Annotated in this window: 92 protein-coding genes and 3 tRNA genes (1 of these 95 only partly in view); 41 read left to right on the top strand and 54 right to left on the bottom strand. The window is 55.5% G+C overall.

The window, feature by feature from the left end; all coding sequences use genetic code 11:
• Positions 1-58 precede the first annotated feature (58 nt).
• From HMPREF2854_RS03520 to HMPREF2854_RS08630, 8 genes are all read right to left on the bottom strand, one after another.
• Complete coding sequence (locus tag HMPREF2854_RS03520) at positions 59-1,441, bottom strand: extracellular solute-binding protein (protein WP_070619014.1); 1,383 nt, start codon at positions 1,439-1,441, stop codon at positions 59-61.
• Between the two features lie 27 nt (positions 1,442-1,468).
• Positions 1,469-2,350 carry a carbohydrate ABC transporter permease gene (locus HMPREF2854_RS03515; RefSeq protein WP_083309358.1) on the bottom strand — a complete coding sequence of 294 codons (882 nt, stop codon included), beginning with the start codon at positions 2,348-2,350 and terminating at the stop codon, positions 1,469-1,471.
• A 1-nt stretch (position 2,351) separates the two neighbouring features.
• Positions 2,352-3,431 (bottom strand): carbohydrate ABC transporter permease, encoded by a 1,080-nt coding sequence (locus HMPREF2854_RS03510; RefSeq protein WP_070619011.1) that lies wholly within the window; start codon positions 3,429-3,431, stop codon positions 2,352-2,354.
• A complete protein-coding gene (locus HMPREF2854_RS03505) occupies positions 3,428-5,293 on the bottom strand; it encodes a glycoside hydrolase family 2 protein (RefSeq protein WP_070619009.1) in 1,866 nt (621 codons plus the stop codon). Before HMPREF2854_RS03505 ends, HMPREF2854_RS03510 begins: the two co-directional genes overlap by 4 nt.
• Positions 5,294-5,479: 186 nt before the next feature.
• The gene (nrdF, locus tag HMPREF2854_RS03500; RefSeq protein ID WP_034508967.1) at positions 5,480-6,442 is read right to left on the bottom strand and encodes a class 1b ribonucleoside-diphosphate reductase subunit beta; all 963 of its coding nucleotides are present in this window, start codon (positions 6,440-6,442) and stop codon (positions 5,480-5,482) included.
• Between the two features lie 61 nt (positions 6,443-6,503).
• Positions 6,504-7,004 (bottom strand): hypothetical protein, encoded by a 501-nt coding sequence (locus tag HMPREF2854_RS03495; protein WP_070619006.1) that lies wholly within the window; start codon positions 7,002-7,004, stop codon positions 6,504-6,506.
• Between the two features lie 78 nt (positions 7,005-7,082).
• Positions 7,083-8,153 carry a hypothetical protein gene (locus HMPREF2854_RS03490; protein ID WP_148130884.1) on the bottom strand — a complete coding sequence of 357 codons (1,071 nt, stop codon included), beginning with the start codon at positions 8,151-8,153 and terminating at the stop codon, positions 7,083-7,085.
• Positions 8,154-8,315: 162 nt separating this feature from the next.
• Positions 8,316-10,415 carry an alpha/beta fold hydrolase gene (locus HMPREF2854_RS08630; RefSeq protein ID WP_083309357.1) on the bottom strand — a complete coding sequence of 700 codons (2,100 nt, stop codon included), beginning with the start codon at positions 10,413-10,415 and terminating at the stop codon, positions 8,316-8,318.
• A gap of 98 nt (positions 10,416-10,513) precedes the next feature.
• Here HMPREF2854_RS08630 and HMPREF2854_RS03480 point away from each other — a divergent pair, with 98 nt between their 5' ends.
• The 4 genes from HMPREF2854_RS03480 to HMPREF2854_RS03465 all read left to right on the top strand — a co-directional run bounded on the left by HMPREF2854_RS03480 (position 10,514) and on the right by HMPREF2854_RS03465 (position 14,002).
• The gene (locus HMPREF2854_RS03480) at positions 10,514-10,756 is read left to right on the top strand and encodes a ribbon-helix-helix domain-containing protein (RefSeq protein ID WP_186822478.1); all 243 of its coding nucleotides are present in this window, start codon (positions 10,514-10,516) and stop codon (positions 10,754-10,756) included.
• Entirely contained in the window at positions 10,753-11,010 is a 258-nt protein-coding gene (locus HMPREF2854_RS03475; protein ID WP_148130883.1) for a toxin, read from the top strand. Before HMPREF2854_RS03480 ends, HMPREF2854_RS03475 begins: the two co-directional genes overlap by 4 nt.
• A gap of 28 nt (positions 11,011-11,038) precedes the next feature.
• A complete protein-coding gene (locus HMPREF2854_RS03470) occupies positions 11,039-12,850 on the top strand; it encodes an ABC-ATPase domain-containing protein (RefSeq protein ID WP_083309356.1) in 1,812 nt (603 codons plus the stop codon).
• Between the two features lie 216 nt (positions 12,851-13,066).
• Positions 13,067-14,002: an acetamidase/formamidase family protein gene (locus HMPREF2854_RS03465; protein ID WP_222563160.1), complete on the top strand. Its 936-nt coding sequence runs from the start codon at positions 13,067-13,069 to the stop codon at positions 14,000-14,002.
• 150 nt (positions 14,003-14,152) lie between these two features.
• Here HMPREF2854_RS03465 and nrdE read toward each other — a convergent pair whose 3' ends face one another.
• The 4 genes from nrdE to HMPREF2854_RS03445 all read right to left on the bottom strand — a co-directional run bounded on the left by nrdE (position 14,153) and on the right by HMPREF2854_RS03445 (position 19,041).
• Positions 14,153-16,309, bottom strand: coding sequence for a class 1b ribonucleoside-diphosphate reductase subunit alpha (gene nrdE, locus HMPREF2854_RS03460; RefSeq protein ID WP_070618996.1), 2,157 nt, complete (start codon positions 16,307-16,309; stop codon positions 14,153-14,155).
• Complete coding sequence (gene nrdI / locus HMPREF2854_RS03455; RefSeq protein WP_070618993.1) at positions 16,294-16,722, bottom strand: class Ib ribonucleoside-diphosphate reductase assembly flavoprotein NrdI; 429 nt, start codon at positions 16,720-16,722, stop codon at positions 16,294-16,296. The genes nrdE and nrdI overlap by 16 nt, the downstream gene beginning before the upstream one ends.
• Before the next feature lie 100 nt (positions 16,723-16,822).
• Positions 16,823-17,071 (bottom strand): glutaredoxin-like protein NrdH, encoded by a 249-nt coding sequence (nrdH, locus tag HMPREF2854_RS03450; RefSeq protein WP_034508458.1) that lies wholly within the window; start codon positions 17,069-17,071, stop codon positions 16,823-16,825.
• A 446-nt stretch (positions 17,072-17,517) separates the two neighbouring features.
• A complete protein-coding gene (locus HMPREF2854_RS03445) occupies positions 17,518-19,041 on the bottom strand; it encodes an L-serine ammonia-lyase (RefSeq protein ID WP_070618990.1) in 1,524 nt (507 codons plus the stop codon).
• A 52-nt stretch (positions 19,042-19,093) separates the two neighbouring features.
• On the opposite strand from HMPREF2854_RS03445, the gene HMPREF2854_RS03440 reads away from it, so the two are divergent.
• Positions 19,094-19,915, top strand: a complete 822-nt coding sequence (locus HMPREF2854_RS03440; protein ID WP_070618987.1) for a 5'-methylthioadenosine/S-adenosylhomocysteine nucleosidase — start codon at positions 19,094-19,096, stop codon at positions 19,913-19,915.
• Here HMPREF2854_RS03440 and HMPREF2854_RS03435 read toward each other — a convergent pair.
• The 6 genes from HMPREF2854_RS03435 to HMPREF2854_RS03410 all read right to left on the bottom strand — a co-directional run bounded on the left by HMPREF2854_RS03435 (position 19,912) and on the right by HMPREF2854_RS03410 (position 26,397).
• Positions 19,912-21,078, bottom strand: coding sequence for an ADP-ribosylglycohydrolase family protein (locus tag HMPREF2854_RS03435; RefSeq protein ID WP_070618984.1), 1,167 nt, complete (start codon positions 21,076-21,078; stop codon positions 19,912-19,914). The genes HMPREF2854_RS03440 and HMPREF2854_RS03435 overlap by 4 nt on opposite strands.
• Entirely contained in the window at positions 21,071-22,120 is a 1,050-nt protein-coding gene (locus HMPREF2854_RS03430; protein ID WP_070618982.1) for an LLM class flavin-dependent oxidoreductase, read from the bottom strand. Before HMPREF2854_RS03430 ends, HMPREF2854_RS03435 begins: the two co-directional genes overlap by 8 nt.
• 94 nt (positions 22,121-22,214) lie before the next feature.
• Positions 22,215-23,024, bottom strand: a complete 810-nt coding sequence (locus HMPREF2854_RS03425; protein ID WP_070618979.1) for a carbohydrate ABC transporter permease — start codon at positions 23,022-23,024, stop codon at positions 22,215-22,217.
• On the bottom strand, positions 23,024-23,968 hold the full coding sequence (locus HMPREF2854_RS03420; RefSeq protein ID WP_261666644.1) for a carbohydrate ABC transporter permease: 945 nt from the start codon (positions 23,966-23,968) through the stop codon (positions 23,024-23,026). Before HMPREF2854_RS03420 ends, HMPREF2854_RS03425 begins: the two co-directional genes overlap by 1 nt.
• 4 nt (positions 23,969-23,972) lie before the next feature.
• Positions 23,973-25,325 carry an extracellular solute-binding protein gene (locus HMPREF2854_RS03415; RefSeq protein ID WP_070618974.1) on the bottom strand — a complete coding sequence of 451 codons (1,353 nt, stop codon included), beginning with the start codon at positions 25,323-25,325 and terminating at the stop codon, positions 23,973-23,975.
• Between the two features lie 46 nt (positions 25,326-25,371).
• Positions 25,372-26,397 carry a carbohydrate kinase family protein gene (locus tag HMPREF2854_RS03410; RefSeq protein WP_186822477.1) on the bottom strand — a complete coding sequence of 342 codons (1,026 nt, stop codon included), beginning with the start codon at positions 26,395-26,397 and terminating at the stop codon, positions 25,372-25,374.
• Positions 26,398-26,513: 116 nt separating this feature from the next.
• On the opposite strand from HMPREF2854_RS03410, the gene HMPREF2854_RS03405 reads away from it, so the two are divergent.
• Positions 26,514-27,875, top strand: a complete 1,362-nt coding sequence (locus HMPREF2854_RS03405; protein ID WP_070618970.1) for a family 4 glycosyl hydrolase — start codon at positions 26,514-26,516, stop codon at positions 27,873-27,875.
• A 24-nt stretch (positions 27,876-27,899) separates the two neighbouring features.
• Here HMPREF2854_RS03405 and HMPREF2854_RS03400 read toward each other — a convergent pair whose 3' ends face one another.
• From HMPREF2854_RS03400 to HMPREF2854_RS03390, 3 genes are all read right to left on the bottom strand, one after another.
• The gene (locus HMPREF2854_RS03400) at positions 27,900-29,327 is read right to left on the bottom strand and encodes an MBL fold metallo-hydrolase RNA specificity domain-containing protein (protein ID WP_070618969.1); all 1,428 of its coding nucleotides are present in this window, start codon (positions 29,325-29,327) and stop codon (positions 27,900-27,902) included.
• 128 nt (positions 29,328-29,455) lie between these two features.
• Positions 29,456-29,989 carry a hypothetical protein gene (locus HMPREF2854_RS03395; RefSeq protein ID WP_070618968.1) on the bottom strand — a complete coding sequence of 178 codons (534 nt, stop codon included), beginning with the start codon at positions 29,987-29,989 and terminating at the stop codon, positions 29,456-29,458.
• A 199-nt stretch (positions 29,990-30,188) separates the two neighbouring features.
• Positions 30,189-30,272: transfer RNA gene (locus HMPREF2854_RS03390), tRNA-Leu, on the bottom strand.
• Positions 30,273-30,412: 140 nt separating this feature from the next.
• Here HMPREF2854_RS03390 and HMPREF2854_RS03385 point away from each other — a divergent pair.
• Genes HMPREF2854_RS03385 through pknB form a run of 7 tightly spaced genes read left to right on the top strand, consistent with a single transcriptional unit; the run spans position 30,413 to position 38,842 of the window.
• Positions 30,413-31,120, top strand: coding sequence for an FhaA domain-containing protein (locus HMPREF2854_RS03385; RefSeq protein ID WP_070618966.1), 708 nt, complete (start codon positions 30,413-30,415; stop codon positions 31,118-31,120).
• A complete protein-coding gene (locus tag HMPREF2854_RS03380) occupies positions 31,121-31,609 on the top strand; it encodes an FHA domain-containing protein FhaB/FipA (RefSeq protein ID WP_070618962.1) in 489 nt (162 codons plus the stop codon).
• The gene (locus HMPREF2854_RS03375) at positions 31,609-32,901 is read left to right on the top strand and encodes a PP2C family protein-serine/threonine phosphatase (RefSeq protein ID WP_070618957.1); all 1,293 of its coding nucleotides are present in this window, start codon (positions 31,609-31,611) and stop codon (positions 32,899-32,901) included. Before HMPREF2854_RS03380 ends, HMPREF2854_RS03375 begins: the two co-directional genes overlap by 1 nt.
• The gene (locus HMPREF2854_RS03370; protein WP_070618954.1) at positions 32,901-34,298 is read left to right on the top strand and encodes an FtsW/RodA/SpoVE family cell cycle protein; all 1,398 of its coding nucleotides are present in this window, start codon (positions 32,901-32,903) and stop codon (positions 34,296-34,298) included. Before HMPREF2854_RS03375 ends, HMPREF2854_RS03370 begins: the two co-directional genes overlap by 1 nt.
• Positions 34,295-35,743 carry a peptidoglycan D,D-transpeptidase FtsI family protein gene (locus HMPREF2854_RS03365; protein WP_070618951.1) on the top strand — a complete coding sequence of 483 codons (1,449 nt, stop codon included), beginning with the start codon at positions 34,295-34,297 and terminating at the stop codon, positions 35,741-35,743. Before HMPREF2854_RS03370 ends, HMPREF2854_RS03365 begins: the two co-directional genes overlap by 4 nt.
• On the top strand, positions 35,736-37,079 hold the full coding sequence (locus HMPREF2854_RS03360) for a serine/threonine-protein kinase (protein ID WP_070618947.1): 1,344 nt from the start codon (positions 35,736-35,738) through the stop codon (positions 37,077-37,079). Before HMPREF2854_RS03365 ends, HMPREF2854_RS03360 begins: the two co-directional genes overlap by 8 nt.
• Positions 37,052-38,842: a Stk1 family PASTA domain-containing Ser/Thr kinase gene (pknB, locus tag HMPREF2854_RS03355; RefSeq protein ID WP_070618944.1), complete on the top strand. Its 1,791-nt coding sequence runs from the start codon at positions 37,052-37,054 to the stop codon at positions 38,840-38,842. The genes HMPREF2854_RS03360 and pknB overlap by 28 nt, the downstream gene beginning before the upstream one ends.
• Before the next feature lie 71 nt (positions 38,843-38,913).
• Here pknB and HMPREF2854_RS03350 read toward each other — a convergent pair whose 3' ends face one another.
• The 3 genes from HMPREF2854_RS03350 to HMPREF2854_RS03340 are packed head-to-tail and all read right to left on the bottom strand — an operon-like array spanning position 38,914 to position 40,629.
• The gene (locus tag HMPREF2854_RS03350; protein ID WP_070618942.1) at positions 38,914-39,096 is read right to left on the bottom strand and encodes a hypothetical protein; all 183 of its coding nucleotides are present in this window, start codon (positions 39,094-39,096) and stop codon (positions 38,914-38,916) included.
• Positions 39,096-39,863 carry a class E sortase gene (locus HMPREF2854_RS03345; RefSeq protein WP_070618939.1) on the bottom strand — a complete coding sequence of 256 codons (768 nt, stop codon included), beginning with the start codon at positions 39,861-39,863 and terminating at the stop codon, positions 39,096-39,098. The genes HMPREF2854_RS03350 and HMPREF2854_RS03345 overlap by 1 nt, the downstream gene beginning before the upstream one ends.
• The gene (locus tag HMPREF2854_RS03340) at positions 39,853-40,629 is read right to left on the bottom strand and encodes a DUF881 domain-containing protein (RefSeq protein WP_070618935.1); all 777 of its coding nucleotides are present in this window, start codon (positions 40,627-40,629) and stop codon (positions 39,853-39,855) included. Before HMPREF2854_RS03340 ends, HMPREF2854_RS03345 begins: the two co-directional genes overlap by 11 nt.
• Positions 40,630-40,744: 115 nt before the next feature.
• Between HMPREF2854_RS03340 and HMPREF2854_RS03335 the strand changes: the two genes are divergently transcribed.
• A complete protein-coding gene (locus HMPREF2854_RS03335; RefSeq protein WP_070618932.1) occupies positions 40,745-41,011 on the top strand; it encodes a cell division protein CrgA in 267 nt (88 codons plus the stop codon).
• 167 nt (positions 41,012-41,178) lie between these two features.
• Here HMPREF2854_RS03335 and HMPREF2854_RS03330 read toward each other — a convergent pair whose 3' ends face one another.
• Positions 41,179-41,742 (bottom strand): hypothetical protein, encoded by a 564-nt coding sequence (locus HMPREF2854_RS03330; protein ID WP_083309353.1) that lies wholly within the window; start codon positions 41,740-41,742, stop codon positions 41,179-41,181.
• A 153-nt stretch (positions 41,743-41,895) separates the two neighbouring features.
• On the opposite strand from HMPREF2854_RS03330, the gene HMPREF2854_RS03325 reads away from it, so the two are divergent.
• From HMPREF2854_RS03325 to HMPREF2854_RS03315, 3 genes are all read left to right on the top strand, one after another.
• Entirely contained in the window at positions 41,896-42,417 is a 522-nt protein-coding gene (locus HMPREF2854_RS03325; RefSeq protein ID WP_070618925.1) for a peptidylprolyl isomerase, read from the top strand.
• A gap of 182 nt (positions 42,418-42,599) precedes the next feature.
• Entirely contained in the window at positions 42,600-43,286 is a 687-nt protein-coding gene (locus HMPREF2854_RS03320) for a rhomboid family intramembrane serine protease (protein WP_261666643.1), read from the top strand.
• A 422-nt stretch (positions 43,287-43,708) separates the two neighbouring features.
• Complete coding sequence (locus HMPREF2854_RS03315; protein ID WP_315940687.1) at positions 43,709-44,881, top strand: glycoside hydrolase family 97 C-terminal domain-containing protein; 1,173 nt, start codon at positions 43,709-43,711, stop codon at positions 44,879-44,881.
• 71 nt (positions 44,882-44,952) lie between these two features.
• On the opposite strand, the gene HMPREF2854_RS03310 is transcribed toward HMPREF2854_RS03315, so the two are convergent.
• From HMPREF2854_RS03310 to dnaA, 15 genes are all read right to left on the bottom strand, one after another.
• On the bottom strand, positions 44,953-45,963 hold the full coding sequence (locus HMPREF2854_RS03310) for a LacI family DNA-binding transcriptional regulator (RefSeq protein ID WP_070618917.1): 1,011 nt from the start codon (positions 45,961-45,963) through the stop codon (positions 44,953-44,955).
• A gap of 45 nt (positions 45,964-46,008) precedes the next feature.
• Positions 46,009-46,635, bottom strand: coding sequence for a 2'-5' RNA ligase family protein (locus HMPREF2854_RS03305; RefSeq protein WP_070618914.1), 627 nt, complete (start codon positions 46,633-46,635; stop codon positions 46,009-46,011).
• 12 nt (positions 46,636-46,647) lie between these two features.
• On the bottom strand, positions 46,648-47,781 hold the full coding sequence (locus HMPREF2854_RS03300; RefSeq protein ID WP_070618911.1) for an ABC transporter ATP-binding protein: 1,134 nt from the start codon (positions 47,779-47,781) through the stop codon (positions 46,648-46,650).
• Positions 47,778-49,466 (bottom strand): ABC transporter permease, encoded by a 1,689-nt coding sequence (locus HMPREF2854_RS03295; protein ID WP_070618908.1) that lies wholly within the window; start codon positions 49,464-49,466, stop codon positions 47,778-47,780. Before HMPREF2854_RS03295 ends, HMPREF2854_RS03300 begins: the two co-directional genes overlap by 4 nt.
• A gap of 82 nt (positions 49,467-49,548) precedes the next feature.
• The gene (locus HMPREF2854_RS03290) at positions 49,549-50,601 is read right to left on the bottom strand and encodes an ABC transporter substrate-binding protein (protein ID WP_148130882.1); all 1,053 of its coding nucleotides are present in this window, start codon (positions 50,599-50,601) and stop codon (positions 49,549-49,551) included.
• Between the two features lie 292 nt (positions 50,602-50,893).
• Positions 50,894-50,966, bottom strand: a tRNA-Ala gene (locus tag HMPREF2854_RS03285).
• 13 nt (positions 50,967-50,979) lie between these two features.
• On the bottom strand, positions 50,980-51,126 hold the full coding sequence (locus HMPREF2854_RS08720) for a hypothetical protein (RefSeq protein WP_158237813.1): 147 nt from the start codon (positions 51,124-51,126) through the stop codon (positions 50,980-50,982).
• Between the two features lie 32 nt (positions 51,127-51,158).
• Positions 51,159-51,232, bottom strand: a tRNA-Ile gene (locus tag HMPREF2854_RS03280).
• Positions 51,233-51,351: 119 nt separating this feature from the next.
• Positions 51,352-51,759: a DUF3566 domain-containing protein gene (locus HMPREF2854_RS03275; RefSeq protein WP_070618905.1), complete on the bottom strand. Its 408-nt coding sequence runs from the start codon at positions 51,757-51,759 to the stop codon at positions 51,352-51,354.
• A complete protein-coding gene (gene gyrA / locus HMPREF2854_RS03270) occupies positions 51,756-54,392 on the bottom strand; it encodes a DNA gyrase subunit A (protein ID WP_374048010.1) in 2,637 nt (878 codons plus the stop codon). Before gyrA ends, HMPREF2854_RS03275 begins: the two co-directional genes overlap by 4 nt.
• Before the next feature lie 48 nt (positions 54,393-54,440).
• A complete protein-coding gene (gene gyrB, locus HMPREF2854_RS03265) occupies positions 54,441-56,471 on the bottom strand; it encodes a DNA topoisomerase (ATP-hydrolyzing) subunit B (protein ID WP_070618902.1) in 2,031 nt (676 codons plus the stop codon).
• A gap of 306 nt (positions 56,472-56,777) precedes the next feature.
• Complete coding sequence (locus HMPREF2854_RS08885; RefSeq protein ID WP_070618899.1) at positions 56,778-57,395, bottom strand: DciA family protein; 618 nt, start codon at positions 57,393-57,395, stop codon at positions 56,778-56,780.
• Positions 57,392-58,675: a DNA replication/repair protein RecF gene (recF, locus tag HMPREF2854_RS03255; protein WP_070618896.1), complete on the bottom strand. Its 1,284-nt coding sequence runs from the start codon at positions 58,673-58,675 to the stop codon at positions 57,392-57,394. Before recF ends, HMPREF2854_RS08885 begins: the two co-directional genes overlap by 4 nt.
• 90 nt (positions 58,676-58,765) lie before the next feature.
• The gene (gene dnaN / locus HMPREF2854_RS03250; RefSeq protein WP_070618893.1) at positions 58,766-59,902 is read right to left on the bottom strand and encodes a DNA polymerase III subunit beta; all 1,137 of its coding nucleotides are present in this window, start codon (positions 59,900-59,902) and stop codon (positions 58,766-58,768) included.
• Between the two features lie 389 nt (positions 59,903-60,291).
• A complete protein-coding gene (dnaA, locus tag HMPREF2854_RS03245) occupies positions 60,292-61,767 on the bottom strand; it encodes a chromosomal replication initiator protein DnaA (protein WP_070618890.1) in 1,476 nt (491 codons plus the stop codon).
• A 423-nt stretch (positions 61,768-62,190) separates the two neighbouring features.
• Here dnaA and rpmH point away from each other — a divergent pair, with 423 nt between their 5' ends.
• The 8 genes from rpmH to HMPREF2854_RS03210 all read left to right on the top strand — a co-directional run bounded on the left by rpmH (position 62,191) and on the right by HMPREF2854_RS03210 (position 68,037).
• On the top strand, positions 62,191-62,328 hold the full coding sequence (gene rpmH / locus HMPREF2854_RS03240) for a 50S ribosomal protein L34 (protein WP_034509921.1): 138 nt from the start codon (positions 62,191-62,193) through the stop codon (positions 62,326-62,328).
• Positions 62,329-62,682 (top strand): ribonuclease P protein component, encoded by a 354-nt coding sequence (gene rnpA / locus HMPREF2854_RS08535; RefSeq protein ID WP_083309352.1) that lies wholly within the window; start codon positions 62,329-62,331, stop codon positions 62,680-62,682. It abuts the gene before it with no gap.
• Entirely contained in the window at positions 62,679-62,960 is a 282-nt protein-coding gene (gene yidD / locus HMPREF2854_RS08530; protein WP_083309351.1) for a membrane protein insertion efficiency factor YidD, read from the top strand. Before rnpA ends, yidD begins: the two co-directional genes overlap by 4 nt.
• A 20-nt stretch (positions 62,961-62,980) precedes the next feature.
• Entirely contained in the window at positions 62,981-64,324 is a 1,344-nt protein-coding gene (gene yidC, locus HMPREF2854_RS03230; RefSeq protein WP_083309350.1) for a membrane protein insertase YidC, read from the top strand.
• 41 nt (positions 64,325-64,365) lie between these two features.
• A complete protein-coding gene (locus tag HMPREF2854_RS03225) occupies positions 64,366-64,920 on the top strand; it encodes a Jag family protein (protein ID WP_070618884.1) in 555 nt (184 codons plus the stop codon).
• Between the two features lie 30 nt (positions 64,921-64,950).
• The gene (gene rsmG, locus HMPREF2854_RS03220; protein WP_070618881.1) at positions 64,951-65,601 is read left to right on the top strand and encodes a 16S rRNA (guanine(527)-N(7))-methyltransferase RsmG; all 651 of its coding nucleotides are present in this window, start codon (positions 64,951-64,953) and stop codon (positions 65,599-65,601) included.
• A gap of 107 nt (positions 65,602-65,708) precedes the next feature.
• Positions 65,709-66,605, top strand: coding sequence for a ParA family protein (locus tag HMPREF2854_RS03215; protein ID WP_070618878.1), 897 nt, complete (start codon positions 65,709-65,711; stop codon positions 66,603-66,605).
• On the top strand, positions 66,592-68,037 hold the full coding sequence (locus HMPREF2854_RS03210) for a ParB/RepB/Spo0J family partition protein (protein ID WP_070618874.1): 1,446 nt from the start codon (positions 66,592-66,594) through the stop codon (positions 68,035-68,037). Before HMPREF2854_RS03215 ends, HMPREF2854_RS03210 begins: the two co-directional genes overlap by 14 nt.
• A 1,472-nt stretch (positions 68,038-69,509) precedes the next feature.
• Here the strand turns inward: HMPREF2854_RS03210 and HMPREF2854_RS03205 are convergent.
• The 8 genes from HMPREF2854_RS03205 to HMPREF2854_RS03170 all read right to left on the bottom strand — a co-directional run bounded on the left by HMPREF2854_RS03205 (position 69,510) and on the right by HMPREF2854_RS03170 (position 79,389).
• Entirely contained in the window at positions 69,510-70,466 is a 957-nt protein-coding gene (locus tag HMPREF2854_RS03205) for a D-alanine--D-alanine ligase family protein (RefSeq protein ID WP_070618871.1), read from the bottom strand.
• A gap of 14 nt (positions 70,467-70,480) precedes the next feature.
• Positions 70,481-71,800, bottom strand: a complete 1,320-nt coding sequence (locus HMPREF2854_RS03200) for an aminotransferase-like domain-containing protein (RefSeq protein ID WP_070618867.1) — start codon at positions 71,798-71,800, stop codon at positions 70,481-70,483.
• A gap of 112 nt (positions 71,801-71,912) precedes the next feature.
• Positions 71,913-72,236 carry a thioredoxin gene (gene trxA / locus HMPREF2854_RS03195; protein WP_070618864.1) on the bottom strand — a complete coding sequence of 108 codons (324 nt, stop codon included), beginning with the start codon at positions 72,234-72,236 and terminating at the stop codon, positions 71,913-71,915.
• 30 nt (positions 72,237-72,266) lie between these two features.
• Positions 72,267-73,181, bottom strand: coding sequence for a thioredoxin-disulfide reductase (trxB, locus tag HMPREF2854_RS03190; protein WP_070618861.1), 915 nt, complete (start codon positions 73,179-73,181; stop codon positions 72,267-72,269).
• Positions 73,182-73,314: 133 nt separating this feature from the next.
• Positions 73,315-74,931: a hypothetical protein gene (locus HMPREF2854_RS03185; RefSeq protein WP_070618858.1), complete on the bottom strand. Its 1,617-nt coding sequence runs from the start codon at positions 74,929-74,931 to the stop codon at positions 73,315-73,317.
• A gap of 138 nt (positions 74,932-75,069) precedes the next feature.
• The gene (gene murJ, locus HMPREF2854_RS03180; RefSeq protein WP_070618855.1) at positions 75,070-76,815 is read right to left on the bottom strand and encodes a murein biosynthesis integral membrane protein MurJ; all 1,746 of its coding nucleotides are present in this window, start codon (positions 76,813-76,815) and stop codon (positions 75,070-75,072) included.
• Positions 76,808-78,850 carry a DUF6049 family protein gene (locus HMPREF2854_RS03175; RefSeq protein WP_070618852.1) on the bottom strand — a complete coding sequence of 681 codons (2,043 nt, stop codon included), beginning with the start codon at positions 78,848-78,850 and terminating at the stop codon, positions 76,808-76,810. The genes murJ and HMPREF2854_RS03175 overlap by 8 nt, the downstream gene beginning before the upstream one ends.
• Positions 78,847-79,389 carry an NUDIX hydrolase gene (locus HMPREF2854_RS03170; protein WP_070618849.1) on the bottom strand — a complete coding sequence of 181 codons (543 nt, stop codon included), beginning with the start codon at positions 79,387-79,389 and terminating at the stop codon, positions 78,847-78,849. Before HMPREF2854_RS03170 ends, HMPREF2854_RS03175 begins: the two co-directional genes overlap by 4 nt.
• Positions 79,390-79,456: 67 nt before the next feature.
• Here HMPREF2854_RS03170 and HMPREF2854_RS03165 point away from each other — a divergent pair, with 67 nt between their 5' ends.
• Positions 79,457-80,965: a CCA tRNA nucleotidyltransferase gene (locus tag HMPREF2854_RS03165; protein WP_261666642.1), complete on the top strand. Its 1,509-nt coding sequence runs from the start codon at positions 79,457-79,459 to the stop codon at positions 80,963-80,965.
• Positions 80,966-81,044: 79 nt separating this feature from the next.
• Here the strand turns inward: HMPREF2854_RS03165 and HMPREF2854_RS08805 are convergent, their stop codons facing one another.
• Positions 81,045-81,386: a hypothetical protein gene (locus HMPREF2854_RS08805; protein WP_261666641.1), complete on the bottom strand. Its 342-nt coding sequence runs from the start codon at positions 81,384-81,386 to the stop codon at positions 81,045-81,047.
• Positions 81,387-81,453: 67 nt separating this feature from the next.
• Between HMPREF2854_RS08805 and HMPREF2854_RS03160 the strand changes: the two genes are divergently transcribed.
• Positions 81,454-83,358: a transglycosylase domain-containing protein gene (locus HMPREF2854_RS03160; protein ID WP_233187639.1), complete on the top strand. Its 1,905-nt coding sequence runs from the start codon at positions 81,454-81,456 to the stop codon at positions 83,356-83,358.
• Positions 83,359-83,460: 102 nt separating this feature from the next.
• Here HMPREF2854_RS03160 and rplI read toward each other — a convergent pair whose 3' ends face one another.
• From rplI to HMPREF2854_RS03135, 5 genes are all read right to left on the bottom strand, one after another.
• Positions 83,461-83,913, bottom strand: a complete 453-nt coding sequence (rplI, locus tag HMPREF2854_RS03155; protein WP_070618843.1) for a 50S ribosomal protein L9 — start codon at positions 83,911-83,913, stop codon at positions 83,461-83,463.
• Between the two features lie 19 nt (positions 83,914-83,932).
• The gene (gene rpsR / locus HMPREF2854_RS03150) at positions 83,933-84,175 is read right to left on the bottom strand and encodes a 30S ribosomal protein S18 (RefSeq protein WP_016444433.1); all 243 of its coding nucleotides are present in this window, start codon (positions 84,173-84,175) and stop codon (positions 83,933-83,935) included.
• A gap of 67 nt (positions 84,176-84,242) precedes the next feature.
• Positions 84,243-84,779, bottom strand: a complete 537-nt coding sequence (locus HMPREF2854_RS03145) for a single-stranded DNA-binding protein (protein WP_070618840.1) — start codon at positions 84,777-84,779, stop codon at positions 84,243-84,245.
• Between the two features lie 28 nt (positions 84,780-84,807).
• Complete coding sequence (gene rpsF / locus HMPREF2854_RS03140; protein WP_016444431.1) at positions 84,808-85,095, bottom strand: 30S ribosomal protein S6; 288 nt, start codon at positions 85,093-85,095, stop codon at positions 84,808-84,810.
• A gap of 161 nt (positions 85,096-85,256) precedes the next feature.
• On the bottom strand, positions 85,257-86,642 hold the full coding sequence (locus HMPREF2854_RS03135; protein WP_083309380.1) for an MATE family efflux transporter: 1,386 nt from the start codon (positions 86,640-86,642) through the stop codon (positions 85,257-85,259).
• A 351-nt stretch (positions 86,643-86,993) separates the two neighbouring features.
• On the opposite strand from HMPREF2854_RS03135, the gene dnaB reads away from it, so the two are divergent.
• The 14 genes from dnaB to HMPREF2854_RS03065 all read left to right on the top strand — a co-directional run.
• A complete protein-coding gene (gene dnaB, locus HMPREF2854_RS03130) occupies positions 86,994-88,328 on the top strand; it encodes a replicative DNA helicase (protein WP_070618837.1) in 1,335 nt (444 codons plus the stop codon).
• 80 nt (positions 88,329-88,408) lie between these two features.
• Positions 88,409-89,209 carry a bifunctional hydroxymethylpyrimidine kinase/phosphomethylpyrimidine kinase gene (gene thiD / locus HMPREF2854_RS03125; protein WP_070618834.1) on the top strand — a complete coding sequence of 267 codons (801 nt, stop codon included), beginning with the start codon at positions 88,409-88,411 and terminating at the stop codon, positions 89,207-89,209.
• Between the two features lie 221 nt (positions 89,210-89,430).
• Positions 89,431-90,588 carry an LLM class flavin-dependent oxidoreductase gene (locus tag HMPREF2854_RS03120; protein ID WP_070618830.1) on the top strand — a complete coding sequence of 386 codons (1,158 nt, stop codon included), beginning with the start codon at positions 89,431-89,433 and terminating at the stop codon, positions 90,586-90,588.
• Positions 90,589-90,604: 16 nt separating this feature from the next.
• Positions 90,605-91,300, top strand: a complete 696-nt coding sequence (locus HMPREF2854_RS03115) for a CE1759 family FMN reductase (RefSeq protein ID WP_070618827.1) — start codon at positions 90,605-90,607, stop codon at positions 91,298-91,300.
• Entirely contained in the window at positions 91,293-91,814 is a 522-nt protein-coding gene (locus tag HMPREF2854_RS03110) for a MarR family winged helix-turn-helix transcriptional regulator (RefSeq protein ID WP_222563159.1), read from the top strand. The genes HMPREF2854_RS03115 and HMPREF2854_RS03110 overlap by 8 nt, the downstream gene beginning before the upstream one ends.
• 138 nt (positions 91,815-91,952) lie before the next feature.
• Positions 91,953-92,528 (top strand): 2-oxoacid:acceptor oxidoreductase family protein, encoded by a 576-nt coding sequence (locus HMPREF2854_RS03105; RefSeq protein WP_070618824.1) that lies wholly within the window; start codon positions 91,953-91,955, stop codon positions 92,526-92,528.
• Entirely contained in the window at positions 92,521-93,804 is a 1,284-nt protein-coding gene (locus HMPREF2854_RS03100) for a transketolase C-terminal domain-containing protein (RefSeq protein ID WP_070618820.1), read from the top strand. The genes HMPREF2854_RS03105 and HMPREF2854_RS03100 overlap by 8 nt, the downstream gene beginning before the upstream one ends.
• On the top strand, positions 93,804-95,069 hold the full coding sequence (locus HMPREF2854_RS03095; RefSeq protein WP_070618817.1) for a thiamine pyrophosphate-dependent enzyme: 1,266 nt from the start codon (positions 93,804-93,806) through the stop codon (positions 95,067-95,069). The genes HMPREF2854_RS03100 and HMPREF2854_RS03095 overlap by 1 nt, the downstream gene beginning before the upstream one ends.
• Before the next feature lie 2 nt (positions 95,070-95,071).
• Positions 95,072-96,769, top strand: a complete 1,698-nt coding sequence (locus HMPREF2854_RS03090; RefSeq protein WP_233187641.1) for an NAD(P)-binding protein — start codon at positions 95,072-95,074, stop codon at positions 96,767-96,769.
• 126 nt (positions 96,770-96,895) lie between these two features.
• The gene (locus HMPREF2854_RS03085; protein ID WP_070619557.1) at positions 96,896-97,825 is read left to right on the top strand and encodes a glycosyltransferase family 2 protein; all 930 of its coding nucleotides are present in this window, start codon (positions 96,896-96,898) and stop codon (positions 97,823-97,825) included.
• A 30-nt stretch (positions 97,826-97,855) separates the two neighbouring features.
• Positions 97,856-98,611: an alpha/beta hydrolase family protein gene (locus HMPREF2854_RS03080; RefSeq protein WP_070618810.1), complete on the top strand. Its 756-nt coding sequence runs from the start codon at positions 97,856-97,858 to the stop codon at positions 98,609-98,611.
• Positions 98,612-98,729: 118 nt separating this feature from the next.
• Entirely contained in the window at positions 98,730-100,415 is a 1,686-nt protein-coding gene (locus tag HMPREF2854_RS03075) for a hypothetical protein (RefSeq protein WP_070618807.1), read from the top strand.
• Positions 100,416-100,543: 128 nt separating this feature from the next.
• The gene (locus tag HMPREF2854_RS03070; protein WP_070618804.1) at positions 100,544-102,166 is read left to right on the top strand and encodes a hypothetical protein; all 1,623 of its coding nucleotides are present in this window, start codon (positions 100,544-100,546) and stop codon (positions 102,164-102,166) included.
• A 317-nt stretch (positions 102,167-102,483) separates the two neighbouring features.
• On the top strand, positions 102,484-103,683 hold the 5' portion of the coding sequence (locus tag HMPREF2854_RS03065) for an SLC13 family permease (protein WP_070618801.1). Its footprint extends 183 nt past the window's final position; only the first 1,200 of its 1,383 coding nucleotides appear in the window; its start codon is at positions 102,484-102,486; its stop codon lies beyond the right edge, outside the window.

Genomic DNA, 103,683 nt, shown 5'->3' with positions numbered 1-103,683 from the left:
GGTGCCCACCGGTTTAAACCGGTGGGCACCCTACGTTGGTGGACAGATAGCTTTCGATCTACTTGAGGATTCCCTCAATAGTTGTCTGAAGCTTATCTAGCGTCGTTTTAATGTCAGCGTCGTTCAACCAGGTAGCTTCGATGGTCTCTTGGCTAGATGAATCGATAGCAGACCACTCAACAACACGTGGAGGCAACGTACCGTATGCCTTTGCAGTTTCTAGATACTGTTCGCGATGCGGAGCTGCGAGGTAATCTTCGGAGTTCAAAGCCGTATTACTTGCCGGCATGTGTCCCGTCTTAACGCCCCAGACTCCAGTGTTTTCGTAGTAGAACTTAGCAAGCTCAAATGCGGCCCGGTACTGTACAGGATCACCTTGTTCCTGAACGGGAACGGTCCAGACGTGCGAGTTCGCCCAAGTTGCAGGCTTGTCAAATAGCATCGGTGCGTCAGCGACCTCGTAATCAAAAGGCGTCTCAGCTTCAAACTGATTGACTGCCCATGAGCCGTTGTACATGATGGCCGACTCCCCGCGCAGGAAGGCCTGCATGGAAGCATCATAGTCGTGAGTCTTCGCGGTAAATCCTCCTTCAACTAGCTTGTTGACGAGCTCGAGAGAGGTTACAGCTTCCTCACTGTTCATGTTTACTGCACCGCTCTGCGGATCCAAAAGCGTTCCACCCTGCTGATAGATGAAAGTCTCCCACAGGCGCGAAGCCATCGGGTCAGCAGTCATCGCGACATCCAGGAAGTTCTTCCCGGTCTTGTCTTTCACAATCTGAGCATGCTCGAGGAATACCTTCGGGTCTGTTGGAACTTTGTAAACTTCGCCCTCTGCGGCCAAGCCTGCCTCGCGAAGAATATCCATGTTCAGGTGGGAAACCGTTGCGTGCGAATCGAAGGGAAGCGCGTATTGCTTACCGTCATACTCAACCGCTGCAGATGCCGGGTCAGTGTAATCAGAAGTGTCAACACCAATAGATTCAGGAACCTCCATGAGTAGGCCCCTATCCGCGTATTCCGGCAGGTTCGATCCGTGCATTACGGCGATATCAGGCTTTTCCGAACTAGCCAGAGCTGTATTCAACCCGTCGTAGTACGAGTGCCAGGCGGATCCACCCAGCCGCTCAACCTTGATCCCCCAAGGATTTTCAGCTTCGAACTTGTTTGTCAGGATCTGGATAGCTTCACATTCTGTGGTCGCCTTATCCATGTCGGTAACGCCATTGGTGGTTTCGTTACAATCGCCAAAAAACCGTGCCAAGGTTATCGTGGCGCCCTGAAGGTCATCATCTGAAACCTCTGCGATTTTCTGGAGCATGTCCTCGCTAGATCCAGATTCGCCTCCGGATCCTCCCGAACCACTCACACCGCAACCCGTAAGAGCTAGTGAAACAGCGCCCAGCACCATTGCTGGAACACCTAATTTCCTTAACCTCATTTTCCTCTCCAATCTTTCTTGGGTTTGTTACTTTTCTCCAGAAGACATGGACACTCCTCGAATGAGGTACTTCTGGAAGAAAACGAATACAAGTAGCAAAGGCAACGTGCCCACGATTCCTCGAGCCATCAATGAACCTAGTTCCGTTGATTGTGAGAAGGTCCCCTGCAACGATGCAAGACCTGTCGTGATCGTAAACATCGCTGGTTTCGTGGCAGATACGAGTGGCCACAGATAGTCATTCCACGTCTGCACAAATGTGAATGTTGCTAGAGCGATCAGTGATGGGCGGGCAAGGGGCAGCATTACCGAGTAGAAAATTCTCCAGGAAGAAGCCCCGTCAATGCTGGCTGCCTCTTGAATCTCATCCGGAACTTGCGCGAAGAATTGCGTCATTATGAAAACACCTAAAGGAAAGGCAATTCGTGGCAGAATCAGCGCCAAGTAGGTGTTATGCAGGTTAATGTCGCTAAACATCATGAACAGAGGAATGAACATTGCCTCTTTAGGAACCATCATTCCGGCCAGAGTGAGCGAGTAAACCGCTAATCTGCCCGCAAACGGCAACTTCGCAAAGGCGTACCCGGCCATCGCGCATACAACTACCGTGACGATAGTGGTTATGACCGTGACAATCGTGGAGTTTAGGAACCACCGCAGAGTTGCCCCTGTAAGGAACGCATCAGCAAAGTTTGAGAGCGTGAATCCCTGCGGAAGCAAGCTTTGCGAATTGGTTTTTAGAACGTCATTTGGCGTCAGCGCCAAAGACAACATCCAGATTAGAGGGATGAGCCAAATCAGAACGATTAGGATCATCAAAGCGTGGTACAGCACATTAGCTGTGTTTCGCTTAGGGTTTGGCTTCGGCTCGGTTACCTCCGGAGCGAGAGAGAGTGTCTGAGCAGTCATTTCAGTTGCTCCTTTCGCGCGACATGAGGAACTGGATAAGTGAAACAAAGACCATGACTACGAATAGGAAAAGTGACATCGCGGAGGCATACCCCAGGTTCGAATCCCTGAAACCGGTTTGGTAGATGTATCGAACCAAAACATCTGTGACGCCTCCAGGCCCACCATTTGTCATGATGTTCACCTGACCAAAAATCTGGAATGAGGCGATCACCTGGGTAACTACAACCAGTAGCGTCGCGTGCTTCAGTCCAGGCAAGGTGATCGATACAAACTTTCGCCATGGCCCCGCACCATCAATTGCTGCAGCTTCATACAGAGTGGGATCAATATCTTGCAGGCCGGCTCCGAACAGGATCATGTTGAAGCCCACCGTCCACCACACGGTAGTCACAACGATTGCGGCCATTGCAGTGCGTGGATCCGACAGCCAAGCCACTACGCCAACACCTAATGTGTCGGTCAGTTTGGCAACTATTCCTCGCGAGGGGTTGAGCATGTATCCCCAAATAAGGGTGGCTACCGATACTGGAAGGATGTACGGGACAAAAAGGGCTGCTCGGTAAAATCCATTTCCTTTTTTGCCCAGATCAAGCAATAGTGCAAAAGCTAGGCCCAACCCAGCAATGATGGGTGTTGACACGATTGTGAAAACCACCGTGTTCTTGAAGGCGTTCCAAAAGCGCGGGTCGTTCCAAGCCCCGGTGTCTCCCGCGTTAAAGCCGAGCAGAAAGGCAGCTACTATCAGGGAAGCAACTAGCAAGATTTCACCTGAACGAAGGCGATTATTGCGTACTGCCCAAACTGCAGCTACTGCGGCAAGAACTAGAAGTGTTAGTTGCACCCACCAAGAAGATCCAATGCTCCACTCAATTCCGGCGCCGCCAAGCATCTGCTTGTAGTTATCGAATCCCACCCACTGCGGTGTTCTACCAAGTAGATCCCAGTCGAAGAAGCTCATCAGTACCGCCTGGATAACGGGGTAAAGGATGAACGCTATGTAGAAGAGCAGAAATGGAACTGTGAAACCAAAGTTGGTGAACCATCGTCTAATGTCGCGAGCACTACGTGTTGAGGTCATTTTTCAGCTACCCCCACTGCGTGTTCGGTTACCACTCGGGGACGCACTTGAGAATCGTGCGGCTTTGAGCCGGTAATAATCTCTCGAACGGTTTCCTTAGGCAGTTTCGGTTTCCTATCAGGAGTGCAAATCCCGTTTACCTCCTGCGCGGTATCCGTTAGCTGCGTGTAGCAGAAACCGGCCAAGAAAGGTGATTCAAGTAGAGCAAAGACAAGTCCTCTAAAGACCTTCTCGTACTCTTCCTTAGAACCAACCGTCCTGTAACCCCAGTGCTTCGAATTCCCCTCAGCCAAGGCGATTCCTCCGAATTCGGAGACAATGACGGGTTTATCGAAATCCCAATCCGAATCGAGGAGGGTCCGACGCCCTTGGGGACCGATGCCGTTTACGGATTGCCTCATGGCGCTTTCACTCGCGTACGCGCACTGGAGCTGCTCCGGCTTATCCGCGTAATCGTGGGTGGTAACTATGTCCGTAGCGGGCTGTTCCCAACCGTCGTTTGAACTTATTGGGCGCGTGTCATCTACCGCGCGGGTTAGATTCGCCAGCCCCTCCACAAAGGCTCGCTGCCTTACATCGGCGGCTATCTGCGGAACCCCCCAGGATTCGTTTATTGGAACCCAGGTGATGATTGACGGAGACGACCTGTCTCTACGAACTGCACTGAGCCATTCTGTAGAAAGATCAGTCAAAGCACTGTCGTCAAAAACATACGAGGAGGGGAACTCTGCCCAAAGCAAGAGCCCAAGCGAATCGGCCCACGCCAGGTAGCGGCGATCCGGGGTTCTCTCATGAATTCTTGAAAGGTTGAACCCAAGGTCCAAGATAAGTCGAATCTCATCTCGAATGGCTTCAGGGGAGGGGGCTGTAAAGTAACTTTCTGGCCAGTATCCCTGGTCCAGAATTCCCCTGATGTATACAGGCTGGCCATTGATGTGCAGGTAGTCCTCTGACACACTAACGCTTCGGATACCCGCATAAGACACTACGCGATCCACACCGCGGCCAGATTCCAAGGTTAGGAAGAGGTCAATCAAGTTCGGATGCGCTGGCGCCCACAACCATTCTTGTGAATCCATGTTGTTCTTGATTTGCGGAAGAGGAATCACCACATCAAAAACTCGCGTGTTAGGGCAAACCAAAATGTCGGCAATATCGTTGTTCTTGCTCCTGGCCCGAACCGTGAACTTGGTGTTCGCTTCAGGCTCCTTCGACAAAGTGATCTGGCCGATCAGCTGCGCACCTTCAACATCAGAGCGCCAATACAGATCTTCGATAGCCAGCCCCGGGCGAGCTTCTAGCCAAACATCGCGCCAAATTCCTGTACTGCGTTCGTACCAAATTCCATTAATTTCTTTACGCCAAGACTGCTTACCCCTCGGTTGGCTAGCAATAGGGCAATCCTTCGCCCGAACCACCACTTCGAAAGGAGCATCGCCCTCAAGTTGCACCGAGAACGGCGTATAACCTCCGCGATGACGAGCGGCATGTTGACCATTAACCCAAACATCGCACTCATAATCCACCGCTTCGAAGTTTATGAACCACTCCGGACGTTTCAATGAGCTTGTCAGATTCTCAGCTGTAATCGTTCGTTTGTACCAAACAACTTCCGAGTCATTTTGAGCGTCTTGCCACGTATAGCCAGACTTCTTTGACCCCGGTGGGAACGGCACGATAATGGCATGACCAAAGGCATCCGACCTATCGGTTTTATACCACTTCTGATCTAGCCCAACATCATCGGGATCTTCTTGAAATCCCCATTCGCCATTAAGACTGTGCCATTCTTCTCTGCACAGCTGCGGCCGTGGATAGCCGGCTTCTAACCATTTGAAGAAATTGTCATCGTTGACTCTCATATACCGACTATATGCTACGTAGCAAAGACATTTGCCACGTAGCAAACAAATTTTGTAACAATCTGATTACTTTTGTGACGCGCGCCATGTTTATGAAAGAGCCCGGACTCGTATGTGCAAGTCCAGGCTCTTCTGCTTTACCTTGGCAAACCACCTCAAAATCGGTGGTAAACCTCAGTTTTCAAACTAGAAATCCCAGTCGTCGTCCTCAGTGTCTTCGATGTCGCCGATAACGTAAGAGGAACCTGAACCGGAGAAGAAGTCATGGTTCTCGTCCGCGTTTGGCGAAAGCGCAGCGAGGATTGCGGGGTTGACGTCCGTGCTCTCCGGCGGGAATAGCGACTCGTATCCCAGGTTCATGAGGGCCTTGTTCGCGTTGTAGCGCAGGAACTTCTTCACGTCTTCCGTTAGACCTAGCGGATCGTACAGGTCTTCCGTGAACTTTTCTTCGTTCTCGTACAGTTCGTCCAAAAGCTCGAACGTGTAATCCTTCAGCTCGGCCTGGCGCTGCGGCGACGCCTCTGCAACCGCCAGCTGGTACTTGTAACCAATGTAGTAACCGTGCACGGCCTCGTCACGAATGATCAGACGGATCAGATCCGCCGTGTTCGTAAGCTTGGCGTGCGCAGACCAGTACATGGGCGCGTAGAAGCCAGAGTAGAAGAGGAACGACTCAAGCATCGTTGAGGCAACCTTCTTCTTCTCTGGGTCATCACCCACGTAGAAGCTGTTAATGATCCGCGCCTTGTTCTGCAGCTCCGCGTTCTCTTCAGACCAGCGAAACACCTCGTTAATCTCGCTGGTGGAAAGCAGCGTGGAGAAGATCGAGGAATAAGACCTGGCGTGCACGGACTCCATGAACGCAATGTTCGTGAGCACGGCCTCTTCGTGCTGCGTGCGCGCGTCGGGAATCAGCGAAATCGCGCCGACCGTTCCCTGCAGGGTGTCAAGAAGCGTGAGGTTTGTGAAAACCTTATTGGTCATATCCTTCTCAGCGTCGTTTAGCGTACGCCAAGACGGGATGTCATTCGACAACGGAATCTTTTCTGGCAACCAGAAGTTACCCGTAAGCCTGTCCCAAACCTCCAGGTCTTTTTCGTCCTCAAGCTTGTTCCAGTTAATCGCTTCGAAAACGTTTCCTTCAGCCAACTTCAACTGCTCCTTTCACTTGCAACCGATCATGCACGCGTGCCGCGTGACTTCCTTACTATTACTGATTTTTGAGGGCGAAGTAGGTTACCCCGCCGGCCACTGCGCCAAGAGCTAGCCCCTGACGGATGTGTGGCATCTTCTTGCCCGCACGCTTGCGACGCTCGCCGCGATGGAGGATGTAGCGTTCCACAAGCGAGTTCACTTTAAGTGCGGCCGCTACCGCCCCAACGCCAATACCCACCTGCGCAGCCACGGGCAGATCACCGAAGTTCTTCTTCCAGGAGTACTGCAGTTGCGCTCCCGCCTCTTTCACGTCCTCAGCGGTATAACCCACGTGCTTGTAGTAGGCGCCAATCCCACCAAGCAGAGCGCTCTTTGCCACAAAGCGAGTGCCGGATCCGCGCAGAATGTCAGGCATTGCATACCATGCGAATATGGTTAGCCCAAGCACGATAGATTCGGTCTCAACGGGGTTGTCAACGCTCCAGTCGTGCAGCTCGGTCAAAGTCTTCACAACCTCGCTTTTAAAGTCTTGTTCGAGTGCGGCTTGCGTGCTCATGGCTGCTCCTAGCATTCTTAACAACGGTTACGCTCTAGTGTAGTTCGGCTGGCAGACTAGGGCGAGACAAGCAACAGGCTACTTCTGCGCCGCTTTGAAAAGCTTGCCGTCAGGATCCTTTGCGCCAAAGACTACAAATCGTTTTGACGAGGCCTCAGTCAGCTTATTTGTCAGCAGCACAGTAGCTACCGCTTCGGTTTCGCTTGTATCGGCAGGTAGTGGAATAAGGGGACCGCTTGCGGACTCAGCCGCCAAAATGAGGCTGGCTGGGTCGTCTTGCGCGGCAACCGCTGTCACGGAGTTCTTTTCAACTTTCCGCGCGGTTGCAGCGTTTAGGGCAACTGACTTAACGGACCCGCTGATGGAGCTCTTGCGGAACGATCCTGCTACTTCGTCCACCAGCTTCGGGTCTAGCGCACCGATTCCTACAACATAATCCGGTTCTAGGCTTGCAGCGATTTGCTTGGCCTGCTGTACGTGCTCTTTGCTGACCAGGAGCACGGGGCCATCACCCATGGTGCCAGCAATCGCCGCGAGCGCATCCTTGTTCTCGTCGTCAGCCCCCACCAGGTAAACGCGTTTGGCGCCCTTTGAGTAAATGGCCTCCGCAATCAGGTTTGAAGTAGCCTCGGCGGATTCACCCTGCCAGGTCAATAGTTCAACCTGTCCGGTAAGGGCACCGTTGTTGTCACGAGCGGTTTGCGCGAATTCGCGTGCGGACGCGCCGGCTTGTTCAGCCACTCCCTCACCAACAACAACTACGGTTTCGGGGCAAAGTCGCGCGATTTCAAGTAGTGTGCGCTCGCTAAGTTCCCCATTCTTTTCAGTGAAGAGGACGGGGCCGGGACGCTGCGATTTGGGAGCTCCCGCGATGGTTGCGGTGCCGCCATCAACAAACGGGTTGATAAGGTAAACGGTTTTTGCGGACTGATTGAATTGGCGAATAGAAGTTGCAATAGCGGCTTCGCTAGGGGCTTCTTCGTAACGCACCATCTGAATGTCGCCGGCAAAAGTGGTGGAGATGAGGGTTGTGCGCGCGTCCACCGAGAGATCAGGCGCGGCAAGGGCTGGTGTAGCAAGGGAGAGTGGCAGAACAATTGCCGCCCCCATCGCTAGGAGGCGGCTGTTAAAAAGCCTCTTTTGCCTCATAAAACCCCACATTCGCACTCGAACGTTCCAATTGTAGCGGTTTCAACTGGACACGCCAATAGGTGATCAAATCGTAACTATTCATTTTCCTACGAAATGATGCGGCTTACGCGGCTGGAACCATCACAGTTTGCGACAGACTTCGGCGAGACGTCTAGGCAGTTAATCTTCAAGCAGGTTTTGCAGGTGTTGGAACACCGCAGCTCCGTTAGCTCGGAGTCCGTCGTGCTGGTATTCGTTGGTCACCCAGGTGCGAATGCCGGCGAGCTCCGCGGTTTGAAGAGACAGGTCGGTGGGCACAAACATGTCTTCGAAGTAGACGGCTGCGGCTCCGGGTACCTCGTTGTTTGCCAGCTGCTCGGGGTTGTAAACCGGCTCCCAGTCCGTGAAAGCCGCGAGTTCGTGCGCCAATTCGCGCATGGGAGCAAGCGCTGGATCCTCATCATAGATGAGGGGGTACATGTGCTCACCGGTCAGATAAACCGGACTTTCAGCCCGGTAGTCCGGCGCGGGCGCGAACCCTTCAGGGATCCCTGATCCCACCTCGGCTAGCAAGCGCTCAGCCGCCCAATTTGTGGCCTCACCGCGAAGGTCTGGCGTAGCGCCGGCGTAAATCGTCTCGTGCAATACCCCGTACATTGGCGAATCGCCCTGCGAGAGCTGGCGCCCCACCATGTCGAGGAACTGCGTGTTCAGACGCTTCTGCCCGCGCACGCTCACAAACGGACCCTCAAAGAAGTAGTGCAACTGGTCGAATCCGGTGGTGGTTCCGAGCATGAGGCCAAGCATGCGCAGACGGCGGGAAGTCAGGCGCTCCCCCGTTGGCAAAATCTCTTCATGTGTGTCGAGGTGGGTGAGCACGTCTTTCAGCGTTTGCTGGTCCGCCTCGTATCGCTTGAAGTAAACCTCGTTGCGAGCCGCTGTTGCGCGGTAGGTGCGACGGTATATTTCGTCAATGCTTACCAGGCCAGGCAGGCCGCCCGTGTAGTAGACCGCCGAGAGGCCCTCGGGGGCATGGGAAAGGTACGACGTGTTGATGAAGCCACCGTAGGATTGGCCCAGGCTGGCCCACTTCTTGCCGGCGTTGATTTCACCGCGCAGCAGCTCCGCGTCGCGCACCATGTTGTCTGCGCGGAAGTGCTTAACGTAGTTGACCTGGTCTTTAACCGTAGCGAACTCGGAAAGCGTCAGGGCGTCCAGGCGGGTTGAAAGGCCGGTGCCACGCTCGTCCATTAGGATCACCCGGTGGGTTTTCAGCGCCTCACCGATCCAGCCACTGTTGAAGTCGCCGGGGCGCGGCGCACGTCCGCCCGGGCCTCCCTGCATGAAAATGATTGCGGGCTGGTCAGTGTTTGGACCGTTCTTATCCAGCGTCACTTCGCGGGCAAACAGTTCGATCTGACGTCCATTCAGGTCGGAGTAATCCAGTGGCACCTGCAGGCGGTGTTCAGTTACGTGTGCACCGTGCTGAATGTAAGTGTGGCGGCTCGCGCCCTCGCTAGCCGACTTTGAAACCGCACTGTTCACCGAAGCTACCTTCTTTTCTTTCTGCTGCCTGCTTTCTACATGCTTATCGTCTGAGTTACTGGTTTCTTTCACCGTGGTTCCTTTAACGGGCTCATCGAATGAGAACAGCATGTTCATCTCGTTCACAGGCTCTTCTAGTTTTCTTTCCTGGCCGCCGGTTGCGTGCGCTACGTTGCCACTTTTCGAGGACGAGTCGGATTCTTCACCGGACGGACCCACCTCTTCGGACGGACCCGCGTCAACTTCACCCTGGCCGATGCGAGAAAACCCCGGCCCCTCTTTAACCGTTTTCCCGCTTTGGATTGCGGTTGCAGCGCCGCGGGCAAGGTCATCGGCGCGCTCGTTCATGTTGTGATCGTTGTGTCCGCGCACCCACTCGAACTCGACTTTGCGGCCCTTCTTGCGAGCGTATTCAAGTTCTTCGTCCAAAGCTTCCATGATTTCCCGATTAGCTACCGGTTTGCCATCGCCCTTCTTCCAACCCTTACGTTTCCAAGCGAAACGCCATTTAGTGAGGGCGTTAATGACGTACTGCGAATCGGCAAAAATATGCAGGTCTTCTGACGCGCCCCTGGTTTGGCGCAGGAGGTCAAGTACGGCAAGTAGCTCGCCCACATTATTCGTGCTCTCTTCTAGCGCTCCGGCACTCCAGTTTCGCTCGTCCATGTACCAGGCCCAGCCGGCGGGGCCAGGATTTCCCAAGGAGGATCCGTCGGTGGCAGCAATCAAAGTCATACGCTCATTCTAACGATGAAGCCAGACATCCTCGTCAAGCGATGATTACCAGGCAATCGCTCTTTCCTTCCTTACCTATTTCGTATTACGATATTCATATGCGTGAAACTATTGCAGGGAAAGAAGTCACCGAAGAACAGATTGAGAAGTGGGTTCAAGAAGCTGAAGCGGGATACAACGCTACACAGCTGAAGAAACGCGGTCGGCCAGGCCGCGGAGCCGAACCAAGTCAGGTTGTTGCCATCCGTTTCACTGCCGACGAATTGAAACGCATCGACCAACGCGCGGCCCAAGAAAACATCACCCGATCCGCACTGATCCGCGAAGCAGTTCTGGCGTGAAGATTTCACTGCACAACTCGGCACGAAAACACCAAGAACGCGACCATATTAACGATGACGACATTCTCAAGGCAGCAACATTCCCTCTGTGGGTCGCTGCTTTAGATGATGAAAATCCCCAACGAGAACTCAGGCTCGGTTTCGACAACGCAGGAAGACTATTAGAGCTCGTCGTGCTGATCTTTGACAGCGGAAATGAACTCGTTATTCATGCAATGAAGGCTCGGACACAATATCTTGATTTGTTAAATTAGAGCGGGTTTACAGGTTTTAGGAAGTAACATGGCAGACTTTTATGATCGCGGCAATCAGTATCGGGGCGGGCGTGACGGCGGTTTTCGTGACAATCGAGGCCGCGGCGGGTTCCGCGGCGACAGGGGCGGATACCGCGGTAAGCGCGAGTTTGAACGCAAGTCGGGTTCGGATCAGGATCTGATTGATCGGTTCCACGAAATTGATGGCCGCAACTATGGGCAGTACAAGTCCGTGGTTGGCGATTACGATTATGGCGATTTCACTTTGCATATCGACCGCGTGCAGTCCGATCCGTACGCGCCACCATCGCAGTTGCGTGCTACCGCATCGCCGGTGAAGATGGGCATCCCTGAAGATCTGCTTGATACTCGTGAAAAGCGCGTGGCTGTGGCTGATTTCTTGGCGCGCGAGTTTGCGAAGAACAGTGCAAAGACCCCAGAGATCCGCATTGCGCGTTGCGGCCAAGAGATTTTGGAGCGCTCTTACGCATCCGTTGACAAAACCGCGGTTGAGGTGCGATTCCAGTGCCAGTTCCCCGCTCGCGGACGCACAATCATGGGGCGTTCCATGGCGCGTCTTGCAGACGTTGATATTCCGTACACGGTGATGGACACGTTTGATTTTGTTTCCGAGGACGCCGCGCAACACCTAGCTAACCTGCGTCGCCACGTGGAGACGTACGTGGATTACCAGGCGTTGCAGGCCGCACTGGCTGATAATGGTTGGATTGGTTTTGTGGCGAATGAGTCGGTGCTGGCTCGCCGCTCCGGCATTTCGGATTATCCAATGGATGAGGCCGTGCGTTTCACTTCGCCACATTCACTGGAGCAAACCGTGACCTTGCCCCACGCGGGAGAGGTTAAGGGCATGGCTTTGAAGCCGGGAATCACGGTGATTGTGGGCGGTGGTTATCACGGTAAGTCCACGTTGCTGAATGCTTTGCAGCGCGGCGTTTACGCTCACGTGCCGGGCGATGGCCGCGAACTTGTTGCGGTTGTGCCCAGTGCTGTGAAAGTGCGCGCTGAGGACGGCCGGGCGGTCACTTCGGTTGACGTGTCCGCGTTTATTAATGACCTGCCAGGCGGGGCGTATACCGCGGCTTTTTCTACGGAGAACGCGTCGGGTTCAACTTCGCAGGCGGCCTCGATTGTGGAGGCCGTGGAGGTGGGCTGCCCCGTGCTGTTAGTGGATGAGGACACCTCGGCTACTAACCTCATGATTCGTGATGAGCGTATGCGCGCTTTGGTGGCGGATGAGAAGGAGCCGATCACCCCGTTTGTGGATCGCATTGGGGGCCTGGCGAGGGCTGGCGTTTCAACCATTCTGGTTATGGGCGGCTCTGGAGACTATCTGGATGTGGTGGACTTGGTGCTCATGATGGATAGTTATGTGGCGCATGATGTGACGCAGAAGGCGCGCGAGATTGTGGCTGCTCAGCCGCGTGAGCGTATGGACGTGGAGGATTTCCCGGCTGTGAAGCAACGCGTGATGCTCCCGCTTAAGGCGCATGGCGGTAAGGCGAAAACGAAGGCTAAGGGGCTGGACAGCATTTCGCTGGATCGTCAAGATATTGACGTGTCTAACGTGGAGCAGATTGTGGACGGAGGCCAAACGGAGGCAATCGCGTGGGCGATTCGGGCGCTTACCGATGGGGAGCGTGCAACCGCGTTTGACGGCGAAACCACTTTGGCCGATGCTTTGAGGGCGTTGGATGAGATTATCGAGCAGCACGGCCTGGATGGTCTTGGCGGTCCAGAGAAGTCGGCGTTCATGGTGCGGCCCCGCATGGTTGATTTAGCAGCGGCGCTTAACCGTTACCGTTCAATCCGAATCGCTTGATACGTCTTTGTTCGATTTCAGAGGAGCCGCGTTGCGCTGAGTAGTTTAGCGATAGAGGGCTCGGCGGCGCGTAAGTGAGCAAGGCTTTTGATGAGCACGCTGTCCACCTTGTGGATCGTTTAGAGCTGGCTTCGCCCCCCTCGCATGGCATTTGGATAGCATGGCCAAAACCCGTGGCGGGAAACCGTGAACGCCACCTGAATGGTAGGAGTCCAAGTGACGCATATTGATCATTTTCTTGGCAAAGAGTATGGCCGCACTAGTTTTGATGCCAGTATTGCTCCGGCTCTGCGCATCCAGCCGGGAACGGGCCAGACGATTGGTTTTGAAACTGATGACGCTCTTTACGCGGAGCTGCACGACAAGAAGGATTTAAGCCAGTGTGAATCCACGATTAACCCGGTTACGGGCCCGGTGTATGTTGAGGGTGCGCAGCCTGGTGACACGTTGAAGGTGACGATTCGTGACATTCAGTTGAAGGAGTACGGCTGGTCCGTGTCGCTTCCCGGCTCAGGCGCTCTTGCGAGCCGTATGGGTGAGGATGTGTTTTCGCGTCAGATTCCAATCGAGGATGGCGTGGTTAAGCTGACGGAAAACCTTTCAGCTGGGGTTCGCCCGATGATTGGTTGTATTGGTACGGCTCCTGCGGGGCAGCCGGGTTCGACGATCATGCCGAGCTTCCCTTCCGGCGGCAACATGGATCTGACCGACGCGAAGCCGGGCTCTATCGTGTATCTGCCTGTTGAGGTGGAGGGCGCTTATCTTTCCATCGGTGATATTCACGCGATTATGGCGCGCGGCGAATCCTCGTTTGTCGCTATTGAGGCAGAGGGTGTAGCTGTGGTTGAGGTTGACTTGGTTAAGGGGAAGAAGATTCGCGCACCCCGCATTGAGACAGCTGATGAGTGGTGCTTCATCGGTATTGGCCACCCAGTGCAACAGTCGATCACTAATGGTTATGAGGATATGTTCGACTTCCTCACCGTCAATAACGGTTGGGATGAGGGGGATGCTTACGTGGTGATGAGCGCCCTAGCACACTCGGAGCTAGGTGGGCCCACCGGCTCTGAAAACCCTGACCCGCTACACCCCTTCAACGCAGTTGGTGCGGTGACGGTGCATCGCCTACCAAAATCAGTATTAGAGGCGTAAACCTAGTTGCTGTCATGGGGCCTCGACCAACAGGTTGGGGCTCTCTGGCAGATCGGTCTGAGGACCGGATCTTCTTCCGCACCCCTTCGCAAGCAAAAGGCGCGGAGCTTCTGGAATCATCCAGACGCTCCGCGCCTTTGAAGTCAGCCTTTACAGCATGCAGGAAACACAGCCTTCAACTTCTGTTCCCTGAAGCGCCATCTGGCGAATACGCATGTAGTACATCGTCTTGATGCCCTTACGCCACGCGTAAATGTAAGACTTGTTCAAGTCGCGCGTTGAAACCGTGTCCGGGTAGAACAGCGTGAGCGACAATCCCTGATCCACGTGCTGAGTTGCCGCAGCATACGTGTCGATAATCTTCTCCGGACCAATCTCGTAAGCGTCCTGGTAGTACTCCAAGTTCTCGTTCGTCATGTACGGAGCCGGGTAGTACACGCGCCCAATCTTGCCTTCCTTACGAATCTCAATCTTCGAGGCAATCGGGTGGATCGACGACGTCGAGTTATTGATATAGCTGATCGAACCCGTAGGCGGAACCGCCTGCAAGTTCTGATGGAACATGCCGTACTCGCGCACATTCGCTGCCAGCTCACGCCAATCATCAGGAGTTGGCAAGTACACGTTGGACTTCTCAAACAGGCCCTTCACCTTATCGGTCTTCGGCACCCACTCGCCCTCAATGTACTTCTTGAAGTACTCACCCGAGTAGTACTTCGAATCCTCAAACCCAACAAACGTTTCCCCGCGCTCACGCGCAATCTTGTTGGACGCCTTAATCGCCTGGTAAACCACGGCGTAGAAATACATGTTCGTGAAGTCCAACGCCTCTTCAGAACCGTAGAAGATTTCTTCACGAGCCAGGTATCCATGCAGGTTCATTTGACCAAGGCCAATGGCGTGCGACATCTGGTTGCCGCGCTCAATAGACGGGGCAGACGCAATATTTGCAAGACCTGAAACTGCGGTGAGGCCGCGGATAGCCGTCTCAACCGTAAGCCCAAAGTCGGGTGAATCCATCGACTTCGCAATGTTCATCGAACCGAGGTTGCAAGCAATATCCTTACCAACCTTGGCGAACGTCAGATCCTCGTTGTACTCCGAAGGCTCCGACACCTGGAGGATCTCCGAACACAGGTTGGACATAGAGATACGGCCCTTAATCGGGTTTGCACGGTTCACCGTGTCTTCAAACACGATGTAGGGGTATCCCGACTCAAACTGGATCTCTGCGATCGTTTGGAAGAAACGACGAGCGTTGATCTTCTTCTTGTGGATCTTCGGGTTCTCCACCATCTCGTGGTACTTCTCAGTAACCGAAATCTCCGTGAATGGAACGCCGTACACGCGCTCCACGTCGTACGGGCTGAACAGGTACATGTCCTGATTGCGCTTAGCCAGCTCGAACGTGATGTCTGGGATCACCACACCCAAGGAGAGCGACTTAATGCGGATTTTCTCATCCGCGTTCTCCCGCTTCGTGTCCAAGAACGACATGATGTCGGGGTGGTGCGCATGCAGGTACACGGCACCAGCGCCCTGGCGGGCGCCAAGCTGGTTCGCGTACGAGAAGGAATCCTCAAGCAACTTCATTACTGGAACTACGCCGGAAGACTGGTTCTCGATCTTCTTGATCGGCGCACCCGCCTCGCGCAAGTTCGTCAGCGACAGTGCCACGCCACCACCACGCTTCGAAAGCTGCAACGCCGAGTTAATGCCGCGCGCAATCGACTCCATGTTGTCTTCCACGCGAAGCAAGAAACACGAAACGAGCTCGCCGCGCGCCTGCTTACCCGCGTTCAAGAACGTGGGGGTTGCCGGCTGGAAACGACCCGAAAGGATCTCATCCACCATCTTGACTGCAAGTTCCTCATCGCCCTGCGCCAAGTACATGGCAACCATGACAACACGGTCCTCAAAACGCTCCAAGTAACGCTTACCATCAAACGTCTTCAGCGTGTAAGACGTGTAGTACTTGTACGCACCAAGGAACGTTTCGAAACGGAACTTCTTTTCATACGCGTGGTCATACAGCGACTTAATGAACTCAAAGCTGTACTGATCCAGAACGTCCTTCTCGTAGTAGCCCTCTTCCACCAGGTAGTCGAGCTTTTCCTTCAGCGTGTGGAAGAACACCGTGTTCTGGTTGACGTGCTGCAAGAAGTACTGCCTTGCGGCCTTCTTATCCGCATCAAACTGAATCTTGCCATCACGGTCATACAGATTCAGCTGAGCATTCAGCGCATGGTAATCCAGCTCGGGCGGAAGCGCGCTTTCCAACCCCGTGTCAGTCAGATTTTCTGCCAAAATTCTCTCAATCCTTCTTGCACTTTAGAAACATCCTGGCTGGTGCCAAGAAGTTCGAACCGATACATGTGTGGCACACCCAGCTTGCGAGCAATCACATCGCCCGCAAGGCCGTAAGCCTGACCGAAATTCGTGTTGCCCCCCGAAATAACTCCGCGGCACAAATCTCGATTCTCTTTCACGTTCAAAAACTTGATCACCTGTTTTGGAACCGCGCCCTTCAAGTTTCCACCCCCATAGGTGGGAACAATCAGCACGTACGGTTCATGCACATACAAGAACTCATCGCGCGGCAACAGGTGAATGCGCGAGTTCCTAAACCCCAACTTTTCCACAAACCGCTTAGTGTTGTCCGTCGCTGACGAAAAGTACACAAGAAATATGTCCTTGTCCACACTCTTCTTTTCCGACATGGCTTACCTTCTGCTCAACTGCTGTTTTTGGATACTTCTGATTCGAAAGGGTTTCACGCATAGTTAACCCAGCCACCAAATGTGACGGCCGGGTTTGGCTTTAGCCGTTGACTACGAGGGCGGCTTCCTTAGCGATCTTCTTAATCAGATCGGGACGGTAGCCCGCCCAGTGCTGGTCGCCAGCCATAACTACAGGAGCCTGCACGTAGCCGAGCGACTTCACGAACTCAAGCGCATTTGGATCCTCAGTCAGATCGACCTCTTCGTACACCAAATCCTGCTTGTTCAGCGCGCGCTTAGTAGCGTCACACTGGACGCACATCGGCTTGCTGTAAACGGTGATGCTCATGGCATTCTCCTTAACGATTCTTATCTAAGACCCAGACGAATCCGCGCCTTGTAACTACACTCATGTGATTGTACTAGATGTTTAGCCCGTATGTAACTTCTAGACACTATACCTAGTGGTTGAGTTACATCACGACCACAATATGGAGCATTTTTGTTCACCCGAGAAAGAGAGGCTGTGGATGGCCTGACGGCAGTCTGTGGACGTGAAACGGCCCTGTATACGCGGCCTCACCCCCTCTTCATCACTGTCTGGAACCGGCCATAAACAATGGTCTAACAGGGGTAGGACAAACATTTTGAAAGCCTCAAACCAGACGCTGCTGCGCCCGGTCCAGGGCTTGTTGAAACTGTGGACAACAGATATTCACATGCTGTGGAAACTGTGGAGTGGACGGATGTTAAATGCCCTCGAGAATTAGTGCGCTCGGGCGTGTCGCACACTCGTTAACACTCAACGACGTTTACGGCCAGGCCGCCAGCCGAAGTTTCCTTATACTTCGACATCATGTCTAGGCCCGTCTGCCTCATCGTCTCAATCGCCGCATCCAACGGAACCGTGTGACGCCCATCTCCCCACATGGCCATACGCGCCGCATTAATCGCCTTCACAGCCGCAATCGCATTGCGCTCAATACAGGGGATTTGCACCAAACCCGCAACCGGATCGCAAGTGAGGCCAAGCGAATGCTCCATCGCGATCTCCGCCGCATTCTCCACCTGGGGAGCGCTGCCCCCAAACGCCTCAGCCAAACCAGCAGCCGCCATTGCCGAGGCCGAACCTACCTCACCCTGGCAACCCACCTCGGCGCCCGCAATCGAAGCGTTCGTCTTAATCAGCGACCCAATCGCCGTGGCCGCCAGCAAGAACTTGCGGGTGGCCTCCAAGCGGTTCACCTCGCCCTCCGGCGTGAAATGCCACAGGTACCCAAGCACCGCAGGGATCACGCCAGCCGCCCCATTCGTTGGGGCCGTCACCACGCGGTGACCCGCCGCATTTTCCTCATTTACCGCGAGCGCATACAGGTTCACCCAATCCATCGCCCGCAGCGGGTCGTCCTCACTACACGCCCACTTATCACCCTGCGCGGGGCCGGAACTGCGCCCGCCCAGGCTCTTAAACAGGTTCGACGCGCGCCGCTTCACCCGCAGGCTACCGGGCAGAACGCCATCGGTATTACACCCTGCCTCGACGCATTCCTCCATGGTTTTTGCAATCAAATCGAGGTAGGCGTCCACGTCTTCGCGCGAGCGCGCGGCCTCCTCGTTAGCGCGAACCACATCCGAGATTGACAAGCCCTCGCGCGCGCAGGTCTGCAACAGAGCCGAGGCCGTGGTGAACGGGAAAGGTGCGGCAGTGGCGTGCAGCTGCGCCGCTTGCGGCGTGGCGAGAGCCCGCACGTCTGGCCGCTGCGGATCATCGGACAGGTCTTCCATCACAAAACCGCCACCAACCGAATAGTAGGTGCGCGAGAACTCCTTGCCATCACGCTTCGCGGTAAGCGTCAGAGCGTTCACGTGATAGGGCAAAACAGTGAACGGTGTCATCACGATCGGCTCCATGCGGGCCTCGCACCAACCGCCCAAAAGACTGACCACACCCGTGCCTTCCACACGTTGCGAGATTGACGTGACCACCTCGCCCGGAACGGTATCCGGCATGTAGCCCTCCAAGCCCAGCAACACTGCGCGGTCGGTGGAGTGGCCGCGGCCCGTGGCACCCAGCGAACCGAAAAGCTCCGCGTGCACCACCTGCGGCCTGAAATCCAGCTCGTAAAGCTCCTGCGCGAACGCTTGTGCTGCCCTCATCGGCCCAACCGTGTGCGAAGACGAGGGACCCACGCCAATGCGGAACATGTCGAACACGGATAGGGGGCGCACCGAATCCTCAACATCAATCAAACCGGAAATCATGCCAGCAGGGCTTGGCCCATCCACGTGGGCCGGAGCGGCAGAAGGTTCAAAAACCATCGGGTTCCTTGAGCTAAATTAGGTTTTACGAAATACCAGCGAAAGCGGGCACATGCACATCCTACGAGATTTACACGCAAGCACTGATCTTAAAACGGTCGCTATCGCGGCTGCCATGGATATGGAGACCGAACCGCTCCTTGACCTCACCAGCTTTGGGCCAAGCGTTGACATTGCGGGCCAAAACTGGCGTGTAGGCGTTTTTGAGGGGGAGGCGGGGCCACTCCAACTTTGTGTTATCACCACGGGCATTGGCCTGGCTAACGCCGCGAGCGCGGCCGCCCGAGCGCACCTGGTTTTTGGAGAAAACTTGTGCGCATACATGTGCGGCGGCACCACGGGTGGCCTGGGCGCGCAAACAAGTGTGCGAGATGTTGTTGTGGGTACTGCCTTCACCTACTCGCGGGCCGATGCCACCGCCTTTGGCTACGCGCCCGGGCAGGTTCCCGGCATGCCCGAGCAGTACTTCGCGGATCCGGCACTGGTAGAGAAAGCTCGAACCGCCCTCGCGAATGAAAACTCGCCCGGCGATCTTTCTGCGGCTGACCGTCCTGAAGACTGCGATCAATCTGAGGATTCTAACTACCTCCAGGGCACGGGCAAGGTTTGGTTTGGCCAAGTGACCTCCTCAGACGCTTTCATCACCGCGGCAAACGTGGAGCAAATGCGCGAAACCTTCCCCGCCGCCCTCGGCGCCGACATGGAAACCACGGCGGCCGCCCAGATTTGTGCCCGCGCCGGCGTGCCGTTCATTTCTGTGCGGGCAGTCTCGGACCTTTGCGGACCCGCCGCCAACCAAGACTTCCACATCGACGGCGAAGTAGCGGCCGCAATCAGCGCCCAGGCCGTGCGCGCACTGGTGGCGAGGCTTTAGCTCGCAAGACCTGCGTATACCGCCGCCGTTGCTAAATCGCGTAAACCATCCTGGCGCAAGCCCGGCCAACCCCACACCTGGCCGGTCAGATCCGCAGGCACCGCACCAACCCCTGCCGCCGCGCCCAGCAACGCGCCCGCCAGGCAAGCCACCGTGTCCGTGTCCCCGCCCGCACGCACCGCGGAACTGACCCCCACCCAAACCGGGTTCAACTGCGCGTTGCCGCGCTGCTCCCACTCGGCCACCCGGACAGCCGCCAACACGCGATCCATCACCGACACCGCATCCAAACCAGCGCCCAACCCAGACGCTACGCCCGCATCATCGCCTCGCACCATCGACAGCAAGAACGCTTCGTCCTCGCCCGCCACGCCTGCAACGCCAAAAATGGGACATTCTGATCCCAGACTGCCGATTCCATCCAAAACATTTGCAACTGCCGCATACCAGTCCAGGCATTCTTGCCATGGCTTTCCTGGCGCAAAACCCGCGAGCGCCCCGCGTAGCGACTGCGCGTACGAGGCTGCCAGCAAAGCGGTACGCGGATCCGGCGTCACCATGCGCACAACCTCTAAACTCACCCGGGTGCACTCGCGAGAATCCAACGCCGCAGACAGTGCCACCGGCACCATGAGTGCAAACACCTCATTGCCAGCCACGCGTGCACGCGGACGCAAACTCTCCCAACGAGCACTCGCCGCAGCCACCAACCGGGCAGCGCCGGGCGGCTCGCCCTGCTCCTGCTCAATCCGCCCCCGCAAATGCGCTGGAGCAAGCGAAGGCTGATCCGCCCACTGCAAAACCGCCTGCAAACCCGGAGCCACCTGCACCGGATGCGAGCGATACCAAGCCATCAATCGCACAGCCAACTGATCTAGCGCCACCTGCGAACCAAGCGGGCTCTGAGCAGCTACCTCCAGCCCCAAAACAGCCAGCTGCACGTCCGCGCCCCACTCGCCCTCATCAAACTGACCGCTACGTCCTCGCAAATCTAACCGCTGCGCGTCCGTAGGTGGAGTGGCAAGCTCCCACGGCACGCCGAGGGCAGACCCAACGGCCATCGCTGAAACCGCCCCCACCGCCGATAGCGCTACATCCGAATGTTCACGTCGCACGCGCACTAGCCTGCCGCGATGTGGGGTGGGCGCGTCTAACTCACTCACGCTCCAGCCACGCGTCAGCAAGAAGCTGGAAAGACCGACGGCGAAGCTCAGGATCCCACGCGTAAGAGACAACAATCAACTCGTCCACACGGAACTGCTCCACAAAACCATCCAGGTACTCCACCACATCGTCAGGCGAGCCCACCACGGCCGTCGTGTTCAAACCTTGCGCTGCAACGTCATACTGCAAGGCCGCATTAGGCTTCGACAGCGGCTCATTCTTGCCCTTGCTGAGCCCATCCTTCCAATCCGTGTAAGAGGTGAACAGGTAGTTTGCCTCCTCCCGAGTTGGTGCCACCAGCACATTCACGCCCGCCATGAAGACCGGGCGATCCACCTGGACCGTAGGAGCCTCCGCGTTAAAGTTCGCGCGGTACGTCGCTACCGCGTTACGCAAGTATTGAGGTGCAAAATGCGACGCAAAACTGTAGGGCAAGCCCAGCGCGGCCGCCACCTGGGCGCCACCGAGCGAAGATCCGAGCATCCACAGCGGAACCTCGGTTCCCTCACCTGGGATCGCCAAAATCCTATTGCGGATCGAGGCGGGATTTGGAGACAGCCCGAACGCCGCGGCCTCCGCTCCAGCAAGACCAAAATCGTCAACCGGGCTCGGCTGGAAATACTGCACCAGCTGGGCCACATCGACACTGAAATCATCCAACTGGCCGCTTCCGCGCCGCAGAGCCGAGGCCGTCACCGGATCGGTGCCCGGCGCGCGGCCAAGCCCCAAATCAAACCGGTCACCATAAATCGTTGCGAGCGTACCGTAATACTCCGCGACCATTAGCGGCGAATGGTTTGGCAACATCACGCCGCCCGCACCCAAACGAATCGTGGAAGTGTGCTCCGCTGCGCGCGCCAACAACAACGAGGTTGCCGACGACATAAACAAACGAGAACCGTGGTGCTCCGCCATCCAATACCGGTTGTACCCCGCACTCTCCGCAAGGCGCGCCAACTCAAGCGAATCATCCAGCGCCCGGCGTCTACCCAAACCAGCAGAAACCGGCGACAAATCCAAAATAGAAAGTGGAACACGCATAACTAATCCTCCAATACCTGAAAGCTTACCCATGCCCAGCAAAAGCCACCCGGCAAACGCAAATTATGCCTGCGATTCACAAAAAGCTATGAATCTAGCCCTTCACTGCCCCATCTGTCATACCAGCCATGAAATGGCGTTGGAGGGCAAAGTACAAAATCACCATCGGCAAAGCTACCAGCACAGCACCCGCAGCCAGCGGGCTCGAACCCTGCGTGTACTGGCCCTGGAAGAACGCCAACCCCAACGGTGCGGTGCGCATCTTGCCCGATGGCGACATGACCAACGGGATCAGGAAGTCATTCCACGTCCACATAAACGTCAGCACCACCTGCGTAACTACCGTTGGCACGGCTATCGGCACCAAAACCGACCTCAAAATCCGCAAATTTCCGGCCCCATCTATCTGCGCGGCTTCAATCAAAGACCTATCCACGCTCCTAAAGAACGCGCGCATCCAAAACGTTCCGAAAGCCAGTGACTGCGCTATCTGGGGAAATGCAATAGCCCAAATCGTGTCCGTAAGCCCCAGGGACCTCAAATCAAAAAACAAGGGCAACACAATTGCTTCAGACGGCACCATGATCCCAAGCAAGAAAGTGAAGAATAAGATCTTCTCCCCACGCGGGCGCAACACGCCCAAAACATAGCCGGAAGCTATCGACAACACCAGCGCCACCGTCACCACCAGCAACGCCACCATTATCGAGTTGCGCATGTAAACCGAAAAGCGCCCCTGCTCCCACGCCGCCGCGTAGTTCTCAAAATGGAATGAACCCTCCCCGCCAAAAGACTCCGGCTGCAATGACAGCACCAGAATCCGCAAAATGGGCACCAACGCTCCCGCTGCAAACAGCGTGAGCACCACGTAATTAATCAGTTGTTCCGTACGCGAGGGTCTCATTATTCACGCTCCCCCACCAGGTTGAGGGCCAAGTTAATCAAGAAGATCACCAGCGTCAGCACCACTGCGAGCGACGAGGCTGTTCCCACCTCGCCAATTCGAAATGCCTGATAGTAAACCTCGTAAGACGGCACGGTTGTAGCACTTCCCGGCCCTCCCGATGTGGTCACATACACGAGGTCAAACGTCTTCAAAGCCGCCACAATCGTCAGAGTCAAAGACACTATGATCTCCGCGCGAACAGAGGGCACCGTTATTGCAAAGAACTGACGCACCCTGCCCGCACCGTCAAGCATCGCAGCCTCATACAAATCACGCGGAATCGCAGCCATACCCGACATCAAAAGCACCGTCACCAGGCCCAGGCTCACCCACGAACCAATCAAGCCCACCGCAGGCAGAGCAAACGTGAAATCACCCAGCCACGCCCTCGTCAACGATCCCAAACCAATCGCACGCAAAAACCCGTTAATTGGCCCGTCCGGGGCGTAAATTCCCCGCCACGCAATCGCTAACACCACCATTGCGATCACCTGCGGCAAAAACACCACCGTGCGGAAAAATCCCAGGCCGCGAATCTTCGACCTTGTCAATAGCGACGCCAAAACCAGACCCACGCACAGGGGAATAACCGCGTAAAAAATGATCAAAATCAGCGCGTGCGAAAACGCTGCCAACAACCGCGGATTCGAAAACGTCTCAATGTAGTTAGAAAAGCCTACAAACGTTGAATAACCCAGCCCATCCCACTTATACAAAGACAACTGGAATACGCGGATCAACGGGTAGAGCATGAACGCCGCATACACGGCGAAAGGCACGGCCATCAAAGCCAGCGCGGCCAGCGTATTGCTGCCCCGCTTAGTCTGGCTAAATTTCACGGCCGATCCGCGCGCAGCGCCACTCTTTGAGTCTGCGCGCGGACCGTTAGAAACCGTTGACATGTGCCTACTTCGCAAAACCGGAGTAGTCCGCCTCCAGGGCATCCAAGAATGCCTCCGGAGTCATCGATCCCGCCATCAACTGCTGCAACGCATCACCAAGCGTCTGGTCAAACGTCGGAGTTGCGTAGTCCAAGTACGGCAGAATCTCGCCATCCTTGGAAACGGTTGTGAACACGTTCAAAACGTCTGCCACAACACCCTTAGTTCCACCCGCATACTTCGCAGCGTCATTAACCGGCACATTTCCCGTGTCAGCAAGCACCTGCATGGCCTCATCAGACGTGATGAAGTCAATGTATGCCGCGGCTACGTTCGGATCCTTTGCCGAGGACGTGATCGCAAATGGCAAGCCTGTGCCACCGGTTGTTGCCGACTTATCGCCCACCATTGGTGGAGCCATGAATGCAACGTCGTCACCCATCGCCTCCATCAGATCCGGAGCGAGCCAAGAACCGGCAATCAAGTAAATGCCGTCACCCTTGGCAAAGCTCTGCCAGACCGAGTCATAATCAACGCCGTTGAAGCCCTCGTTGAAGTAGCCGGACGTCGCCCAGTCCTGCAACTGCTTCGCTGCCGCAACGTTCTCATCCGACTTCCACGTAGCACCCGCATTACCGAAACCAAGTGGGCGCACCTGGTCCGCCGGAACGTGAGCGGCCTGAACCGCGCCAAACAGGTGGAACGCCGGCCACTTATCCACATTGCCGAGCATAAGCGGCGTCTTTCCCGCATCCTTAATAGTCTTCAACTGGTCGCTGAACTCATCCCACGTCTTCGGTACTTGCAGGCCCACCTCTTCGAGCCGTGAAGGCGCGTAGAAAACACCCACAACCTCGCCTACCTGCGGCAAGCCGTAAAGCGATCCTTCGCCAAACTTCGTGGCGTCAGCCGAATAGGAAGAGTAAGAAAGAATGCTGTCAGAGTAGCGATCCCGCCACTTGTAAGCATCCGCCCATGGATCCAGCGGAATGATCTGTCCGGCCGAAACGAACTGCCCCATCATGGAGCGCGCATTATTTGCCTCCACAACATCGGGCGCGTCATCTCCCGAAAGTGCGAGGCGAAGTGTGGTTTGCAGGTCATCAAACGACTGCGAAACCCGATCAATGGTGATGTTTGGATACTTCTTCATAAACGCCTCATTCAAGCGCTTCATCTGCTCATCCTGGCCTCCGCGAACCTCCTGGTCCCAAACTGTCAGAGTCTGCTCAGGCAAGCTCGAAATATCCGTAATGACCTCACTTGACGCACCGCCCTCACCGGGGCTCGATTCGTTAGAAGGTCCGGGAGCACATGCTCCAAGCATTAGCGCCACAGCCGCAACTGCAGCAGATGCAATAAACTTTGCAGGCCTCATCGCCCTCCCCTTTCGAAAATTGCTCCGTCTGCTCTAGAGTTTCATCTCACGAAACGCTTTGGTTATTAAACCCGAATGTTCTTACAAAACGATGAACGAATTCTAAATCGTAAGATCCAGGAATATCGAGCTCTTCGATCCTTTTTGCAAGCTCTGAAGCGGTAGGAGTAGAACCAGCTCCTCCCGCCTTAGCAACCGATAGTGCGCCTAGAAGGAGGGCGAAAGACACGGCCTCACGCTCCGTTGCCTCATTAGCAACGGCTACGGCGAGCCCGGCGCTGAACGCATCCCCCGCCCCCGTTGTATCGACCACATCAACCGAAATACCGGGCAAAGTCTGGTAGTTATCCGGCCCCAGGATCACGCCACGACCGCCTCTTGTCACAACTATCCGCGCATCAGTTTCCACCAGCTGACCGATCATCGAAACGGCCTCACGAACATCAAAACAGCGCGCATAGTGCAGGATTTCGGTCTCGTTGGGAACAAAATAATCACAGTGCGCAAGAGGGAGCAGATCGCTGGTACGCCACGCGCCCGTAGAATCCCAACCGACGTCACCAATCACCTTCGTGCCGCGAGCGCGCCACTTCTTCACAACCTCGACATTATTATCGATCGCACGCAGGTCTGCGATTAGCACGGAAGGCGCGAAGTCTTCCGGTAATGCGCCACCTTCATCCGACCCGTGGGTGACCATTGCCCGGTCTGCGTCCCACGCCAGCGCAACAGTTACGGACTGGCACTCAACGGGCGTGGCATAGGCGGTGCCAACCTTGTTTTCTTCAAGCACTGATCGCACAATCTGACCCGCACGATCATTTCCGAGGCGAGTTATCAGCTCTACCGGGTACCCCAGCCGTGCCACGGCAACCGCCTGATTGGCAGCCCCTCCTGCTGTAAGCGCCGAAGATTCAACCCACATCTCCTCACCCAGCACTGGAGCATGTGGCATCCCAGCCATCACCACGTCCAAAAACGTTGGGCCACAAACCGCTATTGCACCGGTAGACATACAGCCTGCTTCCTTCTGCGTACCGTTTCGATCAGTATCGCCCCACGTCTCGTTCATGACAAACAATCTGCGCATCCCAAACTGGATAGGTAACGTGTGCGTGCAGACTTTATAAAATAAGAAGGTATGCGCAAGCGACTTTGCTTTTCCTTCGATTTGAAAGGTGTTCGCCCGTGAAACTAACGATCGCTGGAGGCGGCGGATTTCGCGTCCCTCAAGTTCTGGACGTTCTCTCAAAGCACGATTCTGTATTCCAGATCACTGACGTAGCATTGTATGACGTTTCCACTATGCGAATGGGCGTCATCGAAAACGTGATTCGTGGATTGTATTCTGACCGGCCTAACCTGCCTCGAATCACTGCGGCCACAGATCTTCATGAGGCCCTTGCTGGCGCGGACTTCGTATTTTCAGCAATCCGAGTGGGCGGCACCGATGGTCGCGTTCGCGACGAGCGAGTGGCTCTTTCTAATCACGTTATTGGACAAGAAACGGTGGGCCCGGGCGGCAATGCGTACGCGTTGCGTACACTGCCCGAAGCCATGCGTTTAGCGAAGGCTGCGCGCGAAGTGGCGCCAAACGCGTGGGTCATCAACTTCACCAACCCGGCCGGCATCATCACGCAAGCAATGCGCACGGTGCTCGGCAATCGCGTTGTTGGCATCTGTGACACCCCGATCGGCCTTATGCGCAAAGCGTGCGCGGCGATAGGCGTTTCGCCAAGCGAGGTCGAGTTTGACTATGTTGGCCTGAACCACCTCGGATGGTTGCGCGAACTGCGCGTTGATGGAGTTGACCGTCTGCCGGAGCTTCTCGCATCCGACGAGATGCTCGATCATATTGAAGAGGCCCGCATTCTCGGCTTCGACTGGGTGCGAACCCTTGGCGCCCTGCCTAACGAATACCTGTTCTACTACTACTACGCGCGCGAATCGTTGCAACGCATTCTGGACGAACATGAGACACGCGGGGAGTTCTTGCGCGCTCAGCAAGAAAAGTTTTACGAGGCCGCAGCAGCCGACCCGCAGCGGGCAGCCGAGCTGTGGCAGGCTACGCACAACGAGCGCGAAGCCACGTACATGGCCGAATCGCGCCCTGAGGAAGAGCGGGCCGGGCGCCGCAATGAGGACATGGGCGGCGGTTATCAAGAGGTTGCTTTCAACATCATGAAAGCCATCACCAAGGGCGAGCCCGCAACAATGATTCTGGGCGTGGCAAACGGCGATGGGCCAAGCGGCCTGCTGGTGCCGGGCCTATCCGAATCCGCAGTCGTGGAAGTGCCCTGCACGGTTGACGCTGGCGGCATCCACCCGCATCAGGTTGCGCCGTTGACCGGTCCCGAATTTGGCCTTGTCTCAACGGTCAAGGCTGTGGAAGAAGAACTACTGCGCGCGTTCTTTGAGTCCAACGAGGGAGCCGCTTGGCACGCTATTGCAAGCCATCCGCTAGTTGACTCGGTTGCCGTAGCGCGCAACGTGCTGGATGGTTACTTGGAAGACCCGAGACTGCAAGCCGTGCTACGCGGACACGATTAACCACAGACGCAAAGGCGGCTTGCGTTAGTTCCTGACCCAGTCCGGGTTTGGCGCAAGCCTCACAACCTCGCCAAACTGTGGGATAACCACATTCCAACCGAGCTCCTGCTTGATTCGCTCGCCCAGCGCCTGGGCTGCCCGCGGTTCACCGTGCGTCAAGAACACCGCGTGCGGGGCCTTCCCCGCCTTGCCGTCATCACCCTGGCCAGCTTGCGCAACCCAACGCAGAAGTTCGTCGCGATCGGCGTGCGCAGAGAACTCGCGGTCCTGCGTAACTTCAGCGCGAACCGGCACGTACCAGCCATGCATTTTGATCGATTCCGCACCCTCAAGCAGTTTTCGACCGCGCGTGCCCACAGCCTGGTATCCGGTGATAATAAGGCAGTTCTTCGGGTCCGGTAGCAACCTTTGCAGGTGGTGCAAAACGCGGCCACCCTCCAACATTCCTGAGGATGTCACTATGATGCACGAGCCTTTGAACTCATTGATCTTCTTCGAATCCTCCACGCTCAGCATCTGTTGTAGTTGCGGAATGCCCAGGAAGTCTTCCTTATCAATCCCGCTACGCATCTCTTCATCCGCAAACTCCTCGTACACGCTGAGGGCGCGCAGGCCCATCGGCGAGTCCACAAACACCGGCAGATCCGGGATTCTCCCCTCGCGCATCATCGACACCAGCTGGGCGAGCACCGACTCCGTACGGTGAATCGCAAACGCGGGAATCACAATCTTCCCACCCCGCGCCGCGGTGTCACGGATCGCGCGCGCCATCTCTTCGTGCGGCACCTCGGCAACCTCATGCAACCGGTCACCGTACGTGGATTCCATAATCACCCAATCCGCTGCCGGGGTTTTCCCGCGCGGCTTCAGCAGGTACGGGTTCTCCCTGCCCAGATCGCCAGAAAAGAGGATCCGCGTGCCCCCTGTCTTTATCAGAATCGAAGCCGACCCGAGGATGTGGCTGGCCGGCACCCAGCGGGCGGAGAACTCTCCAAAATCAACTTCCACATCAAACTCAACGGGGCGGAAATACTGCAGCGTCTTCTCCACGTCCTCTGGAGTGAACAGGGCCAACGGGTTCTCGTGCTTAGAGTAGCCACCCTTTTTCGCTGACTTCGCATCATTCACCTGCAGGTTGCCGGCATCGCGCAGGACTATCTCAGCGAGTTTGATAGTTGCCCTCGTAGCCCATATCGAACCTCTAAAACCCTGCTTCACAAGCACCGGCAGGTAAGCCACGTGATCAGCGTGAGCGTGTGTAATCAAGATGTCGGTGATAGTTTGCGGGCTTGGAGAGAACGGCTCCCAGTTCTTGACACGCCATTTCTTCTCACCCTGATACATGCCCGCGTCAACCAGTACTTTACGGCCATCGATTTCAAGCAAATACTTCGATCCGGTCACGGTTCCAGCCGCACCTAGAAACCTGCAACTAACAAGCGAATCGCTCATGCCCCTCACCCATCCGTTTGCAATCGAGACACTTCCAGTATGACGCAGCACACACTCGTTCGCAGGGGGAGACTTCGGCGAATCGTCGGCAAGGTGGCGCACCGGGGTAGCAAAAGGGCGCCCGGGAGTTAGTTGTAGTACTTATTCGCCTCTTCGTGCACCATCGCGTTTACCGCGAGCGCGTAGCGTTCTACTAGGTCGCTAAAGTATGGTTCGGCGCGTTTGATCCAGTCCTCTAACTTGTATGGGTCCTCGTAGCCTTGCGGCTCGTCTGGCTCACGGTCACGCCCGGCACACATGTCGAAGAATCCCATCGTGAACGGCATGACGCCCACGCTCCCCGCCCGTTCTTCCATTTCCAGCCAGTGCAACACCGCATCCCTACACGGTCTTGCCTGTATGAAGTACCCGTAGCGCTTGTACTGATCGATCATCACGTCCAGCACGGGCACCTCAAGCTCTGCCTTACCACTAGACAAGCTCCCCGCTGAGTATGCGCGTAGCGCCGATAGCGTGTCGATGATGTAACCGGTTCGGTCAAACCCTGCCACTACCGGGTTAGAACCGTCTGATACGCGCTCCAGGTCCTCCCGCACAGTTTTACGAAATAAAACCGCTGAACTATACGCGAGTGGCTTGTCTACCCCGTCGTCTTCAAACATCGTCTGCTCTTTCCGCCCGTTTCATAACGTCACTTAACGTTCTTATGTCTTAGGTACAAGCTAGCCGACCAAGGTTGAGCGCGTCGCAATAACCGGAAACTACCAACCCAAAAACGGAACGATGACGGGGCACATCAAAGCCCCAAAGCATAAAAATCTCGGGACACCGTATGAACGATGTCCCGAAACATAACAATCGTGCCCGAGGGGGGAGTCGAACCCCCATGCCCGTAAGGGCACACGGACCTGAACCGTGCGCGTCTACCAATTCCGCCACCCGGGCTAAAGCTAGATCAGCATATAAAATCAAAACCTGCGAGGCAAATTCAGCCAACCTCGCGCAATCGCTATAATATGGCCAAAGTAGTAGCGTAGATTCCGAGCTTGTAGCAAAACCATGGAGCTACCTATTGGGGGTGGACAATGCGGTTTCTTGACCGATTCGAATCAGCAATCGAAAAAGGCGTGCAAGGTACCTTCTCCCGGATCTTCCGCTCTGAACTAAAGCCTGTAGACGTCAGCTCGGCGGTGCGTAGCGCCATGGACAACCACGTCCAGGAATATTCCCGGGATCGCGCTATCGCCCCGAACCAGTACACCGTCCGCGTCGCACCCTCCGACATGAAGCGACTCGAAGAGCTTGGCATTGACGTCCTCGCCACCGAAGTAGAAAACACTGCGCGCGAACACGCCGAAGAAAACAACTTCGCTCTCGTCGGCCCCATCGACGTGAATATTGAGGAAGGTCCTGAAGAGCTCACGGGTGAACTCGAAATCGAAGTTGGCACCAAACGCGGGGCGGTAGCCCCAGCCACCAGCCAAGTTGCCACCGAGTCCAACCCGATCATCGACGTAGAGGGTGAACGCTGGATCCTCACCGAGCCCGTCACCATCCTCGGCCGCGGAGCCGAAGCCGACATCACCATCTCAGACTCCGGAGTTTCTCGCCGCCACCTCGAACTACGAAAAACCCCGGACGGCGTGATCGCTTCCGACCTCGGCTCCACAAACGGCCTCTACGTCGAAGGACACAAGGTAGACGCCGCCACATTGGTGGACGGAAATCAGCTGGTGATTGGACGCACGCGCATCCTGTTTTGGACATCTGCCGCAAAGGAGCAATATACGTAGATGGCTTCTGACCTAGCATTCACGCTGCTCCGGCTCCTCTATCTCCTCCTACTTTGGGCGGTGGCGCTCGGAGCTGTCTCACTGCTACGCCAAGACATCTTCGGAACCGTGGTCACGCCGCGCGGCGCAGGCCGCAAAGAGGCTGACAAGCACCTCGCTGAATCCAAACGACGCCGCAAACGCGGTGCAGCCCCAACGATGCCAACCAAACTCCTCATCACCGGAGGGCCCCTGGTTGGCACCACCATGAAGCTAGGTAATGCGGACATCACCATCGGCCGCTCGCCTGCCTCAACGCTTGTAATCGACGACGAATACGCGTCTTCGCGCCACGCCCGCCTGCACCTGGACGATGAAGGCTGGTGGGTTGAAGACCTCGGCTCCACAAACGGCACTTTCGTTGATGACGAACGCATCGACCGGCCCCACCGGCTCACGTTTGGCGCTAACGTGCGCATTGGTAGAACCACATTCGAGCTGGTGAGCTAATGGCAGTTGACTTCCGCTTCGCCGCCAGGTCCGACGTGGGCCTTGTGCGCAAAAACAATCAGGATTCCGGTTATGCCGGGCCGCACCTGCTCCTGCTAGCCGACGGCATGGGCGGGCCCGCGGGCGGAGACATAGCATCATCCGTGGCCGTCGCCCACTTCGCCCCCCTTGACGCTGACGACCATCCGGCCGAACAAATGCTTCCCCTCCTCCGCGACGCCCTGAATGCCGCGCATGAGGAACTGGTTGAACGCTCCAAGAACGACCCAAAACTGCAAGGCCTTGGCACCACGTGCATTGCCCTCATGCGATCAGGGTCAAAACTTGCGATGGTACACATCGGTGATTCGCGCGCATACGTGCTTCGCGGCGACAACCTCACGCAGGTCACCACCGACCACTCGTTCGTGCAATACCTCATCCAAACCGGGCAAATCACGCCAGAAGAGGCTGAAAACCACCCGCAACGTTCGATCGTGCTACGCATTCTTGGAGACTCTGACTCTGACGTTGTGCCCGACGAATCCGTACGCGAAGCCGTGGTGGGTGACCGGTGGTTGCTGTGCTCCGACGGGCTGTCCGGCGTAGTTTCCGCCGACACAATCATCGAAACGCTATCCACCATCGACGATCCTGGCGAATGTGCCGAGGAGCTAATCAACCTTGCCCTACGAGGGGGCGGGCCCGACAACATCACGTGCGTGATCGCAGACGTCGTTCCTGCCGGTTCCATCGACGCGCAAACCCCCCAGGTAGTGGGCGCCGCAGCGGTTGATCGCAACCTTCCTAGCCGTGGAGGCGGGGGCGCTGCCGCACGCGCCGCCAACCTCGCGCCGCGCGAAACCATCGTTGATGAGGAAGAACCTGAAGATCTGAAACCCCGATCTTGGGTTAAGCCCTTCTTCGCCCTCATCGCTACAACGCTGGTGATTCTAGGCGCTTGGGGCGGATACGTTTGGTCGCAAACCCAGTATTACGTGCAATTGGTGGAAGACCGGGTTGTCATATTCCAAGGCATTCCGCAGGCGGTGGGCCCGTTCGAGTTATCTCACCCAGTTGAACTAACCGAGATTAAGGCCGCAGACCTCCTCCCCGTTGAGCGAACACGCCTAAAAGAACCTGTACGCAGATCCTCAATGGAGGAAATCAACCAGTATGTTGAGTCCTTGAAGCGCACAGCTGAGAGTAATAAGACAACTTCGACAACTGAGCCGAATGATAAAACAGGCGAAAGCACGCCGGCTGAATCCGGAACCAGCTCGTCGACAACGGTTGCCACTAAGGAGAGCTAATGGCAACCGTAACGATCTCCCCTCCAAGATCGCGGCCCATCCTAGAGCTGCTCTTGCTTGTCCTGTCCACGGCCGCGGGCCTGGGAGGCTACGCCCTCACTTCCCTCAATCGAACCGATGAGTTGCCTGCCAACATCCTTTGGCACGTGGTAATCCTCGTCGTATTCTCAACCGTTGCGTACCTTGGGGTGCGCAAACTCGCTCCACACGCCGACCCAGTGATCCTGCCCGTGGCTGTCGGACTGACCGGCATTGGCCTCGCCATGATTTACCGGCTCGACATGTCTTACAAGGCGCTAAACGAAAACCTCCCACCAGAATCGCAATACCCGATTGTCGGTATCAAACAGCTGATTTTCGTAGCCGTGGGGCTATTGGCCGGTGCAGCTGTACTCATCCTCGTACGCAACCATCGAAACCTGCGCCGCTACACCTACATCGCCATGTTCGTGTCCATCGTGCTACTCATCCTGCCCCTAATTCCCGGGCTAGGACAGGAACATTTCGGTGCGCGCATCTGGATTTACCTCGGACCGTTCTCCGTCCAACCAGCCGAGTTCGTAAAAATCACCCTCGCCATCTTCTTCGCTGGATACCTCGTCACCAACCGCGACATGCTCACCGTTGGGGGTAAAAAGTTCCTCGGTATCCGCCTGCCCCGCGCACGCGATCTCGGCCCCATCCTGCTCACATGGCTAGTAGCGATCCTCGTGCTCGTCTTACAGCGCGACCTTGGGACATCGCTACTATTCTTCGGCCTGTTCATCGCCATGATCTACGTGGCCACCGCTCGCGTTTCCTGGCTAATCATCGGCGCGGCACTATTTGCACCAGCCGCCTACTTTGCAGTCCAAGCCTTCCCCCACGTTGGACGGCGCATCACTATCTGGCTACACGCGTACGACAACGATATTTACAACGCCATCGGCGGTTCACACCAGGTAGTGCAAGGCCAGTTTGGCATGGCTTCAGGCGGATTGTTCGGTACCGGCTGGGGGCGCGGATACCCGCAACTAGTGCCCTTTGCACAGTCTGACTTCATCCTTTCTTCCCTCGCAGAAGAACTTGGCCTCACCGGCCTGATGGCCATTTTGCTCTTGTACCTAATCCTGATCGAGCGCGGACTGCGCGCTGCAATCGGTGTGCGCGACGGATTTGGCAAACTACTTGCCACCGGCATCAGCTTCTCGCTCGGACTCCAACTATTCGTAGTACTCGGCGGCATCACCCGCCTGATTCCACTCACGGGCCTCACCGCGCCCTTCCTCGCGCAAGGTGGCTCGTCCATGGTTGCCTCGTGGATCTCCGTGGCCCTACTGCTACGCATATCCGACGCGTCGCGCCGCCCCCCAACCCCGGTTGCTATCCCCAATGATGTTGCGGAAGGCGCCAGATGAACGATCAAATCCGTAAGCTTTACATCATCCTGTTCGCCATGGTGTGTTCGCTGGCGCTAGCAGCCACCTACATCCAGTTCTACAAGGCGCCCGAACTTAACGCGGACGCGCGCAACTCGCGCACCATTTTGCACGCCGCGGAACGCGACCGAGGCCCCATCATCGTGAACGGCACTGCAATCGCCGAGTCAGTGAAAATCCCGGACTCCCGCAGATACAACCGCAGCTACCCGGCTGGCGACCTCTACGGGCACCTCACCGGCTGGTTCTCTACAAACCTCGGGTCATCCAGCGGTCTTGAATCCGCCGCCGACGACATTCTTGAAGGCGACGCACCCTCCCTCTTCACCCAGCGACTCCAAAACCTGCTCACCGGCCAGGAACGGCGAGGCGGCGGCGTCAACCTAACTATCGACGCCGCTCTCCAAGAAGCTGCTAAATCTGCCCTTGGAGGACGCGAAGGAGCCGTTGTTGCCATCGAGGCAAAGACCGGAGCAATCCGCGCCCTCTACTCCTCCCCGTCCTACGATCCGAACAAACTAGCCGACCCAGACGGGGCGGCCGCATTGGACTACTACAAGCAGCTCGACGCAGACAGTGGAAAACCGCTCAAGAACCGCGCCATTGCAGGCGATCGCTACGCACCCGGTTCGGTGTTCAAGCTTGTAACTGCTGCAGCAATGCTTGAATCCGGCCTGACTCCAGATTCGAAGGTGAGCGGCCCAGCCTCATACCGCCTACCAGGCACTGAAACCGACCTGCCTAACATTAGCGGCCTCGCGTGCGGTGACGGCAACCCCACCTTGACCGAGGCATTTGCGCGCTCGTGCAACACTACTTTTGCAGAGGGCGGGGTAACAGTTGGCGCAGAAAAACTCCACCAGAAGGCCCTAGACTTCGGCTTCGAGCAGGATCTTTCCATCCCGCTACCAGTTACTCCCTCCGCATATCCCGAGGACTTAGACCAAGCCCAAACAGCCCTCGCCGCGATTGGGCAAAGCGACGTGCAAGTCACGCCTCTACAAATGGCTATGATCGCTGCGGCGGTGGCAAACAATGGCCAACTGATGAAGCCGTACCTTATCGATTCGGTAGTAAACGCCGATCTTGAGGTTCAAACCAACACTAAGCCAGAGCTCCTCGCCACCCCAATCACACCCGAAGTTGCCTCTCAGTTGCGCACAATGATGGTTGCGGTAGTTGACACCCGGTACGGCACGGGCGGAACCATGTACCTGCCGGGGCGCACCGTTGCTGCAAAAACCGGTACGGCCGAGGTGGCAGATCACAACATCGCCTGGTCCGTAGCCTTTATAGCCAATGACAACCCCGTAGTTGTTGCCGTAGCCATCCAGGGTGATGACATCAACCCGTACGTGGGTGGCGGAACTGACGCCGGCCCAGTGGTCCGCCAACTCTTGGAAGTTGAGTCTGCCAATGAGTAACTACAGCGGGAAAGTACTGGGCGGGCGCTACAAACTTGTCCGCCAGGTTGCTACGGGAGGCATGGGCGAAGTTTGGACCGCGCGCGATGGCGTGACGGGCCGACACATTGCGGTGAAGATCCTCAAACCAGAGCTCACCGGTCAGGCCACCTTCCTCCAGCGCCTACGCATGGAAGCAACCAACGCCATGCGCATCCAACACCCCAACATCGCTGCGGTCCTCGACCACGGTGAGGAGGATGGCACCGGCTGGATTGTCATGGAGTACGTTGAGGGCCGTCCCTTCAACGAGTATCTGCGTGGCGGTAACCGCATCGCGCCAGACCAGCTACTGCCCATACTCATTCAAACTGCCTACGTTCTTCAGTCGGCCAAGGACCGGGAAATCGTCCACCGTGACATTAAGCCTTCCAACATCCTCATCACGCCCGAGGGTTTGGTTAAGCTCACCGACTTTGGCATTTCCACAACACCTGGCCAAGCCACCATGACTGAGGCTGGCATGGTTATGGGAACCGCTCAGTACCTACCACCCGAACAGGCGATGGGAGATCCCGCAACCCACAGTGGCGACCTGTATGCGCTAGGCGTTATCGCCTACGAGGCACTTGCTGGAAAGCGTCCGTTTACCGGCAAAACTCAGGTGGACGTCGCGTTTGCCCACGTCAACGATGAAGTCCCGCCGCTACCCGACGATGTTCCCAAAGAACTGGCGCGAATCGTCATGAAGCTACTGGAAAAGAAACCATCAGATCGGCCAAAAGATGGTGCTACCCTCGCGAAGCAGCTATCTAGCGTCGCTCTCTCCCTTGGGCTCCCCACCAATCCTCAACCGGTCTCGCTACCAGACGCGCCACCAGTTGCCCTCGAACGCAATCGCGCGGGCTTCACCACCTCGATCCCGAAGAAACAATCCACTAACGAGGCCGCAACCAAAAGACGCACTGACGTGGCCACTTCACGCAAAACCACTGCCACAAAGTTGCGATCTGACGCGCCCCCCGCATTCAAATCTGACCAACACAACCGAACCACAAAACCTGCAACTAAAAGCAACTTACCCACTCGGGCACAATACGCCCCTAAATCACGGCGACAACCGGCTAATAACAAGGCCTTTAGACACGCAGCGTCAAACGCTTACGCGGTGAAACTACAAGAGTTATTAGTTGTCGCCATTGTCATTTTTATTGTCACACTGCTAGTCATGCTTGCTTTCAAAAGCAACCCGAGCTCCACAAACTCCACAGCGAGCCACGAGCGATTTACGAGTATTCTGGCAGATAACACATCAACGGAGGTTCAAGTATGGCTGACAACCACACCCACCGCCTAGCCGGACGCTACGAAGTACGGTCGATGATCGGCCGTGGAGGCATGGCGCAGGTACATCTTGGCTTCGATACGCGCCTTTCTCGGGTGGTCGCAATCAAGATGCTCCGCACTGACCTTGCGCGAGACTCTATTTTCCAAACCCGTTTCCGCCGCGAAGCGCAGGCTGCCGCGTCTTTGAACCATCCGAACATAGTTGCGGTTTACGACACTGGCGAAGAGGACGTGACAACACCCGACGGCTCAACCGTCTCCGTGCCCTACATCGTTATGGAATACGTAGAAGGGCACACGGTGCGCGACCTCCTGGCAGGAGGAGCTCCTGTTCCTATCGATGAGGCCGTAGAGATCATCTCTGGCGTGCTCTCCGCCCTCGAATATTCACATGTGCACGGTCTGGTTCACCGAGACATTAAACCGGGCAACATCATGCTGACGAACACCGGCAAGATCAAAGTCATGGACTTCGGTATCGCGCGTGCCCTCACGGACTCTCAAGCCACTATGACGCAGACGAATGCCGTGGTTGGAACTGCTCAGTACCTATCCCCGGAACAGGCGCACGGCGATCCGGTTGACGCCCGCTCTGACATTTACTCCACGGGTTGTGTCCTGTTCGAACTTCTCACGGGACAACCTCCGTTCAAGGGAGATTCTGCTGTCGCCGTGGCCTACCAGCACGTGTCAGAGATTCCGCCCAAACCTTCGTCCATCACCAGTGACGTGCCGGACTCAATTGACCGAGTTGTCCTCAAGGCTTTAGCGAAGAACCGTGACGACAGATACAGCTCTGCCGAAGAGATGCGTGCCGACCTCAATCGAGCTGCGCGCGGCGCTCTCGTAATGGCCCCCGAAACGGACTCATGGCAGGCGCCAGCAACGCAGGTTATGTCCCCAGCCACTATGACGATGCCTGCAGCAACCATGCCACCTCCTGCCCCCGCCTACGATACGCAAACCATGGCGCGCATTGACACCTTGGAGGAGGAACCCAAGAAGAAGCGCTGGCCAATCGCTTTACTTATCGTTGTTGCCCTTGCCATGATTGGCGGCTTGGTGTGGTGGTTTGCCACTAACTCCGCGGAGCCGGAAGTAGAACAAGTTCCGGTTCCAACCGTTGTTGGACAGACTCAAGAACAAGCAATCGCGACGCTAAAGGAAGCCGGATTAGAGTTTGCCATTGCAAGCACCGAAGCAAGTTCAGAAATTCCTGCAAACTCGGTCATTTCATCTGACCCGGAAGCAGGCACGATCGTAGATAAGGGCACAACCGTCAAGGTGGTCCTCTCTTCAGGTCCTGCAGACACAACGGTTCCTGACGTTAGCGGCCTAACCCAGCAACAAGCTCGAGATCAACTCAAGCAAAACGGATTACAGGTTTCTGACGTTGTCACCGTTGACGACCCATCGCAGGAGAAGGGACGGGTTATCAAGACCGATCCAGAGGCTGGAGCTAAAATCAGCGAAGGCGAGTCGGTGAAGCTATTCATCGCGTCTGGCAACGTTTCTGTACCAGCCGACCTGGTTGGGCGCCCCCGCGACGAGGTGCTCCAAGCACTGCAGGAGCTGGGCCTCAACACCAACGTGGAGACCGAGGAGAGCGCAGACCACGCGGAGGGCACCGTAATGAGCCTTTCCGCAACTGGAACGGTATCCAAGGACACGACGATTACCGTCACGGTTGCCAAGGCCCCCGCTCCCACACAGCCTCCCGCTCAGGAGCAGCCACAACCACCTGCGGAACAGCCCTCTGAAAATGGGGAATAAACCTTACGGATAGATTGGCGGCCCGTGAACTCATGTCACGGGCCGCCAATCTATTTGCTTATGTGAAACGATTACGTACTTGTTGTTGTCACATCCGGCACATCCACCGTATTGTCAACCACGTTAAACGTGTCTTGGACCCAGGGGAAGGCAAACTCAAGAAGTAGCCAGGCCACTAGAACAATCAGCAGGATCGACCAGACAACCTTTAACCACTTCGGGCCCGGCAGCAGGCGGAAGATAGCGGCATACATTATGCGCCCTCCTTCTCAGACTTTAGTTCGGGTGGCATGCCCTCATCGCGCTCATACCAGTGTTGGAACTCCAGGTGAACGATGTAGCGGTGACTGTTACCAAACTGGCCTCCAGTCTCAGTACTACACGTGGTCATCGTTAGCATTCGCTTGGTGGGAGTGGTGCCAATCGGCTGATCAGGAACCGGGTTAATAACCTCTGTCTGCTCGGGAAGCACGATCTCTTTTTGCACCACCTTGTAAACTAAGAATGCGTTCGAGGTCTCCATAACTACCGGTGTGCCCTCTTCGAGCGTATCTACGTAACGGAAGTTGTTACCGTACGATCGTCTGTGAGCAGCGACCGCGAAGTTGCCAACCTCGCCCGGCCATTGCGTGAACTCATAGTGTCCGCCCAGCGCCTGATCCAGCAGGTACTGTGCCGTTCCGTGCACCACCGGAACTTTCATGTTGTCCCAAACGGGTATGTGCAAAATGCCCATGGTTTCGCCATAACCCACCGGGGTGAACTCAGGTGGAGCCTCCGTGTGAGCCGGAGGAACCTTATCGACAGAAACTCTTGGAAGTTTCGCTTCGAAGTCACTGATCGCCTGCTCCCGGTCTGCCTCGACCTCCCAGGAAGTCCAGTACAGCTGCCAGAAGATAAATAACCCAATCACAAGCGAAGCCGTGATCATGAGCTCGCCAAGAACACCAATGAACCTAATAAACAGGCTTGGTTTCTTGCGCGCCACTGCACGCCTGCTGGGGTAAGAGCTAGTTGTCATTGCTAGCCGTCACTTTCGCAAAGTTGAATACCGGCTGTTGATTTACGGCACTAATTTTGAGGTTTGATTCATCTCGAACACTGTAACCCAAGTTGAACCGAGCTACGTACTCACCCAGGATGGCGATCTGTGGATCCTGCGAGAGCGCGCGGCGCATTTTGGCGGAATCGCCAATCGCCCCAATCTCGTAGGGGGGCGAGTAGAGCTTACCGTCGATGTTGATTACATTGCCCACGCATGAAACTTTCGAATCGGCGCGCACAAACCGGCCCTGCACGCTGAGCGCCTCTGCACCGCCACTTAGCAGAGCATTAAAAACGGCCTCTATGTCCTGCTGGTGAATTACGAGGTCGTCCGCCACAACGCCCTCCGGTAATGGTTCCGGTATCGGAGCGTCATTTAACGTTACCGTGACGCCTGGCCCGGCTAACTCCACACGCGTACGTTCTGAAACGGGCAGTTGCGGCTGATCTGGAACAGCCGCGATCATCTGGTCAATCTGCTTATACATGTCCTCGTTGGCCGCCGATAGCTCTTTCACGGTAACTTCTTTGCGGGCCACCAGAGACAACAGATCTGAGTCGTACCTCGAGCCAGCGGAAGGACGCAACGTCATTGCACCAGCAAACAGCAAACCAGCTAAGAACAGCACGAATCCACGGCCAAAAAAGTGTTTCAGGCGCTCTGAAAAAGGAGTTTTGCGGCTATGGTTAGCTCCGCGACTGTGCGCGCCACGGTGAGCGCCGTGCATATCCGCGTTTTCCACTAGCCCTCCTCTTCGCGATGTCTGCTACTTTTGGTACGCTATTACAGGATTTTAATCATTTGCCCAATCCAATGTAACCAGTGTACGGGTAGGGCTCTGTCGGAAGGTATTAGGCGTGCCTGAATCAAGAAAACGCAAGAAGACGTCCAACTCGTCTCATACGGATGATTTGGAAATCAAGTCGTGGACTGACGGCATCCCACTCTCCCCGTCTTGGTGGGCTCCCACGTTCGTAACTTTGCTAATCATTGGCCTACTCTGGCTGGTCGTCATGTACATGACGGGGGCTCGCTTCCCAATTCCTGGCATTGGCAACTGGAATCTCGCAATCGGCCTTGGTTTCATGATGACCGGATTCCTCATGACACTGCGCTGGCGTTAAAGTTTCACGCAAAATGGTGGGCGTAATGCCCACCATTTTTGTGTTTCTAGGCCGCTTCTAGCATGCCTGTCACCGATGTAAAGCTGTAGCTACCAAGGGGTTTGAAATTTGAAGGGAGGCCGAGGCTCGCGGCCTCAACCTCCCTTAGAGAAGAAGCTAAGTTTGGCTTACTCTTCGGTTTCCTCGGCAGATTCTGCCGGGGTTTCCACGATGTCAACATCGGTGTCGAGGTCCGCCCAGTACTCTTCTGCCCAAGGATCCTCAATCGGCTGGGAACGACGCCAAAGTAGGTAGCCAACGCCCGCTGCCGCGGTGCCGAGCAGTACCCACCCGAACGTCTTAGCTACCGTACCGGCAACAGACTTCTTCGGCTTTGTGAGCTCCTTGCGGCTGGCCTCACCCGCGCGCTGTACGCGCTCGGCAATAGTACCGTCCTTCTTTGCTGCCGCGGACGCTGCACGAGCAGCCTTCTCGCCGCGCTTGGCGTAATCACTGGCTACAGCCTGAGCATCATCCAAGTAGGGACGGACGCGATCCGCGGCTTCCTCTAGCACCGGGGCGGTTGCCTTAACCGTCTCATCCCACAGGTACTGAGCGCGAGGAGCAACCCATTCTGCGCCCTCTTGCGCCAGGTTCTGCGCCTTCGTTACAAACTCTTCGCCATGACGCATCGCGGCCTCAGCTGCGGCATCGGCCTCACGATGGAGCTTATTAGTATCTAGCTTGCCCATCATTTCCTCCGTTACGTTGAGAATCAGCTTCGCGTTAGCGAAACACTATCCCTTCCATTTTGCACTGAAACCGCGCGCATTGCAGGATGAACCGGCCGCTAATCTTGGGCGATCAATAAAGACATATCCAAACAAATCTGCGACAATTGCAGTATGAAAGCAACAATTCACACAAATATGGGCGATATCGCCATCGAACTTTTCCCCAACCACGCACCGATTACGGTGAAGAACTTTGCCGAACTTGCGCAAGGTAAGCGGGAGTGGACGCACCCGGCAACGAGTGAAAAGACCAACGCACCGCTTTACGACGGCGTTGTTTTCCACCGCGTTATTCCCGGATTCATGATCCAGGGCGGCGACCCTCTTGGCATTGGCGTTGGTGGCCCCGGTTACAACTTTGACGACGAAATCCATCCGGAGCTGAACTTTAACGAACCGTACGTACTCGCAATGGCTAATGCAGGCAAGCGTATGGGTCGCGGCACCAACGGCTCGCAGTTCTTCATCACCGTTGCTCCAACCACCTGGCTGCAGGGTAACCACACAATCTTCGGCAAGGTTATTGACGACGAGTCTAAGGCGGTTGTAGACGCGATTGCCGCAGTCCCAACGGGTATGAATGACAGGCCGGTTGAGGACGTTGTAATCGAAACGATTGACATCGAAGAGTGAGCGACCAGCCACGCTACGGCGAACGCAGGTCACAGCCCGCTGTGGCCTGCCCTCGTCACCCTAACCTCCCCGCCATTTCCACATGTAAACGGTGCGGAAGAGGTACCTGCTCGGACTGCACTATCCACACTGAGGTAGGTTCAATCTGCCCCGAGTGTGCGAACAGCACTACTCGTGCCCGCATGCGCCGGCCGGCATATCGCTTGCAGGGTAAGAGCATCACCACTTGGATTCTTGGCATAACCATCGCGGTTTCGCTTCTTGCTACGGTTTACAAGCCGCTCCAGGTTTGGTTAATGTATGTGCCCGCCTGGTCAATGCACGAACCGTGGCGCCTACTCACGGTTGCCCTCGTGCACGGCGGACTGTTGCACTTAGGGCTGAACATGCTGACGCTCTACATCGTTGGTAACCCCGTGGAACAGGTCCTTGGGGCCGGGCGCTACCTGGTTCTGTACGCGGCTTCTGCAATGGGCGGATCACTGTTCGTGCTGGCGTGGGGGTTTGTTGATCCCACTTCTCTAATGGGAGCGACAGTGGGCGCATCGGGCGCATTGTTTGGTTTGTTTGCAGCTATTTTCGTGCTCCAAAAGGCCTCTGGCTCAGACACAACGTCGATTGTGGTTTTGCTAGCCGTGAACCTTGTTTACGGCTTCGTTGTGTCTGGAGTTTCGTGGCAAGGACATCTAGGTGGTTTGATCACGGGCGCGCTTGTTGCATGGATTTTGGTGCGCCTGGCAAGACCGAGGCCTGGAAAGACTGAAAAGAGCCAAACCACCGCCACGGTGTTGGCATCTGTTGGGATTTTTGTAGCGCTGTTAGCCCTGAACTACGGGATCTACTGGGGGCTTGCTCAGTTCTACAGCTGAGTTATACACAGATTTCCACAACTGTTTCGAACCCGACCTGCTGGTTTTCCACAGGTCGGGTTCTATTACTGTTTGAGTACTTTAAACTACCTGAGATTCCAAGGAACAACATTGTAGAAACTACATATGTGTAAGTTTCCCCAGGTGTGGATATACCTGTGCATAAGTGGTGTTTGTTAGAGAATCTAAACGAATATGCTGCATAGCGCCGCAATGTTTCCCAAATCGCGCCCCACAATCGGCTCCGGTTATGGACAACCGTGCGGACAACCTCGGGCATTAAAAAACCCGGCCTATTCGGCCGGGTGGTTGTGGAGTTCACGGGGCACGTGTCGAACTCGTGCCGGCTCGCGATCACCTTTTGTTGGTGGCCATGGCAGCGTGAGGCGCGCTCAACCTCCTCGTCGGGGTAGAGGGCAAGCATCCCAGAGATTTCCTCAACCACCTCGTCCTCGCTGGCTTCAGGCGGAATAGCGGGACTCAAGATTGATTTTATGCAATCTGATCGCCTCGAGACTCTTACGCTATACGGCTGGATTGCTCAAAGCGCTCTCAAGCATCGGCTCGTGGTGAATTTCCACGGGAGCACCAAACCTGGGGGAGAAAACCGAACATATCCGAACATCGTGACCAGCGAAGCGGTGCTTGGAAGCGAACAATACAAGTACGGTCGCCCACCCACAGCCACTCATGATGCAACCTTTCCATTCACTCGCAACATTGTCGGCAAAATGGATGCAACACCTGTTATTTTCTCGAATTCCACACTCAAAACAACGGTTGCACACCAGCTCGCCTTGAGCATTCTCTATTCCTCTGCCATGCTCCATTTAGCGGATTCAGCCGCAGCCTATGAAACATGGCCTGGGCGTCACCTTCTACGAGCACTTCGAACGGTGTGGGATGAAAGCCGTCTTCTTGCTGGCTTCCCAGATGATTACGCAGTTTTCGCTCGAAGAAATGCTGACGAGTGGTTCATCGGAGGAATCTCAGACGAGGCTCGCTCCCTCTCGATTCCCCTCTCATTCCTAAATCAGAACACCACATACACAGCAATGATCTTCAGCGATATAAACGATGGTCGAGCTCTCACTATCAGCACCCAGCGAGTAACCTCACGGGACTCACTTGATCTGCGCATGCTTCGTCATGGCGGTATCAGCATTCATATTTCTCGCACTCCTCTCCCCTGCGAAGATCACACGGGAACGTTATTTGAAGCCGAGTTGTCTCATAGGTCCGGGCAGGCATCGATCTCCCCGTGCCCCGGCTGTTCAGGCGGTCGTAAAGTAGGAAATCTGGGAAGTAACGGCGCAATCACTTTTCCGAATATCTCGGTAGACCGGGCAGGAATTTACACACTGTCAGTCGGATACCTCTCTGAAGATCCTTGCTCTTTCCTGCTACGCGTCAACGACCGCAATATTGTGGTGGCACCTCCACGTTCCGGGAAAGGAAATGACGGGCAGCCCAGCGGATGGGAAATCGTCCGAACCGTTGATATTCCAGTCGAACTCCACTCCGGTACAAATACTGTGACCATCTCAGGGAACACCCCATGGGCTCCTGATATTGATCGAGTGATTGTTCGCTAGCGACGTCTGTGGGTGGAGGAGAAAGCTATAGATCCCCTCCACCCACAGTCCGTTTTCACGAGAAAAGATTCCTATTTGACCTCAGGAAGGCGCCCCAGAGTTCCTCCTTCGATGAAGTCTCCGGGCACCAGGATCGAGGCGTTGCGCGCCTCGGAACCGGCTAGGCGTTCCTGCGCGAGCAGCACGGTCCGCCTCGCCAATTCACGCACCGGTTGCGCAACCGTCGTCAGGTTCAAAAGCGGTGAAGAATACGGACCGGTCGCGTCAAAGCCCGTCACCGACACCTGCTCCGGGCAGGCAATCCCTCGCGACGCCAAGTGTTCCAAAATTTTCACCGCAATCAGATCACTTCCCGCAATGACCGCAGTACACCCGGCATCAATCGCCCGGTCAATGCCGTCGAAAAGATCCTCACCGTAGTCGCTGTGAGACGTCACGATATGTGGCTGGACGCCGTCGACAACCAGCTGGGTAATGAAGGTTGCGGTACGGGCATGCAGGGTGGCCGCGAGGGGGTGGCTGGTGGCGGTGACAGCAACTTTCCGGTGTCCATAGGCCACAACTTTTTGCGCCAGCATCGCTTCATACGCGGGATCGATACGTACGGAATCAAATTCAGGGCGGGTTTCCCCACAGCCGATAGTAATGAGCGGGACGAAGGAAGCCGCATACTGCATGGCCTCATTAGATACTCGACCAGAAGCAACGATAACCACGCCCACCCCGTGTCCCACGAGGTTGTTAATGGCCTGCATCTGGCCTTCTTTGCTGTCACCTCCAGCGGTAATCAGCAGTTCTAACCCGAGTTCGTCGGTGTGCGCTTGGAGTTCCTCTGCAACTTTCCCATAGAAGCTGTGTCCAACGTTGCGCACCAAAAGGCCGACAGTGGTGGTGCTGGAACTGGCGATCCCAGCAGCACCGAGGTTTCGCACATATCCGAGGCGGGCGGCAGCTTGGCGCACAGCGACGCGCGCTTGGGAACTGACGGCGGGATGCCCAGAAAGTGCGCGGCTGGCAGTCGCCTGCGACACTCCCGCTTCTTGAGCCACATCAATGATGCTGGCTCGTTTCTTTCTGGGCATCCTCGAACATCCGCCTTTCAGTGAGTGGTGGGGTATTCCCCGACGTCAGCGCGGGGTTCCGACCGTCCAAGTATATAGAGGACGGAAGGAAAAAATACCGGCCTCTTGGTCTTGATCGACTTCGACAAGAGCGATCTGTGAGCACTCCATCGAATTGTCGGTTTTCAGAGCGTGAAGAGCATCAGCAAGCGCCCGATCCTCTTCGCTACTCGTCCCCGCAACCGCATAGGCCAGGCTGAAATGGGGGCCAAACGGTGGATCCGTGAGCGCCTGCCCCAGCCCCGCGTCAACGATGCTGTCACGCACAGCGTCGATCAGCCTCGTAAATGAGGGGTTCTCTGGGGAAATCACTTCCACTGCCCGTTCCTGGACGGCCGGCGGAGCGAAGGTCAACGTGAAGGGGTCGATCTGCGCCATGCGACGATCCATCTGCGAGCGCAGTTTCTCCCATTGGGCGTCACTGATCTCGTCTCGATACAGATCGAGGCGTTGCACCGTCACGTGGATGCACTCCGGCGGTTGGATACCGATCTGCGGGAGCGCTGACAGGGGTTTTTCCGCCTCGCGCACCAAGTCCCACAGGGGGGAATCCTCGGGGGGCGCGAGGTAGAAGTGGAGCGCACCATTTCCTCGGCGCCACCGCGTATCCTCACGATCAAAAAAGCGTCGCATGGTTCCGACCTTTTATTTCTCCGAGGAATCCGCGGGAATCACCCACAGGGACTCGCGCGAGATCACACAGGTGACCTTCTCTCCGGCAGCATGAAGTTCATTCATGCCGTGAGAATGGCCTTCGAGGGTGCCCGCCGCGGTGTCCAGGACGTAGGTGTTGACCGAGCCGTCGAAGGCTGCGGAGCGCACTGTGGCTTCCAGAACCACGTCTCTGCCCTCCCCTGCCTGCTCGTTCCCGGATGCATCCAAGCCGACCGCGGTGTTTTCTGCTCGGACGACCAACTCCACGTGATCGCCAACACCAAGTCCGGGGACTCCCGCGGTGTCCAGATCACCCAGCGGGGTGGCCACCAGGTAGCGGTCGCCTCGTACCTCACTGACCGTGCCGGCCACGAAGGATGCAGTTCCCATGAAGGAGGCCACGAAGCGGTTCACCGGGCGATGGTAGACTTCACGCGGCTCCCCGACCTGCTCGATGGTGCCCGCGCTCATCACCACGATCATGTCGGACATGGTGAGAGCCTCGGACTGGTCGTGGGTCACGAAGATCGCGGTAAGTCCCAGACGCTGTTGGAGTGCACGGATTTCGCTACGCATGCGCAGACGCAGGCGCGCATCCAGGTTCGAGAGGGGTTCGTCGAAGAGGATGATCTTCGGTTCCATGACGAGTGCTCGCGCCAGGGCAACGCGCTGCTGCTGGCCTCCGGACAGCTGATGCGGGTAGCGGTGAGCGTACTGTTCGATCCCCATGAGCGCCAGACCGTCAGCGATCCGCTGCTCACGTTCTGCGGCGGGGAGCTTCTGGTAGTTCAGACCGAATCCCACGTTGTCTTTCACCGTCAGGTGTGGGAAGAGCGCGTAGGACTGGAACACCATCGACATGGGGCGCTTTTCGGGCGGGACAGACACCAGGGACTGGCCGTCCAGGGTGATTTCGCCTTCCGTAACGTCCTCAAATCCGGCGATCATACGCAGGGTCGTGGTCTTCCCACAGCCGGACGGTCCCAGGAAGGTCACGAATTTTCCGGCCTCAATGTCGAGGTTGATGCTGTCAACAGCTCGGTGCTGCCCCTGCTTGGCATCGTAGATTTTGGTGACAGAGCGCAGCTGGAGTGCGCCTGCCTGCGTGTGGTGTTCAGTCGTCATTTCACTACCGTCCTGGTGGAGCGATTCAGTCGGTTAACAAGAAGGTTGGCGATCATCAAGATGATGAGCACGAGGCCGATGAGGAGGGTGCAGTAGGCGAAGGCGTGGCCGAAACGCCCGGCATCAACCTCGTCCAAGATCTGGGAGGTCATCACCTTGGTTTGAGGCGTCGTAATGAAGATGATCGCGGTGATCATGGTCATGGACTTCGTGATGCCGTAGGTGACGGCGGTGACGATGCCGGAACGCACCAGCGGAAGTGTCACTTTCACCAGGGTGGACACCTGGCTGGCTCCCAGGGATCGCGCGGCTTCTTCCACCTGCGGGTTGATCTGTTTGAGCGCGGAAATACAGGCCTGCTGGCCGGTGGGGATGGCGCGCGCAATGTAGACCAGGATGATGGCGATGGCGCCGCTTCCGACGGCCAAGCCACCTGCCAGAGTGGGCAGAATCTGTTTGCCGAACAGCCACGTGGGGTTGGAGTAGGCCAGGGCGAATCCCAGACCGAGGACGGTGCCGGGGATTGCTATACCGAGCATGCCCCAGAAATCCAAGATTTTACCGATCTTCGGGAACTTGCGGACGACCAACCACGCAATAATCAGCGCCATGACGGCTGCGATCGGAGCGGCGACCAGGGTCATCGACAGCGTTGTGACAATTGCGGAGGATCCCAGGCGCTGGACGTACCAGAAGTGTTCCATCGTGAAGGTGTTGTCAACGCCGAGGATCTTGACGAAGCTTCCCACGAAGAGCGTCATGTAGACGACGATGACGAAGACGATCCACCCGTAGACGGGGACGAGCATGGGGATCTTGACGCTGGACGCAGTGACCTCTTTGAGGGAGCCCACGGGCTTACCGGTCACGGTGATCACAGACTTACGGTTCGACCAGTATTTCTGAACGGCGAACACCGTGAGTGCGGGCAGGAGCAGCACCAGGGCAATTCCTGCGGCACTTGCGATGTCACCGCTTCCTGCGACGGCAAAGTAAATCTGACTGGCCAGGACTCGGAAGTCACCGCCCAGTACCAGGGGGTTTGCCAGGTCAGCGATGCCTTCAACGAAAAGCACAAGGAAGGAGGCCAGCATTGCGGGAACCACCATGGGGATGGTGACTTTCACCAGGGTACTCAGCGGCTGCGCTCCGAGGGTGGCGGATGCTTCGAACAGGGAGTTGTCGAAGTTTTCCATCATGCCGCGGATATTAAGGTAGGCCACGGGCGCGAAGGTCAGGGAGAGCACCATGACCAGACCCACCAGGCCGTAGATGTTGTTCTCGATGCCAAAGATTCCGTAGGTGATGATGCCGCGCTTACCGAACAGGGTGATGATGGCGGTGGCCGTCGCAAAGGGCGGGGAAATCGTGGGCAGGAGGGTCACCCAGTGCAGGAGCTTCTTCCCGGGGAAGGTGAGGAACACTTGGGCGAATGCGGTGACGAATCCGATGAAGGTTCCGACAATTCCGACGCACAGTCCCAGCACCAGGGTGTTCACCAGGGTGTCGACGTTGGCGCCGAAGGATTGGGTGATAGCTGCCAGCCCGCGTTCGGACACGCCGATACCGATGAGTTTGGCAACGGGGATTCCCAGGAGGAGAATCAGCCCGATAACGGTCACCGTGGTGATGAGGGCGACGGGGATGTCGAGCTGCCGACCTTTACGCAGCTGTGGAATGCTCATAGCTTGTCTCCAATGAAAACGGCAGGAGAGACGCACACGGGGTGCGCGGGTTCCTCAGTGGGTTCTCGCGCACCCCGTGATCTCACTTGGCGGAGCTTGCTCCGGCGATCTGGCTTTCGAAGATGCCGATGTAGTTGGCGCGAGAGTCAGCTGCCTTGCGTACATCCCAGTCCACGTGCTTCACGACGTCCTGCTTGGGGACGTTCGGACCGACCTTGGCGTCAGGCAGGGTGGGTGCTGCGAAGGAGGGGACGTCCGCGTAGAGATCCTGAGCCTTGGTGGTCAGCAACCAGTCCATGTAGGCCTTGGCGCCTTCGGGGTTGCGTGCACCCGCGAGGACGGAGACTGCGCCCACTTCGTAGCCGGTGCCTTCCGAGGGGTAGGTGGTGACCAGGTCGGAATATCCGGCCTTGTTGGCCTTTTCGCAGTCGGAGTCGAGGGCGATGGCAACGGCCACCTCACCGCGTCCGGCCTGTTCGGTACCGGTTGCTGCGGACTTGGAGAACTGCATGATGCTGGGAACCAGTTCCTTGAAGTAGGAAATGGTCTTCTCCTGGTCGCCGTTGTTCAGGGTGGCGACGGTGTACATGGCCATGTAGCCAACGCCTGCGGTGGCAGGGTGCGGCATGGCAATGCGCCCCTTGAATTCGGGCTTGAGCAGGTCCTGCCAGGAAGTGGGAGCCTGTGCGCCGATGCGTTCGAGTTCCTTCTTGTTGGAGCAGAACGCAATGGAGTCGGTGTAGAAGCCGGACCAGATGCCTTCGGCGTTGTTGTACTGCGAGGGCAGTGCGGAGGCGTTCTTCGAGACGTACTTTTCGATCTTGCCCTTGTCGTTGGCGACGAGGTGGTTTTCGGCCTGGCCGCCGGACCAGACGTCGAATTCACCGGGGTTGGTTTCGAGGCGGGCGAGGACTTCGCCGGCACCCAGGCGAACGTAGGTGGCCTTCTGACCGGTTTCCCTGGTGTAGGCGGCGACGATCGCCTGGCAGAAATCTTCCTGCTGGGAGCAGGCAATGTTCAGGGTATCTGCCGAGGCGGAGCCTCCCTGGGTGCTCTGGCCTTCGGGGGCAGAGCAGGCGGCGAGAGAGAGTGCCAGGAGTGCGGCGGGGAGAGCAGTGTAGCGTGCGCGCATCATTGAGCCTTCCGTTGCAATATATGTTGTCTATGCACAGTTCGGAGTTGTGGATACGTTTCCACACCGGAGATAGTAGAGCATTTGCGGCAATCTCGTCAAGAAATAGGGACTTGTCCCCCAAAGCTTTACCAAATCGTAATCTGCATACGTTTTCATACGGGAAGCAGATTTTCTGATGCCCTTTTCCGAAGAACTCTGGATTCATTCAGGACACGTATATTCACGCGCGTATTCACACGCACATTGCGACAATAAAAGAAAAGCGCCACAATCACTGAGATCCTCAGGATAGTGGAGCTAAGGGGACTCGAACCCCTAACCCCCTGCTTGCAAAGCAGGTGCGCTACCAATTGCGCCATAGCCCCTATTGGGAATCTGTTAGTCCATCGCGTTAGATGGCTCAGCCTGGATGGGCTGCCACAGATTCTTATCGTCTGAAAGATCGCGGGTGATCTGGTAAGTCACAAGACCTACTGTACCAACGATCCCACCAATAACTAGATTTCGTAGTCCTTCGCGAATCATACGAGCCTCCGTTACTGTGCTTCAAACGCCTGTGGGCCTAGCTGGACTCGAACCAGCGACCTCTTCCTTATCAGGGAAGCGCTCTAACCGACTGAGCTATAGGCCCTTGCGCTCTCGCACCAAATAAGATTACCCAACGCAGTTGGACAATTCCAAACTGCCATCAGTGACAATCCTTACATTAGAAGGATTTAGAATGACCAGCACTTTCGTTTCGCAGGTTGGTTATTCGTCCATGAGGGTGACTCGCACGCCGCCCACAAGTGCAGCGACGAGATTATAAATGAGCGCACCCAGCGTGGATAGCGCCGTGAGAATCACGATGTTTACCACACCCACAAGAGTTGCCATGGACATCACCTGCGGCAGGCGAGCGTAGTCAAGCAGCTTGACGAACGATTCGGCACCAATACTGACCAGGAAATGTTCGATGTCGGCAAATACGTGCATGCCGTCGAGCATCAGCCAGATCACGAAAGACGCAATAACCGTTGCGATTGCAAATGCCACAGAAAGCATGAAGCTGACCTTCATGACGGTCCATGGATCAACTCGGGCAACTGCCAGCATTACCTGATGCGGGGTGTCCTGCTCCCAACCTTGCTGAACGTCAGATCGCGAGGTGTCGCTCATTCGTCACCTTCCTCATTTCGCGCCGCGGAATCGGGTTCGACTCCTTCGGCAACCTCAGTTGCATTTTGCGCTTCCGTGGTTGCTGTGGCCTCATCACCTGAGTCTACTGCCTCGGAATCGTCATCCAACTGTGATTCCAAGTTTTTAGTGATTGCGATAATACGGTCATCCTTCGAGGGGCGCGCGAAGGTCACGCCCTGTGTGTTACGACCGGTGCGCGGAACTTCGCTTACCGCGCTCCGCACGATGTTGCCGCTCTCCATGATGACAAGCACTTCATCCTCTTCGGTGACTTCAAGGCCAGCTACGAGGTCGCCGCGCTCATCCACGAGGTTCGCTACCTTGACGCCAAGGCCGCCGCGGCCGCGCGTTGGGTAAGTGTCGATAGCGGAACGCTTGGCGAATCCGCCCTCTGTGATGACAAGGAGGTCACGCCCCTCATGTACAACGTCGAGGGATAGCAAGTAGTCCCCGTCGCGGAACTTCATGCCGCGCACACCTGACGTTGCGCGGCCCATCGGACGCACAGATTCGTCACTAGCTTCGAAGCGCAAAGCCTGCCCCATCTTAGAAATGAGAATGAGGTGCTGGTCAGCATTCACAAGCTTTGCCGATACCACCGCGTCTGGCTCGCCATTAACGTCCCGAAGGTTGATTGCAATCAGGCCACCACTTCGCGGCGAGTTGTAATCCTGAAGGGCGGTCTTCTTGACCAGGCCCGACTTGGTTGCAAGAACCAGGTAATCGGCCTGATCGTAGTCCTTGATAGCGAGGACGTCGCTGATCTCCTCATCCGGTTGGAATGCCAGGAGGTTCGCAACGTGCTGTCCGCGCGAATCGCGGCCACCCTCAGGGATCTCGTACGCCTTGACGCGGTAAACGCGGCCAAGATTTGTGAAGAACAGCAGCCAGTGGTGGGTCGTAGTGACGAAGAAGTGCTGCACAACGTCATCTTGACGTAGCTTCGCGCCCCGGATTCCCTTACCGCCACGGTGTTGACTCTTGTAGGAATCCACGCGAGTGCGCTTTGTGAAACCGTCACGGGTAATTGTGACAACCACATCTTCCTCGGGGATGAGGTCTTCCGTGGACATTTCGCCCGAGAACGGAACGATACGCGTGCGCCTATCATCACCGTACTTCTCGACGATTTCCGCAAGCTCCTCTGAAACGATCTGCCGCTGACGCTCCGGCTTTACAAGAACGTCTTCAAGATCCGCTACGCGAGCAGAAAGCTCTGCGTGCTCATCCATAATCTTCTGGCGCTCGAGTGCGGCTAGGCGCCGAAGCTGCATAGCGAGAATTGCGTCTGCTTGGATCTCGTCGATCTCGAGGAATTCCATAAGGCCTGTACGCGCATCGTTCACGGTTGGTGAGCGCCGGATCAATGCGATCACTTCGTCAAGTGCGTCAAGTGCCTTAAGGTAGCCGTTCAATATATGTAGGCGTTCGCGTGCTTTCTCTAGGCGGAACTTGGTGCGCCGCACAATAACGTCAATCTGGTGCTTGGTCCAGTAGTAGATGAAGCCGTCAATGGAAAGCGTACGGGGAACACCGTCGACGAGGGCAAGCATGTTCGCAGGGAACGAATCTTGCAACTGCGTACGCTTGTAAAGGTTGTTCAACACAACCTTGGCAACCGCGTCACGCTTCAGAACAAGCACAAGACGCATACCGGATCGACCCGAAGTCTCATCGCGGATATCCGCAATGCCCTGAATTACTCCATCCTTTGCGAGCTGCGCAATCTTGGATGCGAGGTTGTCTGGGTTGACCTGATATGGCAATGAGGTGACCACCAGGCAGGTGCGTCCCTTGATTTCTTCAACTGTAACGTCTGCGCGCTGCACAATCGGTCCGCGCCCGGTGCGGTAGACCTGCTCAATGCCGGATTTACCAAGAATCGTTGCGCCCGTCGGAAAATCAGGGCCCTTGATGATGCCGAGGAGTGCTTCTAGAAGCTCTTCGCGGCTTGCCTCCGGATGATCCAGGTGCCACTGCACGCCCTGAGCAACCTCACGCAGGTTATGCGGCGGGATACGAGTGGCCATACCAACTGCAATACCCTCAGACCCGTTCACCAGGAGATTCGGGAACCGTGCCGGCAATACCGTTGGTTCTTGGTTACGCCCGTCATAGTTGTCAACAAAGTCAACTGTCTTCTCGTCAATATCGCGAACCATCTCCATAGCCATGGGATGCATGCGACACTCCGTATAACGCGGAGCAGCGGGGCCTAGGTTTCCTGGCGAGCCAAAGTTACCCTGGCCAGCCACCAGGGGGTAGCGCATGGACCAAGGCTGCACGAGGCGAGCGAGCGCATCGTAAACCGAAGCATCACCGTGCGGGTGGTAGTGGGATAGCACGTCTCCAACTACACGCATCGACTTGTAAAAACCCGCGTCTGGCCTGTAGCCGCCGTCATACATTGCGTAAAGAATCCGTCGGTGTACCGGCTTTAGACCGTCACGAACCTCAGGCAGTGCGCGTCCCACAATTACCGACATTGCGTAGTCGAGATAGGAGCGTTGCATCTCAACTTCAATGTCAACGTGGCTAATCTTCTGAGCCACCACGGCACCGGTTTGTTCGGTTGCGGCTACCTCATCAGGAGTCTGATTTTCGTCACTCACGTTATTTCCGTTCCTTATAAGCTTTAGATCCGAATTTGACCAGGTTGACTAGAAGTCTAGGAAGCGCACGTCCTGTGCGTTGCGCTGAATAAACGAACGCCTAGATTCCACGTCGTCCCCCATCAGAACGGAGAACACTTCGTCAGCTGATGCCGCCTCGGCAACATCTATTTTCTTTAGTAGTCGCCTTGAAGGATCCATCGTTGTGTCCCAAAGCTCGTCGTGGTTCATCTCGCCAAGACCCTTGTAGCGTTGCACGCCACCGGTCTTTGGAAGTCTGTATCCCGCATTCTTACCTGCCGCGAGCTGTTCATCGCGCTCCCTATCGGAGTAAACGTACTCGTGTGGCGCATTGGTCCACTTGAGCCGGTAGAGAGGCGGCTGCGCCAGGTACACGTGGCCCTCTTCCACCAACGGACGCATGTAGCGGAACAGCAAGGTAAGGAGCAAAGTGGTGATGTGTTGGCCATCAACGTCAGCATCGGCCATCAATACGATCTTGCCGTAGCGAATCTTGGAGATATCAAATTCCTCTCCAATACCCGTGCCGAGTGCGGAGATGAGGTCGCGGATTTCGTTGCTGTCTAGTGCACGATCAACGCGTGCCTTTTCAACGTTCAAAATCTTACCGCGCAGAGGCAGGATGGCCTGGTGCTCAGGGTCCCTGCCCATAACGGCTGAACCGCCAGCCGAGTCACCCTCCACAATGAAAATTTCGCAATCTTCCGGGTTGCGCGACGAGCAATCGCGAAGCTTACCTGGCATCGATGCGGATTCCAGAACACTCTTTCGCCGGGTTGCTTCCCTTGCCTTGCGAGCAGCTAAGCGCGCCTCCTGAGCAGCTAGAGCCTTGAGGATGATTGCTTTCGCATCAGTCGGATGCGCATCAAACCAGTCACCGAGCTGCGTGTACACCTGCTGCTGCGTGAAAGTTCGGGCCTCGGCGTTACCGAGCTTGGTCTTGGTCTGACCTTCGAACTGAGGCTCGGTGAGCTTTACCGACACAACAGCGGTTAGGCCTTCACGAATATCATCACCGGTGAGGTTGTCCTGCTTATCCTTAAGGATTCCCTTCTCGCGCCCGTACTTGTTGACAATAGAAGTCAGCGCGGAACGGAAACCCTCCTCGTGCATACCACCCTCGGTGGTATTGATCGTGTTCGCGTATGTGTGGATCGTTTCGGAGTAGGCGCGGGTCCACTGCATCGCGATTTCGATAGACATGGAGCCTTCAGCGTTCTCATTTTCAAAGTCAATGATTTCGCTGTTGATGACTTCAGCCTTCTTCGTTTTGTTAATGAAGTTGACGTAGTCACGCAGGCCGCCCTCGTACATGTAAGTAACCTGGCGGAAACCGGAAATTGGATCGTCATTAGATCCGAGGTCGTCCCCGGTGATCTCGTCACCCTCGTCAATCACACCTGGACGTTCATCCGTGAGGGTGATCCGCAGACCCTTGTTCAAGAAAGCCATCTGCTGGAAGCGGCTACGCAAAACCTCGAACGAGAACTCAACCGAATCAAAAATTGAAGGATCCGGGTAGAAAGTTTGAGACGTGCCGGTTTCGTCGGTCTCTTCCCCACGCACAAGATCAGTGAGGGGGTGACCGCCGTTACCGAACGTCTGCCTCCACACGTAACCCTGACGGCGCACCTCTGTTTCCACGCGAGACGAAAGCGCGTTGACCACCGAAATACCCACGCCGTGCAAACCACCGGACACAGCGTATCCACCGCCTCCGAACTTTCCGCCCGCGTGCAAGATGGTCATTACCACCTCGACGGTTGGGCGACCTTCCGTGGGATGCATGTCCACAGGAATGCCGCGGCCATTATCTTGAACCGTGACTCCGCCGTCCTCGCGGATCGTAACTTCAATATGGTCACAGTATCCGGCCAGCGCCTCATCAACTGCGTTATCAACGACTTCGTACACCAGGTGGTGAAGACCTCGCTCGCCCGTTGAACCGATGTACATACCCGGTCGTTTGCGAACAGCTTCTAGACCTTCCAAAACGGTAATGTTCGATGCGTCGTAACCACCATTTTGCTGTGCCTGGCGGGCTTCTAGGTCAGCCAAACTAGCCCCTTTCTAGCGGGAAGCAAACTGCGCCCGGGCTAAACCCGAAAGATCAATCAGATGCGGGATTTCAAGTCACGGAAAGATGACTGTCAAAAACCGCATAAACACGCAGATTTACACTTAAAAACCTTTATAATCTTACCACTTTTTGTCATATCCACAGATTCGAGCAACGCGCTGTAGGTCAGTCAACCTTGTAATTCAAAAACCCCAAAAATGACGGTTAAAAGTCATTCACAATGGTGGGAAAACCTGTGCATAACTTTTACAGGCGAGTTTAATGTGCCTTCCTTAGTGAATCTCTCACCCGTATGTGTCACGCGGACCGCGACCAGGAACGTGTAAGCGGCCCTTTCTCCACGACGGTGCCTGAGGTCCTCTTATAATGACCCGCTTTACCGCATTCTCTCCAAAAGCCTGTGCAATCTGCTTCTCTAACGTAGGGAGCAAAAGCTTCATTTGATTCGCCCAAGCGGTTGATGAGGTCTTAACCACAAGGACGTTGTCTTCAAACGTCTCCACCTTGCAGTGCTGCGCAACTGAAGGACCTACAATACTCGGCCACCTAGCTGCGATCGTGGCAATGTTTAATACTGAAGACCAGCCAAGTCTGTTGACCAAATTGCCAATTACATTGTCCACCGGCTGCGGATCATATTTTGACGGACCGGTACCCAATTTGGATGTGGCGAGCCCTTCCTTCGAACCCTCGTGCTCGTAGCCGTGACCCCTGCTCCCAGATCGGCCGCCTTTGCTACGAAATGAGCTAGCGCGTGATTTACCGCTGCGCTCGCTCAGCAATCGGGCCTTGGTAGCCGTCTCGGGATAGTAGCCAGAATCTTGTGCAAGTTGCTTTTGCCGGCGCACGGCCTCCTGGGCATAGCTAGCCGCCCTGACTTGAAATTCATTCTTTGATGTCATAGAGCACTCGCTCTATCAGAGCCTGTGGAATGTGCATCATCAATTGGCGTAGTTGACTTCTCGTAAATATCTGCTGCTAGGGACTCTTCGACAATCGAGCCCTCCTGCCGGTCAAGGTGAACCGTCATTACCGTCGCGTCAAGTTCTGCAGGCAAATCCGTTCCAACCGCTGCGGTTATGAATACCTGTTGCGCCCGCTCTATGGCTCCCAATACGGCCTCTCGTCGTTTACCGTCGAGCTCGGAAAACACATCATCCAAAATCAAGATAGGAGGATCCAGTTCCTCACCAGTTTCTGCTTCGCCAGTAAGAGCCTCAAATGCGCCTAGTCTCAGGGCTAGTGCAACCGACCAGGATTCGCCGTGGGAGGCAAAACCTTTGACCGGCATCTCATCGAGAGTCATTCCAAGTTCATCCCGATGAGGTCCGATTAAATTCACGCCCCGTGCAATCTCTTGGTCAACCGCCTGACTTAGCGCGAGTCGAAGTCGTTCCTCGTATGCCTCGGGCTCTTCGAGAACTTGCGAAAATATATCTCCATTATCAACCTGGTCAACCTCGTTTAACGAGTGCTCGTACCTTAGAGTTAGCTTGCGAGCCTCCTCAGAAACGATGTCATGAGCAAGAGTAACGGGTTGATTTAAAGCTTGAACAGTCTTCAAACGATATGCAAGTACCTGCCGGGCCAGCGGAATGTACTGCTCATTCCAGATCTCTATACCCGAATAGTCTACGTGCCTACCCGCTCTACGATCTTTTCCCAACCGTTTTAACAGAGCCGCACGCTGTTTTGCCACCCGATCAAAATCGTTTTTTACAGCTCTGGCAGCAGGCCACATTTGTGTTGCTATTTCATCAAGAAACTTGCGTCGACCACTTGGATCACCCTTGACTAGGTCGAGGTCTTCGGGAGCAAATATGACAACTTTGACAACTCCCATTAACTCAGTTGGACGTACTGGCGCACGATTAAGCTTGGCTCGGTTTGCGCGTCCGCGAATAATTTCCAGCTCGACTACGCGGTCTCTGCCTCCGGTTCTTACCTTCGCGCGTACTACTGCGCCGGCTGGGGATTGCTCATCTGATTTAGCAAATCGCACGAGAGCAGTGTCCGCTGCCACGCGGTGTGAAGAAAGATTTGCAAGGTATGCAATAGCTTCTACGAGATTAGTTTTGCCCTGTCCATTGCGGCCTAGTAGAACTGTGGTGCCCGGTGCAAACTCAACAACTGCGTGTTTGTAGGACCGAAAGTCATCAAGAGCTAGATGCGAGATATACATATCTTCTCCTCACTAGCTAATCTTTGATTTTTTCCTTAGCAATCAGTGCGTTCATCTACGTGCGAATATACCGCGGCACCGCTAGTGAAATCAGATTCCAAAACGGATAGGCATAATGAGGTACTTGAAGGAATCGTCTTGATCACCAGACTCATCTTTTTGTCCGGTAATTACTGCAGGTTTAGCGGCATCGGTGAAAGAGAAACGGACGTGGCTTGTGTCAATTACGCCAAGTCCACCTTCAAGGAATCTCGGGTTAAACGCAGTAGTCAAGCTACCGCCTTCGACGGTCGCGGCTACTACTTCAGAGGCCTGTGCGTTGTCGTCGGTACCCGCTTCTAGATTCACTTGCCCGTCTTCAAAACCGAGACGAACAGAAGTACGTTGCTCTGCTACCAAAGATACGCGCTTGACTGCCTCTACAAGCTCGTGGCGATCGACCACTGCCTGAATCTGCGCATCATCGGGGAATAGACGACGTACCGGCGGGTAGTCTCCATCCATGAGAGTTGACGTGGTGCGCTTGGAGCCAGATACAAAACCGATTAGAGAGTTCGCTGCGCCCGCTGCTTCAGTGTCGAAGGCTAGTTCAACACTTCCCCCTGAAGTCATCGACTTTGCGACATCACCAAGCACCCGCGCCTTCACCAAGAGAGCTGTGGAAATACCGGGCTGAGCCGGCTCCCACTTAAACTCACGCATGGCTAGACGGTAGCGGTCTGTGCCCAAAAGCGTAATCGTGTCATCCTCAATTTCCATTCGCACGCCAGTTAAAAGTGGAATGGTGTCATCAGAGGATGCTGCAACTGAAACTTGAGCGATGGCTTGCGCAAAAACCTGGGCATCAATAGTTCCGCGTACCTCGGGCATCACTGGCAATGGGGGATATTCATCAACCGACATCGTGGCCAAGGTGAAATGAGAGGTGCCGCAATCCAGGCTCATTTTCGGGCCTTCAAGCGTGAACTGAACCGGTTGATTGGGCAATGACTTAGCGATCGATGCAAGCAGGCGACCAGAAACTAGGGCTTCTCCTGCAACATCAACGGTTGCTGGAATTTCTGAACGCGTTGAAATTTCATAGTCAAATGATGAAAGCGTAAGAACTCCATCGGCTGCTTCCATGCGAACACCGGCGAGAATAGGCACGGAAGGACGCGTGGGAACTGTACGTGCAGTCCAATTAACGGCTTCAGATAGCACGTCGCGCTCAACGGTGAACTTCACAGTCCGCCTCACTTTCAATCATTAGTACTAGCTGTTTCACTTTACGTTATTTTATCCAATTAGGCACGTTGCTGGATCACACTCCAGCGCTGATGCAAGGTGCCACGCCGCGAACCTGCAATCCACAGATTTTTCTTTTCTGTGCGGACATAGAAATAATAATTTGTAATTCCAGTAGTAGTCATAGGCGGTGTGCAAACTGTGGATAAGTCGATTTTTCGCCGATGTGGTGCACTTTTATATTGTTAATGAAATCTGGATAACCCTGGTGATTGAGAATACTAGTTGTGAATTAGGGAATTACCTATAGAAATATATCCACAGAATTTCGTGGTACAAGGTAAAGAATCAGCCCCTTATCCACATGAATTCACAAAACCATGTGGATACTACTGGCTTTGCCGCGCCTGAGCGCGGATTCGACTGATGAGTTCGGTGACGTGATTGTAGATTTCACGTTTCATTGTCATTTGATGCGAGATTTTTTTATTGGCGTGCATAACAGTCGTGTGATCACGGCCCCCAAATGCCTGGCCAATCTTGGGTAGAGAGAGTTCGGTCAGTTCGCGGCACAGATACATGGCAATTTGCCGCGCCTCGACAATTTGGCGGGATCGGTCAGCTGAGTTCATTTGTTCAATGCTGACCTGGAAGTAGTCAGAAACCTGCCCCATGATCATTGCGATCGTGATCTCGGTGTCATCCGGGTCTGAAAGAACGTCTTTCAGAACCACTTCTGCAAGCGACCTGTTGATCTCTTGATTAGTGATCTGCGCGTACGCCGTGACGCGAAGTAATGAGCCTTCAAGTTCGCGAATATTTGAGGAAATTCGCGAGGCGATGAACTCTAGTACCTCATCATTGACATCGAGGTTCTCCGCGATAGCTTTCTTACGCAAAATAGCGATACGGGTTTCTAGATCCGGTGGCTGAATATCAGTGAGTAGCCCCATTTCGAAGCGCGACCGCATGCGGTCACCTAGGCCCTCGAGCTTCTTCGGCGGCACATCCGAGGTGATAACAACCTGCTTGTTCGCGTTGTGCAACGTGTTGAAAGTGTGGAAAAACTCTTCGACTGTCTGTTCTTTGCCCTGGATGAATTGGATGTCGTCAATGAGCAGGATGTCTACCTCACGGTAGCGACGTTGAAACTGCTCAGCGCGGTCGTCTCGAATTGAGTTAATAAAGTCATTTGTGAACTCTTCTGAACTCACGTACTTGACCTTCAGATTCGGGTAGAGCGAAAGCGCGTAGTTACCAATCGCGTGCAGCAGGTGGGTTTTACCCAGTCCCGAACCGCCGTAGATAAAAAGAGGATTGTAGGCTTTGGCTGGCATTTCACCCACGGCCGTAGCTGCGGCGTTAGCAAAACGGTTGGAAGAGCCGGTAACGAAAGTATCGAAGGTGAACTTGGGATTGAGTCTTGAGCCAGAAAGATCAATTGGCGAGGACGTAGCTTGGTTGCCCGCTTGGATTGGGTGCACCTCAGTTTCGACCTTCCCTGCAGTGGAGGGACGCGACTGTGACAGGCCAGCAATATCCACGGCAGGAGCTAACTCTTCAGCCTGCTCAGCTTTATCAATCTCGGCTTCGACTTCCTCATTGAGGGAGGGATCAACCGTGATTGCGATCCGAACGGATGATCCAACATAGTTTGAAAGAGCGCTACAAATAGCGTCATTGGCATTCTTTTCAATAAAAGTCTTAGTGAACTCGTTTGGGACTGCCACCAAAATGGTGCCTTCCAAGTCGCCGAGTGGACGCGTTGTAGACAAGAACGCTTTAACGGATGGACCAATTTCGTCGTCTTTTAAAAGGTCCGCTATAACGGTGTTCCAAGCGGCGCTTAACTTTTTGCCGTCCACCTCAGCTCCTTCTCCAAACGTGACGTAACACACGGCTGATCATTCAACTTCCCTTAGTTTGTCACTTTTACACCTAATTAGTGAAGTTATCCCCACAATGGGGAAAACTTTGTGGATAACACGAAAAGAACTACACGAATGTGGTTCCCACTGTTTTCACGCAATTAAGTTTCGTATACAACGATTTCGTATTGAACTTATGCACAGCCACAACTGTGTAGTTATGCCCAGAGTTATTCACAGTTGGTGATCGTAAATGTGGTGAATCTCGTTTCCTACCACGTTGACTAGACGAAAAGCAATCAATAAGCTGGATCGTTGTATGTGCAGACACTGCACCATTTAGTGCGCGCTTTTTGCGTTAGCAGTAAATGTGGAGATAGGGAGGGCCCTTCAGGCGCCCTCAAGCCTGAGGAGATCAAAGTGACGAAGCGTACTTATCAGCCGAATAACCGCCGCCGCTCCAGGAAGCACGGCTTCCGCCTGCGTATGCGCACGCGTGCAGGACGCGCAATCTTGGCAAACCGCCGCCGCAAGGGCCGCAAGCAGCTATCTGCCTGAGTGCTATCAGCTCAAAGCCGCTTACGAGACCCGGAGCTATTTCGCAAAGTATTCCGCTTTGGTGAACGCGCGGGCAACCGGAAGTTAGTAGTTCACGTACTGACCGGCGAGGTTTCTCAAAATGAGCGCCTCGTCGGTTTCGTCGTACCTAAGAAGGTATTTGCCCGGGCAGTTGCTCGCAATAAAGTGAAGAGGCAGTTGCGGCACATTTGCCGTGACAGAGTGCAAACACTTCCACCTGGCACCGTCCTCGTGATTCGAGTTCTCGAAGGAGCTCGTGGTAGCGACTACCATGAACTTGAAGAGGCAGTAGATGATGCGCTTTCACGTGCATTGGCGCGGAGCGCGAAATGAATCCTATTTCGCGTATCCTGGTAGCGCCTGTACGCTTCTATCAGAAGTTCATATCGCCGGGAATGCCGCCAACCTGTAGGTACTATCCGAGTTGCTCCAGCTACGCTGTCAAAGCGTTGGAAGTGCACGGACCTGCTAAAGGACTAATACTTGCGACGTGGCGGCTGCTCAGATGCAATCCGTGGTCATTGGGCGGTGTGGATCACGTGCCCGATAAGGGTAAGTGGAAACCAGAGCCCTACGTGAGGCCAAAAGACGACGAATGGGAAGAACCCTAAAATAAGTAAGGAGTCTAACCGTGTGGTTTGACAAGCTTCTGTACCCCTTCAAGGTTGCAGTTGCCTGGGTGATGGTGCGTCTGCACGACGTCTTCGTTTTCCTTGGCATGGATGACGGTTCTGGACCGGCATGGGTGCTGTCCATCATTGGCCTCACCATCATCGTTCGTATCCTCCTTATTCCGCTATTCTTCAAGCAAATCAAGGCCTCCCGAGGCATGCAGGCACTGCAGCCGGAGTTGAAGAAACTTCAAGATAAGTACAAGAACAAGAAGGACCAAGCTTCTCGCCAGCGCATGAGCGAGGAAATGATGGCCCTGTACAAGGAACACGGAACCTCTCCGTACTCCTCTTGTATGCCAGTCCTACTTCAAATGCCGGTGTTCTTCGCCCTCTTCCGTGTGCTTGCATCCACCGGACCGATTGCAGAAGGCACATACCAGTACTCCTCGCTGGGCCCGCTAACGGCGTCGAAGGCGGCAGAGATTGAAGGCTCTACCCTGTTTGGCGCGCCGCTATCTGCAACGTTCCCAACAGCTGATGGTCTTACCCCGAAGATCGTCATCGTCGTCATGATCGTTCTCATGGTCATCACGCAGTTCATCACGATGCGTCAGCTGACCATGAAGAACATGCCGGAATCGGCTAAGGACCCCTCGAACCCGATGATGCGTAGCCAGCAGATGATGATGTACACAATGCCTCTCATCATGGGTGTTTCTGGCTTCTTCTTCCAAACGGGTGTGCTGGTTTACTGGTTCACCACCAACCTGTGGACCATGGGCCAGCAGTTCTGGACCATTGCGCAGATGCCGACTCCTGGCTCCGACGCGTACATCAAACTCATGGGCAAGCGCCGCAAGGACTACATTGAGTGGGCTCGCCCCGTTTTCGAAGAATATGACAACGAAGTTCGCACGCTTGATGCTGACGATGAGCAGGGCCGCGCCGACCTCGTTGAACGCACTTTGAAGAAGGTAAAGAAGTCTGCGCCGAAGCAGAAGATTCCCACGAAGTTTGGTGCAGACGTAACTGCTGAACAGCAGCTTGGCGCCTACCGCGAGTTGGCATATTCCGAGTGGGATGCGATGCCGGATGAGCGTTGGACGCGCAAGTTTGAAATCGCGAGGCGCAACGCGGAAGCTGCGAAGGAACGTAACCAGCCGCAACGCCTCACCAAGCGTGAGAGGCAGCTGCGAGACCAGGCGGAGCGCCGCCGGATTGAACGCGAACGCCAGATCAAGGAACGCCAGCAGGGAATGTCCCCTGAAGAACTTGAACGCAAGCGGGAGGAGCGCCGCCAACAGCGTCGCGACGCCGCACGCAAAAAGAAGCAAGGTAAGGATCAAAAAGACCAGGCATAGCAGCACCACGGGTACTGCTAGAAAGATCCAGAAGGTACAAAATGACTGACGAAACCTCCAAGAAGGACCGCATCGCTCACCTCGTTGAAGAGGGTGACATTGCGGCGGACTACCTCGAAGAACTCCTCGACATTGCTGACCTTGACGGCGACATTGAACTCGACGTTGAGAACGATCGTGCCCTCGTGGAAATCGGCTCTGAAGACCCGTCCTCGCGCCTGGAGCGCCTGGTGGGCGAGGATGGCCGAGTACTTGACGCTCTGCAGGAGCTCACGCGCCTAGCGGTACAGAACGAGACGGGTGAGCGCTCGCGCCTCATGCTGGACATTGCGGGATTCCGCGCCGATAGGCGTCGGGAACTTACCGCGATCGCCGAAGAGGCAATCACGCGTGTGCGCACCACCGGCGAGGCCGTGATGCTTGAGCCGATGAACCCGTTTGAGCGCAAAATTTGTCACGATGTGGCCGCGCGCGAGAACCTCATGTCTGAGTCCGAAGGCGTTGAGCCGAACCGCTGCGTAGTGATTCTGCCCGGCAAGCTTGCTGAGGAAGATAGCGAAGAAGAGCCCCGCGAAAGCTCGGATTCGGCAGAGTAGGTAGGGCCTTCGAACAAGGTGGAAACTACTATGCAGGCTGCCCCGGACGGCTCTTTTGTTGAACAGCCGAATGAGGCAGTTCGCGAATTCTTCGGCCCCCAGTTTGGGCCGATGGATCACTTTGCGCGCATGCTCGTTGAAGAAGGTGAGCTTCGCGGCCTCATTGGTCCACGCGAATTGCCGCGGCTGTGGTCCAGACACATCGTGAACTCGGCAGCCGTTCTAGGCTTCATTCCCGAGGGCGTGCAGGTTCTGGACGTGGGTTCGGGTGCGGGATTCCCCGGGCTGGTGGTTGCCATCGCGAGGCCGGATCTGGATGTACACCTTGTTGAACCTATGGTGCGCAGGTGTGAGTGGCTTGCTGATGTGGCCGGTGAGATCGGGCTCGAAAACGTTACGATCCACAATGCGCGAGCGGAGGAGCTTCATAATGTTGGCGAAGCCGACATTGTAACTTCTCGCGCTGTTGCCAACCTTAAGCAGTTGACGCGGTGGACAATGCCGCTAGTATTGCCCGGCGGGAAGATGCTTGCTCTGAAAGGTCGGCGAGCCGCTGAGGAAGTGAAGGCCGCGCGGCCCCTGCTCAAGAAGTTCAACGTGGGGCGCGTGCATGTTCACGAAGTGCCCTCTCTCATGGAAGAAGAATCAACGCGCGTAGTGGAGATGCAGAAGAAGCGTTAGCGCAGTTCTCCACAGGCTTCGCTGCGGGGTATTGTTCACACCCGGCAAGCCCGCGAGTTCCAGACCGTGCAAAACAACTACACTAGGCGTAGTTGAAAGGAGCATTGGTGACCACTGGTTCTAGTCCCCTTGCAGATGAGATCGCGCGCTCAGCTAGTTTGCGTGCACAACTTGAGGGTGTTGTGTTTCCTCGTCCTCAGCGACCGCTGGTTGTTGCAGTCGCGAACCAGAAGGGCGGAGTAGGCAAGACGACATCGGTTGTGAACCTTTCGGTTGCATTAGCTCAAGCAGGCCTTTCCGTGCTGGTGATTGATTCTGATCCGCAAGGAAACGCTTCTACGGCGCTGGGCGTGGACCACAGGCCGGGTACCCCCTCTACGTATGATGTATTGAGCAGCTCGATGAGCCTTGCTGAGTGTCTACACGCGTGCGAGGAGTCTGAGAACCTGCTTGTTTGTCCGGCCACGATTGACTTGTCTGGTGCGGAACTTGAACTCTCAACCGTCGACGGCCGCGAATTCGTGTTGCGCAAGGCCATTAAGGATTTCCTCGCGGTCAATCGAGGTGTGGACGTTGTGCTGGTTGACTGTCCGCCAAGTCTGGGACTGCTTACCCTGAACTCTTTTGTGGCTGCGGATCAAGTAATCGTGCCGATCCAGACCGAGTATTACGCGCTGGAAGGCCTATCCATGTTGGTCAATACCGTTGAGCGGATCAAGAACTACTTGAATCCAGGTCTAACCATTGGCGCGATCCTGCTAACGATGTACGACAGGCGTACAAATCTTAGTTCCGAAGTAGCCGCCGAGATCAAACGTTATTTTCCAGGAGTGGTTTTGGAGAACTACATTCCGCGCCTGGTTAAGCTCTCTGAGGCTCCAAGTTTCGGAACCAGTATTTTTGGGCATGATCCACGCGGCCAGGGTGCTGTTGCCTACAAGGCGGCCGCGTACGAGTTGGCTTCGCGTTGGGCGAGTTTAGGAGTAGAAGATGGCGGCGAGTGAAAGGCGCGCACTGGGGCGCGGGCTTGGTTCCCTAATTCCGGAACGAGATGCAAATGTTTCACGTGAAACAATTGCACACGAGGATAAAGTTGGCCGGCCCTCTGACCTATTTTTTGCGGGTGGCTCGGGTAAGGACTCGGGAGAAAGACGTTCCCAGTCTCTCTCCGCTGATCTCTTGAAGCCAGCACCACGCAAGGGCCGTGGGACACGGGCTAAAAACACCTTGGCAAAGGGAGCAGCTAAGGGCGGTTCGGCGACCGCTGGCATTTCTAAGCGAAGTCAAGCGCGTTCTTCTTCATCAACGAAATCCTCGAAGAGGGGCGCATCTGTTGATGATGCACGTGCGGTTCGTGGAGATGTAGGTTCTTCTTCGCTAGATGCTGTGGGCGGTGGTTCCGGTGGCACTACGGGCGCCGGAGGTCCCTTGAACTCTGGCTCCAACGCTGTTAGTGGCGGCGGTTCTGGCCGTGAAAAGCGTCCCCTATTTGCAGACATTATTCCGGAGGACACTGAAGCTGGGGATGCCGAGGTAACGACCTCTGATGCGCCGGATCTGGTAGAGGTTCCCGGAGTCTACTTCACGTTGATAGACATTGATTTAGTGGTGCCTAACCCTAAGCAACCTCGTGAAATTTTTGACGAGTGCGAACTAGCAGAACTGTCTGAGTCGATTAAGGAAATCGGAGTTCTGCAGCCTATCGTTGTACGCGAAATTGATGGCGGCGCTGCGCGCTATCAGGAACTCGTTGAACAGCGAAAGGCAGAGGGGCTGGACAGGCTCCCGAAGTTCGAGCTGATAATGGGCGAACGCAGACTTCGTGCTTCAAAGCTTGCGGGCGCGCAGACTATCCCTGCGATCGTGCGCAATACCGAAGATGATGAGCTACTGCGTGAAGCCTTGGTGGAGAACCTGCACCGTTCGCAGTTGAACCCGATTGAAGAAGCAAATGCGTACGCGCAACTGATGTCTGATTTTGGGTACACGCAGCAGGAGCTATCAGAACGAATTAAGCGTTCGAGGCCGCAAATAGCTAACTCTTTACGACTGCTGAAGCTGCCCCCTTCGGTTCAACGCAAACTTGCTGCTGGCGTGCTCAGTGCGGGCCACGCGCGTGCACTTCTCGGCCTGCCAAGCGTTGCACAGATGGATGCCCTTGCCGATCGCATCATTGCGGAAGGCCTGTCAGTTCGCACAACGGAAGAGATTGTTGCGTTAGGAGAAGTCTCTACCATTGCCGCGAAGAAGAGCGCGAAGCGTATTCCACGCCCCCTGTCAGAAAACGCCTCGAACGTAGTAGAACGCCTCACTGACTTGCTGGACACACGTGTGACAGTAGTTGAAGGCAAACATAAAGGGCGCATCTCGATTGAGTACGCCGGCCCAGAGGACCTGGAGAGAATTACCCAAGTAATCGCCAACCTCCGTAGGTAAGGATCGTCGCCTACTACCAGACGGGCAGCTACGCCGCTGTAGGCGGAAACTAGATCTGCGCGGTAGCGTTCCGTGTGCCCGCTCAACAGGTCTGCTCGGTAAGCACCGTGAAGCTTCTGCCCTGTTTGTGCCCCGCACTGGCCCAAGTAGGTCAACAACGGAATGGTCATAGATCAAGACCGTAATGGTTCTGGCGATTGCGGAGATTCCGCTCGCATCTGCGCCGGGTAAAGTACGCAGTGAGCACGAGCTGATGTAGAGTTGCGAGCTAGTGTTTTGGTGCCAGGGTGTGCTGGAAGTAAGAACGGCGTCCTTTTACAGTGTTCCTTTTGTAGGTTGTTAGGATTCACGTTATCACTACGGAAAGTAAGGCGAACCATGGCCGCCGACTTTTGCGAACGTTGTGCGCGTTACCAAATGTTTCACGTGAAACAATTGGTTTCATGACAGGTCGCGCATTCAGTACCAGCATTCCAGTCCGATGGCACGCGCGCACGTACAACTTCATCAGCCCTTTCTGAATCGTGTGATGGCTGGGGTCTACGCAAACCGATATATGTCGCTCTGATGCACAGACACTAACGCGTCGTGAAGCCACTGAGCTAGAGACAAGACCGAGTGTTAGTTATCTAGAACGCGAAGATAGCTGCGGTTACTTCTTGTGCCAATGAATACTTGATTGAAAGCAATCTTCTCGATAGACGCTATTCCACAAATTGTTTCACGTGAAACAATTTTGCTTACCGCTCTTGGAATGCATGTGAACTCATCTGGTTGAGCATCAAGCTATTGACATTATTCCTCGGGAACGACATGCTTAGCGGATCGCTCTACGCTGTAAATGGACCGGGTTTCACATCAATGGTCTAGCGGATCGAACGGATGAAATGACCGGTCCAATGTGCCACTCATTGCACGACTTGAGTAGGCACCATGTAGATCAAAGCCAAGAACATTGAAGTTATCTGTGTGGAATTATTTTGTGTGGAACTCTTTCTACCCAATCAATTGTTTCACGTGAAACAATTGATTATCGCAACTTGAGCTCACTGGGTGACAGCAAGTAATCCAAGGCCGTACTCGTTTAAGGAGAGAGTGCGTGCGGGCGTTCGGACTTCTTCAGAGAGCGTGTTGATCTGGCGCATATGCAGATTCGCGAACCTGATTAAAGTGTCAATGCGGCAAATAGGCGAGTGATCTGATTCGTCGAGTCAGAATACTGGAACTATGCAAGTAGATAACTATGCATGGATTCTGCCAGAACGGTAATTAGACGACTGAACTAAAACGGCAAGCCAAGCGAACCATAAGCTAGAGCGATTCATTTTTGAACAGATTATCACTTTCAAAAGCATCGCGAACAGACCTTTGCCAGCAGGAACTGAGCATCACTATCCGTAAATTGTTTCACGTGAAACAATTTTGGCCAGCCCTTAAAGAGCTGGCCAAAAAGAGAAGTACTACATCAAGTCCTAGTCCCGATTACCCGCAGCGTACTGGGCTATATCTTCCAATACACCGCTAAGACTTCCGTATTCCTCAGCGGCAAGCGGGAACAGGGAAGTGTCCGTCATACCCGGGCTTACGTTGGCGTCAATGAACCAGACCGTGCCGTCTTCACCAAGGATGAGATCAATACGAGACAAGTGCCTCATTCCCACCGTCTTATGAACCTTCAGCGCTACATCGCTTACAGCTGCCAGCTCTTCCTCGGAGAGGCGCGCGGGTACAAAAAACTTAGATCGGCCCGTGTTGTAGCGGGCGTCGTAATCGTACCTGCCGTCATCAGTTTCGATCTCTACCGGAGGTAGCGCCACCGGCTCGCCAAGATCAAGCACTGAAACCGCGATTTCCTTTCCCGGAACGAACTGTTCAACCATCACGGTGTCTCCGTAGGCGAAAGCGTCAACCATCGCCGAGCGGAGCTCTTCCTCGTTAAATACCTTTGATAGGCCCAGCGCAGAGCCACCATCTGAAGGCTTAACGATCAGAGGGAAAGTAAGCCCGGCCTCATTATTGACAATCGACTGAATGATTGCGGGCGCTCCCACCTGGCGGAACAAAGCCTGCTTTAGTGATAGCCACTTCGGTGTCCTCACCCCGCTCAGCTGTGCCAAAGACTTAGCTGTTGGCTTACTAGACGCCAACGCGCACGAGGATGCTGTGGAACCAACGTAGGGGAACGAGATCAGCTCAAGAAGATCCTGAACCGAACCATCCTCGCCCACCGATCCGTGGATCAGTGGCCACACCACATCCGGCTCGAACTCAGCAACCGTAGGTAAAAACTGAGAATTCAGATCGCAAACCTCAACCGTGTGACCAGCATGGCGAAGTACTGTAGCCACCCGACGCCCAGACCGTAGCGAAACGTCGCGCTCGTGCGTCAAACCACCAGAAACAACCAAAATCTTCAAAGTTTCAGACACAGCGATCTCCTCACTTAAACCTGATCCGGAGCCGGCGCTGACACCGCGTCATCGGGCAACTCTGCGCGATCATTCGTGCCAAACATTTCAACCAACTCGCGCTCCGCATTAATCACGCGCGACAGGCGGCTAACGCCCTCACGAATCTCCTCGGGCGGCGGATAACAGAACGAGAGCCTCATGTGGTCGCCCCCTCGGCCATCAGCGTAAAACGCCGTGCCGGAAACATACGCGACCAATCCGGTTACCGCACGCGGAAGCATTGCCTTTGCATCCAGGCCCTCCGGCAACGTCACCCACGTGTAAAAACCACCCTTCGGAGTGGTCCACTGCAAATCAGGTAAGAAATCCTGTAGCGCGGTCATCATCGCGTTGCAACGATCCCGGTACATCTGCCTGTAAACCTTAACCTGGCCGTACCAGTCATAATCAGACAAGTACTGTTCAATAGCCATCTGCCCAACCATGGACGGCGAAAGAATCGCAGACTCCGAAGCTAAAACCAGCTTGTTGCGAATAGCGTGCGGAGCAAGCGCCCAGCCGATCCGGAAACCAGGAGCGAACATCTTCGAGAACGAGCCCAGATAAACCACGCCCTCGGGATTGTAAGACTGTAGCGCTGGAAGTGGATCCGAGTCGAAGCCAAGCAGCCCGTACGGATTGTCCTCAACAATCAAAATATGCTCGCGGCGACAAATCTCGACGATTACAGGACGGCGCTGCTCCGAAAGAGTTACGCCCGCCGGATTGTGGAAATTCGGGATCGTGTACAAGAACTTAATCCGGCGCCCCTGTGCGCGAAGCCGGCGGATCATCTCTTCAAGTGCTTCGGGAATCAGGCCATCCTCGTCCATGTCCACATGGACAACTTCGCCCTCGTACGCGCGGAACGTGCCGAGCGCGCCCACATACGAGGGAGCCTCCGCCAACACGACGTCGCCCTTCTCCAAGAAAATCTCAGAAACCAGATCCAACGCCTGCTGCGAACCAGTGGTCACAACTACATCATCAGGATCTGCATTAATACCGTCATACGTCATCACCTCAGTGATGCGCTGGCGAAGATCCTCCCACCCCTGGCCAGAGCCATACTGCATAGCCTGCGCGCCGTGACGAGAAATGAGCGTGCGAGCGGACTCAGCCAACGAATCCAGAGGCAAATCCTTAATGTTTGGCATGCCTCCAGCCAAAGACACTACTTCTGGCCTCGAAACCACGGCAAACAGAGCGCGGATTTCTGACGAACGCAACCCATGAGCTCGCGCTGCATACGCTCCGTGCCAGGGGTCTAGCCAAGTACCTGAATCGGAATGCGGATCTGGACGTTCAACCAATGTAGTAAATCTTTCAAAGCGAAGGGAAAGTTCTTATCTCTCGATTGTGCCACCCAAATCACAAGGAACCAAAGAAAAACCTCGAAAATAAGACAGCGCTTCAGGTCTGCAACTACAAACCAGACTCGATGTCAGCCTTCAGCTTGGCCTTTGCGCGACCACCAACGATTGTCTTCACCGCTTCGCCGCCCTTAAACAGGATCATTGTAGGAATCGAAACGATTCCGAACTTCGTGGCGAGCGTGGGATTATCATCGACGTTTACCTTGCCAACAACAATCTTGTCTGAAAGCTCGTTTGCAATCTCATCCAAAATCGGAGACATCTGCTGGCACGGGCCGCACCATGGCGCCCAAAAATCAACCAGCACCGGCAACGCAGAGCTGTTCACTGCGTCTTCGAAATTGGCATCCGAAATCTCGATTGTCTCAGCCATTCTTAACCCCTAACTAAGCGTTACAACTATCTACAGGTTCTCCAGGTAATGCTGTGCATCAAGGGCGGCCTTCGCGCCCGTACCAGCAGCCGTGATGGCCTGCCTATAACGGGGATCTGCAACATCACCACATGCAAACACGCCCGGAACGGAAGTGTTCGTAGTGGGATCAGCCACCTTGATGTAGGCGCCTTCCAACTCAAGCTGATCTTTCACCAGTTCCGTACGCGGATCATGACCGATAGCAATAAACAGACCGTCAGCGTCAAGCTCGCGGCGCTCACCCGTGACAGTGTCCTCAAGAATCAGACTCTGCAGGCTCGTTTCACCCTTCATGTCCACAACAACAGAGTTCCACGCGAACGAAATATTCGGATCCGCAAGCGCGCGCTCCTGCAAAATCTTCGAAGCGCGAAGCTCATCGCGACGATGAATCACCGTAACCTTGCCAAACCGGGACAAGAACAGGGCCTCTTCCATAGCGGAATCACCACCGCCAACAACAGCAATCTGCTTATCGCGGAAGAAGAAACCATCACACGTAGCGCAGTATGAAACCCCGCGACCAGCGTAAGTTTGCTCGCCCTCCAAACCCAGCGTGCGGTACGCAGCACCAGTTGCCACAATCACCGCGCGAGCCTGGAACTCCTCGCCGTCCGAAACAACAACCTTCACATCTGATGCAAGGTCAAGGCGCTCCACGTCTTCCATCCGCACGTCAGCACCAAACTTCTCGGCCTGTTCCTGCATCTTCACCATGAGCTCCGGACCCATCACTCCCTCAGGAAAACCCGGGAAGTTCTCTCCCTCCGTAGTGTTCATGAGTGCTCCGCCAGCCGTAAACGAACCGGCAAAAACAATCGGCTGCAAACCCGCGCGCGACGCATAAATAGCTGCGGTATAACCAGCGGGACCGGAACCAACAATGATCAGATCATGGACCATGAGACAAACAACTTTCTGTGCAAAACAAAAGGCCTACACGCAATAACACTCTAACTAACCGCTTCGCGCGCGTAAATATTTCACGCGCGGCGCAAAAAGCTCAACGAACGTCTATTTGAGATCTGGTTCGCGTCTAGTTGAGAGTGAGCTCGTCAATCTTTGCGCGGAACTGTCCTTCGTCATCCGTGGGAAGAGCCACGAAATCTAACGTCACCGTGGTTCCCACAGCTGGTTCGGACGGCGTGAGAGTAGTGGTCTTAGCCATCTTCGAGGACGTCAAAACGGGCGTCGCAAACGGATCCGAACCATCATTCACCCGCAAATCTACCTGCCCACCATCAATCGGACCCTGGAAGCTAACGCTCTTAACAGAGCTTTCCTCTGCCAAATGAATTACCAGGCGAATGCGATTATCCTCAGGTAGTTCGGGCTGGGCAAAGTAGCGAGTTTGCCACCTGGTGGACTGATCTCCATCAAACAGGTACTGCGCCCATTCTGGGTGGTCACCGTCGTCGTTGTTATATGAAATAACGTCAATCGAAGCGATCTTGGGTGCGCCCGCAGGTGGTGGAGTGGGAGCCTCCGACGGTGCTTCCTCCGTAGCCTCAACAACTTCGGTTGGCTTTGGCTCAATGTTGAAAATAGATGAAGAGAACGTGTGCGTGCCCGCCATCGTAGTTAGCGACACGATCGTAGCGGCCACCATCAGCGCCGCAAACAGCGCAATCGTAGGCCGAGTTGGATCGATACTCTGGCCCTCGTTCAAAGCATCCACAGTGGAACGAACCGAACGCATCGAGTTTTGAATAACCCGTGTGCCCGAAGGCAGTTTCATAATCGAGGAGCCACGCCGCGTGAAACTAACTTTCTTTGGCAAATCCGAATCGACGGCCTTCAAGCTGTCCGTGTCCCCAGCCATCCGTACCGGCGCACCTGTGGGCGTTGCTTTCGGAATGCTCGTAGAAGAGCGCTCGCGGACAGATTCTTCCTTCTTCGAGGCTACTGCCGCGCTCTCGTCGTCGGAAGGTTCGCCAACGCTGGGCAAACTCTCGGAACTGTCCGAGTCAGAAACGGCATCATCAATGATGTTGCCCCAGCCGGTCTCCACAGGTTCCGGAAGCTCCTCTTCCTCCTCTTTTGCAAGCTTCTCGAGGCGCTTAGCCTCCGCTTTGGCCCGGCGAGCATTCTCTCGAGCAGCGGCTGCAGCAGCAATCTTTGCGGCCTTTGCTTTAATAAAGCTTTTCGAAATATTTGCTAAATGTTTAGTTTCTTCTGTGAGTGAATGATCGGCGACGGCATCCTCGCTTAGATCATCATCCGAATCGGAGATCGCCTGAGCTTCCTCACTAGACTCCGAAGTCTTAGCTTCATCCTCAAGTGTGGGGGGAGGGGGCATTTTCGGAGAGCGCACGCTAGGGAAACGCTCATCTAAAGATGAGATAAACTCTCGCGTCTCATCCGAACTTTCGGTAGCGTCATTCTCCACGATATGCGCATCGGGCTCGGCGTCATCGGAGGTGGGCGCGCTACCGTTCAGCTCATCTTCAATATCTGACGTTTCCTTACCGCGTCTGCCTGCCCAGGAAAAAGGGTTGCGCAAACGACTAGCCAAGCGGCCCGAAACCATCTTGTCGTTCAAATCCTCAAGCAGGGCATCAAAAGATCCACTGGTCTGCTCCGGCGTGAACTGATCGCCGCGATCCTGCTCAGAATCGAAATCCTCATTCGACCCAAGATCGTCTTTAGACATAGAGCCCCCTCAATAACATCAACTGCAAGACTAATACACGCACGCAAGGCAAACCCGCGCCGCCGCCCAGTGTCGCTCAAAACCCGCCATCGGTGGGGCTCTAGCAAGTCAGATCCTCAGTTAGGACGGTACGCGGGGCTACCCGTTGTCGGTGAAGCCTTCACCGTCGCCCGAAGCTGTCTCCTCGGATGCAAATCGGCGGAAATACGGGATTCGCGACCCCAACATTCCTAGAGCTGTCTGGAAATTTCGACGATCAATCGTTGCTATGAGCGCGAAGTATCCGACGCTAACAACCACGGCCACCAGAACTGCACGCCAGAAACCACCCCAAATCGCACCCGTTACCGTGTTTGACGTATCAAACGCGCCCACAAAATGCAGCGCCCCCATACCTAGCAGGCCAGCGCCAACCGCTATCGCGCTATACTTCACCATATCTCCAATAACCACCCACGGATTCGCCTGCGGCAACCTCGCACGAACAAAATACGTCGACAAAACACCCTGCACAATGCGCGAGACGGTCTCGGCAAATAGCGCCCCAAACAGCCAGTACACCGGAGGAAGGAACATCATCAACGTCCAGCCTAAAACCACCTGGCCCAGCGTTGGCCAAAGCACCGTATAAAAGACGGGTCGGCCATCCTCCATCGAATAAAACACGCGTTGACTGAAAATAATCACCACGGCGCCCGCAAGACCCGGCAAAATAATCACCAGAGCGTTCGCATACGCAACCATCTCTGAAATCGCGTTAGACGGCCCCAAAATCTGGAAAACCGGGATCGCCGCCGCGCCCAAAATCGCTGCCATCCACATCGTCAACAACAGTGAGGAGCGCACGCCAATCTGATAATTACGCACCATGCTGGTCTGGTTACCATCAGCCGCTGCCGATGCGATCTTTGTGAACAGCGCCGTAGCAATAGATACCGAAACGATCGACTGAGGCAGCATGTACACCGTAAACGTAATGCCCAGCGCCGCAGTTGACGCCGCAAAAACACCGGTTTGCGCACTCCACGCGTTGGCCGCTGCCGCGATGTTCGACGTAGACAGGTAGCCCACCTGACCTACAACCAGCGTTGCGAACACCCAGCCCGCAATCTTTGACGCCCTGCGCAAGCCGGTGCCTCGGAAATGAAAATCCAAGCGCAACCGCACACCCGCGCGTCGGAGCGGAATGATCAGCAGCAGGGCTTGCGCAATCACACCCAACGTTGCCGGCCCCGCCAAAAGCGCCGTGCGCTGGAAATCCCACACCGACGGGTCATTCACGTCCGAGGCCGTACCGTACACGGCAATGAACACGATCAAACCGATAATCGCGATCACATTATTAACTGCCGGCGTCCACATGTACGGGCCAAAAATGCCGCGCGCGTTCAAAAACTCACCCAAGAGGCCATATATGCCGTAGAAGAAAATCTGGGGCAAACACCAAATGGCAAACACGATTGCCAGCGACTTCCACGCCGGAGCCATCAAACCGGCCGTCAAATTCACCAAAATGCCCGCGGCAGCAACCATCACTATCGTGATACCGAACATGATCAGGCCAGCCAGCGTCAACAGGCGATTCACGTAATCCGAGCCAGACCTCGTCTTAAATGCCCGCACAATCTGCGGCACCAAAATCGCATCCAGCAAACCCGCTGCCAACAGGTTAAACACCACGTTCGGCAACGTATTCGCTACGTTAAACGCATCATTCGCCCCAGCAGCACCCAACGCGGCGAGAAGTAGCGCAGTACGCAAAAAGCCAAGCCCTCGTGAAAACGTGGTGCCCAGCGCCATGATCGCCGAAGACCTAAACAGGGAGGACTCCTTCGGATCACCCACCGGCTGGTCGTGATCGCCAGCCAACTCGGCCTCACTCATCATGTCCTCCCAAACTCAAATCAGTAGGCGCACCCTCGTTCACGTGCGGTGTTTCCAAACCGCCGCTCGCATCTTCCTCGGCGATATCCACGCGGCGGCCCCGCCTAATAGTGCGCCAAATGCCCGCCGCCAGCAAAAGCGCCAAAGCAATCGAGAAAACGAGCGTACCCGTAGACTCCCATTCCGCGCGAACGCGAATCTGTAACCGTGCCGCATCATCGATCACGAGGCCATTTGGGCCCTTTACTTTAACTTGAACGGCGACATTACCTGAACCAATCGCGCGAACCGGAATTTCCGCCAACGATGAGCCGCGCGCCGGCACACTAACATCAACACTCTTCTCGATCTGCAGGCGCGGATCAGGTGAAACCAGCTCCACAACCACATTCACCGGCTCATCAAGCGCCGAACTAACGCGTACAGGCAAATGTGCCTTGCGATCCAACAGATTGATGGGGGCAGACTGCTCAACCTTTACGGACGTCGCCAACGCCTCGGCTTCCTCATTCACTCCCTTAATCAACCGCGAGCGCAAGTCTGGCTGTTCTCGCAACGCCAAAGATGTCGCCAGCAACACGCGAGAGCGCTGCTCTGCAACCGTGCCCGTCGAATCCTCCAGCGCCGAAGTCATTGCAGCCGTAGACTCAATCGCTTCGTACAGAGAACGAACCTCCGCGTCCGTGATGCTACCCGCCGAAGGAACCAGATCCGGCAGGGCAGTGCGAGGCTCGGGCGCACCCGACATGTCTTTCACGTCCGCCACGGAGATTGGGTTCACCCAACGGTCTCCCAGCGCCGCCTTCACCCGGGCCACGGTGACCTCGCTATCCGGATTACGCTGCGTCAAAGCAAGTACGGTGCGTGACTGGTTGGGTAACTGGCGCGTAATAATCGCGGTGGTAGAACGAATCATCTGCTGAACATCTAGCTCATCGCTCTTAGAAGTAGAGGAAGAAGAAAGAAGATCCGACAATGCGTTGTGTGCAAGTAAAAGGTCCGTGCCGGGCTCCTCTGCGTTCACCGCACTGCCGGTCTGTGCGTCGTAGCGAGACCACGCAGACGGGTCATAAGTGAGGACATCTAAAGGCGCCAGTCCCTGGCCCGTGCTCACAACCGTCTGATCGGCCCACAAATCCACTACCTGGCGGTCAAGCTCTTCCACCTCTGGCAAAACAAAATCATCCAAAACCTGCAAACCGGCCCCGCGCGCCACCGGCAGATTTGTTGCCGACTTCGAATCTTGCACCAACTGCACAATCTGTGAACGCTGCGAAAGATGGGCAATACCAGCCACATCCGCATCCGCTGCCGGTAGTGAAATCACCGGACCCGCACCCGCCTTCACCAGACTCCGAGCGAAATCCTCCTGCTCAAGCAAGCCCGCTCCAACCGCAAGCGTCACGCCCTCAACACCAGCTAAACTTTGCGCCACACGGACCTGCCCGCCGCGAGCATTCGTCGCCCTAACCCCCTGGTCAGTTTCATCCACACCCGTAGCAATTGAACTGACCACAGACAGGTTCAAAGGCTGGACCTCGTAACCCGAATCCCACAGCAACAAAGACCTGTCCGAGACCACGCGACCTTCTACCTCAGCCCGCACCTCGATGCCTCGCGGCCCCCAAAAAAACGGGGAATAAAAAGGTAAATCGTCCGTGGGGATAGAAATCGAGAACGGAGTTGGCGTGCCCGCCTTCACATCCTTCAGCGTCGTTGCAGCAACAAAATCACCCGCATAATTGAAATCCTCCAAATATGCCTTCGCATCCGATACCGTCACCATTGAATCTGCGCGCACAAACACGCTCAAGGTCGCCTCGCTTTGCGCCTTCGCAAAACTAACCGTGCCAGAAACCTTCACACTCGTCTGATTCGTCACAACACGGGGCGCCAGATCATCAATCTCCACGGTGTATCCAGACTCGGGGGCCGCTGGGGTTGCTACCGCCTCGAAACCCCCAAAAGCGCCGCAAACAGCGGAAACCAAAGCTCCCGCCAGCAGTATCGCAATGCCTCTAAAACGCCCGCTCACACGTTCGCCTCTGGGTACAGCAAATCCAACGCGATTGCCACCACGCGCCGCTCATTCGGATACGCCAACATTCGCGAAACCTTATCCAACGGGAACCACGCGGCGTCCTCGGCCTCTTGATCCGGATCATTCTCTACGGTTACCTCGCCCGACACGTACTCGAGCAAATAATGGTGCACCACCTTATGCACCCGGCGATCTCCCGTAGAAAACCAGTAATCAATCGACGTCAAACCCGTCACCAATCGGCCCGTGATACCGGTTTCCTCAGCAATCTCGCGAACCGCGGCTTCCTCCGCCGACTCCCCGCGCTCAAGATGGCCCTTCGGTAAGCACCACTCGATATTGCCTGCCCGATTGCGGCGCGCAATCACAGCGACCCACGGCACGCCTTCGCGCACCTTAATTACCAGGCCTCCAGCCGACGTCTCATCCACAACCGGCAAATGCCGCGCGCTCACCCTAAAACCGCGCACCGAAAAATGGCGACGCGGGGGACGCGGAACACCCATCCGAGGAGTGCCGTCATGAATATCCATGCCCCTACTCTATGACGTGGCGCGTCCGATATACCGAATTGGGAGGATTCATGGCACGCTAATAGGGATGCTAAAGGAACAAGAAACCAACAAACGGGCAACTAAAGCAAGCCAAAATGCGAACGCACTTAACGCCGTGGGGTGCGGCGACCTCGAACTGCTTCGTAGCAACGCCCAAAAAGCCCTCGCCGAACTTCCCTCACAAATCATCGAACTTGGCCACGTTTTTCACGAGGCCGGATTTGAACTCGCCCTCGTAGGCGGACCAGTACGCGACGCCTTCCTTGCCGTAACACCGCACGACTTCGACCTCACCACAAACGCCAGACCTGATGACACCGAACGCCTCCTTGGCATCTGGGGCGACAAAACCTGGGACGTCGGCAAAGCCTTCGGAACCATCGGGGCGCGCAAAGGCGACCTCCAAGTTGAGGTCACCACATACCGCACAGAAGCATACGACCCGAACTCACGCAAACCCCAAGTTGAATACGGCGACACACTAGAAGGTGACCTCACCAGGCGAGACTTCACCGTCAACGCCTGCGCCATCACCCTGCCCGACCTTGAACTCGTAGACCCGCACGGCGGCCTCCAAGACCTCGCAGATGCCGTTCTGCGCACGCCCGTGACCGCCACGCAATCCTTTGACGACGACCCCTTACGCATCATGCGCGCCGCACGGTTCAGTGCCCAACTTGGCATCGACGTGTCCGAAGACGTCATGAAAGCCATGGAGCAGCAAGCACCCCGCCTCGAAATCGTCTCCGCAGAACGCATCCGCTCCGAGTTCGAACGGCTACTGACATCCCCTAAGCCACGGCGCGGCCTCGAACTCATGGTCCACACCACGGTTGCCGACATCGTCCTGCCTGAACTATCCAACCTCCAAGACCTCAAAGACGAGCACAACAGACACAAAGACGTCTACGAACACACCCTCACCGTCCTCGAACATGCAATCGCCCTCGAATCCGGTCCCGACGGGCCTGTTCCCGGCCCCGATTTCATCCTCCGGTTCGCAGCCATAATGCACGACATTGGCAAACCTGCCACGCGCAGATTCGAACCCGACGGAACCGTCACATTCCACCACCACGAAATCGTCGGCGCGAAAATGACCAAAAAACGCATGGTCGCCCTCCGCTTTGACAAAGCCACCACCAAAGCCGTTGTCGAACTAGTGCGCCTGCATCAACGATTCCATGGTTACGGTGAACAACAGTGGACCGACTCTGCCGTACGCAGGTACGTTACCGACGCCGGTCCCTACCTCGAATACCTCCACCGTCTCACCCGCGCCGACTGCACTACGCGCAACAAACGCAAATCCGCATACCTCCAAGCCGCCTACGACGACCTCGAAAATCGCATCCACGAACTCCAAAAACAAGAGGAACTAGACGCGGTACGGCCCGACCTGGACGGCGGTGAAATCATGCGACTGCTGCGCCTAAAGCCGGGTCCGCAAGTTGGAAAAGCATACAAATACTTACTCGAACTACGCATGGAACGAGGCCCCCTTAGCAAGGCGGAAGCCGAACACGAACTACTAAAATGGTGGGAATCGCAATAAATCCGTGCACAATTACTACATAGACGAAACGAGGAACCCGGCATCCGATAGCCGCCGGGCAATGCTCTAGAAAGGTGGTTCACATGGCTGACAGTCGCGAACCTAATAAAAACAGCAACCGGAAACCTTCCGGACTGCCTTCGCGCCGCTCCATCCACCACAAGGGCTCGACCGCCAATACCGGATCTAAGGCGTCCTCTTCTATTCCTAAGCGCCCCCAAAGTAAAGCCGCCGATACAGCGCCGCCTTCGCCTCGAAAAAATACAAGCAGTGCGAGTAAACCGAGCGGCAAAACCGGCAAGAAAACCGCGAACAAACCCGCTAGCAAAAACGTCAAAAAGACAAGCGGCGGGAAAAAGAAGAAATCTACCGGCGCGCGTATTGGAATCGGCATTCTCATTACCATCCTCATGATGGTCATTCTTGGCTCCGTCGGGTTTATGCTCGCTTACGCCTCCGTTACTGTGCCAAAACCTGGAGAGTTTGCGATGGCACAAAAAACGACCGTCTTCTACTCCGATGGTGAAACCGAACTGGGCACCTTTGCCGAAATTGACCGCACCATAATCGACACCTCAACCATTCCCGACTACGTTGGGAAAGCAGTCATAGCTTCTGAGGATCGAACTTTCTACACCAACTCTGGTATCGATCTGAAGGGCGTAGCCCGCGCCTTCATCAACAACGTACGCGGTGGTTCTCTGCAGGGTGCCTCCACACTCAGTCAGCAATACGTCGAGCGATACTACCTGGACACCACCACGAGTATCCCGGGCAAGATTAAAGAAGCCCTGCTAGCCCTCAAAATCAACAGGCAGCAATCCAAGGAGGAAATCCTGGAGAACTACCTGAACACTATCTACTTTGGGCGCGGCGCGTACGGAGTAGAAGAAGCTTCGCTCAAATACTTTGGGCATCCCGCAACAGACTTGACATTGAGCGAATCAGCCATGCTTGCCGGCATCATTCCCGCGCCCTCCGCGTGGGATCCTGCAGTAGACCCCGACATGGCACAAGCCCGCTTTGACCGCGTCCTTAAACACATGGTTGAAGATGGTTGGATCACTCAGGAAGAAGCAGATAACACCGCCTTCCCCGAAACTATTGACCCGCAATCTGAAACCAGCATGACTGGCTGGAAGGGTCACCTAATGCAACAGATCCGCAGCGAATTTGAAAGCCGTGCAGGCATCACGCCTGAACAGCTGGATTCGGGCGGTTACGTGATTGTTACAACTTTGGATAAGGACCTGCAGAACTTTGCCGTTGAGGCAGTTAATGAACTTCCGGACGATCACAATGCAGGACTTCAGGTGGCTCTTTCGTCCATTAACCCAGCCAACGGAGAAATACTGGCCGAATTTGCTGGGGCCGACTACCAGGAACGCCAATCCAACTCCGTTACACAGGACAGGGCAATGGCAGGATCAACGATGAAGCCATTTGGCCTCATCGCATACATGCAAGCCGGTGGAACAATCGAGGACATGTACAACGGCAACTCGCCGCTACAAATCACCGACAAGCGCACCGGAGAAGTCACGCCCCCGCTCAGTAACTATGGAGACTACTCATTCGGCTACGTCAATATGATTCGTGCGACCGCGCTATCCATAAACACCCCATTTGTTGAAATGAATAACGAAATGGGGCCGGGCAAGACGCGCGAGGCTGCAGTTAAGCTTGGCCTTCCAGAAGACACGCTGGGCCTTGACGACACGATCCGTAATATCCTCGGATCAGCATCACCGCACAATCTGGACCTAACCCGCGCATACGCCACAATCGCGTCGGGGGGCCTTCGTAGCACGCCTCACATAATTAAGGAAGTTACCCGCTACGACGGCGAACAAATTTATCAAGGCCCTACAAGCACCGAGCGCGTATTCGACTCCGAAATCATTTCCGCTGCGCTTCCGGGCATGCAGGCCAGTGCCCAGTGGGGATCCGGTGAAAAAGCTGGAATAATCGGCCGACCCGTTTTGGCCAAGACCGGTTCATCTGAAGAAAATCGTTCTGCACAGTTCGCAGGCGCAATCCCGCAACTTGCAACCGTCGTGTCGATGTACCAGATCGGCGAAAACGGCAACGAAGTCTCCATCACCCCATTCGGTGGAGAATACGAAGTTACCGGATCCACATGGCCGGGTACCGTGTGGCAATCGTACATGTTGAAAGCGATCGACAAGTACGAGGTCGCAGACTTTGACTGGTACAAGCCTGACTTCCGTAAGTCCACGTTCAAAACTTACACGCCTCCAACGGAGACTACAGCTACAGAAACTAGGAGTACAGAGAGGAACCAGGAACCAGCGCAGACGCAAGCTCCGAACGAAACAGGCGCAACTAATCCTCCCACCGAGCCAGCAACTGAACCCGGTGAGGATCATTAACCCATAGGTTGGACGGCGCCTCGTCAGGGGCGTCCTTCAATTTCGTAGGACATAAAAGGTGCCGCCCTCAAAATCATGAGGGCGGCACCTTTTATGCGTAAACTACTTGGCGCTTACACGAACCTTGACTCGTGCGGAAACCTCCGGGTGGAGGTTGACGGTCACGTTGTGGTCGCCAACGTACTTGATAGCCTTCTCCACGACGATCTTGCGACGATCGATGTCGATGCCGGAAGCTTCCTTGATAGCGGAAGCAATATCACCGGTCTTGACAGCGCCGTAAAGGGCGTCGGTGGTGGAAGCAAGCTTGAAGATCTCAACAAACTTGATTTCCTGAAGCTGGTCACGAACCTCGCGAGCGTCATCCACGTTTGCGATTTCCTTCGCACGCGCGCGCTCAGCGATCTTGTCCAGTGCCTTCTGTGCGCCCGGCGTCCAACGCTCAGCTAGACGACGCGGAACGAGGTAGTTGCGAGCGTAGCCGTCCTTAACGGTAACGACGTCACCAGCAGCACCGAGGTTAGGGACATCGTGGGTCAAAATTAGCTTTGCCATTATTCAGTCTCCTCCCTCTTTAACGTCCGGAGCTCGAGTACGGCAGAAGAGCCATCTCGCGGGCGTTCTTCACGGCCTTCGCGATCTTGCGCTGCTCCTGAACAGACACGCCAGTTACACGACGGGCGCGGATCTTGCCGCGGTCCGAAATGAACTTGCGCAAAAGCGCGGTGTCCTTGTAGTCAATCTTTTCAATCTTGGCGGACTTTAGCGGGTTCGCCTTCTTCTTAATCGGCTTATTGCGAAGTTGAGGCTTCGCCATGGTGTCTCCTAAAAATCTCTCGCACTAGCGTGCGCCCTTGTTGTTGAGCAAAGTTAGATAAGAACCGTTAGAACGGAGGCTCCGAATCGAAGTTCGTGGAACCACCCGTTGCCCACGGGTCATTAGAAGCCCCGCCCTGAGGCGCGTCGTAGCCAGCGTCACCGCCGTAAGACGGTCCGCTTGAACCAGAGGAATCTTGCATTCCGCCCTGGTTGTATCCGCCGCCGCCCCCATAGTTGGACGGGTTGCGGGTAATCTGCGTGCGCGCGTAACGAAGCGACGGGCCGATTTCGTCGACCGCGAGCTCCATGGTTGTGCGCTGCTGGCCATCACGGGTCTCGTAGGAACGCTGCTGGAGACGCCCTTGAACAATCACGCGTGTTCCCTTAGTTAGGGAGTCCGCTACGTTCTCTGCAACATCGCGCCACACAGAGCAGCGCATGAACAGGGTTTCCCCGTCCTTCCACTGCCCAGAGTTGCGGTCAAAACTACGCGGAGTAGACGCAACGGTGAAGTTAGCAACCGGTGCGCCCGACGCGGTGTAACGAAGCTCCGGGTCGGAAGTCAGGTTGCCGATGATCGTGATTACGGTATCTCCAGCCATCTTTGGCTCCTCAGATTCTCATCCAGTGTTACGCTTCCGGGCGCATCAGCTTGGTGCGCATCACGGATTCGTTTAGTGACAGCAGTCGGTTGATTTCCTTGGAAACTTCCGGCGTAGTGGTCATGTCTACAACCACGTAAATGCCTTCAGACTGCTTGTTGATTTCGTAAGCAAGACGACGCTTGCCCCAAATGTCGACGTTCTCAACGGAGCCGCCAGCCTCGGTTACCTTGGTCAGAAGCTTCTCCATCGAGGGGCCGACGGTGCGCTCATCAACGGTGGGATCGAAGATCACCATCAGTTCGTACTTACGCATGTTTCCCCACCTCCTCTGGTCTCAACGGTCACGGTAGTTCCGTGACAGGAGGGATATGCGAATCGGTACACAAATGTGGACCGAACTCTCATGCTATCGTGATGGCCCCTTATGTACCAGACCGCGCGAACAAATGTGAGCAACTCCCACGAAAACGCGTGTTACTGAGTCTCTTCGGCTTGAGCAATCCATTTCGATCCGCGAACGCGTAGTCCGGTAGTGAGCGCACGCGCTCCCATGAATATGCCGGCAAATGCTACCCACACCCACATAAGTACTGTGGTTTGCGTAGTGGCAGTAAGGGTCTTCTCATCCGCGAAAACCTCCAGGATAATCCACAAAACGGGCAGGTATGGCACCAGCGTGAGTATGCCGGCCACAGCGAGGAAACGGTTGTCTCCCGCGCCTATCAACACGCCATCCATCATGAAAACAAAACCGGCCAGAACTTGGAAACCGCCCGCAATCCACAGGCCGCGCATAGCTGCGCTGTGCATGGTTGGGTCGGTTCCGAAGATCCATGGAAGTAGGCCGGATGCAGCGATAATCACAAGTCCGAGCACAGCGCCAGTTGCAACACCCCAAATAGTGATGCGGCGAACGAGCGCGCGGGTTCGTGCACGGTCGCCGGTACCGATGGAGTAGCCGGTTAATGACTGGGCGGAAATTCCAAGAGCATCGAGAGCGAAGGCCGCGAAGTTCCACACTGTGTTTACAACCTGGTGGGCGGCGAGGGCAATCGCGCCCGCACGCGTAACTACAGCAACGGTTGCGAGGATCGCGATGCGCAGTGTCAGAGTGCGCACAAGTAGTGGCAGGCCAGCGTTTGTGGCGCCTAGCAATCCTCCGAATGATGGCTTCAGGCTGACGCCCTCACGCCGAGCGCCTTTAACCACTACGGCCACGAGGATGATCCCCATCAAGGTTTGTGCTATTGCGGTGCCCAAACCAGAACCGGCAATCCCCATGTCTAGCCCGTAAATGAAGATCGCGTTTAGAGCTGCGTTGCCGGCTGCACCTGCCGTGGCAACGTACAGCGGGGTTTTTGTGTCGAGGAGACCGCGTAATGTTCCCGTCGCTGCAAGAACTACGAGCATGCCTACGAGTCCGGGTGATGAGTACTGCAGGTAGGCGATGGCGTGTGGGATAACAGTAGTGTCGGCTCGGAACCAGCTGATGATGATGGGGGCTGCCAGAATGAGAGCGCTCGCGGTTATGACGCCAAGAAGTGCGGCTAACCAGATTGCCTCAATGCCTGCACGCAAGCCAGAAGCAATATTCCCTGCACCTAGTGCTCGCGCGGTGATCGATGTTGTGGAGTAAGCCAGGAAAATGAATAGGCCTACCGCCGTCATAAGGATCGTTGAAGAGAGGGCGAGGCCCGCTAGCTGCTCCGTTCCTAGGTGCCCCACCATAGCCGAGTCGATGGTAGTGAACAGTGGCTGAGCCAAAAGTGCCCCGAGTGCGGGGAGGGCGAGACGGAGAATCTCTCGATTGAGCTCTAAACCTTCAAGTTGCGGTTCAGTCTTACTTGAGTGTTGTGCCAAAGTTATCCACCTATTTACCTTCGACTTTTGTTCCACAGGGTGTGAACAAAACTGTGGATAATTTGGCGCTGTTCCAAGGGTTTGAGAATGGACATCGTTGACACGACTTCCACACAATCCACACGTTATCCACAGGTTTTAAACAATTTATGGGAGTTATCCACCGAAAATGCACAAGTTATTAACATTTAGGGTTTTTGGAGTTGACCTTTCGGGGATAACCTTACCGGTATTAACTGTTTCCCTCAGTAACTGTTGATAACCGCGCCTGTGTGCAAAATAGAGCGTGTCTCTAGCGCGGCCTCACTAAAATCGTGGGCGCAGGGTGCATGTAACTAAAAGGCGGTTTTTGTGGCAGACCAGTCGGGTTTTGATCGAATCCCCCCGCAAGATATTGAAGCGGAGCAATCCGTTCTCGGCTCCATGATGCTTTCCAAGGACGCCGTGAACGATGTCATCGAGGCGATGGATAGCTCGGACTACTACCGCCCGGATCACGAGATGATCCACAACACGATCATGGAGCTGTACTCCCGCGGCGAGCCTGTGGATACCCTCACAGTTGCCGGTGAGCTCAAGCGCCAGGGAAATCTAAGCCGTCTGCCAGAGCCAACGTACTTGCACACTCTGATCGCTTCGGTCCCGACGGCTGCAAACGTGGGTTATTACGCGCGCATTGTGCGGGAGCGGGCGCAACTGCGGCGTCTTGTGGAGGCAGGCACTCGTATTGTTCAGCTCGGTTACGCCGAGACGGGCGGGGATGTTGATGACATTGTGGATGCCGCGCAATCTGAGATTTATGCGGTCTCTGAGCGGCGGAGCACTACGGATTATGTGCAGCTGTCTGAGATCGCAGATCCATTACTTGCCCATCTTGATGAGCTTGCGCAGAACAAGGACGTTTCGAAGGGCGTGCCTACGGGTATTGCAGACCTGGATCACCTCACTACGGGCTTACAGCCGGGCCAGATGGTTATTGTTGCCGCTCGCCCGGCAATGGGTAAGTCAACTCTCGCGATGAATTTCATGAGGGCAGCGTCGGTGCACCACAACATCACCTCAGTGATCTTCTCGTTGGAAATGTCACGAGAAGAGATCGGTATGCGCTTGATTGCTGCCGAGGCCGGAGTGCATTTCGGCAAGATGCGCCGAGGGGAGATGGAAGATCGCGACTGGACGCGGCTGTCGAAGACGATTTCTAACATCTCAAAGGCGCCGTTTTTTATCGACGATTCGCCGAACATGGCGATGAATGAGATTCGCGCGAAGTGTCGCCGTTTGAAGCAGCAGCACAATCTTGGACTCGTCGTTATTGACTACCTCCAGCTGATGTCGTCAGGCAAACAGGTGGAGTCGCGTCAGCAGGAAGTCTCCGAGTTCTCCCGCTCTCTCAAGCTTTTGGCCAAAGAGTTGGAGATCCCGGTGGTTGCGGTTGCGCAGCTGAACCGCGGTCCGGAGCAACGTACGGATAAGAAGCCGATGATCGCCGACCTGCGAGAGTCGGGCTCGCTGGAGCAGGACGCGGATGTGATCATGCTTCTACATCGTCCGGATTATTACGATCAGGATGAGCGCCCGGGTGAGGCCGACATTATTGTTGCCAAGCACCGCAATGGTGAGACGGGAACGATTCCGGTTGCTTTCCAGGGTCATTACGCGCGTTTTGTGGATATGGCAAGGCAGTAGTTTGAGTGTAATCTTTGCGTTGTAGGTGCGCTCTCAAGGCGCTTGCTTATGCTTTTCGAACTATTTATATCGAGGTGGAAATGTCGTCGAGCAATCCAGTTAAGGTCATGACGATCGCAGGCAACGAGGCAACTGGCGGTGCCGGGCTACAGGTGGATTTGAAGACGTTCCACCAGCTTGGCGTGTTTGGTATGGGTGCGGTTACTTGCATCGTGTCATTCGACCCGAAGAATAACTGGGCTCACAGGTTTGTTCCGGTTGATCCGCAGGTGATTAAGGATCAGGTTGAGGCTGGGGTTTCCACGTGGGATGTGGATACGGCGAAGATCGGCATGCTTGGCACTGTGGCCACTATTGAGGCGGTGCGCGAGGCACTGGCGACAAACGAGTGGAAGAACATTGTTCTTGACCCGGTTTTGATTTGTAAGGGCCAGGAGGCTGGTGACGCGCACGATACGGACGAGGCGCTGAAGACAAAGGTGTTGCCGCTGGCAACGGTTGTGACGCCGAACTTGTTTGAGACGGAGCAGCTTTCTGGCATTGAGGTGCGCACGGAGGCCGATTTGGCTCGCGCGGCGCAAAAGATCGGCGAACTTGGTCCGAAGTATGTGCTTGCTAAGGGTGGCATGCAGCTTGGAGGCGACGAGGCCGTTGATTTGCTGTGGGACGGCGAGAAGATCACGCGCTATGCCTCGCCGAAGATTGGCGATGAGCGTCCAACGGGCGCGGGTTGCACGCTTGCTGCCGCGATTACGGCCGAGCTTGCTAAGGGCTCGGATATTTACGAGGCTGTGCGCGTCGCTAAGGAGATTGTGACGCGCGGTATTGCGGGAAGTCTTCCCGCGCACACCCCGTTTGATGCTGTGTGGCAGCAAGCCTAGTTAATGGTTACTGGCGCATGAGGCGCTGTTGTTAGCTACTTGAAGGTGGCCGCGAGTTTAGTCTCGCGGCCACTTTTGTGTGCATCGTGCGTGGAGGTTGTGGTTGGGCGGCTCATAAATGGGCTTATCCGTTGCGTGCGGGAATGTAGTTGTTAAACTGAACCTAGTCGTTCAAACTTGAACAATCATGTTTTGAGTCTGATTTTCTACCTAGGAGAGCCATGCAGTTTGGGATTTTCACCATCGGTGACATTACTCGTGACCCGGTAAACCACACCGCACCCTCAGAAAACGAGCGCATCAAGAACACCGTTGAGATAGCAAAACATGCCGAGGAAGTCGGCTTTGACGTGTTTGCAACTGGTCAGCACCATAATCCTCCGTTTGTGGCGCCCGGCAACCCGCCGACTCTTCTGGCATATTTGGCAGCGCAAACCGAGCGCATCATCCTTTCAACCGCGGTCACCTTGATTACCACGATGGATCCGGTGCGTCTGGCTGAGGATTACGCTTATTTGCAACATTTGGCTGATGGTCGAGTGGACCTCGCTCTGGGGCGGGGAAATACCGGCCCGGTATATCCGTGGTTTGGAAGGGATATTCGCGAGGGCATCTCGTTGGCGGTTGAAAATTACAATCTGCTCTACCGTTTGTGGCGCGAGGACGTGATCAACTGGCAGGGTAAATACCGCACGCCGTTGCAGGGATTCACTGCCACGCCACGTCCGTTGGATGGGGTGGCCCCGTTTGTGTGGCACGGGTCGATCCGCAGTCCCGAAATTGCGGAGCAGGCCGCGTACTACGGTGACGGCTTCTTCCATAACAACATTTTCTGGACGAAGGACCACGTGATCCGCATGGTGAACCTGTACCGTGAACGCTACGAGTATTACGGTCACGGGAAGGCGGATGAGGCGTTTGTGGCGCTGGGTGGACAGGTGTTTATGCGGAAGAATTCGCAAGACGCCGTGAATGAGTTCCGCCCGTACTTCGATAATGCGCCGGTTTATGGTCATGGCCCATCGTTGGAGCAGTATCAGAGTATGACGCCGCTGACTGTGGGGTCGCCGCAGGAAGTTATTGATCGCACGCTCGAGTTCCGCGAATGGGTGGGCGACTATCAGCGCCAGATGTTCCTGATTGACCATGCTGGTTTGCCGCAAAAGACGGTATTGGAACAGCTTGATATGTGGGGTGAGGTTCTTCCGGTTTTGCAGGCGGAGTTCGATTCGATGAGGCCCGCGCATGTGCCGGATGGTCCCACTCACGAGTTCCTGGTGGAACGCGACCGTGCAGGTAGGGCGCCGATAGCGGGTGGTGGCCCTGGGTCACAGGTGTTTGCGGATCGGTCCGAGCGTGGCGAAAGCGGCTCGAAGTAGAGCATTTGGAGGAAAGATGAGTGAGATTTTTGAGGGCGGAGCGATTGACTCTACGCGTGATCCGTTCACTCCGGCTTCGCGTCGCGTGGTGGTGGTAAGTGGTGGCCTGTCCGAGTCGGCGTCGTCGACGAGGCTGGCTAAGGCGCTTGCTGAGGCAACCTCGAACCACTTGTCCCAGGAGGGTGTGGGCGCGGATGTGCAGGTCGTTGAGTTGCGGCCTTTGGCTGGTGCGATCATGGACGCGATGCTGACGATGAACCCGGTCGGGGATTTGGCTGACTCGTTGCAGGCGGTGCGCGAGGCCGATGGTGTAATAGCTGTTTCGCCTACATTTCAAGCGTCCTATTCAGGTTTGTTCAAGGCGTTTTGGGATTTGTTTGAGGATCCGCTCCGTGAAAAACCGGTGCTACTGGGCGCTACGGGTGGCACGGCTCGACACTCGCTGATGATCGATTATGCGATGCGCCCCCTGTTTTCGTACCTGCGGATGGACGTACTTCCTTCGGCCGTGTTCGCGGCGTCCGATGATTTTGGCGACGTGATTGATAAGAATGACGGCACGCGCGACGCGCCGTTGCACGAGAGGATTCAGAGCGCGGGTGCTCAGTTCGCGATGGCGCTAGTTGCTCGTCCCGCGATTGGTCGGGCGGAGGCTGACGATAAGTTCAAAAACGTGACGCCACTGGAAGAAATGCTGGATTCCCTTGGGTGAGTTGAGTGAAAAGGACGCGAGGCCGCGCGTTAACATCGCAGCTTCTTCGCCGGAGGAAGCGAAACGCAAGGTAGCTACGTGGCGTGCTTGGCGTGTCTATTTTGAAACTACGGCACGCGCGCAGGACGCTATGGAGGTGGTGCTTCGCGAGGGTGCTGGCGTGACGCTCGCGGAATATAACGTGCTCGTGTTGTTGCAGGAGGCCGAGGGGCGCAGGTTGAGGTTTAAAGACCTCGCCGCCAAGATGTCGTTCTCGAAATCCCGCTTGTCGTACCAGGTGAAGGTGCTGGAAAAGCGCGGCTTGATATGTCGAGGTGATGTAGAGGGTGACGCTCGCGGATTGTACGTGCAGCTCACGGAAGCGGGTTGGCATACGTTCTTGGAGGCTGGGAAGTTGCATGCGCGTCAGGTCGAGCAACTGATGTTGAACGAGTTATCGACGGGGGAGGCCGAGGTGATTGAGCGCGTGTTCACCAGGCTTGCCAAGCGCTTGGAAGAGTCTGCTGAAGCCTAGCGGCAGGTACATATATGTAACGTGCAAATTATGAAAACCGCGCCATTTTCATAATTGTTTAACAGGGTTAAGCCGCACTAATTCAACGATCTGCTGGCTTGCACCATTGCGCAACTGGCACGTGCCTAGCATGAACATATGGTCGAAATAAGAATTCATGGTCGAGGCGGACAGGGTGTTGTAACTGCCGCGGACCTGTTGGCAATGGCGGCATTCGAAGACGGCCACCACGCGCAGGCTTTTCCTTCTTTTGGGTCTGAGCGTACGGGCGCCCCGGTTGTGTCTTACTGCAGGATCCGCGATGAAGTGATTCGCAGTCGCGAGCCCGTGCTTTCGCCAAATGTGGTTATTGTTCAAGATCCAACTCTTTTGCCAATTATGGACGTGTTTTCAGGCTTGCAGCCGGACGGTTACGGTCTTGTGAATTCGGCAAAGTCGCTGGAAGAGCTCGGACTTGCCGAGTTGGAGAAACGCTCTTTACCGGGACATATCGTTACGATTCCAGCCACTGAGATTGCGTTGGAACACCTGGGGCGTCCGCTCCCTAACGCGGTGCTTTTGGGCGGTGTTTCGGCGCTAACTGGGATTGTGCGTTTGGAGTCGGTGCTCGGTGCGATCTCGAGCCGATTTGCAGGCAAGGTTGGCGAGGCGAACCAGGAGGCCGCGAAGGCCGCATTCCGTTTGGTTGAGGAAATGAAGGTAGATAATGCTTGAGCAGATTGAGGGTTCGCAAGCCATTGCGAAGGCTGTTGCTGCGTGCCATCCCGAGGTCGTTGCGGCCTACCCGATTAGTCCGCAAACCCATATTGTGGAGGCCATTTCAGCCTTGGTTAAGTCCGGCAAGTTGGAGCATTGCGAGTATGTGAATGTGGAGTCGGAGTTCTCTGCAATGTCGGCATGCATTGGTGCGTCGGCGGTGGGCGCGAGGGCGTACACGGCTACGGCGTCGCAGGGCTTGTTGTACATGGTTGAGGCTGTTTATAACGCTTCGGGTCTAGGCTTGCCGATTGTGATGACGGTTGCGAACCGTGCGATTGGCGCTCCGATCAACATTTGGAATGACCACACGGATGCGATGAGCCAGCGCGATTCGGGTTGGTTGCAGCTCTACGCGGAGAACAACCAGGAGGCCGCGGACTTGCACGTGCAGGCTTTCCGCATTGCAGAGGAGCTTTCGTTGCCCGTCATGGTGTGCATGGATGGCTTCATTTTGACTCACGCGGTGGAGCAGGTGGATGTGCCCGAGGCTGAGCAGGTTGAGAAGTTCTTGCCGTCCTACGAGCCGCGCCAGGTGCTGGATCCGTCCGATCCGGTTTCGATTGGTGCGATGGTGGGTCCGGAGGCGTTCACTGAGGTCCGCTACCTGGCTCACGCGAAGCAGTTGCAGGCGTTGGAGCTTATTCCGCAGGTTCAAGAAGAGTTTAAGCGGGTGTTTGGCCGCGATTCTGGCGGTTTGGTGCGCCCGTATAAGTGCGAGGACGCGGAAACGATCATCGTGGCACTTGGATCTGTACTCGGCACGATCAAGGACGTCGTTGATGCTCGCCGCGCTCGCGGCGAGAAGATTGGCGTTCTCGGCATTACCTCTTTCCGTCCTTTCCCCTCCGACGCGGTTCGTGAGGTCTTGCAGGGCGCGAAGCGTTTTGTGGTTTTGGAAAAGGCGTTCTCGGTGGGCATTGGTGGCATCGTGTCATCGCACTGCCGGGCGGCAATGCGCGGATTGAACTTCACCTGTCACGAGCTGATCGCAGGCCTGGGTGGCCGCAACATTACCGCGGGCTCGTTGCATGAATACCTCGATAGGGCGGTTGTTGACGACGTCGATCACCTCACTTTCTTAGATTTGGATAAGGAACTCGTTGAGCGTGAGTTGGAGCGCGAGGCACGCACGCGTCGTTCGGGTGCTCCTGCTGAGAACATGATTCGCGACATGCAGGATCGGGTGAACGCGAAGTTGGATTTGGAAGTTTCTACGAAGGCGGATAACTGATGAGTACTGATAGTGGAGTACGTGAGGACTTTCCGCAGGTGCGCCAAACTGCTATTCCGGCGCGAGAGAAGGTTAAGTTTTACCAGGTTGGCTCTTATGCGGTGGGTAACCGTCTGGCTGACAAGCAGTTGCGTTCGGTTCAGTCGGATCCGGACCGCTATAACTCGCTGACTTCCGGTCACCGCGCTTGTCAGGGATGCGGTGAGGCGTTGGGCGCCCGCTATGCCCTCGATACGGCGATGCGTGCAACCGATAAGGACATGGTGGCTATTAATGCAACCGGATGCTTGGAGGTATTTTCAACGCCCTATCCGGAAACGTCTTGGACTATTCCCTGGTTGCATTCCCTGTTTGGCAACGCGGCGGCGGTGGCAACGGGCGCGGCCGCAGCGTTTAAGGCAAAGGGCCGTACAACGCGCGTGGTGGCTCAGGGCGGTGACGGCGGCACGGTAGATATTGGTTTTGGCCCGCTGTCTGGCATGTTTGAGCGCAATGATGATGTGCTTTACATCTGTTACGACAACCAGGCGTACATGAATACGGGCGTTCAGCGTTCGGGTGCTACGCCGGCGACGGCGCGTACGGCTACCACCCAACCGGTGGGTCCGAATCCGGGCAACGAGTGGGGTCAGGGCAAAGACATGCCGCGCATCGCGATGGCTCACGAAATCCCGTACGTGGCAACGGCAACCGTGGCGGACTTGCGCGACTTGGAGTACAAGGTGAACCGCGCGATGCAGTTCCACGGAGCGCGTTACATTCACGTTTTGGTGCCGTGTCCGCTGGGTTGGGGCTCGGCCTCGGCGCAGACGGTCCATTTGGCACGCCTTGCCGTACAGACGGGTATTTTCCCGGTTTACGAGGCCGAGTATGGTGAGGTCACTTCGGTGATGAAGCTACGTAGGCCCACCCCGGTTGAGGAGTATTTGAAGCCGCAACGCCGGTTCGCACACCTGTTTAAGAAGGGTGGCGACCAGGAGGCGATCAGGCGCATCCAGGCGGGTGCGGATAGGAATATTCGCCGCTACAACCTGGTGGATGATGAGGATTATGACCTCGCAACTGAGCGTTTTGTGGAGTTTGAAGAGGCTCGCTACGGGTTCAGGAAGCCATTTGATGAGTTTGACGAGGGCGCCACGGAGCAGACGGACGCGACCTCAACGCAAGGTGAATACTCTGCGGGCACGCAAACGCGCGCTGACGGGGCTGCAAATGTGAAGGCTGGCGAGGGCGCTGGCAAGGCGGACAAGCAAGGACAGAACTGACGATGAGTAAGAGTGATGTGACAAGTGAGGCCGTAGACGTTTCGGCGGCGGCACGCAGTGACGCAACTTCTGGCATTAGTGGTGATACGAAGCCGTTTGCTATCACTTTGGACGTGGGTTCGTCGCTGGCAAACGAGACGGGTTCGTGGCGCACGGAGCGTCCGATCTACGTGGATTTGCTACCTCCTTGTAATAAGGCGTGTCCGGCTGGTGAGAACGTTCAGCAGTGGCTTTACCACGCCGAAGAGGGTGACTACGAGTCCGCTTGGCGCGAAATCATGGTGAACAATCCGATGCCTGCCGTGATGGGGCGCGTTTGCTACCACCCGTGTCAGACGATGTGTAACCGCGGCAAGGTTGATGAGACCGTGGGGATCAATGCGGTTGAGCGTTTCTTGGGCGATAAGGCGCTTGAGGAAGGCTGGACGGTTGAGCCGGTGAATGCGGATACGGGTAAGAACGTGCTGATTGTTGGTGCGGGCCCGTCCGGCTTGTCCGCGGCGTATCATCTGCGCCGTTTGGGCCATAACGTGACGATTTACGAGGCTGGTCCGATGGCTGGCGGCATGATGAGGTTCGGTATTCCGTCTTACCGTCTGCCGCGCGGCATCCTTGAGGGCGAGATTCAGCGCATCGTGGATATGGGCGTGAAGATTGAGCTTAACCGAAAGGTTGAGAACGTTGAGGACGTGACGGACGACTTTGACGCGGTGTTCCTCGCGGTTGGTGCTCATATCGGTAAGCGCGCTTACGTGCCTGCGGGTGAGTCGGCGAAGATCATGGACGCAGTTTCGATGCTGTCCGAGGTGGAGACGGGTGACAAGCCGCTGCTGGGCCGCCGCGTGGTGGTTTACGGTGGTGGCAACACGGCTGTTGATGCTGCTCGTACAGCTAAGAGGCTCGGCGCAGAAGAGGCTGTGATTTTGTATCGCCGCACGCGTGATCGTATGCCGGCACACGACTCTGAGGTCAAGGAGGCCGAGGAGGAAGGCATTATGATGCGCTGGCTCTCCACGGTTAAGCACGTAGATGGCGGTTCGATCACGATTGAGAAGATGGAGCTGGATGAGAAGGGATTCCCTCAGCCCACCGGCGAGTTTGAAGAGCTTGGCGCGGATTCACTGATCATGGCGCTCGGCCAGGAGGCCGACCTGTCGCTGATTGAAAACGCTAAGGACATTCAGATTGAAGATGGCGTGGTGCAGGTTAATCGCCAGATGATGACGGGCCTGAAGGGCGTGTTCGCGGGTGGTGACATGGTGCCATCTGAGCGCACGGTTACGGTTGCGATTGGTCACGGCAAGAAGGCTGCTCGCTACATTGACGCATATCTGCGCGGAGGCGAGTACGAGCCGGCGGTCAAGCATGATGACGCTGCGTTTGAGCGCCTGACCACCTGGTATTACGCGGATGCGCCAAGGCGTATGCGCGCTCGTTTGGAGGGGCCGCGCCGCGCGTCTACGTTTGATGAGGTCGTGAAGGGTCTGGACGAGGATTCGGCACTGTTTGAGGCTCGCCGCTGCATGTCGTGTGGCAACTGTTTTGGTTGTGACAACTGCTTTGGCGTGTGCCCAGATAATGCGATCACGAAGATCAAGCCGGGCGAGTACGAGTTCAAGTACGACTACTGCAAGGGTTGCGGAATTTGTGCCGAGGAGTGCCCGTGCGGCTCGATCTCGATGGTTCCCGAGCAGGTTTGATTCTGTGAGGCCTTGGCCGCTTTGCGGTTAAGGGGAGCGCGGTGGTTTGCCGCGCTCCCCTTGTTTTTGGGCTTGGCGGCGGCATAACTGGGCGCCTTTTGTCGCTGTTATACTTTAAGCGTGCAATTGCAGAAGATTTCCATTGTTGTGCCCTGTTTCAATGAGGAGCAGACGCTACCTGAGTTGGTTCGCCAGGTGGAGGCCGTTTTTGTGGACGGTCCGCAAGATTGGAACCTCATTTTGGTTGATGATGGGTCTTCGGACAATACTGCCGCGGTGATTGAGGAGCTTGCGGGCAAACATGACCGGGTTCGCGGCGTGTTGTTTTCGCGCAATTTCGGGAAAGAACCGGCTATGCTCGCTGGGCTGGCGTATGCCGATGGTGACGCCACTTTGATCATGGATGCGGATTTGCAACATCCGCCCCGGCTGATTCCTAAGCTGATTCAGACGATGGAGGAAGAGGGCGTTGACCAGGTGGTTGCGCTTCGCAATCGCGATGGTGACTCGAAGCTAAGAACCGCTTTTTCGCGCATGTATTACAGGCTGTCCAACAAGATGATGGAGGAAGTGGAGCTCGTGGACGGAGCCGGCGATTTTCGTCTGCTTTCGCGCCGAGCTGTGGAAACACTCCTCGCTCTCGATGAGCGCTCGCGGTTTTCAAAGGGTTTGTTCTCTTGGATCGGCTACCCCACTTCCTACGTGAAGTATGAGAATGAGCAGCGCATTGCGGGGGCTTCTTCTTGGTCGTTGAAGTCTCTGTTCAACTACGGTTGGGACGGGATTGTTTCGTTCAATGCGAAGCCGCTACGCATGGTTGCGGGTCTCGGCGGTTTCATGTTTGCCCTGGCCCTTGTTTACCTGGTTTGGCTAATCGTCAACTGGTCGATTTACGGCGTGCAGACTCCCGGTTACGTTACGACTATTGCGGCGATCATTGCGTTTTCAGGAATTCAGCTACTTGCGTTGGGTGTGATTGGCGAATACGTGGGTAGAATTTATCGTGAGGTCAAGCATCGTCCTCATTTTGTAGTCGATAAAGAGGTCGGATTCTAAGAGGCCGGTGCGCGCGCGAAGGAGCGAGGCATGGCGCAGCAGGTTACGTTTGAAGGCGCGACGGGGCTGAAGCTCAGCGGGGTGTTGGATACCCCTGATAGCGAGCCGAAAACTTGGGCTATTGTTGCGCATTGTTTCACGTGTAACATTTCTGTTCCCGCGGTGTCACGGATTGCGAAGGCCTTGAAGAATCGCGGGATTGGCGTGTTGCGTTTCGATTTTGCGGGGCTGGGAGCGTCGGCTGGAAACTTCACAGAGTCCACGTTTTCTGCCGATGTTGAAGACTTGAAAGCCGCGTGCCGGTGGATGAACTCGCAGGGACGCACGGTGAAGTTGTTGGTCGGTCATTCACTTGGCGGCGCGGCTGTGCTTGCGGCAGCTGGGGATTTAGATTCGGTTGTTGCGGTCACAACGATTGCAGCGCCCTCGGATCCGGGGCATGTGGCCGAAATTTTGAAGGATCGTTTGACACCGGTGTTTCAAGAGGGCACGGCTGTCATTCAGATTGCAGGTCACGAGATGCTGGTGGGTGCGCCGATCTTCCACGACCTTAAGAATCAAGACGATTTTCATAAGAAGATCAGTTCTCTCTCGGCCGCCCTGCTGGTGATGCATTCGCCTCAAGATGGGGTTGTGGATGTGCATAACGCAATGGATATTTACCGGTCTGCGCAGATGCCGAAGAGTTTTGTGGCATTAGATGGAGCGGATCATTTGTTGACGAGGCCGGGTGTAGCTGCCTGGGCGGGGGAAATCATCGCCAGCTGGGTGTCCCGTTACATTTAGCGAGGCCGTGCAGTCGACTTTGTTTTGTAGACCTTTGGCTGGCTTCAGTGGGCCTGTGTTCGGGCGGATGTTCGCATACTTGTTAGACTTTGGGCGCTAGTGATCTGAGGGGTTTGGTATGCGTGCGTTTTCGATTAGGGCACGGTTTCTGTCCGGTTTGGTTGCCGCATTGATGGTGAGTGGTCTAGCGGCCTGCTCGAGTGCGCCTAATGGTTCCTCTGAATCTGCGTCTGAACTTACGGAGGCCACGCAGCCCGCCGCGCCTACTGAAACGGTTGCTTTTGATACTGATGTGGAGGTTTCAAAGGCGCTGTTTGATCAGGCTGAGGCCGCGGTGGTTGCATCTACAGAACCGGTTGCGCAGGCACGGGCGGCCGCGGTGGCAGGGGCTCTCTCAATCCCGATGCTGACTGAAGTGTTCGCCAGCGACGTGGGCGCAGAGCTAACGCGTTTGGGCGTGAAGACAGTGCTGGCCGTGGGTACGGTGGACGTTGTAGCTGATGTGGATGTGATGACGGATGCGGGCGACGTGCAGGCGCTGAGCACTGTTTTGGGGTCCGAGGTCCGCGTTATCGATGAATTTGGCGTGGATGATCTGCTAAGTCTTGATCCGGCCAATGTGGCGGTGCCGGAGTTTGAACCACAGCCTGTGGCCGAGGATGTCACGGAACTCCCCGCTCAGACAGGCCAAACCGGCGTGGAGGAAATCGAGACGGGGCATACTGAGGCCGCCCCCACCTCGCGAATGGTAGATATAGCGGCCCTTCCGCACGGTGAAAGAGGCAAGGCGAATCCGAACGCGGTTGCGTTTGCCACGCAGGGTTCTCCTTTGGGCGCGGTAGCTAACGCATTGACTGCGGGTCTTGACGTGAGTGTGCTGGCGCAGGCCGATCCGCGTGCGACGAGTGAATCAATGAAGATGATGCGCGAGGGTAGGGTTGCGGTTGGTTTAGGCCCGGATTTTGGTGGCACGCAGATGCTGGCCCAGACCGCCCAGTTGGCGACTTCTGCAGATGAGTTGCCGGGCGGGGGTGGCCTGGTGTTCCCGGGCAGGCGAATGGTGGCTCTGTACGGCCACCCGAAGCTGGCGGCCTTGGGGGTGCTAGGTGAGCAATCTCCAACTGAAGCGGCACAGCTGGCATTGCAGTATGCGCAGCAGTACCAGCCGTTCAGTGATGTGCAGGTTATTCCGGCGTTTGAGATCATTGCGACGGTTGCGTCGGCGGGCGCGGGAGATGACGGCCTTTATTCGGATGTGACGCCGGCAGCTGATTTGGCTCCTTCTGTTGATGTGATTACCGAGGTGGGTGGTTACGCGATTATCGACCTGCAACCGGGGCATGCGAAACTGCTTGATCAGGCGAAACTTTACGCGGAACTGTTGAAGCGTCCGAACGTTGGATTGGCGCTCGATCCGGAGTGGAAGCTGTATGGAGACCAGGTGCATTTGCAGCAGGTTGGTCACGTTGAGATTGCGGAAGTGAATGAGGTTTCGCAGTGGCTGGCCGAGCTTGTGCGCGATAATAATCTGCCGCAGAAGGTGTTTATGTTGCACCAGTTTCAGTTGCAGATGATTCGGGACCGTGACCAGATGGTGCAGCATCTTGAGCTGGCAACGGTTGTTCACGTGGATGGCCATGGAAGTCCGGAAGCGAAGATGCATACGTGGGATGTGATTCGTGAAGACATGCAGCCGTGGGTTTGGATGGCGTGGAAGAACTTCATCGATGAGGACAAGCCGATGCTGAACGCGGAGCAGACCATGGGTATTGAACCGCGCCCGTGGTTTGTGTCGTTCCAGTAGCGAGGCAGAACGCCGGGTTGCTGGTTTTTATGGAAGCATTTGCATACTATTTCAATCGAGCGATAACCGTTTGACTTAGTTATTGATGTCAGTTCTTCGGTACATGAGATGAAGGGACGGAAAACTTGATGGCGTTGCGAGATCTTTCGGTTTCGGCGCGGATTTTCCTCGCCCTTGAGGTTGTATTGGCGACATCGGTTATTGCTCTTTGGTTTTTCCTTTGGAGATATCCAATCTGGTCGATAGACGACCTGTATTTTGTCACTCGCGACGGCTATGCCTGGGGCGGAACTTCATTCACCTCATTATGGCAAGATCTTCTTTGTGATGTCGGAGACCGAAACGGACGTACAGCAGATATTGTTTTACAGGTTGTTCTGGTTTTTGGTGAGGCAGCCGCATTTATATTTCCGCTAATATGTATCTTCTTTAGCGTTGCAGTGTACCGGTTTATTCGGATTCATATTCCGCGAGAAGTGCCTTGGCAGATAGGTCAACCCACGCAGTTTGTTGTTTTCGTTATTTCTGCGATGTCCCTATTTATTATCGATGCGCTGGCGTTCCAGACTGCAGGAACCACCATCATGTTTATGGCTGCTACGGTTGGTTATCTTGGCGGGTTTATTCTCTTCTACCTTGTAGTTGGAACACTACTTCGTATTCGTGAGGGCTCCAAGTACGGCGTGCACGTTGCGTTTCTCCTGTTAACACTTCTGGCATCTCTCCATCACGAGATGGTTGCAGTAATGCTTTTCGTGTATTTTGTTGCTTTTCTTCTGAGTCATCAGAAGCTACCTACACGAACTCTCATCACCGTATTGTTAGCGATGGGTATCGCGCTCATGCGGTTTGGGGTACCGGGAATGTGGGCGCGCAACGGACGGATTGAAAAGTTCATACTCGAAAACGATTCATTTTTAGTCTCAAGAGCTTCTACATTTCTCTATTCCCTTCAGGGATACGTTTCTTCATATCGAACATTTTGGTTCGCAACCCTGGTTTTCATCACACTTTTGACGATCAGTGCGGCGCTTATGTTAGGGGTGAAAGATCGTAGAGTGTTAATACTCGTAGAGATCAATTTATTGGTATTGGCTATCTTTGTGTATCTCTCTGGGCGACTTGGAATTGCCAGAAACTTCGTGTCAGGTGATGCCTTACCAGGTTTGTATCAGTCGCCGTCGGCATTAGTTTCTTTCGTTGCTCTAGTGACACATCTTATCTGCATGGCGACGCTCGCCGTGTTGCTGAGAAAAACCTTGTACATGATTCCTCTTATTCCACTCGCTTGCGCTTATGGCGCGACTGCTATGACAGCTTTTGCTGGGAATATGAGTGTGCGATCGATGTTTCTAGTGCACGTCCTGCTCGTGGTCTTTATTTGTCTAGCGATCGTCGTTATTGTTCAAAACTTTGGAAATGGGTCCGTTTGGTCTCGAAGGTTCACTAACCAAGCGATTGCAGCGAGCATTTTAGTGGTGTTGGCGATAGCGCTTAAGACCGTAAATCCAATGCTTCAACTTATTCATCATGTGAACGCAAATGTTGAAGTTCAAGCAAAGATCTCGAAGAATATCGGGGATATTCGCAAGGGTGAATCCGATATCTTGTACTTACCCGAGCAGTATCCGTACGAGGACTATTTCACCTGGTATCAACCGCGAGAGTCCGTCCAGGAACGGTATTTGTTCTACTATGATCTACCTGCGGACACGCCAGTACGAATCGTTCCTTCCGATGAAATGCCGTAGGTTGTAACGCTAATTGCGAAATTAAAACCAAAATAGCTACACGCCTGCTTTGCGCTTGAAGGCTGAGACTGTGCGTTTGGAGAAAACGCTCAGGTCTAAATGACTACGAGTGTTGTACGCGTGCCATTTGGCCTAATTTGCCCCGTAAGTGTGAGCTAGACTATAGGGGCGTTAAGCCGTGCTCAACGAGGAGCCGGCATTTGCAAATATGGATGAGGACGCAAAGTATGACCCCCGGATCTAAGCAGGTTCGGCGTCGTTCAGCTACGCCGACGGTTAGGAAGTCCGAGCCCCGTAAGTCGGGGCCAAAAGCAGTGATGGCTCAACAGACCACCAAGCTTCAGCGATTTGGTCAGATCGCCGCAGTAATAGGCTTTATTGTTCCGTTTGTTGTGGACATTCCGGGTCTTGATCCGGTGGGCTCGCGCATGTTGGCGATCTTCTTGGCCGCGATCATGCTGTGGGTGACTGAAGCTATCCCACTGTCTGCTACCGCTGTGCTGGTGATAATGGCAGAGGTTTTACTGGTTTCCGATCAGGCTCTTTTGCCGGTTCCTGACAGTGTGCCGACTTCTGCCACGTTCTTTGCATCGCTCGCTAACCCGGTGATCATCTTGTTCTTGGGCGGCTTTATGCTTGCGGATGGAGCAGCGAAGTTTGGTGTGGATAAGGCGATTGCAGCGGTTATGTTGAAGCCGTTCTTGTCTTCTCCAAAGATGATGTTGATGGGCGTCATGCTGATCACGGCCGCCCTGTCGATGTTCATGTCGAATACGGCCACCACGGCCACAATGTTTGCGGTGTTCATGCCGGTTTTGGCGCAGTTGCCCGAGGGGAAGTCTCGAGTTGGCCTAGCCCTGGCAATCCCGGTGGCTGCAAACGTGGGCGGTATTGGTACTCCCGTGGGTACGCCGCCCAATGCTATTGCGCTGGGTGCACTTCAAAGCGCAGGCATTCACATTTCATTCATCGGCTGGATGGCGCTGGCGATCCCACTAATGCTGGTGGTGCTGGCAATCTCGTGGGCATGGCTGGCGTTTGCCTACATGCCGAAGGACCTCAAAATCGAACTTGATCTAAGCGCCAAGTTCGATCGTGGCCGCAACGCCATGATCTTCTACGTGGTGGCAGGGATAACCGTGCTGTTGTGGATGACGGAACCACTACACGGTATTTCGTCTAACACGGTTGGTTTCGTACCCGTTGTGCTCCTAATGGTGACGCAGGCGATGTCGGGCGATGATCTACGCAACCTTGACTGGCCTGTGCTGTGGCTGGTTGCGGGTGGTATTGCCCTGGGTATCGGTGTGGGAAAGACGGGCCTCGACGCTTGGATAATTGGCCTCATTAACTGGGAGGCCGTGCCTGTTGCCCTGCTTATGCTGACGCTCGCGGGAGTGGGCTTCTTGATGTCAAACGTTATTTCGCACTCGGCCGCGGCAAACCTGTTGATTCCGCTCGGCATGGGTCTGGGCGCATCGGTTGCGGCAACGCCGGCCGAGATCGCAGTGGTGTTG

Source organism: Actinomyces sp. HMSC075B09 (assembly GCF_001812395.1).
GTDB lineage: Bacteria > Actinomycetota > Actinomycetes > Actinomycetales > Actinomycetaceae > Gleimia > Gleimia europaea.
The sequence above is the reverse complement of the archived record's forward strand: the minus strand, read 5'-3'. Positions and strand labels throughout refer to the sequence as shown.

Coding starts and splice junctions, on each gene's coding strand:
- thiD (WP_070618834.1), top strand. CDS start 88,409: ATGTCGTCGAGCAATCCAGTTAAGGTCATGACGATCGCAGGCAACGAG.
- HMPREF2854_RS03095 (WP_070618817.1), top strand. CDS start 93,804: ATGAGTACTGATAGTGGAGTACGTGAGGACTTTCCGCAGGTGCGCCAA.
- HMPREF2854_RS03115 (WP_070618827.1), top strand. CDS start 90,605: ATGAGTGAGATTTTTGAGGGCGGAGCGATTGACTCTACGCGTGATCCG.
- trxA (WP_070618864.1), bottom strand. CDS start 72,236: ATGGCTGAGACAATCGAGATTTCGGATGCCAATTTCGAAGACGCAGTG.
- rpsR (WP_016444433.1), bottom strand. CDS start 84,175: ATGGCGAAGCCTCAACTTCGCAATAAGCCGATTAAGAAGAAGGCGAAC.
- HMPREF2854_RS03290 (WP_148130882.1), bottom strand. CDS start 50,601: ATGATGCGCGCACGCTACACTGCTCTCCCCGCCGCACTCCTGGCACTC.
- HMPREF2854_RS08720 (WP_158237813.1), bottom strand. CDS start 51,126: ATGATTCGCGAAGGACTACGAAATCTAGTTATTGGTGGGATCGTTGGT.
- nrdH (WP_034508458.1), bottom strand. CDS start 17,071: ATGAGCATCACCGTTTACAGCAAGCCGATGTGCGTCCAGTGTGACGCT.
- HMPREF2854_RS03440 (WP_070618987.1), top strand. CDS start 19,094: ATGCACATCCTACGAGATTTACACGCAAGCACTGATCTTAAAACGGTC.
- HMPREF2854_RS03330 (WP_083309353.1), bottom strand. CDS start 41,742: ATGGGCAAGCTAGATACTAATAAGCTCCATCGTGAGGCCGATGCCGCA.
- rsmG (WP_070618881.1), top strand. CDS start 64,951: ATGCAGGCTGCCCCGGACGGCTCTTTTGTTGAACAGCCGAATGAGGCA.
- HMPREF2854_RS03350 (WP_070618942.1), bottom strand. CDS start 39,096: ATGTATGCCGCTATCTTCCGCCTGCTGCCGGGCCCGAAGTGGTTAAAG.
- HMPREF2854_RS03495 (WP_070619006.1), bottom strand. CDS start 7,004: ATGAGCACGCAAGCCGCACTCGAACAAGACTTTAAAAGCGAGGTTGTG.
- rplI (WP_070618843.1), bottom strand. CDS start 83,913: ATGGCAAAGCTAATTTTGACCCACGATGTCCCTAACCTCGGTGCTGCT.
- HMPREF2854_RS03275 (WP_070618905.1), bottom strand. CDS start 51,759: ATGAGCGACACCTCGCGATCTGACGTTCAGCAAGGTTGGGAGCAGGAC.
- HMPREF2854_RS03305 (WP_070618914.1), bottom strand. CDS start 46,635: ATGCGACGCTTTTTTGATCGTGAGGATACGCGGTGGCGCCGAGGAAAT.
- HMPREF2854_RS03385 (WP_070618966.1), top strand. CDS start 30,413: ATGCGGTTTCTTGACCGATTCGAATCAGCAATCGAAAAAGGCGTGCAA.
- HMPREF2854_RS03090 (WP_233187641.1), top strand. CDS start 95,072: ATGAGTAAGAGTGATGTGACAAGTGAGGCCGTAGACGTTTCGGCGGCG.
- HMPREF2854_RS03300 (WP_070618911.1), bottom strand. CDS start 47,781: ATGACGACTGAACACCACACGCAGGCAGGCGCACTCCAGCTGCGCTCT.
- HMPREF2854_RS03470 (WP_083309356.1), top strand. CDS start 11,039: ATGGCAGACTTTTATGATCGCGGCAATCAGTATCGGGGCGGGCGTGAC.
- HMPREF2854_RS03415 (WP_070618974.1), bottom strand. CDS start 25,325: ATGAGGCCTGCAAAGTTTATTGCATCTGCTGCAGTTGCGGCTGTGGCG.
- nrdI (WP_070618993.1), bottom strand. CDS start 16,722: ATGTCGGAAAAGAAGAGTGTGGACAAGGACATATTTCTTGTGTACTTT.
- yidD (WP_083309351.1), top strand. CDS start 62,679: ATGAATCCTATTTCGCGTATCCTGGTAGCGCCTGTACGCTTCTATCAG.
- HMPREF2854_RS03425 (WP_070618979.1), bottom strand. CDS start 23,024: ATGAGACCCTCGCGTACGGAACAACTGATTAATTACGTGGTGCTCACG.
- HMPREF2854_RS03210 (WP_070618874.1), top strand. CDS start 66,592: ATGGCGGCGAGTGAAAGGCGCGCACTGGGGCGCGGGCTTGGTTCCCTA.
- HMPREF2854_RS08805 (WP_261666641.1), bottom strand. CDS start 81,386: ATGACCATCATGAGGATGGTAATGAGAATGCCGATTCCAATACGCGCG.
- HMPREF2854_RS03075 (WP_070618807.1), top strand. CDS start 98,730: ATGCGTGCGTTTTCGATTAGGGCACGGTTTCTGTCCGGTTTGGTTGCC.
- pknB (WP_070618944.1), top strand. CDS start 37,052: ATGGCTGACAACCACACCCACCGCCTAGCCGGACGCTACGAAGTACGG.
- HMPREF2854_RS03160 (WP_233187639.1), top strand. CDS start 81,454: ATGGCACAAAAAACGACCGTCTTCTACTCCGATGGTGAAACCGAACTG.
- HMPREF2854_RS03105 (WP_070618824.1), top strand. CDS start 91,953: ATGGTCGAAATAAGAATTCATGGTCGAGGCGGACAGGGTGTTGTAACT.
- murJ (WP_070618855.1), bottom strand. CDS start 76,815: ATGAGTGAGGCCGAGTTGGCTGGCGATCACGACCAGCCGGTGGGTGAT.
- HMPREF2854_RS03360 (WP_070618947.1), top strand. CDS start 35,736: ATGAGTAACTACAGCGGGAAAGTACTGGGCGGGCGCTACAAACTTGTC.
- HMPREF2854_RS08885 (WP_070618899.1), bottom strand. CDS start 57,395: ATGACATCAAAGAATGAATTTCAAGTCAGGGCGGCTAGCTATGCCCAG.
- trxB (WP_070618861.1), bottom strand. CDS start 73,181: ATGGTCCATGATCTGATCATTGTTGGTTCCGGTCCCGCTGGTTATACC.
- HMPREF2854_RS03430 (WP_070618982.1), bottom strand. CDS start 22,120: ATGCGTGTTCCACTTTCTATTTTGGATTTGTCGCCGGTTTCTGCTGGT.
- HMPREF2854_RS03320 (WP_261666643.1), top strand. CDS start 42,600: ATGCGCCGGCCGGCATATCGCTTGCAGGGTAAGAGCATCACCACTTGG.
- HMPREF2854_RS03395 (WP_070618968.1), bottom strand. CDS start 29,989: ATGTTTGAAGACGACGGGGTAGACAAGCCACTCGCGTATAGTTCAGCG.
- HMPREF2854_RS03400 (WP_070618969.1), bottom strand. CDS start 29,327: ATGAGCGATTCGCTTGTTAGTTGCAGGTTTCTAGGTGCGGCTGGAACC.
- HMPREF2854_RS03445 (WP_070618990.1), bottom strand. CDS start 19,041: ATGGTTTTTGAACCTTCTGCCGCTCCGGCCCACGTGGATGGGCCAAGC.
- HMPREF2854_RS03345 (WP_070618939.1), bottom strand. CDS start 39,863: ATGACAACTAGCTCTTACCCCAGCAGGCGTGCAGTGGCGCGCAAGAAA.
- HMPREF2854_RS03100 (WP_070618820.1), top strand. CDS start 92,521: ATGCTTGAGCAGATTGAGGGTTCGCAAGCCATTGCGAAGGCTGTTGCT.
- HMPREF2854_RS03145 (WP_070618840.1), bottom strand. CDS start 84,779: ATGGCTGGAGATACCGTAATCACGATCATCGGCAACCTGACTTCCGAC.
- HMPREF2854_RS03310 (WP_070618917.1), bottom strand. CDS start 45,963: ATGCCCAGAAAGAAACGAGCCAGCATCATTGATGTGGCTCAAGAAGCG.
- HMPREF2854_RS03375 (WP_070618957.1), top strand. CDS start 31,609: ATGGCAGTTGACTTCCGCTTCGCCGCCAGGTCCGACGTGGGCCTTGTG.
- HMPREF2854_RS03365 (WP_070618951.1), top strand. CDS start 34,295: ATGAACGATCAAATCCGTAAGCTTTACATCATCCTGTTCGCCATGGTG.
- HMPREF2854_RS03295 (WP_070618908.1), bottom strand. CDS start 49,466: ATGAGCATTCCACAGCTGCGTAAAGGTCGGCAGCTCGACATCCCCGTC.
- HMPREF2854_RS03380 (WP_070618962.1), top strand. CDS start 31,121: ATGGCTTCTGACCTAGCATTCACGCTGCTCCGGCTCCTCTATCTCCTC.
- HMPREF2854_RS03515 (WP_083309358.1), bottom strand. CDS start 2,350: ATGACTGCTCAGACACTCTCTCTCGCTCCGGAGGTAACCGAGCCGAAG.
- HMPREF2854_RS03185 (WP_070618858.1), bottom strand. CDS start 74,931: ATGTCTAAAGACGATCTTGGGTCGAATGAGGATTTCGATTCTGAGCAG.
- HMPREF2854_RS03410 (WP_186822477.1), bottom strand. CDS start 26,397: ATGAACGAGACGTGGGGCGATACTGATCGAAACGGTACGCAGAAGGAA.
- HMPREF2854_RS03505 (WP_070619009.1), bottom strand. CDS start 5,293: ATGAGAGTCAACGATGACAATTTCTTCAAATGGTTAGAAGCCGGCTAT.
- HMPREF2854_RS03325 (WP_070618925.1), top strand. CDS start 41,896: ATGAAAGCAACAATTCACACAAATATGGGCGATATCGCCATCGAACTT.
- rpsF (WP_016444431.1), bottom strand. CDS start 85,095: ATGCGTAAGTACGAACTGATGGTGATCTTCGATCCCACCGTTGATGAG.
- HMPREF2854_RS03480 (WP_186822478.1), top strand. CDS start 10,514: ATGCGTGAAACTATTGCAGGGAAAGAAGTCACCGAAGAACAGATTGAG.
- HMPREF2854_RS03490 (WP_148130884.1), bottom strand. CDS start 8,153: ATGAGGCAAAAGAGGCTTTTTAACAGCCGCCTCCTAGCGATGGGGGCG.
- HMPREF2854_RS03120 (WP_070618830.1), top strand. CDS start 89,431: ATGCAGTTTGGGATTTTCACCATCGGTGACATTACTCGTGACCCGGTA.
- HMPREF2854_RS03080 (WP_070618810.1), top strand. CDS start 97,856: ATGGCGCAGCAGGTTACGTTTGAAGGCGCGACGGGGCTGAAGCTCAGC.
- HMPREF2854_RS08630 (WP_083309357.1), bottom strand. CDS start 10,415: ATGACTTTGATTGCTGCCACCGACGGATCCTCCTTGGGAAATCCTGGC.
- HMPREF2854_RS03170 (WP_070618849.1), bottom strand. CDS start 79,389: ATGGATATTCATGACGGCACTCCTCGGATGGGTGTTCCGCGTCCCCCG.
- HMPREF2854_RS03520 (WP_070619014.1), bottom strand. CDS start 1,441: ATGAGGTTAAGGAAATTAGGTGTTCCAGCAATGGTGCTGGGCGCTGTT.
- HMPREF2854_RS03070 (WP_070618804.1), top strand. CDS start 100,544: ATGGCGTTGCGAGATCTTTCGGTTTCGGCGCGGATTTTCCTCGCCCTT.
- HMPREF2854_RS03370 (WP_070618954.1), top strand. CDS start 32,901: ATGGCAACCGTAACGATCTCCCCTCCAAGATCGCGGCCCATCCTAGAG.
- HMPREF2854_RS03510 (WP_070619011.1), bottom strand. CDS start 3,431: ATGACCTCAACACGTAGTGCTCGCGACATTAGACGATGGTTCACCAAC.
- recF (WP_070618896.1), bottom strand. CDS start 58,675: ATGTATATCTCGCATCTAGCTCTTGATGACTTTCGGTCCTACAAACAC.
- HMPREF2854_RS03165 (WP_261666642.1), top strand. CDS start 79,457: ATGCTAAAGGAACAAGAAACCAACAAACGGGCAACTAAAGCAAGCCAA.
- HMPREF2854_RS03420 (WP_261666644.1), bottom strand. CDS start 23,968: ATGTCAACGGTTTCTAACGGTCCGCGCGCAGACTCAAAGAGTGGCGCT.
- HMPREF2854_RS03225 (WP_070618884.1), top strand. CDS start 64,366: ATGACTGACGAAACCTCCAAGAAGGACCGCATCGCTCACCTCGTTGAA.